Raw genomic sequence first — 115,343 nt, 5'->3', positions numbered from 1 at the left:
TCTTTCTTCCTGTTTGTACCCAATGCTGGAAATGATAATTGTATACCGCCCTTCTGGTATATGATCAATGGTGAATAGCCCTTCTTTATTGGTTGCTGTTCCCATGGTCGTACCCGACAAGCCGGCATTTACCCCTTCTAACGGATTCCCGCTTTCTGCCGAGATCACGCGTCCTGTAATTTTTCCGATTTGAGCATGGGCCAATACCGAGAAACAAAAAAAGAGACCGACTGTAAGAAAGTACGTTTTAAAAAAAATATTGATGTTGTTCATGAATTTTTGAAAGACCCTTATAAGCTCTTTTAGTTAAGTTCGAAAGGGAGGGCTGAAACTATATCTATTTAAACCAGTTATAAATAGGGCGAAAGTATATGTAGAATAATTCTAAATTACAATCTGTAATCCCATATAAAATATATTATGCTATGGGGGTATAAACTTAGTTGGGTATTCATGGGGGACACTTTTTGGCAAGCCATGCATAGTCATATTTTAGCTATTCGAAAATTGAAAAAGTGGCTGCCGACCTAGTCAAAGGGCGACAGCCAGTGTGTTTAGGGGTTAAAATCTGTTACTGCAATTTATATTAGTGACAAAGGTATCATCCTACTTATTAGAAATAAGCTGTGATTTACTAGGGGCATAATATTTCATGCACTTCAAGCATAAGCGTGGCTTCCTGCAGGGCTTGGCACAGTTGTTTAAATTCACCTTTAGTAAAACAGAGTTGGATCTCTTTCTGCGGGGTATTAACCAGCATTTTCTCGCTGCCATCCTCAAATACATAAGAACGTCGCTCGAAGTTGAGCTTTCGGAATGAGGTGGTAAAGTCCTGGAACACCTCAGGCGTAAATTTCAGTAGTATATTTCGATAGATGAATACGATATTATCGCAGCAACTGCATTGTTCAATGATGATATCGCCATTTTGTGTTAAGACTGTTCTATCTTGGTTATGCATAATTAAGCCAAAGTTTTTTCTCTTTTCTGTTCTATTTCTTTTTGCTTTTCCTTATGCCGGGCTTTTTTACGCCGCTTTTGTTTTAGCTGACGTTTTTCGCGATCCCACCAAAAAATAAAGCCGGTAACGGGCAGGCTGGCAGATACCAGGCAAGCAATGAAGGCAATGATTTTGGTCCAAATACCCCCGATAGATCCAACGTGCAGATCGTAATTAAGTCGGCTTAACTGCTCGCCACCATTCGCTTCGGCAAAGCTGGGTTCCTCTTTCAGTTCTTCCAGGGAGTGCTGTTCGTAGTAGCTGGTTTGACGTAAGTACCGGTTATGCAGGTTAGGATTTACTTGTACTTCCCATACTCCTTTTTCACTGCGGGGATATATAAATCGCACCTCATTTTCTACCAAGTCAACACCGGATTGTAACACCTTTTGGAATAGGATATCCTGATCTTTAGCAGGTCTATCAGTGGTTGTCAAAGTAGTATCAGAGGTGACCTGCTCGTGCTGAGGTTGTTGGCCGCCCGAGGCGGTCCAGTAAATGGCACTGCGAAACCAGTTCATGCCATATACCATGCCGGTAAGAGCAAGGACAAGTGCCACTAAAAGGCAGTAAAAACCTACAACATTGTGCAGGTCGTAGTTGATGCGCCGCCAGGTTGATTTCCAGCTGATCTTTAATCCCTTTTTGACGTAGCGCTTCGACCATCGTTTAGGCCACCAGAGTATAAGTCCGCTGATGAGTAAAATCACAAAGATAAGCGTACTATAGGCTACAATGGGTTTACCGATTGATCGAGGCAGCCAAAGTTGATAATGACCGCTGATTATAAAGCGGAAAAAATCATCATTCAGATGTCGATTATGCAGCGGCTGACCGGTGTAGGGGTTAACATAGGCCTGTTGGTAGTCAGAAGGATCAGAATAATAGGGGATCATCACGCTTCGGCCTTCTCCGCGGTATTCTACGCCCCAAACCGAGGGGTAATTGTAGCTTTCTTTTACCGCATCACCCAGTTTGGATGGAGGCAGCATGGTAGTATCTTCTGGTACTTCGACCGTTTGAAAGGGCTCAATAAGTAGGTTTATTTCTTCTTTGAAGGTATAGATGGCCCCGGTAATACTTACGATAAATACGACAATGCCGGAGATAAGGCCCAACCATAGGTGCAGCCAGGCAGAAATTTTATACAGCAGCGAGCGATTTCGTTTTTTCTTGGGTTTAAAGCTGAACATAATTTATGTACTTATGAAGTAAAGCCCAGTAGAAAACTGGGCTTTACAAATTTTTTAATTACTTGAGTTCTCGAGCTTATGAATAGCAGTAATTCTGCCACCCTCCACTTTAAGACCGCGTGTTGCGCTGGCATTGGCAACATCTATGTTATAGATAAAGCTACTTCCTTCTCCTTTTTCTCCTTCCTTTTTCAGGGTAATTCCAATGTGAGCCGTACTGCCATCCTCGGATACCAGGTAGTTTCTCTCCATAATTTTGAAAATATTGGATGCTTCTGGAAATCCGCTTACCCATCGGAATGTTTTGTCATAGAGGTTGACTACAGCCAGGCGTTTACCTTCATCGTACCGTCCATTTTGTTCTTTGGTCATAAGTAAAACTGCAAAGCCATCTGAGGCATAGATATGGTTAGTCATGTGGTACCCGCCGGAAGCTTCTTCGATGTTGAAAAAGTAGTCTTGATCGAAGGATAGCTTGCCGTCTTTGATGCGGGTAACGGCCGTGGGTTTGGTTGAGATGAATTGATGCTCGTCATCGTTTGCTACCGAATAGGAAAAGGCATAAACATCCCCGCTTTCATCTACCGAAAGGCCGTCGGTGTAGTACCGGCCGATGAAGCTGGTGCGATCATCCTTAATAATCTTTTGCAGTTCCATCTCGGGATACGAAAACACGGCTATCCAAGCACTGTCGGGGTATTGGGTGCTAAACACATTTTGCCCGGCCGCAGAAATGCTGTAGTAGGGGGCAAACACTTTGTCATCTACCTGTTTTATCCAAGAGAAAAAAGCCCATTCGCCGTTGCCAGCCAGCTCTTTTGTATTGATTTCGCCCTCATCTACTTTCTGTACCGTTTCGGTATTTATACGGTACCAGCGAGCTGTGGGATCATTTTGTTGTGAAATACCCGGGATATGCATTGAGAGGATATCCTTATTCACGGGGGCAAAGGCATGAACCCTGTCTGATTGGAAACTGGCAATTTTTTCCAGATCTCCGTTGTTATTTAGTGTATAGGTAGCAACTTCACCGTTGTTGCCGTAGAGGAAGCTAAAAAATTTAGTTTGCTCCTGATCAGTAGTATAGTACCGGTAGGTGCCGTCCTGCTCCGTACCGTTGTTAAGAGTGCTTACTGTACCACTAGTGAGACTGTCAGCGGTAAGTAAATAATCCGCTGCATTTTCGAGAGCTGTAGGTTTAGCAGTGACAATAAATTTCGTAATCGTTTCTGAATGATCACCACTTTTATTTTTATCGTTGTCAACGGGTGAATCGTTGCATCCTGCTACTAAAAAAATAGCGAGTGAAAGGTTGAGTATGAGCGTTGAAAGCTTCATGATAATCTGGTTTGATGAATTTTAGTTGTTGGGTTGTAATGAGAGTTATTCGACGGGATCAATTTTATTTATTGAGGTAATAATACCTCCTTTTACTTCAAGGCCTTTTGTTGCTGTGGCAGAGTTTACATCAATAGCATACACATGACTTCCATCTTTGGTGGTGATGCCAGTATGAATAGTTTGTCCATCTTCAGATATGTAGCTATTCATCTTCGTAACGCGGATTATATCTTTAGCATCGGGCAGATCTTTAACCCATGTAAAGCTTTTATCATAAACATTTATGATGGCAAGATGATGTCCCGCAGTCCAGGGGGCTTTTTTATTTAAGTCTCGCATCATAACTAAGAAATTGCCATTACTGGTATAGAAATGGTTGGTTACATAGTATCCCTCTGAAGCTTCTTCGAGGTCAAAGAAATAGCCTTGGTCAAACTCAGTTGTTCCTTCTCTGATTCGTGTGACAGCTGAGGGTTTAGAGGAGATCATTTTTTGATCATCATCCATGGCAACAGCCGAGGAGAAAGCATAGACGTCTCCCTTTTCATCAACAGAAAGGCCTTTGGTGAAGTAGCGACCGATAAAGCTGGTACGATCATCTTTAATTACTTTTTGTAGTTTCATTTCTGGATATGAATACACAGCAATCCGGGCTTGGTCGGGATATTTAGTACTGAAACGGTTATTTCCACTGCCGGTGATGGTACTGAATGGGGCCCAAACCTGGTCACCAACTTGCGTCATCCATGAGAAATAAGCACCTTCGCCGTTATTGGCTAACTTAACAACATCAATCTGGCCTTCATCTACGAACTGAGAGTTTTTTGTATCCAAGCGATACCAGTAGGCTGTAGGATCATTTGTACTTCTTGGAATTTTCATCATTAAAACATCATCCTCTACAGAGGTGAATGCTTGGACGGTTTCGGATTGAAAATCAGAAAGTTCTTCTAATTCTCCTGAATTATTGAGCTGATAGGTGGTAACGGCACCGGGGTTGCCTTGTCCATAGAGAAGGCTAAAATACTTATTATTGTTGGTTACGTAATAACGATAGGTGCCATCTTGTTCAACGCCACTATCAAGGGTGCTTACGGTCCCTTCGGTAAGGCTTTCTGTTGTTAGTAGATAATCGGCTACATCTTCAAGTGCTGTTGGTGAAGCTGCTATGACATACTTTGAAGATGCATCAGGTTTATTGTTGTTGCTATCTACGGGTGAGCTATCACTACAACTAAAAAATAGTATTGATGCCAGAATGACGGAGAGGTAAATGTTGAATGTTTTCATGCTAAGTTTTCGTGCTTATGGTTAAGGGTAAATTGTTTTAAAAACTGTATTTTATTTTCCCGGAAAAGCTTCTGCCGGGTTTTTGAAGGCTAAAATTGTCATAGAGATTGTTGTCTGTAATATTTTTGCACTCCAGGGTGAATTTAAGGTTTGTCTTGTTGAGGGTGTACGTGAGACGGAGGTCGTGAGAAACCTGTTGAGGAATGCTCAGTTTACTACTGTTATTCCCAAGGCTGGGCCAGTATAGGTAGAATTCGTGCACATACAGCAAGTTATAACTTAGACTGAGCGAGTGTCTCTGATCCCAGAGGTTATTGACTGAATATGAGACATCAGCATTGCCATACAGGTAGGGCATGTTGGGGATGCGATCGCGGTAGACTACGCTCTTTTTTCCCTCTACATACTTGGTATTGTTGCGCAAGTCTTGGTAGGTAAGGTTTGCACCGATAGAAAATTTTCGCAGATAAGAGTAGCGTATTTCCGTCTCAAAACCGAGGTTTGTAACACTTCCCAGGTTATCCATAACTTGCCGGGCCTGATTGGTGCTAAGCCGGGGGCGAATAAAGTCGCTGGCATCACGGTAAAAGATGTCCTCTTTAATTGTGATCTGGTGGCGGTCCTGGATGTTGAGCCAATAGCTGACCCCGAGGTTGTAGTTGTGGCTCATCTCAGGTTTCAGGTCAATGTTCCCCTCCAGGTTTATCACATTTCCGAAAAGCTCGTTTGAATCGGGGAGGCGATAGCTTTTTTCGTAGGAAGCTTTAAGTTGAAGGTTGTCATGAATGAAATAAGTGGTAGCGGCTCCATAACCGATGTAGTTAAACGAGTTATTGCGGTTTTTGTAGGCTACATCTCCGTAATTGCCGGTAGGGTTATACGGCTGGGCATACCGGTTATTTTGGAAGTAATATTTAGTAAAGACCGAGGCACTCCAGCTGTCTTTTTCATACTGATACCCTAATCCTGCTATATTTTTCAACGTCTTCTTGGGTTGCGAGTAGATCTCTTTATCGGGGTTTAGCTCGTCATGGCCTTCGCGGTCAAAGGTATTAAGGGTATTACTCAGCGAGAGCGAGTGATGAGGAGCAATCCGGTAACTCCCATTAGCCGTTACGAGACCGTTGTTATTTTGATATTTATACTTTGAGTACGAGCGTTCGCCGCCGGGCCCGTTATACTGCTTGTACTGGCCCAGCCAATTGTAGCGACGATTTACCGTATCAATACTCGCTTCCTCTCCAAAGTTGTAGTTTGCACTCAAGTTAAAATCCAGGCCTTCGGCCAAGAAATCCTTTTTCTGATATTTGAGGGTAGGCATAATAATGTTGCCCTTGGTGTGCCACTGGCCAAAGACATTGACGAGGCGACTGCTGTTTTGTACTTCATCATAATTTTGCCCTAAGGTTATGCCTACCAGCAGCCGGTCGGCAAAGGATTGGTCAACCACACCTATATTGGCAATGATGGTTTCGTTGTGATAAGTGTCGTTAAAACGTTCTACCTTGCGGTTGGGGTAATACTCACCGGTTTCCAGGTCGGCAACATCTACTTGTACCTTGTAGTTATTGTCAGAATAGTTTTGGAAGGCATTTAGTTTGGCTATAAACCCCGACTCTGCCACATATACGGCATTAAGGTTGGTGCGATGCGTATTGAACGACCCATAGGAATACGATATGTCGGCATGGCTTTTGGAGTAGGCGTCTGTAACAATATTGACGGCTCCGCCCAGGGCATCGGCACCCAGCTCTACAGGCACTACGCCTTTGTATACCTCAATACGTTCAGCAAGATTTACCGGGATGTTGTTAAGCTGAAAAGAAGATCCAAAGTTGTCCATGGGCACGCCATCGATAAAAAACTTAACCTGCTTTCCCTTAAAGCCGTTTAGCGAAAAGTTCATCCGCGAGCCCACACCGCCGCTCTCGCGTACTCGTACCCCAGAAACACGGTCCAGGGCGTGACCCAACTCCATGGAGCTAGCGTCTAACTTTTTGGTGTCTACCACATCTACATTGAAGGCTTTTTCCTCGACCTCGCGGAGTTGGCTTTTACCAGTAACGGTAATGGATTCCAGGTTATAGGAGGAAGCTCGTAGCTGCCAGGTGTATGTTTTTATTTCTCCCTGCCGGATAGTGATCTGCTTCTTTTTCGACTGATAGCCAATTCCGGTAGCCACAAGAGTGTAGGTGCCCGCCGGAATGTTGTGGATATTAAATTGGCCGTCTGCATTAGTTGCCGCTCCATACCGGGTGCCTTCCAAGGCTACATTAATGCCCTGTAATGGTGTTTGGGATTGATTGGTAATTATACCTTTTATCGTTGCGGGGCTTTGTGCAGATGTCACTTGACTACAAGCTATAAGCAGAAAGCAAAGGATTAACTTTTTCATTGTTACATCAGTCTTACTGGTAAAGCGATATAGATAGAACATAAATGTGGATCCGTGTTATAGTTTATCCCGGGTTGTTGTTGGGGGCAGGAGCTGAATTGATGAGTACTACAATAAGTTTTGCTAATTAGCTCAAGCATTATTTGAACCTGGGAGAGTGGATGAAGCATTACTTTTGCCTTGGAATAACATAGGTTGCAGTGTGGCGGATAGCTTCATACTCCTCGCCCTGAAAACTGCCGGAGGTTTGCTCTGTATGAACGGTTTCAATAACAAATTGCCCATTCCAGGGAAAACTGACGGTCAGCTGTCCTTGCTCATCGGTGTAAAGCGTTTTAAACCACTTGTCTTTGTATCCCACTTTAATTTCTTGTTCGGGCAGTGGCTTACCTTGGAACGTAAGTTGAAATGTTACAGGAGTATTACGTTCAAAAGGAGCTGTTGTTGTTGGTGTGATAAGCAGTTCATTTAGATCAGATACGGGGTTCATTGAAGTTTTATGATCCTTTGGGGCTGCCACTTCTACAACAGCCGAAGAAAAGAAGTTGGTCTTCAGTATCCCCAAATCGTACTCTCGCCAATCCACAACCGGTGCTTTGGTTACATTTAGAGCCAGCCGGTAGGTCCCTTTCGTTTTGGGCGTAAACCTAGCAACAAAGCGGTTACCATCTATTGTTGTTTCTAGTTCTGCAACAGTTCCGTCAGGTTCGATAAGATATAATGTAATAGGGCCTATTTCTTTGCGATGCTCTTTAATATTTTCGCGAACACCATAAGAATATTCCCCCATATAAATAGATACTCGATGGTGTTCTCCAATATTGGCGGTGGGGGCTGTTTCTATCCATAGATTGTGGGCAGAAACTTGAAGCGTAAATAAAGAGAAGAGGCAGAATAAAGACGCTTTGAGTAGTGTGTTTTGAAGATTCATAATGAAGGGCTCAGAAACGATTTTAGATTATAATTTATCTTTAGTAGGGACTCTTTTAGTGAATATGATCTCTTTTACACTAAAATGGGTCCTTCTCAATCCTGGGTTGTTTTTAGCAATCTCTAATAAAGTTCTGGTTATAGCACAGAGGTTTTGAGAGATGATCTCTATGGTACTCCCGGCAGGTATCACCGACCGTTAAGGTTATCAGTCGGTGATACCCGGAAGTAGCGCTCGGGTTAAAGTGATTGTTAGGAGGTCTTCCTATTTCGCTGTATCGCCTGCGGAATTACTCTTAAGTGCTTGGTTCACTGAGCTCACCAAAAAGTCACTAATTAGTGGGTGGGGCAGCAGTGTTTCACCACTCCACTCAAAATCCAAGCCTTCCAGGCGGTTGGCAACAGCATGTTCGCGTCCGCCGGATGACAGGAACAGGGGCACTACGATCACATCTCCAAACTGGCCCGATTGACGGACCACATTGCGAAACTGTTGTTTGGCTTGTTCGTGAACCTGCTCATTGGCATCATCGCGTACCGTGAGAGCAAAAATCTGCTTAAAACCTTTCCCTTGTTGTTTTTGGATATCCTGCACTTTGCGGGCAAGGGATTCCATGTTTTTAACCCATTTGATATTGTCCTTCCCTCGGTTGGGACCGTGTCCGGCCATAACAACTGTTTCGTTGGATGGCTTGTCGCTTAGCTTGCTGATACGGTCATGCAGAATTTGGGCAACTAAGTTATGGTCATCCAGGGCCGGGGTCATCGTCACTTCAGCATCTATTTCCAGGGGTTGCAGGTTCTCAGGAATGAGCATGCCATGGACCAGCTGTGAGGAATCCGCCTTTTCTTTACCCACCATAGCAAGGTATTCATCCTTATGGTGCATTAACGGCATGGGATCATCTGCAAGAGTATCACGCAGTCCCAGCAGGTATTCCGTTTGACGGATGATAGGGCTGTGGCTGGAGATAAACAGCGGTACCGTTACAATTTTGTTAACGCCCTTCTTTTCAAGCTTTTCGATGCTGTTGTGCATGGTTACGGCATTGGCCATACCAAACGCAATTTCGACAGCATGGTCTTTTTCCAACGGTTGTGCGGCTTCTACAACAGCCTTGTTCCATTGTTCGCTGCCGCCATGGGCCAGGATGAGTACACCGGTATCTTGGGCAATAGCGCCGGAAACCATCGTACTAAACATAAGTACAACGGCAAATAGTAGTTTCGAAGTCAAATGATTGGTGAACATATTGGTTGGTCGGTTTTAGTTTGAAAGTGATTAGAAGCCCGGGAAAAGAGCTGTGGCCCGTTTGCAAAAGACCAACAGCCTTCCCCGGGAATGAGCAAAGTACGTAGCGTTACTTAAGCTTGCGCGTACCGTTCAGCTGAATAGCGTAATCGAAAGTGTAGTAGCCGGTATCTTCCATCGGAGGGGTTTCTTCAATGGTTGGATTTCCTTTGTAAAAGCTCAGGATATTAATTTTAGTATAGTGTTCGCCGTCGGCTGTACGTACGACAATTGTCTTATTATCGAGTGGGAGAACTGTATGTGCCGGATCCCCCTTGCGGCCTGTGTACCTGTACCATTTGTCTCCGGGGATGGCCAACAACGTATCAGTATCTGTATTATAGTTCTCGGATGGTGCTATTTCCGTAGCATCAAATGATTGGTCGAGTACAATCGCTCCTCCTTCTCCGGGACCGCTCGTCCCACTGTTGGTGTAAATATCCGTGCCGTAAAAAGCGATGTCCCATTTGGTAGATGCTGAGTCAGTGCTTTCAACAATCTTATTTTCCCGAAGATTATAATAGACATATTGGGCAGTTGAGAATATCCCAGTATGAATATCTTCAACGGTGTCGGTTTCAATTTTCGATGGTTCTTCGCCATTGTCTACTCCTGTTCCTGAATCGTCACAGGCAGTGAATAAAAAGGCAATGGCAGCAGCTAAGAGTGGTAGTGATAGTGCTTTTTTAAATGGAAACATAGTAGTTCTTATTTGGTTGTTTTTAGATTAATAGAGTTGTAATGAAAACTTTGCGTAAAACTTGCGTCCGGGCAGGTACGACAGGTCGCCGGGACGCGTAAAATCAAACAGGTTCTCAACGCCCAGCTGAAGGGTGTAGCGGTTTTGGATAGTCTTCGCGATAGCAGTATTCCAGGTCATATATCCATCTTGGTATTCATCACTGTCTACAAAATTATTGCCGTTGGTATCCATACGGCCGTATTTGCCGTGCCACTTGCCGCGAATGTTGGCATCGATATCCAGGGCTTGCCAATTGTAAAAAACCTTTAGATTGGCCGTATGTTTAGAGCGATTAAACATCGGCTCGTAGGAAACAGCATTCTTTTCGACAATTTCCCCGTTATCATCTTGTACCGTCTTGGTTTCTTCAATTTTTCGGCGGGCATCCAGCAGTTGGTAGCCGGCCGTGATCTTCAGTTGCCGGACGGGATTCCACCGCAGCTGGGCTTCAATGCCTTGGGTATATACTTCTTCCAGGTTGAAATAGCTGAATACCGATTGCCCGTTCGTTTTATGCGCAATGGGGGCAGACTCTATAAGGTTATTCACATTGTTGCGAAAGAGGTTGATTCGCAAACTCAGCTGTTCTTTGGGTTGCAGGTTTAGCCCCACATTATAGGCCCAGGAATGTTCGGCCTTAATTTCTTTGAGCTGGTCCAGCGGTTGTAAAATCTGTTTTATCTTACCATCAGCTTGCAGTGATCGAATTTTTTCTTTGAGATTACTGGATCCAAATACACTGTAGCCGACGGTGGGATTGGTAAAGTTGAGGAACAGCTGGCGGAAGTCGGGTGCTTTAAAACCACTGCCGGCAGATGCCCTTAGGTCTAACCAGGTAAATAACTCGTATCGTGCTGAGAGCTTGGGGCTTAATTGCGAGCTGTATTCACTGTGGGCGTCATATCGCAGCCCCCCGATGATATCCAGTCGGTCGTTAGGCATCCACTCATGCTGGATAAAGCCAAAGTAGCTGTTAAAGATAGGGGAGCCGGCATAGCGTTTAGCTTTCAACTGCTCATGTTTATAGCCGGCCCCCGCTGTGGTAGCATGGATAGCGTTCCAGTTTTGGTTAAGCTGCAGTTCCGTTTTATTGAAATACTGGTCAAATTTTGATCGGTTATACAGGCTGTCACCTTGTTGGTAATGAAGTTGGGTGTCGGTACGATAGCGACTGAAATAATGTGATAGCTCTGCTCTTGTTTTTGAAGCCAGGTTGAAATGCAGGGTAGGAGACAGGCTATAATCTTCTTGCAGGGCCTCGCCGTCTAACATAGTAGGATTATCGCGGCTGCCCAGGTAATCGATACTGTTTTGGGTTTCACGGTAATAACGCCCCTGGAATTCCGTATCAATACGATCGGATACGGTTACTTCGGTGTGGTATGAGCCGGTGTAGTTGGCATATTCCGGTACGGTTTGGGAAAGGGCATTCGGAGAAAGGCTATATCCCTGGGAACTATTACGGTTAAAGTAAACATCGTTTTTCCAGCCCTTTCTCCGTGCTGAAAGGTCTAGTCCCAGATCCATTGTTTGATTGGTGCCGTAGCGGGCATCCACACCTAATTCAAAAGGGCGTGTCCCTTCCTGGGTAATGATATTTACCACGCCCGCCAGCGCATCGCTGCCCCACAGGGCCGAAGAAGGCCCCTTAATAATTTCGATCTGTTTAATATTGCCAACTGTAATACGGTCAAGGTTAAAAGTACCGGCGGTTCGTCCGATCAGCGGTTGTCCGTTAATCATAATTTTGGTGTACTCCGAAGTAAAACCTTGTACCTGTAGCCCGGTACCATGATTGGATGTAAGGCTAAGTCCGGTTTGTTCGGCTAAAACAGTGCTGAGTCGATTATTCCCCAGGGCCTCGATCTGTTTGTCAGAAATCACAGTAACCGGTTCCGGGACCTCTTCGATATCTCGGGGCGTTCGTGTTGCTGTAACTACAACGGCAGAGGATTGGTAGCGTTTACTCTTTAGATGAAAAGTCAGGACCTCAGGTTGGTTATCAAGCTCAATGGTTTTATGAAGGGGTTTATATCCCACATGGCTGATGACAATTTTGTGAGTGCCTGCAGGCATTGATGAAAAATCGAACATTCCCTGAGTATCAGAGACGGTGTGGTAGTGATTATTGTCAATAGTAATATGGGCATTGACGATCGGTTGCTCATCTGCAGTTAAAACTTTGCCCGTTAACGAAGATGTGGGTTGGCCTTTAACAGAAAGGGTCCCTGCCGTAACTACGATAAACAGAGTAAAGCACCAGAAATTTTTCATTCCAAAAAACTTGAATTTTATTTAGACTGTTTTTAAATAGCAGGTCATAAATATAGTTTAGAATGATTCTAAATAAAAGATGATCAAGGAATGGTTTCGATGGGCTATTACAAGCCGGACTATAAGACGGGCCTTGACTAAAATAGAAGTATTAAATTTACGTAAGTCATTGCGAGCGAATGAATAACAAGTATGTTAATCGTGGAAAAATATCGGAATATAAATTCAGGGAATTGGTGCGCTTATTCGCACTGGATTTAACAGCTACTCAGATAGCCGAACTGTCAGGATTGAATCGTAACACAGTGAATAGGTATCTAAAGGGAATTCGACAGCGGCTTGCTGCTTATTGTTACAAACAGGCTCCTTTTGAAGTATCCTATATGGAGCAGATAGGAGAGGGATGCCAGAATAATTTTTGTCTCGGAATATGTGAGGAGAATAGCAATGTGTATGCCTGTATCGTAGAAGAAAAAGCATGTATGAACCCTGGCATACAGAAGCAGCACTGTTTGGATGTTATCCTTAACTTTTCTGAGAATAAACAAGTTTGGCTGGTTGATCGCCGAGAACTGCAAAAGGTGAAGCCGGATAAAATAAGTTGTATTGATGGATTTCGCGGCTTCTTAAAATCTCGGCTGGAGAAGTTTAAAGGAATTCACCAGGAAACCTATATTTTACACCTTAAGGAGTCGGAGTTTCGGTTCAATAATCCCAAGGAGGAGCTATACCGAATGATGCTTAAAATATTTCGAAGAGATCCTCTTTTTTAGTCAAGGCCCGTAAAAGAGTAGGGCATTTATATGGTGATGAAGAAAGGAGATTCAAATTTTTTAATAATAGGAAAGTCTGTATCTGTGCGCCGGATTTTCTTTTCACAGAATTATTCCACCGTTTATTATCAGCAAACCTTTTTCAAGCACTGGCCTACTTTCTCCATAGCTTCTCTAGAGGGGACAAGAAGATATATTTAGCAGGTCTGGTTGCTTGCTATTTGCTGACCCCATCTTGTTCTTCCCCTGCAAGCATGGGAAGAGACTTTTTTATTGAGTATTCAGCTGGAAATTAAACTGAGAGTCTCTGAAAGGATATACGCATTAAAACCCAACACATATTATAGATAAGCGGTCCTCTCCCTGCGAGCAGTAGGGAGAGGCCAGGAGTGGGGCAGTATGCTGGCAGTGAAGGTTTTGAGACTTTCCGGTCTTTTAGGAGCCTAATGCCCCGTTATGTTCAACCTCCTCTTAATCTCCTCCTTCATAAGGAGGAGAAATAAATATGCTATCTTCATGGGATACAATAACAATAAGATATAGCGCCCTTTTTAAACATATTGTACTATCTAATTATACTAATATTATACCGTATACTGCCGCTCTTCTCCATCTCTAACGCGTATGCTCCGCTCTACCGGTAATACTACCATTAAGCCATCTCCCGGATGACCCGTGCTGGCATTTTCATGGATAATTTGAACGATATCATCAACATGTTCGGTTTCCGCAACCATCTCCAGCTTAACTACTTTGGTGTGCAGAGCCGGAAATTTCAGGGAGCTATGCTGATCTTTAGGATCACTGTAGCTGCCCATGCCCTCAGCCTCCATTACCGTCATGCTCGTATACCCCTCCTTATTAAGGGCTCTGTGCACATTTTCAAACATATCAATGCGAATATAGGCTTTAATCAGTTTCATAAATACTCTGCTTAAATTAAATAAGAGCTGTTAACAAATTAAGATCATCAGTTCCATACTTGTAACTTAATAATCTGACTAAATAACTGCTTCTGTATTGCCACATCCCGGCATTTTTTTCCCCATATAAGGATTGACTATTTTTTTCTCTTCACTCAACCAATAGCCGCCTTCCTGTTTAGAAGCCATGGGGCAGTATTGCAGGTACAGCGTACGATTAACCCCAAATACAGAGAAGGTTTTCCCCAGAGCTTCCGAAAGCAGTGTAAATTGGTCTCTAAAGTCGGTGATATTTTCCGTCAGTCTGAGAGTATTAATATGTTTTTCGGCTATGTTATGCAGGGTTGTCCACACTTCTTGCTGCTTCTGATCTTCAATCATAGTTATATCAATATTTGAGTGATAATTTTGCAGCTGTTTAAGTGCTGATGAGGCTCTTTTTAGATCATCTTCAGTTAATGCATTCTTTATTTTGAGGTAGGAATCTACAAGTTTATTTAGTTGTTTTTTGAAGGCATCAGGCACTTGTTCTTTATTAATGTCGGAATATTGCTCGGTAGCTAAGGTCTGCGGGGAATTCGTTTCCACTTCATTTTGGTCCACTGCTCCTTTGTTATCACTTTTAATGTTGCTAGGTGCATTGATTTCATTATTAGGCGCGCGATTCATCATGCTGAGTTTATCAGCCAGTTGAGCGGCGCTGTCGAGCTTGAAGTTGCCGTGGGTAACAACTTGCTCCCCTTCTTCAACTCCTTCTTCTATGATGTAGTAATTGCCGGCACGATGCCCCAGCGTTACCAGTCGCGGTTCAAAAGTGGGAACCTCACTATTCGGCTGTTTCACAAAAACAATAGAGCGTTTGCCGGTCCACATAACAGCTGATTTAGGTACCACGAGTTTCTCTTGATTATCAGTAGTTCCGCTTACTATGCCCCTGGCCAGCATTTCTGGCTTTAAGTTGCCATCCGTATTATCAACTTCTGCTCGAACGCGGGCCGTTCGCGTTTGTGGATTGATAAATGGGTCGACATAGGTAATTTTTGCTTTAAAGGTTTTTCCGGGATAACTGCGAACGGTGAAATCAACTGAATCTCCTTGATCTATGGCACCGATATCAGTTTCATAGGCATCGAACAACACCCAGAGTGTTGAGAAATTGGCAATTTTATACATTACGGTTCCTTCATTCACATAATCCTTTGCATCTATATTCTTTTTGGTAATATACCCGCTGCGTGTAGCAACGATAGGTATGGCATCAGTTACTTCTCCGGAAGATTCGATTCGTTGAATTTCACTTTTAGGGAGTCCCCACAGGCGCAGCTTTCTGCGGGTTGATTCATACAATCCAGAATTGGTTTGCTTGTTTCTGGCTGCCTCGAGCAGTTCTTGCTGTGCAGAAATCAGTTCCGGAGAATAGATGGTAGCCAATGGTTCCCCTTTTTTAACGAAGATCCCGGTAAAATCTACATAAAGATCCTCTATTCGTCCCGGAAACTGTGCAGTAATAGAGGAGACCCTTCGTTCGTCGGCAGCTACACGTCCCGGAAGGCGAACCTCCAGTTTAGGAATGCGCCGCTCAACAGTAGTCGTTTGAATTTCTGCCAGTTTAACGGCAGCATCAGTCATGGTAAAGACTGTTTCTTCCTGCTTATCTGCCTGGTCGACGGGGATAAGTTCCATGCCACAAATGGGACAATCGCCCGGTTCATTGCGTCGGATCTGGGGATGCATACTACAGGTGTAGACGATATTTCCCTCCTCATCGGTATGGGTTTCTTCCACATGCTGATCTATACTTGTTGCCTTTTCTCCGGCAGTGCCGCCAAAGAACAGCCATCCCAGGAAAAAGCCTGCCAATAGAATTCCGACTATCTTTCCTGTCTGTTTGATATTTAGAGATTTCATAATTTTTAAATTGTTTTGTCGGGACGTACCATGGTACGTCCGTACTATTTATTATTCAGTTTCTATCTCTTCCGGTGTTGCATTATATGCCCCAGTGAGAGCCTCTATTTTAGCAGTGGCTATATTTTGTTCCACGTAGGCGGTGTTAAGCTTCATTTCATATTTCAGCAACTGCTGTTGTAACTGGATAATTTGCTCAAAGTTGCCTCGTCCCCCGGCATATTCAGACAATGCTATTTTAAGAGCCTGACGTGTTTTGGGAATCACTCGTTCTTCGTGCAGAGCGATTCTGCGTTCGGCATCACGATACTGCTGCAACAGAGATTCTGCTTTAGCGGTCAGACGGTTTGTAACTTCCTGCTGTTCTTCGCGTGCGATTCGAGCTTTAATGCGGGCTTCTTTCCGTTGAGCGCGATATTTGGAGCGCGATAGTGGAAGACGTATGGTTAGCGATCCGGTTAATCCCGCTCGATCGCCCGACATCAGAGGCATATACATGTAGTTTTTATTCATAACCGTTAGCCCGAGACCAAATGATGGCCGCCCCTCGAGTCGCGCCTGTTCCTCAGCAACAAGAGCTGCTTCTTCTTGAAGCTCCTTTCCGCGAAGCTCGGGATTGCGATCATAAATTATTTGGCGCAGGCGCTCTTCACTTTTTTTAAGTTTTGAGGTAAATATCTTATCCGGTACTTGAATCGCTGTCTCTTCCGGTCGATTCAGCAATGAGTTAAATTGAACTTTCATTACCTCCAGTTCCTCTTCGGTATTTACAATTTTCGTTTCCAGGTTATCTTGTTCAATTTGGATCCGAAGCAGATCTACGTGGCTCACATCCCCGCTTTCATATTGCCTTTGCACCTGCCGTTCTAGCTGACCCAGTAAATCCCTGTTCTGTCTATAGATCATTAAATGGTGGTGCAATTCATGTAGACGGTACCAGCGCTTTTTTACTTTTTGAACGATCTCATTACGAGCCTTTTCAAAAGTCGTCCACTCTATGCCAGCCACCTTTTCCACCTGTTCTTCTCGTTTACTGAGCGTCCCGAACCAAGGAAACATCTGTTTGGCACTTACGGTGGTTTGGGTCAGGGGATTACTCTGCCTCATTGGATTAATATGGTACTGGAACATTATTTCGGGATCGGGCAGGGCTCCTACCTGGGGAACTTGTTCCAGCCGGGCATAGTATTGCTGAAATAAGGCTTCAATACGTGGGTTGTTGGCTAACGCCTGTTGTATATGCTGGTTTAAGGCCAGGCTATCTTCGACTGCTTTATCTGATCCCGGTGAAGAATGATCCTGTGCTTGAAGAGACTGACTAATTCCCCATGCCATTAAAAGGATTAGCAATAATACTTTATAGCCAAATTTTCTAAGAATGAGTCCCTTTTCAGAAAGGAGATCTCCCTGTCCCCCTTCGAAGGGGGAAAATTCACTGTGCTTTTTCAGTGAATAGGGGGATGTGATCTCTGAATCTTTTATGATTGTCAATAACATTTCCATTCTGTCCCTAGTTTGATTCATTGGTATTGCCATTACTACCTGTCAATGGCAACTGCTTTATTTTTTCTTGCATTTTCCACTTGGATTCCTGCCAGACGGCATAGAGTACGGGCACCACAAAAAGCGTGACAATAGCAACCATCATGCCGCCAAAGGTGGGAATGGCCATGGGAATCATAATATCAGATCCCCGGCCGCTTGAGGTGAGTATCGGCAGCAGTGCCAGCGTAGTGGTTGCAGTTGTCATCAAGGTCGGACGAATACGTAAATTCCCGGCTTTAATGACAATTTCATGTAGCTCCTTGATATTTTCAGGTTTATGCCGGTCCACCAGCTGGTGAATATATGTAGCAATAACCACGGCGCCGTCTGCAGCAATACCGAACAGAGCGATAAAACCTACCCAAACGGCAACGCTGAGGTTTACAACTCCCATCTGGAACAGGTCGCGCATATTGGTACCGAATAGTTCAAAATTCATAAACCATGGCTGTCCATACAGCCAAAGCATGATAAAACCACCTGCCCAGGCCACAAATATGCTGCTGAATATCATAGCCGTAGTCGAGATAGATCGGAATTGGAAATATAGAATAAGGAAGATGATGAGCAGGGTAATAGGCATTACTACAGAAAGGCGTTTCTCAGCCCGGATCTGGTTTTCGTAATTACCGGCAAATTCGTAACTGAGTCCCGGAGGTACAGAAAGTTCACCCGTTTCAATCTTCTCGTTGATAACCTGTCGCGCTGCTTCCACGACCTCGACTTCAGAAAAACCATCCCGTCTGTCAAAGGTCACATAGCCGGTCAAAAAGGTATCTTCACTTTTAATTACCTGTGGTCCCTGACGGTACTTGATTTCTGCGAGCATACCCAGCGGTATGTTTGTACCTGAGGACGTAGATATGAACATACGTTCGATCTCGTGCGGACTGTCGCGATATTCCCTGGCATATCTGACTCGTACCGGGTACCGCTCGCGTCCCTCTACTGTTTGGGTCAGTGCCATGCCACCCATGGCAACTTCAAGGTACTGCTGAACATCTGCAATTTTTAATCCATAACGAGCTAAAGATTCCCGGTCCCAATCAATTTCAAGATAGGGTTTTCCGACTATGCGATCTGCAAAAACAGCCTGGCTTTGTATTTCAGGCACCCCTCGAAGTATCTCCTCCAGCTCAAGTCCAAACGCTTCAATTGTTTCAAGGTCCGGCCCTTTCACCTTGATACCCATGGGAGCACGCATACCGGATTGCAACATTATTTGCCTGGTTTCAATCGGCTGTAATTTGGGGGCGGAAGTTAATCCCGGTACACGACTGGCATCAACTATTTCATTCCAAATATCGTCCGGGCTTTGGATATGATCCCGCCACTGCCGGAAGTACTTCCCGTCTGGATCGGGGATGAGTTCTCCGGATTCATTGCGTAGATATTCGCCTTTATCGTTGACTGCAAATCGGATGCGACGCCCGTTTTCATCTCGTTTGTACTCACTTTTATACTGGATGATATTCTCATACATCGAAACCGGAGCGGGATCCAGCGCGGTCTCGGCTCTGCCAAGTTTCCCCACCACAATATCTACTTCGGGGATGGATGAAATGGCCATATCAATTTTTTGCATATAATCTTTTGCCTCCTCTACACCGACATGGGGCATGGTGGTTGGCATCAACAGAAAAGCACCTTCATCCAGCGGCGGCATAAACTCTTCCCCGAGTCCGGGAAAGGCTTCTTCCATGGATGTCCACGCTGCTGTTTCCTGTACCGGAAGACCTGCCGAATTAAATCCCTTTTGTACCCATCCGAACATGGTACCATATCCCAGCCATATGGTTACTCCAAAGATTATCAGCACTAACGGGATAGAAAGAAAGGTTTTCCGATAATAGAGTGCCCACCGTAGTATGGGGCGAAAATAATGGATAAAGATGAAAAAGATCCCTATCAAGACCGCAGCGATACCGCCAACAAAAATGAAATTTGTAAACAGGGATACTTCCGGCCCTAACGGCAGCCAGGCTTTTGCCAGCAGCCATGTGACGACGATGGCGGCAACTAGGTTGTTGGCCCGGTTAGCCTGCCGCTCATCGTATGTTTCCAAGTAGAGTGACGTAAGCGTGTTGACCCCGAATAGCAATAACAGCCATCCGGCCCATGGAAGCACGGAAAAGAAAAGACTGACTAATCCCAGCGCAACGATAAAGCCGTTCCAGGTAATTTTCAGCGCACGCTTTTTGATACGCACCGAAAAGAACCAGTGGGCAAAAGGCGGTATAATAATCAGTGAGATAATAATAGAAGCAATCAGCGCGAATGTTTTAGTATAAGCCAAGGGGATAAACAGTTTTCCTTCGGCGGCTACCATTGTAAAGACGGGCAAGAAACTAATAACAGTTGTTGAAACAGCGGTAACCACGGCCGATGCAACCTCACTCGTTGCTCTGAAAATTACCTCCAGTAATGGTTCTTCATCGCCGGCCTCGTTAATATGCCGAATCATGTTTTCGGTGAGAATCACTGCCATATCCACCATCGTACCTATGGCAATGGCAATACCGGTGAGGGCAACGATATTGGCGTCCACGCCACCGTACTTCATGGAGATGAAGGTCATCAATACGGCTATGGGGAGTAATCCGGAAATCAAGACCGATGATCGCAAGTTCATCACCATGACGATAACCACAATGATGGTCACCAGAATCTGTAAAAACAGGGCCTCTTCCAGGGTTCCCAGCGTTTGCATGATAAGTTCGGTACGATCATAAAACGGAACTATTGTAACCTTTGATTCAGTACCGTCATCCAGCGTTTTGGAAGGTAAACCTGCGGAAATTTCGCTGATCTGTTTTTTAACATTCTGAATCACCTGCAGTGGATTTTCTCCCTGGCGTGCTACAACCACACCACCGACCGCTTCGGCACCGGACTTGTCGAGAGCACCACGGCGCATAGCCGGGCCGTGTGTAACATGTGCTATATCCTGAATGCGAATAGGCGTATTATTTCTGCTTACTACTACTGCTTTTTCCAGGTCTTCAAGGCTCTTGATGTATCCGAGTCCACGCACTAGATATTCCACATTATTCATTTCTATAGTCCGTGCGCCGACATCGACATTACTGCCGCGGACCGCCTCAAAAATTTGCTGCATGGTAATATCGTACACCTGCATTGCTTCCGGATCGACATCCACTTGGAACTCCTTTACATATCCGCCGATAGGTGCTACTTCGGCCACTCCCTGGGCTGAAGAAAGAGCGTAATCCACGGTATAATCCTGTATTGTGCGTAGTTCCTGCGGATCCCAGCCCCCGGCGGGATCTCCATTATTGTCGCGTCCTTCCAGGGTGTACCAGAATATTTGTCCCAGCCCGGTGGCATCAGGCCCGAGCGAAGGCTGTGCATTCTCAGGTAATGTCCCGGAAGAAAGTGAATTAAGTTTTTCCAGGATACGCGACCGGCTCCAGTAAAATTCGATATCCTCCTCAAAAATTACATAAATGGTGGAGAGGCCGATCATAGAACTGCTTCGTATACTTTTAACGCCGGGAAGTCCCAGTAACTCTGTTGTTAGCGGGTAGGTAATTTGATCTTCAATATCTTGTGGAGAACGTCCCGGCCATTCGGTATGAACGATCTGTTGGTTCTCGCCAAGGTCGGGAATGGCATCTACCGGTACTGGATCGCGCGGGATGATGTCATCCAGCTGCCAGTTAAAGGGGGCCACGGAAATGCCCCATCCCACAAAAAGGAGAAGCAAAAGCACCGAAATAAGTTTGTTCTCAAGAAAGAAACGTATGGTTTTGTCGAGCATAGCACTAGCTGTGAATCGTGAGTTTTTAAGTAATGAGAAGTACAGAACTGCCTAACGGCTATAGTTATTCCGTATAGTGGTCTTTTAAATGTTAAGACCTAAATAGCGAAGGGAGGATGCTAATTCAGAAAAGTGCTATTTAGCAAGAATAGAGGGGGAGATTCCTGTTGCTGGTTCCGTTCGGCATCTGCAAGAAAAGTGGGGATGGACACCGATTCGGTATCAATGAAGTCAACAATCGAAACAACGAATGCCTGAACTGCTTTTTTATTAACAGTTGGGATAGTCTTGTTTGTTAGATCAGTTTGGGTGATCTCACAAGTTAGCGTCCAACTGCAATTGGTATTTTGGCTGTCAGGGTTCAGTTGATCTGAATTATTTTGATTAGATTGGTATGCCATCAACATACATTGTTTATCGGAAGCTGTAGTTGTTGGCGATTGTTGCATCTCCATATCACAATAGACAGATGCCACCACTATGGATGGCAAGCTAATACTCACAGCAAGAAATATTGCTGTAAATAGTGTAAAGAGGCGATATGTTGTTGAATGTCTGCTCATCTGAAAATTGAATTAGCAAAATTAGTAAAAAAACAGACAGTAACGAAATTGTTTTTACCAAGAGGGGGACAATAAGGAGGCCCTTTTTATTTCTGGCTGTCCACCAGTTAGCTATTCCAATAAAAAAGGCACTGCCCGTATCTACAGACAGCACCTACAAATTGAAATAGGATTAATTATTATTTTTCATTTTTGATCTGGTTCAATAATTCATCAACGGCCCGCTTAAGCTGGGTATCTTCTCTAGTGCGGTAGTTGGGGGCATTATTGAGCTCGATATCGGGGTCAGCCGGCCCTAACTCCATATTCTTGTCCGTTGCTTTTACATACCAGCCCCGGAATGGCAGGCGTACATAGGAACCACCCATCAGCCCGGCACCTCCGGTTGAAATTACAGCTCCAAAGGTAGCCTCGCCCACTAGCGTTCCCAGGTCAAGGTTTTTGAAGGCATGAGAGAAAATTTCGGCGTTTGAGTAGCTATTCTGGTTAGATAGGGTAATGGCGTGCTCGGTCCAGCTGGAAAGGGGCAGCCGTTCTCCAAAAGGATAATGATCGCGAAATTTAGTTTTGTTTTTCTCCAGGTTGGAAGTTGCTCCGCGCGGAATAGTATAAGCATGCTGTTTATACTGCAGCACCGTAAGCAGGTAGTCTGTTGTCCAGCCCCCGCCGTTGTAACGTACATCAATGACGATGCCTTTTTTATCTTCGCCGGCTGCTACTAATTCGCGTTCAAAGCGTTCGAAGCTGGGCCAGTTCATCCCTTCAACATGAATATACCCGAGCTGACCGTCAGAGTACTTGTCGGTAAGTTCTTTTCGTTTCTCGACCCACTGTTCGTACAGTTCGTCACTGAGACTACCGGTAGGTTCAATGACGACTTCGCGCTGTTTGCCCTCACTATTTTCTACCTGCAACAGCGTAGGAGTGTTTACTTTGTCGGTTAGTAGACTATAAAAGTTAGTGGTTTCAGCAACGGATTCTCCATCAACGTGAGTAATGATTTCGCCCGTATTTAGTTTACTTACTTCACGGTCGGCAGGAGCGTTTGGTACTATGCGGTCAATGCGAACACCATTGGATACATCGGTTACTTCTACGCCCAGGAGGCCGGTTCGTACTTCTTGAGTCTCGGCTCGGTCATCCCCATAAAAGCCCATATGGCTGGCGTTAAGTTCGCCAAGCATCATATTCATGACATCTTCAAAATCACGATCAGAAGAAACCTGTTGGGTCCAGACCTTGTAGTGATCATGGAGTTCTCCCCAATCTTGACCGTGAAAATTGGGATCATAGAAATTCACATTGAGCTTTCGCCAAGCTTCTTCGAAAATCTGCTCACGCTGTTTATCATGATTTATCTTCATCTTAGCCTTATGCGGGAGGTTTTCAAGCGTGTTTTTCTCGAGATCATATCGCGCCATTCGTCCGCCGGATTTCATAAAGTAGAGGGCATTCTTTTTGGCATGTAATCTAATGCTATAGGGGCTTTTGCCACCTTCAGTCAGTGCTTTGGTTTTACTGCCATCCCATTTAGCTTGGTATAGGTCGCGGTCGGTATCATCGCCAACAAAATAGAAAGTTTGTCCATCTTTGGAGATAGCCAATCCGGATTCGTCACCGGGCATAGAGGTAACTTGTTTTAGGCGTTTATACAATCCATCAAAATCGATATCTACCGTTATACTATTGGCTTCTTCTTCGGTAACTTCTACAGGTTTTTCACTTTTTTCCCAATCGAGTTCGGTGCGTTGCCAATCTCGCTTGTCAAGCCAGGCAAACCAAACATCATTATCCCCATTGTTTCGGTTTGAAAGAAAAGCGAGCTTGCTTCCGTCGGGACTCCAAACCGGGTTGCGGTCGGGACGAGGATGTTTACTTACATTTACGGGCTCACGTGAATTGTTAACCGGATGGATATATACTTCATGGTTAAAATCCAGATCGGGTCTGGAGTATGCCAGCCATTTATTATCGGGACTCCATGCTACATCGCTGGCCTCGGCCCAGCCGGTATCAAGCAGTGTCGTTTCTTCTCCCAGTTCCGACCGCCCCGATATTTTTGATACTACCAGCTGCCCGCGCCCACGGTTGAAAGCTACTTTTTTACCATCCGGTGATACTACGGGATTTCTTTCGGGAGCTTCGGTAGATGTTAATCTCCTAACAGAAAACTGTAGGCTTTCGAAAAGCTCATTTTTGCCTTTTTGAGAAGGTTGTAATGAGTAAAGATCATATTGCCGGTTACGGTCGCTGGCAAAAATAAGGGTAGAATCATTGAGGAACGTAACATCGCGATCCCGAAAAGCATGGTCCGTGACTTTGACTGATCGCTGTTTGGAAGGGTCGTTATGTTTTACAAAGATCTCTCCCTCAATAACAAAGGCGAGCCAATCTCCACTGGGAGAAACCGCAAACTCTTCGGCATCAGCAGAATATGATTTGCGCTCTATGTTATAAAACCGTTGATCATGGGTAAGGTCAAGTTCCAGGGGTGAGACCGAATCATCAATAAGAGTATAGAGTCCCGTTTTACGTTCAAAGACGATAGTTCCGTTATTACTGACGTCAAAATAACGTACCCCATCACCTTCAAAGTCGGTAAGTTGTTGGGGGCTGCTTCCAAAGGTGCCGTTAGAAGTAAATTTTGTGCGATAGATATTGTGTGTACCACTGCGTTCACTGATAAAGTACAGGGTATTGTTACCGGTAAAGGTGGGATACATATCGTTGCCTTTAAAATCCGTTAGCTGCTGATAGGTGCCGTTTTTAGTGTCATACACCCATAGATCTTTATTGGCCGGACCACGATAGCGTTTGCGATACTCCTTGTTGTATCCCCGAATAAAGACAAGATAGCGCCCATCCGGAGACATAGTAGCCATCATCCCAAAGGCATCGAAAAAGCGATCGGGGGTACCGCCTTCAGCGGATACGGTATGAATTTCGGGCTCCCATTCCACTTGGTTAAATACCCGCTCAGAGGTAAATATAAGGTCATTATCGGGTGTCCAGCCGCTAAGCTCATCAGAGGTTGAATGGTGGGTAAGCCTTTTTAGGTCGTTACCCTTAGCATCCATTACGAAAATATCATCGTTTCCGTGACGATCACTTGTAAAGGCAATGCTGTTGCCGTTATGATTCCATTGAGGTCGTGCTTCGTATGCCTCATGAAGTGTTAGTCTCCATGCTCGACCTCCATCAATCGGTACGGTCCAGATATCCCCTTGATAAGAAAAGGCAATGGTAGAACCATCGGGGCTTATCGTTGGGAATCGGGCAAAGGGTTCATTGGTTTGTGCGAAGGTATCTATAGAACATAAAAATGTTAATACAAGGAGAAGTACTGCCAGCTTTTTCATAAGAACATTAATTGGGTTTAAATGCTAAGACCGAATAGCTCAATTACATTGATGAACAATCTTTTTGTGTACTTCTATTATGTAAGAGATTTGTGAAATAAGCAAGAACACTATCTGTGAAAGGATGTAAAAGGGGGTTTTGAAAAAAAAAGGAGAAAAAATAAATCTGCTACCAAAGTTATTACGTGTATTAGGATAGACAGTTGAAAACTTTCACTAATCACAAGTAAAAATAACAGATTATGTTTTCTACAAAGAAGTTACTCATATATACCGTAATGTTGATGTTGCCGATAATGTCGTGCAGTGACAACGGGACCGGAGACGACACGAATATGGAAGATCCTGCTACCTTATCGGTAGAGAATCAAGGGACCTCGAATGGTAACATGCTAACCATTCCTGAGGCTAAAGTATCAGAATCGGCCTGGGTTGTTATTCATCGATCCAATTCAAGCGGTGATGGCCCGATGGTGCCCGATATCATTGGTAAAGCGATGTTAGAATCCGGAACCAATACCGATGTAGCTATTCAGCTGGAGGAGAGCGTTTCTGATGGCGAGCAGCTATGGGCGATGCTGCATAAAGATACGGGTACACAGGGTGAATATGAATTCACCGGTGGCGATTCGCCAGACCAGCCTATTACCGTAGACGATAAAGTGCTTACCAAGCCCTTTAGTATAAGCCAGACTGATCCCGCGATAATGGCAGATGACCAGGTAAATCAATCGAACAGTGGCGGAACTTTTAATGTAGATGTCGATGCTGCGGAAGAAGGATGGATTGTTATTCACCGCTCTAACAGTGCCGGTGATGGTCCGATGGTACCCGATATCATAGGTAAAGCAGCCGTAGATGCCGGTTCGAATGGAACCGTACAGGTGACGCTTAATGATGGTGAATCGGTAGAAACCGGTGAGAAGCTGTGGCCAATGCTTCACTATGATACCGGAACTGATGGTGAGTACGAGTTTGACGGGCAAAGCGGACTCGATCAGCCGGTACCCAAAGATGGCAGTATTGTACTTACCAGTTTTACTGTACAAGCAAACCAATCTACCCTTACAGCTAGTGATCAAACGGTGATGGATAATTCCATTATGGTAGATGTTGATGCCGATGCTGATGGTTGGGTTGTAGTACACCGAGATGCCGGCTCAGGACCCAATGTTCCGCCTATTATTGGAAAAGCACAGATCGAGAAAGGAATGAATACCGATGTGAAAATTGCATTTGGCGATTCCGTAGTTAGTGATGGCGAACAGTTATGGCCAATGGTGCACTATGACACCGGTACTATTGGCGAGTATGAATTTGACGGACAAAATGGACTCGATGGACCAATGCTGGTAGATGGAAACATACTGATGACGGAGATTACTGTTTCCGGTGCTACACCAAAAGTAGCTGCTAATGCTCAGACGGCCGACAGTGACATCGCTGTTGCCGAGGCTAATGCCAAGCAGCGCGGCTTTGTGGTGATCCACCGTAATACACAAGATAGTAATGGCAATGACGCACCTGATGTATCAGGGATTATTGGAAAAGCCGACACTTATACCGGTACCAATGGCGACGTGATGATAGACCTGAACGACGGTGAAAGTATATCCGCCGGAGAAAAACTCTGGGCGATGTTACATATCGACAGTAATAGTAATGGCACCTACGATTTTGATGCCAATGACAGTAATCCTGATGATCCGCCGGTTACGGATTCTAATGGTAGTATCGTTATGGTCAAATTTACGGTAGAGTAAACATAGCAGTTAAACCCCATCACTGCTGGTTTAGAGGTCCTTCGTTTTGCGGAGGGCCTTTTTTGTTTTTTGAGTTGTGGGTATTGAGATCGTGAGTGATGAAAGTTATCTCTGCGTATGCGGAGGTATTCTGTGTGATAAATAACAGGACAACCAGCTTTAAGTGTTTATGACACTTCTTATCTTGGTTTAGTACGTGTCCATTATTATATTGCACGTATAACAGAAATGAAACGATTTATGTTATGGCTAAGAAAAAACTTACGCTAACTGTTGAGGAAGGAGTAATAAAGCGGGTTAAAAAATATGCTGAAAAGCATGGCACTAGCGTATCTAATTTATTCGAAGATAAGCTAGGTCCAATGGCTGCAAAAGATGAGGATATTGGGTTCACGCCCAAGCCAGGGTCATTAACGGAGAAAATTATTGGAAGTCTTAACCGCTCTGGCAAAGAGCCCGCCGGGGATTATAAAGAAATAGTCACTCAAGAGATCAGAAAAAAATACAGTGAATAAATGGCAAGTAAATATTTAATTGATATTAACGTGTGTTTGGATGCCCTGCTTAAACGAAAAAAGTTTTGGCATGATGCGGGGCTTATATTCCAAGCTGCCGAAGAAGGAAACATACAAGCGGCTGTTTCGGCTGTCTCTTATAGCACTATATTTTATTTTGCAAGATCAGAGTACGGATCAAAAGATGCGATAACCAGGATACGTGCTTTTAGGGAGCTTACACATATATCTACAGTAGATAAGACAATTGTTGATGGTGCTCTGAAATCTGGGTGGAAGGACTTTGAGGATGCAGTACAATATTATTGTGCGATACATAACGACTGCAACGGCATAATTACCAGGAATAGGAAAGACTTTAAGAAAGGAAATAATATATCCATACTATCACCAGCTGAGTTTATTTCTAACCACCTATAAAAACTGCTTGTATCGAGGTTATGCGTGATGCGTAATGGAGGGGTATCTAGGTGTATGATAAATCAGTTGGGATTGATGATCGACCGCTGACGGGTATTTACCACTCTTCCGGATTCCACCACCAATATCCTTCATCTGCAAAATAAAGTCGGGTAAAAAACTTCTTTGGAGCCTTCCGCTTAATTTGCTGGCTCTCAGCCAGTGCTTTGCGAAGTTCTTTCCAGAGCTCCTTATTTTCAGATTGGTCGGCCTCATTCAGCCGCAGAAAGAAATGCTCAATACTATACGGTGATCGTTCATCGGCATTATATGTGCGAATCTGCTCAATTGCATTTTGTAAAAGCTCCTTGTCACTACTCATTATTAGCTTTCAGTCATACCGATTCTTTCTTCATGCCGCCCAAAGTGCAACTCAGTTAGAGTGCTATCTCCATGATAATAAAATCCGCGTATTTGTGCACTTTCTCTATCGATCAATTCCAGCGGGTCTATCTCCACGTGTGCGGAGTCACCCCTGTTACCTTATGGCAGTACTTGTGCCAGTTTGGCAATATAAAAGCAATGTTATTTGCTTTGCCTGTAACAACAGGTCAGCATGAACCTAAGAAAATTAAATTAATTAGCAATATATTTTAATTAGGTTGTCTGGGGTAACCAATTCCTTGCGGGTCCGTTTCCATTTTGCTTGGTGAATATCAGCTCAAACTTTTGATAAGAAGAACTGTTGTTAGGCCAAAGGATCTGCCCATCCAGCTGTTTGGTCAGGGGATTAATAAGCAGGTTGTGCAGTGAATCTTTATGTTTTAGTTGTTCTGGGTCCGAGACAATATCGTAGCCGTCGATGATAAGGTGTACTTGTTTGCCATATTCCCGTAACCGAATACTAATATCGGTGGAGTCGTTCGTATCATCAGAAAATTCACTGAGCAGAGATAACACTTCATTAAGCAACAAGCCACAGGGAATCGATTGGTCAATATTCAGTCGGGTTGATCCTATGTCTGTCTTAAGGTTGATCGTTTTATTGCCATGCTTTTGCTGAATGTTATTGTCAGAAATAAATTCATCAATGAAATTTTGGAAAGGAATACTATTGAACTTCCCATTCTTATATAGCGTCTCATGAATTGAGGAGATGGTCAGGATGCGATTTTTTATATCCTGAAGCTGCTTATTAAACTCCGGATCATCAGAATCATAAACTTGTAACTCTAACAGACTGTTGATTAACGCCAAGTTGTTTTTTACCCGGTGATGAAGTTCAGCCAACAGGGTTTCTTTTTCTTTTAAAGCCTCTTCAATTTTGTTTTGGTACTCTTGCTGCTGCGAGATATCAACATAGAGACCATAAATGGCTATGATTTCACCTTCATGACTGACGGGAACACTTCCTATCAGAACGGGGACTTCTTTGCCATCTTTGGTAGAGCGCACACTTTTAATTTTTAGGGTTTCTCCGTCAAAGGTTGCTTGGGAGACTGCTTGCGCCTCAATCTTTTTGTGGTCGGGAATGACAAGTTCATTAATAGGCTTTTGAAGAACTTCTTCTTCGCTATAGTTGAAAATCTCTTCAAAGCTTTTATTGATACTCTGAACATTATTATCGGCGTCTACTATTGTTATGCCAACAGGAGCATTATCAAAAAGTTGTTGCTGCATGCGTTGGGTCTGCTGGTTCTCTCGCTTAATCCTTTTTTCAGTTGTCATATCCAGAGCAGCACCAACGATATATTTATTGCCATCTTCAATAAATCGCTTGGCACTTATATAGTAATCTCGGACCTCATCATTTTTATTGAGTGCTCGTGTTTCAAGAGTAAGTTCTTCACCGGCCAAACATTTTTCAAGTCCTTGACGAGTTTTAGGTCGTTCATTATCAATTACGAATTCAAGAGCATCCGTATGTTTAAGTTCGTCATCGGTGTATCCCAGGTTGGTCGTCATGTTTTTATTCCAGCGAACAAATTCCCTATCGCTATTGAGTACAAAAAAGGCCCCGGGAATACTATCAAGAATAGATTCAATAAAGTGCTTATTTCTTACCAGGTCACTCTCAATTTTCTTGCGCTGGCTAATATCTTTGAAGCTGACAATAGCTCGAACTTTACCAAGTGGGGTACGGTATGCGCGTGAGGATATTTCAACAGGTATAGCGCTCCCATCTTTATGCAAAAAGGTGGTTTCAAGCTGGTATTCACCTGATTTTTCTCGTTGAGAAAGCGCTTGTTGATACTTCGGATCGGATACATCAACAATATCTTTCCTGGTACAGTTGATTAGTTCCGTATGGTTACGTCCGAGGATTTTACAAGCGGCCGGATTGGCATCAATTATTTTTCCGTCTGTATCAGTGATAAGGATACCATCCAGACTTTGTTCAAATTGTATCTGGTATCTGCTTTGATGCAGCTTTTGACGATGCTCTTTTCCTACGGAAGCACTGACATCTTCATTAATTATTAAATATTGTTGCTTGTCTTGACAAGGCCGAATGGTTTGTTTGAACCAAAAAGTGTTATCTTTATTCTGATCAGGATAAGAGAGGGTAAAAGATTCTTTAGTGCCGTTGATAACTTTTTTAAATCCCAACAGTAACTTGAGAGCATAGTCATTACCATATTCAATAGCTCTTTGCAGGCTATTAAAGTAGTTTTTTCCTTCAGAAGTTCGTGCTATATGGCTTGTATTGTCCCCGAAAGTATCCCAGGAACTATTGGTCTTCAATACCTTCCCTTCGGAATCAATAATAGCAATTTGAGCTACCAGATTATCCAATAATGACGGGTCTAAACGGAGTTCTGAAGGATTGCGATTCATGATGTATGGGATTGTTGACAAATTGTTGAAGGGTATATTTACGAAATTTCAACTGAAACAAAACAGCAGAAAAGCCTAAATTTTTTACCCTTGCAATCACCTATACAACACTAGGTAGATTCCGAGAATATATATCGTTGACCGTCAGCCACTTTTTTTAATGCTTCAATAAGTTTGCCTTCACTTGCACCTACCTGAAGGTAACCGTTTGCCCCCACCTTTAGTAAGGGTTTTATCAAAAATGATTGGCTGTATGAGTCGAAGACAAGGAGGGGAACATCCGGATATGTCGAAGAGATTTTACGAACTACTTTTTTGGAAGGTTTAGAAAAACCGTTCAAATTCACTGATATAACATCATATGAAGCGTTTTTCAGCTTGAGGGGAATTGTGAGGTCTGTAGATCCATTTTTGAAGGTATGGTGTTCTATATGCCACTCCTCAATAGAGTCTAGCATCTCAAAAATTGTATGGGTAATGGAGCCGTCTGGGCCTAATAGCAGAATGTTCATAAGAAACTGTCCGTTGTATCTTAAACCCAATCTACTATTTTTAGGGGAGCAGAAGTATCGCATAATCCACCTAAATTTGATATAGGTGTTTTCGCCTAGTCGCCATCAATAAGAAGGTTCTACTCTAATTCTACGAGATCATGCTTGATCGCGTAGGTGACTAAGCCCGCTGTGTTCTTAGCCCCGGTTTTTTGAAGCAGGTTGCGTCGGTGGGCATCAACGGTACGGATACTGATATGAAACTCGTCAGCAATCTGTTGGTTGGTATATTCTTTAACGATGAGTTCCAGCACTTCATGTTCTCGTTCGGTAATATTAGCAGGATCTCTCTTTTTGTTTGGTCCACTGCTTTTGACAAGATCCATCATGACCCGTTGGGTAGCATCTTCACTAAAGTAGTGGCGCCCGTCAAGAATGGTGGTAATGGCATCTACAAGCTCAGCTTTGTCAGAGCTTTTTAAAATATATCCTGAAGCCCCCGCCTCAATCATATTACGAATGTGCTCATCCTCATCCATCATAGTAAGGGCGAGTATTTTAATATCGGGATACTGTTCTTTAATCTTGTGAGTAGCTTCTATGCCATCCATTTTTGGCATGTTTATATCCATGATGACAAATTGGATATCATAGTCTTCGCAGGCTTGAATGGCTTCTTGGCCATTTTCAGCTTCGGCTATAATGTTGAATCCTATTTCATCTTCCAAGAGTAATCGAATTCCATCACGTACAATATCATGATCATCAACAAGAAGGATATTAATACTACCCATTTTTTATTTGTCAGTTAGTTTGTCAATTTCCGAAAAAGTGATTGTTGTTTTTATGCCTGCACCGGGTTCCGATTCGATATCTAGGGAACCATCCAAGCTGTTTACCCGTGTTTTAATACTTCGCAAACCTAATCCTTGGTCTTCATGTTTGTCGGTAAGCTCAATGCCAATACCGTCATCTTCTATAATTAAACGCAAGAATTCGTCATATCGATTCAAAGAAACAGAGATGTTAGAGCATTGCGCATGACGGACTGCATTAGAAATAATTTCTTGAATAATACGGTAGATATTTACTTCTGCCTTGGGCGAAAGATCAAGTCTGTTTTGGTTGTGTTGAAATTCAAAGTTAATATCAGTGCTTGTTTTAAGATCATTGATCAGGTTTTCAAGTGCTGCAATAAGTCCATAGTCGGCAATAGCTTTGGGCATTAAATTATGTGCAATAGTCCGGGTTTCTGAGAGGGCTTTCGATAAATGAGAAAGCCCGGTATTAAACTGTTGTTCTCGTTTTTTAGGTAGTTGTCCAATTTGGGGTTTAACAGATTGAAAGTTCATATTCGCTGCTACCAGGTACTGGCCCAGCCCATCATGCAGTTCCCGTGCAATACGTTTACGCTCCCGGTCTTCTCCCTCAATAATTGATTGTATGATCTTGTTTTGTAATCGCTTTTGATCGGTGATATCAATAGTTATAGCATCCCACACTATATTTTCTTCCTCATCTTTGTGCGGAATGGCGGTGCCTTTATGCCAACGCGTAGTACCATCAGGTTTAATAATGCGCCCTTCCAGATTCCATTCCGTGAGGCTTTCTGCTGATTCCTGAATAGCTTGTTCTATTTCAGCTAAATCCTCCGGGTGTATATTATTCCATATTAAATCATTATTAGCTTCTATTTTTTCCCGGGAGTAGCCCCATATTTTTTTTGCACCTTTACTGATATATTTAAATTCATCTGTTCCATCAGGATGAAGTATATAGCGATAGACAACCCCCGGGACATTGTTTGTAATGGTCTGGATACGCTCCTTACTTTTTCGAAGCTGTTCTTTTAGTTTTTTCTGCCTGGTAATGTCATTAATAAGGACCAACCGATAGGTATGGTTGTTATAGTTAACATCTGCGGCCGAAACCTTAACATTAATGCGGCTCCCATCTTTTTTAAGGTGAACCCAATTTTCAGAATAGGATGCAACTCCAGTATGCTCTTCGACATCTTTTTTTAATGGTTCTATATCTTCAGGAGGACGAATATCAGCGATCGTCATATTTAAGAACTCCTCTTCGGAGTAGCCATAATGTTTCACCGCAGCTTCATTGACCTCAACAAAAGCCAGGTTTTCGGGATTGAATATCCACATAGGTTCAGGGTTTTTCTTAAACATATGCCGATATTTCTCCTCTGATTGCCGGAGTTGTTGCTCAAGTTTTTTCTGTTCTGTGACGTCAACTACGGTAGAAATCATCAGGTTTTGTTCATACAGAGGAATGGCTTTGTTATCTACGTATTTTACAGTTCTATCTTGGGTAGTGACACGAATCCCCTTCCAGCTCATTTGTTCGGGATTGCCGCTATTTAGATCCGCCATTACCTGTTCGCGCATTTTCTCGCGGTACTGTTCATCTTGATAAACATGGTCAAAAAAACTATCTACATCTTTCAGTACCTCTTTAGGCCAGCCATAGATGTTGCTGAATTGATCGTTAATAAAATTGGTTTCTCCATCGCTGATGGTATTAACAGCTACTCCTATCGGCAGGTTTTGGAGGGTAATTGATATGAAATCATTTTGCGCCTCCATTCTTTGCTGGTATTCTTTTTGTGCATTAATATCGCGTATGGTACTGACAATTTTATCAATCTCCCCCTCTTCATTATATACCAGTGAAACGGTATGATCGGAGAAAAAAACCTCTCCATTTTTCCGTTTCATTTTGAACTCTGTTTTGAAAATTCCTTCTTTGTCAAGGTGTTCCCGACCAAGTTCATTGAACTCCTTGTATGCGGCCTCATTAACATGGAGTTGTCTTGTGGATTTTCCTATTAATTTGCCGGCAGGGTAGCCAAATATTTTTTCAGTACTTTTATTACAGTCAACAATGGTCCAGTTCTCCGGTTCCAGCAGTAGAACGCTTTCTTCCAGGCTTTCGAATATTTTGCGAAGTAATTTTCGTGATTCTCTTACTTTGGCCTGCGATGCTTTTATTTCGGTCATATCAATGCCGATGCCTACCGACGTGTCATCCGTTAACTTTATGTTGGTCCATGAGGTAGGAACCTGTTCGCCCGACTTGGTAGTAAGTGGAAACTCTTGCCAACCCAGGCCGGGGCTGTCCATAAATTCAGCCGCCTCTTTACGGAGGTCGAAGTCAGGAAAACAGGCTTCCATAAAATCGATTTTATTGATTTCATTATTTTTCCATCCGCTTATTTTTTCGAACTCTTCATTGATTCTAAATTCTTCGAGATCAGGATCATATATATTAATCAATACTGGAATTTTCTTGATTAACATATCTGAGAGTTCTTTTTCCAGGGAGAACTTCTCTGATAGTTCTTCAATTTCTTCCTCTTTTGTAGCTAGCTGCCGGTCATGTTTTTTAATAAGATAAAACAGCCCAACTGCAGTCAGCAAGATATATATCCCACCTTTATATGTTTGCATGGTGGAAAGGTATCGGGGATCAGAAATAAATGATTCCAAAATACGATCGGTAAAGGCAATCCAAAGTGTAGCAATAACCACGTAGATTAACGTGATTTTTAACGTTGAAAGAGGTATGTCACTCTGTTGGGTTGCCAAAAATCTCACTTATGGGGTTCTCTACAGTTACTTTAGGTTATATAGTGTATTGATAAAAAATGAATAGGTAAAATTTTTTTAATATTTGTTAAGCCGTAAGGGATAAATATTTTAATCAAAAAGCATGTTTATAATAAAAAAAGCAGGCAAATATTATTTGCCTGCTCAGAAATAAAAGTATTGGTTGTTGGCTAGTCCTTTTTTGTTGAGAGCCCGAATGGGATATACAGCGGGCAGGTGCTAATTAAACTTGTTAATAAAAAGACCAAAGCGAGAACGCCCAGTATCACAGCAGTAGTTCCGGAGATGATATTGGTAAAGTATAATACACCTACCAATAAGGCTAAGAGTGTTCGAATAACGCGATCTAGGGTGCCCATGTTCTTCTTCATAATTGATACCTCTTGTTATTTATTAGAGATTAGGTAAAGTCATTAGTTGCTATCACGAAAAACAGGAGTAAACTCTTTCGAGGCTAAAACTTCGCTATTATCGCCGGTAGATTCTTTATGGCGTTCGGCCATAAGTTCAAATACCATTTTGTCATTTCGATAGAACCGTTTTTGAAAATAAACCGGCTTGTCACCAATAGTGTACGATATTCGATTAATCTGCAATAGGGGTGTTTGTTGATCTACCTGCAGGTGTTGGGCCAATGTTTCATCGGCTAAGGTCGCTTCAATACGATAGCATCCTCTTTCTATGGGGATATCGAACTCTTCTTCCAGGATAGCGAAAATGGTTGTTTGCTCCAGGTCATAGCTTTCAATGAGTTGGCCGTAAAAGACCGGCATCCAGGTTATGTCATAGGCAATGGGCGAATTATCACCAAGACGAACACGCTCAATTTTTACGGCTATCTCTTTATTCTGAATTCCCAGGTATGAGAGTAAATCTTTTTGTCCAGATATATCTTGTTGCTCAAAAGAGATCAGTTTTGAGCTCGGTTTTAATCCCGAGCCGGCCAGTTCTTCGGTGAAATCATTTAAAATGGAAAATGACTGATGGGTGCGCTGATCAGTAACAAAAGAGCCAAGGCCCTGGCAACGATAAATAAGCTGATCGTTTTCCAAAGTTTGTAATGCCCGTCGAACGGTTACTCGACTAACATCGAACTTATTACTGAGTTCATTTTCGGAGGGTAGCTTTTCGTTTTCTTCAAGCGTTCCCCTTTCAATTTGATTCTTAATCCAGTCGCTAATCTGTTTGTGTAACGGAATTCCTTCTTTTAAGTCCATAGGTAGATCTTCTGCAATTTCTTTTGATACTAATCTACTGAATAAAAACTATTCAGACAAATACCTGTTAATACAAGTTGTATTGTGTTGTATTGCTTGAAATAGGGCATTATAGTGTAATTAAGCCGATTTTAAGGCCATATAGATTGTGTATATCGGAAATATTACTAATATGTATTAACTTGTATTGACAAGTAGGGCGGGGGTGGCTATATTGATGCCAGATAAATCAAACCAACCAATACAGTTATGGAATACTTTTACGCAAAGAATATTGACGGATCATTTGAAGAAGCAATTGAAACGATCACAGGACTTCTGCAAGAAGAGGGTTTTGGAATACTTACCGAGATCGATGTGAAGGAAACACTTAAGAAAAAGCTGGATGTGGACTTTAAGAAGTACCGCATCTTGGGTGCTTGCAATCCTGAGTTTGCCCACAAAGCGTTAACTGCCGAAGACAAAATAGGAGTAATGCTTCCTTGTAATGTAATTGTCGAAGAACATGACGACGGTCAAGTAGAGGTGTCGGCTGTTAATCCGGTAGCTTCTATGCAAGCCGTAGAAAATGAGGGGCTACATCCTATTGCGGATCAAGTTCGTTCAAGCTTGCAAAAAGTAATTGATAGGCTGTAGGGGTATCTCCTATTTCGCAATGTAATTAGTTATGGGAACTTGCGATTGCGAATAAGTGGACACAGAAATATTTAACCAACAATAAGTGAAAATGAAAATTCAAAGAATAAATAAAGTCTGGCCGCTCTTTGCAGTACTGTTACTTTTTATTACTCAGTCGGTACTGGCACAGTCTAATGCTAATGATACACCGAATATTCGGGAGATAAATCTTCAGGAAGCGCTTGCCATTACCGAAGAGGCCAGCTTTGAGATTCGAATGGCGGAGGCCGATATGGAGATGGTCCGCTCACAGTATCGGCAGACCAATGCTGTATTTTTGCCGCAGCTTTCTATAGAGGAGACAGGTATCTCAACGAATGATCCGCTGAATGTTTTCGGGTTTAAGTTAAAGCAGGAAGCGGTAACACAGGCCGATTTTAATCCAACACGGCTAAACGACCCCGATGTCTACGATAACTTTACTACTACTTTTAAGGCGCAACAACCGCTTTTTAATGCGGATGCGATTTTTCAGCGCAGGGCGGTTAAAAATCAGTTGGAAGCCGCAAAAAAGCAGATGGAAGGGACTATTCAGCATGTCCGCTACCAAGTGAAAGATACCTATTACCAGCTTCAGTTAATGGAGAAGCAGGATCAGGTTATTACGAAGTCGCTTGAAATGGCACGCGAAAATGAACGTCAGGCCAAGAACTATTACGAACAGGATATGATTAATAAGGCCGATTATTTGGCAGCGAAAGTCCGCGTGTTAGAGCTCAAAAGCAGGCAGTCAAAGGTTCGAGATCAGCGAAAAACCGTACAAGATAATTTTCGCTATTTGCTGAATATCGATGAGGATATCAGGATTGTAGCTACAGACAGCCTGCAGATGCGCCCTGGCATTTCGGATGATATGATTGATCCTGAGAATACAACGAATGCTAAAATTGAGGCTATGAAGTACCGGATGTCGGCTGCGAAAGAGATGCAGCGATCCTCAAAGTTCAATTTTGTCCCCAGTATAAACCTGTTTGGCAGCTACGAATTTAATGATGAAGTGCTCTTCGGTACGCAGGGCGACAGTTATATGATTGGGGCTACGCTAAAGTGGGATCTGTTTAAAGGGTTCAAAAATGTAGGCAAGGTTATGGAATCCAAAGCCCAGTACAAAAAGGCCGAGTTGGCTTACGAAAGTAGTCTTTTCAAGAATAAGATGGAGATTCAGCAGGCCCAACGCTCACTTGGTCAGGCGCAGGAACAACTCAAATTTGCTGAGGCATCAGTAGAGCAGGCAGATGAAGATTTTCGTATCCGGAATAATCGTTATGAGCAGGGGATGGAAAAAACGACTGATCTGCTACAGGCTGAAACCAAGCTGCTCCAAAGTAAACTGCAGCGATTAAATGCACTCTATCAATACAATTTAAGTGTGGCAACATTGGAGTTGCTGCTTGAGCGTGAAATGCCCTACTAATTTTCTCATAAGATTTTAACAACAAAACAAATAGAACAATGAAATATAGAATTATGAATATATCAGGAAGACTATTATCGGCACTTGCAGTGCTAATGTTGGTGGGGATTTCGTGCAGCTCTTCTGAAAGTGAGAAGCCCGCAGAAGATCAACCTATAACGGTAGATACACAAACTGCAGAATATGTGCAGGGAACGGCATCACACCGCTTTTCCGGGACGGTAAGCAGTGATCGTACAATCAACATGAGTACCAAAGTGATGGGACGTATCGCCCAGCTGGAAGTTGAAGAAGGGGATTACGTCAGCAAGGGGGATGTGTTGATTCAGATTAAAGATGACAATCTGCAGGCACAGATGAATCAGGTTGAATCAAGTTTAATTGAAGCAAAGGCGGCCCTGAGTAATACGGAGACCAATTATAACCGTATTAAGAATCTGTATGAGCAGGAAAGTGCTACTCAAAAGGAGCTGGATGATATTTCCACGCAGTACGAGATGGCCAAGGCCAAAGTGCAAATGCTGGAGAGTAAGCTTCAGGAAGTGGAAGACATGCTCGACTATACCAGGTTAACGGCACCTTTTAACGGTTATGTGATCTCAAAGATGGTTTCGGAAGGAGATATGGCCTCACCGGGACAACCTATTATTGCTCTTGAACAGGAGGGGATAATGAAAGTGAATATAACGGTTCCCGAGAGTAATATTTCATTATTCAGTTATGATGATACCGTTTCAGTAGATATAAAAGCAGTCGGCTACAACGATGGTATTGGAGTGGTTAAAAGCATTAACCAGGCCGGTAATCGCGGTAGCCGACAGTTTGCTGTTGAGGTGATGTTGCCGGAGTTGGACAAGGATTCAGGCATAAAGTCTGGGATGTTTGCCCAGGTCGGTTTGGTAACGGAGGGTGATCGAGCAATCGTCGTGCCTAAGTCTGCCATTGTTGAACGTGGACAACTGACCGGTTTATATACGCTGAATGATAACTCGGAGATAGTACTTCGCTGGGTTCGTCTTGGCGATGAAAGTGCTAACGGTATAGAAATTTTATCGGGCTTATCGGAAGGTGAGTTGTATGTGGCTTCGATTGATCAGCCGCTACGCGAAGGTCGAAAAGTAAGTACGCAGTAAATACAAATTATTTAGTAATACCATTATGAAAACTGGAATTGCAGGAAAAGTAGCGCAAGGGTTTATCGACTCAAAGTTGACGCCCTTGTTGATGATTGTGTTTCTGGCGCTGGGTTTTTACGGAACGTATCTGACTCCGCGCGAAGAAGAACCGCAAATTGATGTGCCGATGGCCGATATTTTTGTGGGCTATCCCGGGGCAACGCCAGAGGAAGTGGAAAAACGTATTGCAATACCGCTGGAGAAGGTACTCTCAAATATTGAAGGCGTAGAATATGTATATTCCACATCCATGCCCGACCAGGCGATGGTATCGGCGCGATTTTACGTTGGTGAAGATGTAGAGCGCAGTCTGGTTCGTCTCTATAATGAGATCATGAAAAATATGGATCGCTTTCCAGAGGGGGCGACCCAACCCATGGTTAAAACCCGTTCCATCGATGATGTTCCAATAATGACATTGACATTATGGAGCGATAAATACAGCGATTTTGATTTGCGCCGGGTGGCCGATGAAATGGCCTTGGATATCAAACAGATCGAGGATGTGGCGCAGACCGATATCCACGGCGGACGTACCCGACAGGTCGCGGTGAATCTGGACAAGAATAAAATGACCTCTTATGGTATAGACCCGATGCAGGTGGTCGGACAAATACAGGCAGCAAACCAAGAGCTTTCGTCCGGATCATTTAGCAATAACGATACCGAGTACTTGGTAGATACCGGAGACTTTTTTAAATCCGCCGAAGAAGTGCGGAACGTTGTTGTAGATGTACAAAATGGAGATCCGATCTATTTGCACAGCATCGCTGAGATCCGTGACGGGCCGGAGGAGCCCTCGGAATATGTGTCGTACGGGGTTGGCCATCAAAAAGCTCAACAGTCTGGCCTAAATGCGGGTGAATCATATCCCGCGGTGACCATTTCTGTAGCCAAACGGTCCGGTGCAGATGCAATGAATATCGCCGAGCAGATTGAAAGAAAAGTAGACAAGCTTGATGGTAGCTTAATTCCGGCTGATGTAAATGTTACTACTACTCGAAATTATGGGGAGACCGCTTCAGCCAAGGTATTATCGCTCCTTGAGCATTTGCTGGTTGCTATTTTGGCTGTGACTTTTGTTGTGGCTCTTGCATTGGGCTGGCGCGGTGGATTAGTTGTATTCCTGTCGGTGCCGGTAACCTTTGCGCTTACCCTCTTTCTGTATTACATGTTTGGCTATACCCTAAACCGGATTACACTCTTTGCGCTGGTTTTTGTGACGGGTATTGTGGTCGATGACTCCATTATTATCGCCGAGAACATGCACAGGCACTTTAAGATGAAGAAACTCCCGCTCAAACAGGCAGCTATTGCCTCGATCAGCGAGGTCGGGAATCCAACTATATTGGCAACATTTACCGTGATTTCGGCGGTATTGCCAATGGCTTTTGTATCGGGATTGATGGGCCCTTATATGAGTCCCATGCCAATAGGTGCTTCGCTGGCGATGATTTTTTCTTTGATTGTTGCTCTTATTATTACTCCGTGGTTGGCTTACATTCTACTGCCACACGGTAATACAGAGAAAGATGAACATGGAGAGGACAAAGAGTATGACCTTAAAGAAACATTCATTTATAAATGGTATGAGCGTACGATGAATCCGCTGCTGGAAAGTATCTCTAAACGCTGGATGTTTATCGGTGGAGTAACAGTGTTGCTGTTTGCTTCTATGCTATTGTTCATCTTCCGAATGGTAGAGGTGAAAATGTTACCGTTCGATAATAAAAATGAGGTGCAGCTTATCATTGATATGCCGGAAGGCACTACGCTGGAGCGGACCAATGCGGTTGCTCGAGAAGTGGGCTTAAGTTTAAAGGATGTGCCTGAAATTAAGGACTACCAGATTTATGCCGGTGATAATGCGCCTATTAATTTTAACGGGCTTGTACGACATTACGACCTGCGAAAAGGATCTAATGTGGCGGATATCCAGCTGAACCTGATCGATAAAGGAGAGCGAAGCGATCAAAGTCACGCTATTGCCAAACGGTTGCGTCCCATGGTTCAAAAGGTGGGCGAAAAATATAACGCCAACGTCAAAGTTGTTGAGGTGCCCCCCGGACCGCCGGTACAATCTACGATTGTAGCTGAAGTTTACGGTCCCGATACCGATGGGCGTAAGCGGGTCGGTAGTCAGGTGAAAGATATTTTCGAAAAAACGGAAGGTATCGTCGATGTAGACTGGATGGTCGAAGCACCGCAGACTAAGTACAAGCTGGATGTAAACACCGAAAAAGCAATGATGTCGGGTATCTCATCCAAGCAGGTGGTGCAGACCGTAACGATGGCGCTTCGTGGAAAGGATGTATCACGTCTTTATAGCGAAACTGAACTGAACGATGTGTCTATCACGGTGAAGTTGCCCAAGGCTGATCGCTCTGATATCGAAAAACTTAAACAGTTGCATATGAAATCGGCGGCAGGGACGATGATACCTGTAGCTGATCTGGTGACTATGAGCAAAGATACACTCGAATCCAGTATCCATCGCAAAAACCAACGGCGCGTAACGTATGTGCTGGCTGAAGTTGCCGGTGAAATTGAAAGTCCGGTTTATGCCTTGCTCGACACCGGCGAAGAGATCGATAATATTGATATGCCCAAAGGCTATAATCTATCACAGATCTTTGCCGGACAGCCGTTTATGACAGAGGACTATACCCTGAAATGGGACGGCGAATGGCAGATTACCTACGAAGTATTCCGTGATTTGGGAATTGCTTTTGCCATTGTGCTGGTGATCATATACATGCTGATCATCGGATGGTTCCAGGATTTCAAAGTGCCTATTATTATGATGATTGCTATCCCGCTTTCGTTGATCGGTATCCTCGTGGGTCACTGGGTGTTGGGCGCCTTCTTTACGGCCACATCTATGATTGGTATGATTGCCCTGGCCGGTATTATGGTGCGTAACTCCGTGTTATTAATCGACTTTATCAATATACGGCTTGACGATGGTGAACCGCTTAAACAAGCGGTTATCGAAGCCGGGGCCGTGCGAAGTATGCCTATTATCCTTACTGCCGGTACCGTTGTGATTGGTGCAGTAGTAATATTGTTTGATCCCATTTTTCAGGGATTGGCGATTTCGTTGATGGGGGGAGCCGTGGCATCAACAGCACTTACGCTCGTGATGGTACCGCTGATCTACTTTATGGTAGAGAACAAAGTGAAGGAACTCAAAGGAGAACAAACGTAAGCTTAAGCAGGTGTCAGAGCCGGGTATGGAGATTGTGATAGCCGGTCGTGAATATCAATAAACAAAAACATCACATTATGAAGTTATTAATCATACTTAGTATCGAAGAATACACCGATGACGTTCGCAAGATTTTAGCACGACAGAAGGTACCAATTTACAGCGAAACCGAGGTGCACGGTTTTCGAACCGATAAACATCAGCCGGAGATCACAAACTGGTTTGCGGGCGGCGACCACGGTGTCTATTCATCGCTGTTTTTCTCCATCCAGAATGAGGAGTGTGTGAAGCGAGTTATCGATGAAGTAAAAGCGTATAACAAAGAGACTGGTGCAGAAAAACAAAATCCACTGCATGCATATTCGCTTAATGTGGATAAAGCAGTATAGTCGCACTAATTTATAATTAATTAAAAGTAATAAATAATGAATCAATCGAATCAAAGTTGTAGCATCATGCGGCCCATGGAAAAAGTCATTCGCCGATTGGCGGGTGCTTTTGTAACGATCAGTGTAATCCTGGGTTACTTTATGAGTCCGTACTGGTTTTTATTTACCCTGTTTGTAGGGTTAAATTTATTTCAATCCTCATTTACTAATTGGTGCCTGGCCGAACAGATATTGGCCAAGGTGGGAATAGGTGTTGAGAAAGAGGCAGATTCCCAATCTAATTCTCTCTCATGAATTCCTGGAAAATGGGGGTGTGGCTGAAGGGTGTATTGTAGCTCTGCCGCGATGCCTTCGCAGTACAAATTCCTCATCGCGCAAGCGTATCGCTTTATCTGGTTCCGACGCAGAGCATCGGAACCAGAAAAAATTGACCGGCTGAGAAATATCATCTGTTTATTTGGCATTTTTTTGTGCTAATGCCAATGTTGCTTTTAAAAATAAAAGCAGTGTCACTGCGAGGGATTCCGGCGATTTTCCGGAAGACCGCGGCAGTCTCCTTTTTTTAGCTTACATAGTATCTGAAGAGCACCCCTTTACACATCAACTAATCGATTCTGGGAGATTGCCACGTCGTTCTGCTCGTGCTCGGCTGACCCACCCTTGTTCCCTCCCTGCAGGCATGGAGGGAGACTTCATTTTGAGAAGATTGAGTTAGTAACAGCATTACAGCCGTTGGGTTAAAAGTTAAAAGCAATATCATTATATATACTACCTTTTATCTCCCCTCGAGGGGAGTGCCGCGAAGCGGGAGGGGTGTTAGTAAGACGGGGAGTTCAGCGACTGAATTTTAAATCATAAATATCCTCCTTGCCGAAGTCGATAGCAGGCGTGGTGTAATATAGTACGAGCGGGACGCTCCCGCTATTGATGTTAAGTAGGAGATCTATTTTGATTGCTTTGAGATATCAAAGATTATTTGTGCATACTTGTATTGACAGGCTGGCGTCAATGCGCTACTTTTGCATACCTTTAAATTGGTATAAATAGTAGAATATAAATAACGAGTAGGCACAGCATGCTAGAACTATTACAGCAACCCTGGCCGTGGTATATAGCCGGGCCCATGATTGGGTTGATTGTACCGGTATTACTTTTATTGGGTAGTAAAACATTTGGAGTCTCATCAAACCTGCGTCACGTTTGTGCCGCTTGTATGCCGGGGAAAATTGAGTTCTTTCGATACAACTGGAAAGAGAAAGGACTCTGGAACCTGATTTTTATTAGTGGTACTGTAATTGGTGGTTTTTTGGCCGGTTGGGTTTTTAATAATCCCGAGCCCATAGATCTGTCACAGCAAACGGTAAAAGAGTTGCAGTTTCTCGGGATATCAGATTTCACCGGCATGATGCCGAATGAATTATTTAGTTGGGAAAGTCTTAGCACGGTTAATGGCCTTATTGTTATGGTTATAGGTGGCTTTTTTGTTGGATTTGGTGCTCGCTATGCCGGGGGCTGTACCTCGGGTCATGCGATCACCGGTATTTCAAATTTACAACTGGCCTCCCTGCTGGCAGTGATAGGCTTCTTTATCGGTGGCCTGTTTATCACCCATGTGATCTTTCCACTGATACTTTAAACAGACGATAGGTATATAGCAGTAATTATGTTGAAGAATTATCTTAAATACTTACTTGCCGGACTGTTCTTTGGTTTTGTATTGGTCAAGTCCGAAGTTATCTCATGGTTCCGAATACAAGAGATGTTTCGGTTCGATGCTTTTCACATGTACGGTATTATCGGGTCAGCTATTATAGTAGCGATGATTTCAATTCAACTGATAAAAAAGTGGGAGCTCAAAGATAGTACCGGTACGCCTATCACCATTCCGCCGAAGGATTCATCACAGGTAGTACGATACTTGGCCGGAGGAACGTTATTTGGTATCGGTTGGGCCCTAACGGGTGCTTGTCCGGGTCCGCTATTCACCTTGGCCGGAGCCGGGTATGAAATTATGATCGTGCCTATCGTCAGCGCTATATTGGGCACATGGGTATATGGATTATTACGTCCAAGGCTGCCGCATTGAGTCGGGCACTGAAATGAAAACAGCAATTTTAATAACACTATTGTAAACGGAGTCACAATATGTTTTTTAAACAGTTATTTGATAAAAAGTTAGCACAGTATTCGTATCTCATTGGATGTCAGGCATCGGGAGATGCCATTATTGTAGATCCGATGCGAGATATCGATCAATATTATGAATTAGCGGAAAGTGAAGGGCTTACCATTACCGCTGCTACAGATACCCATATTCATGCGGATTATGTGTCGGGCTTGCGGGAGTTTGCTGAGCGAGGAGTAACGGTTTATGCCTCCGATGAAGGAGATAAGGATTGGAAGTATGAGTGGCTTTTAGACAGTGATTACAATTATGAATTAGTTACGGATGGTGATTCGTTTAGCCTGGGCAACATTAAGTTTGATGTTATCCATACGCCGGGTCATACTCCTGAGTCGGTTAGTTTTTTATTAACTGACGGCGCGGCGGCCGATGAGCCGATGGGAATATTGACCGGTGATTTTGTATTTGTCGGTGATGTCGGGCGCCCGGACCTTCTGGAAACTGCTGCCGGCCAAGAAGGGGCAATGAAGCCTGCCGCCAAGGCATTGTATCAATCGGTAGTTCAGTTTAAAAGTTTGCCCGAATACTTACAGGTTTGGCCTGCACACGGCTCGGGCAGTGCCTGTGGAAAGGCACTCGGTTCGGTTCCGGAATCAACGGTAGGGTATGAGTTGCGCTTTAGCCCGGCCTTTAATGCAGCAACTACTGAAAATGAGTTTGTCGATTTTGTGTTGGATGGGCAGCCCGAGCCGCCACTTTACTTTGGACGGATGAAGAAAGTAAATAAAGAAGGACCCGTAGTGTTGGGTACGCTTCCCAATCCCCCAAAAATGAGTGTTTCCGAAATAGTAAATACCGGTGGTCTTATTGTGGATACACGGGAGGCTGCCGAGTATATGGAAGGGCATCTGGAGGGATCTCTACTGGCGGTATTTAACGGAAGTTTTAATACCATTGCCGGTTCTTATGCCGATGCCGATGCGGATCTGTATCTTGTTATTGAAGAAGATAATCTGGAAGAAGCGGTTCGCGATTTAATTCGCGTAGGTCTCGATAACATCGAAGGGTATGTAACACCCCGGATGTTGCGTGATTGGGATGGATCTCTAACTTCCATTGAGACAATTGATTTTGATGCTGTTGAAGAGCATCGGCAAGCTAATGATAGTATTGTACTTGATGTTCGGAAAGCAACAGAATATGCGGAGGGCCATCTACCGGATGCGATAAATATTGCGCACACCCGTCTTGCAGATGAGCTGGACAAACTACCAAAAGATAAACAGCTGCTGGTCCATTGTGCCGCAGGGGGACGTGCCTCGTATGCAAGCGGTCTGCTTGATAAAGAAGGCTTTGATGTGCAATGGGTTGACGATGATTACGAAAACTGGGAGCACAAGTACGCTGATAAAAAAGATAAAGCTGCTGCACAATAATAGGAATTGCTTGGGTCGGGGAATCCCCGGCCTCTAATACATAGGTAGGCGATATGATTTTATCTTGGATTGGGGCGTTACTGGTTGGGTTATCCCTGGGCCTGTTGGGTTCCGGCGGCTCAATTTTGACGGTCCCGGTACTTATTTATCTGGCCGATGAACCCGAGAAAGTAGCTATTGCAGAATCCCTCGGCATCGTTGGGGCTATCAGCTTTGCAGGATTTATTCCCTATGCGTTAAAGAAGCAGGTGCACTGGAGAAGTGTTATCCTTTTTGGGCTACCGGGAATGGCCGGTACCTATGGAGGAGCTATTATTGCCGGTTATGTGACGGGCACTTTTCAACTGCTTCTGTTTGCTCTTGTGATGATTGTAGCAGCCGTTATGATGTTCAGAGATAACAAGGAGCGCATTCACATTGACGGTGAGCCAAAGGTCACCCACGCCTGGTGGAAAATTATCATTGAAGGTTTGGCAGTAGGAATCTTAACAGGTTTAGTCGGGGTCGGCGGCGGTTTTCTTATTGTTCCGGCACTTGTACTGCTGGGCGGATTGCCCATGAGCCTGGCGGTGGGCACCAGCTTGTTAATTATTGCCCTGAAGAGCTTTAGTGGCTTTTATAAATATGTGGAGGTGTTGGCCGAGCTGGATATGTCGATGAACTGGGAACTGATTCTTGTGTTTAGCTTGATTGGTGCCGTGGGCAGTCTGGTTGGAAAAAAAGTATCCAGCAAGATTTCCAACAAAAAATTAAAAAAAGGATTTGCCGTATTTCTCATTCTGATGGGCGGTTATATCAGCTATATGAATATTTAGGAACGTTTAATTACAACAAGAAGGCTTTAAAAACCGTCACTTTGTTTGCAATGACAACTGGTTTTGTAAAGCGTTAAACAATTATAACTGAAAATGAATACAGCGTTAATAGTAATTATACTTTTAGTAGTGGCATTTGGCCTTTTTTATCTTTCCCAGAAAAATGCCCAAGAGGTGCTCTCACCGGAGGGTTTTAAAGAGAAAATGAAAAATGAATCCGGAACTATTATTGATGTACGTACTGCTGATGAATATAAACAGGGGCATCTAAAGCAGGCAGATCATAACTTTGATGTTATCTCCGGGGAGTTCCAACAGCAGTTAGATAAGCTGGATAAGAATGAGACCTATTTTTTGTATTGCCGATCGGGTAACAGAAGCGGAAAAGCAGCCCACATTATGAACAAAAAAGGCTTTGAAAATGTGTATAATGTAGGAGGGTTTCAGGATTTGGCAAAAGCTGGATTTGAAACAGAATAGATTTATATGTTAATCTAATACTTATTTAATTATGATTAAACGAATAGTTTCGATCGGATTAGTTGCTCTATTAGGCTTTTTGATGCTACAAGCATGTGGCAATGAATCGTCGTCATCTGATAACAGATTGGATCCCAGTGAATTTCGAAAAGAACTTGATCAGAAAGGTGGTATCGTAATAGATGTTCGAACCCAGGAAGAGTACGATGCGGGTCATATTGCAAGAGTTGATTATCAGTATGATTATTTGAGCGGAGAGTTTGAGGCTCAGCTCGACTCACTTGATAAAGATAAAACCTACTACCTGTATTGTCGGTCGGGTAACCGGAGCGGAAAGTCTCTTAAGCTGATGAAAAAATACGGCTTCAAGAATGTCTATAATGTAGGCGGTTACCAGCAGCTGGTGGATGGTGGCTTTGAAAGTGAGTAGTACCGAGCTTAGTTTAGTTACCGGGTTTTTGGGCTATAATGCGAATAATATTTGCTTGTCCCTTGTGATGATCTCCTTCTGAAAGAGTTACCTCAAGTGATTCGGCTATGCTGGTATCCAGGGATTTAAAATCTGTTAGGAGTTCTTCTTTGGAGTAAAGCATTTCAAGAGTACCGGGACCGCCGGAGTTATTCTCCAGTTGCTCTTTTGAAAATGCCTCAAGCAGTAGTGTGCCACCTGGTTTCAAAGCTTTGATAAATTTTCGATGCAGTTCACGACGTAATGACTCATGAATATGAGCATAGATAAAACCGATAGCATCAAAGCTATTGGGTTCAAATGAAAAATCCTGGAAAGTATTTACCTCGTAAGTAATAGCTACGTGATGACGCTTAGCAAGTTCCAGCGCTTTTTTCTGCGCTTTGGAACTTACATCAAAAGCTGTTACCGACCAGCCTTGTTCAGCGGCATATACCGCATTTCTACCTTCTCCTTCAGCTGGCATAAGTAGTTTGCCGGTCGGCAGTTTATCCAGCTGTTGTTTAAAAAATGTATTGGGATGTTTGCCGTACACAAAGTGATTACCTGAATAGCGTTCATTCCAAAACTTTTTAGCTTCTGCTTCTGTTTTCATGTTATTGAGTTTCTTAACACAGTAATGGGATATTTGATCAAATGAAATTTAGTTGTTTCTTATGATGATTAACAGTTTATCCTTGAGTTTAATACAACATTATGCAGGCACTTATTAATTTAATGGAGCAGTCTCAGGTTCTGGCTGCTGTCATTGGTCTTATTATTCTGATGATGCTGGAACAAGCCCATCCGTTTTTTGATTTCTTTAACGGCTCGCTCAAAGAAAAGAGTAAGCACTTACTGGCTAATATGGCTTTGGGCCTGACGAATGTACTTATCATTTCGGTATTTTTTGTAGGTACCTGGCTATGGGCTTCAAATTGGGCGTATGAACATCAGTTTGGGATACTCAATTGGCTGGGTATGCCAGCTTGGGCACATACCATTGGAGCAATATTTTTGATGGACTTTTGGATGTACCTTTGGCACGTTATTAATCATAAGATTCCATTTCTATGGCGTTTTCACCGTGTGCACCATGCCGATGATAAAATGGATGTGACCACCGCCAGCCGGTTTCATACCGGAGAAATTATTTTTTCTTCGGGCCTTCGCATTGGAGTAATATTGCTGATTGGGTTATACCTCTGGGAGCTGTTGCTGTATGAAACATTGATGTTTGCGGTTGTGCAGTTTCATCATGCTGATATCGCATTGCCGGAAAAAGCAGATAAGATATTGCGAGCTATTATTGTTACACCAGCCATGCATAAAGTGCACCACTCACGTTGGCAACCCGAAACCGATTCTAATTACAGTTCCCTGTTTTCTTTTTGGGATCGGATAGGAAAAACATTTCGACTTCACAATCCGCTAAAAACATTGCATATTGGTCTTGATGAATTTGATAGAAGTGAAGATAAAAAGGTGAAGGGATTATTTACGATGCCTTTTAGGAAAGGGAATCCTAAAGAGAATAAAGAGTAAGTTAATTGATGAAGCTCAAGATACCGCCGGCGATAGTAACAGGAATATTTGTAGGGCTAATGTGGAGTATCGATTATTTTTTCAATGAAGTGGGTTTTTTAGGGCTGCCGTGGCACAATATTATCGCAGAAATAATACTGGCTATCGGAGTGCTGTTTGGAGTATTGAGCCTCTATCAATTTTATCGTAATACAACCTCTGTAGATCCGCAGAACCTCGATAAGGCCGCAAATCTTGTCACCGGGGGAGTCTATAAGGTTTCACGTAATCCGATGTATGTTGCTTTTCTTTTGTTATTGGTTGCCTACAGCCTGGTACTACAGAATATATTGAGCCTTTTCTGTGTACCACTGTTTATAGGGTATCTGAATAAATATCAGATTAAGCCAGAAGAAAAAGCGTTACTTGAAAAATTTGGGGATGAGTATCGGGAATACCTGCAAGAGGTTCGTCGATGGTTGTAGAACAAAAGGATAGAGTTTAGAAAGCCTAGTGTTCATCTGAATACTGAGGGTGTGGTTGGGCGAATGTACCGGCAAATATTTCTATACCTACCTACACTTGGGAGCAGAGTAGAGATTAAAAGGCACTTCGCATATACAACTCAGCTGATAAACACTACAGCTGTTAAGTTGCTATCTTTCTGCCATCTCTTCTATCCATTGCATGAATACGGTGGCGCTGTAGTCAGCAATACCTTCTTTCTTATAGATGATTTTCCCCTCTTTGGAGATTACGTATGTCGTAGGTAAGTACTGACTCTGAAACTCAGCAGGAAGTTTAGAAGCAGGAAAATAGTAGGGCATATCAAACTCTTTACCCTGCATAAATTGAACAGCCTTTTGCGGCTCTTGGTCCATCGAAAGTAAGATAAAGCGGATGTTTTTATTGTCACTTACTTCATTGTAGAGCGTTTCAATGGTAGGCATCTCGGCTACACAGGGCGGGCACCACGAAGCCCATACATTCAAGAAAATAACATCGCCTTTAAAATTACTGAGATTAGTTCTGCTCCCATTGGTTTGCAGCAGTTCAAACTGGTAATCCTGTGAGGTTAATACCGGCCCATCTGTGGTCGTAACCTGAGAGGTATCGGCATCAAAGAGGCCGGTCCAGAGCATGCCGCGTTGTAGTGTGCCTAAGACTTCGGTATGCCAGCCTGTAAAATAGAGCAGGGCAATAACAACCCCAATAACAGACCATTCAATAAGGCTTCGTTTCCAACCTGATGTTTTATTTTTTTCTGTAGATGTCATAGTTCAGATATAAAAAATTATAGGTTACCGATTGGCTAATTTAGTGAGTATGGGCTTTAGTTTTTCTTTTGTCAGCATGCCGGGTGCTACATATTCCACTTGTCCTTTTTTGTTGATGATTAACGTTGTTGGAATGGCGCGAATGGGCCCATATTTGCGCGATACATTGTCGTCGTCAACCATGATCGGATAATTTATGTCCATTTCATTGGCATAGGGGCGAACTTTGGCCCAGCCTTCGTCGTCGAGTGAAACGCCCACAAATAGTACTCCGTCGTTTTTCATCTCTTTGTAGAGCTCCATAAAATCGGGGATTTCTTCGCGGCAGGGGCCACACCAAGTTGCCCAGAAATTAAGGACCACCACCTTTCCTTTATGATCAGAAAGGGTAAATGTATCGCCCTTCATGGTTTTGAGGGTGAAATCTGGCGCTTCTTTAAACTGTTGTTGAGATGAGTCTTGGGTGTTTGCAGTTTGTCCTTTGGATGTTTGAGTGCTATCTGAGACTTTTTTATTTGGGGCTCCGCATGCTATTATTAGCAGGGCTACCGGGATTATAGAAAATATATGTGTTGAAAATCGAAGAAAATTCATAATCAAAAATAACGGTTAGTTGAAAAAATCTTTTGCCTCGAAGGCGGATAGTTCTGATTGTTTTCGTTTGGATATATCCGGGATTGGTACTTCACAGGCTGCTCGTCCACTGATAGTCGTGGGATCAATCATTTTTCCGGAATTAAGGATTGTAGTGTTATCCTGTTGCTCGCTAAACAGGTCATGAGCAGCAATGCCAAGCAGGATAACTACTGCAATCAAAGAGATAAGTTCTTTGCGTTGTTTTAATAAATGCATCTGGTATTGTTTTAAAGCGTGATAGTTTTATATCCGTCATCTTGTAATTTAAAGATTCGGATCAGTCCATTTGGTACAACACCTATGCCTTTAGGCAACTCTTCCTTATCCATTGAAAACTTATTCATGGACATTCCGCAGGCCGTTAAGGTGATACCTTTTTGTTTTGCTCTTTTAATCAATGGTTGGTGCTTCTGAATATCAGTAATTTTTTTGCCGCAGATAATAACTTCGAACTTATTAACAGTATTTGGATTATCTTCGGTCATCATCTCAACGGTTTTGACAGCAGCTTTTAGATGATTGTAGTTACGAACAAGAAGTGCATAGTTGTTGTTTTTTTTATCTGATTGTATTGCTGCAATAGTGTTTTCGTATGCAGATGGTTGTGCTTGTGATGGAATAAATGTTCCAGTAAGTAGAAAAAGTGTGAGTAATAGAAGATTGTATGTTTTCATAATCAATAAATTCTTTTCGTGTTAAGGTTACTCATTAGACAGATAATGATCAGTCGAATAATGAGTGCTGCCATTAGCCATGAAATGGATGAGGGCACCCATCAAACCAATGTTTTTAAAAAGTGGTCCCAGGGTATGGAGACCCTGAAGTTGTATGACTATGGTTATGGGAATGATGATAAGTAACAGTACAGACTCCGCCAGGCGGGTTTTAAATCCCAGTAGAAGAAAAAAGCCTGCCACTATTAATCCGATCCCTGCTAATAGTACCAGCAGTTCAGGCGGTAAATAAGTAGTAAGCCATGTACCCAGGTCAGAGTTTTGCAGTCGACGGGATACGGCAGAAGTCGCAAACAAGTGATTACTACCCGCTATGATAAAGATAAGGCTAAGCATGATTCGAAAGATGATTTCTGCCTTTTTGTGAGATAGATGAATTTGCTGCATTTCAATTTGGTTGATTGGATGATTGGTCAAATAGCGCAAACCTATGGCAAGGTGTTGCAAAAGTACTACTGATTTTTAATAGGATAGACCGACCGGATATAAGAGCATCCGGATTGGGTATACATCAACCAAGCCGAGGGGGATCGGGCTCTTGAAATACAAATGTTTGAGAGGAGAGTAAGGCGTTATGGAAGCTGATGTTTATTTTATATTCTCCCGGATTAAAAGAAAAATTGTTTTTCGCCGGAAGAATATTCAGCGATGAGTTGCAGCTCGTAATGGTTTTAGGCTGACCGTTATCGGCATTCGATTTAGAAGTATGTTCAAAAAGGGGATCAACGTCTCCGGAAGGATTGGAGATGCTTCCGTTGGTGAGTTGTTGACATAGCGTTTTTGAACCTGATTGTGGACTGCCAATATTATAAAACTGTGCCATATTTTGCTGAGATATAGCACTGCCCACAGCAAGAATAAGCGTGAATAAGAATATATATTTTATGGCGTTAGTCACTTGGCAGTTATGGTATAAATTTGCAAACAATAATTTATAAAGGTATTAAAAATGCTGTTCTTTACCTATCGCTGATTGATGGAATTACAGCTTTTAATAACACAGCTAAACTTAAATTATTTTACAGTAATATAATTCGATATTTAACGAAAAGAAGTTACTTTTGGTTATCAAATTTTGATAAAACAAAATAAGCATGAAACTCGTGAAAAACATTAGCCTTACGCTTCTCATTTTACTCATTGGAATTCAAACGGGGTGGTCGCAAGACCAGGATGCAAAGAGCTCAATAACGGATCGCCCGAAGCTGGTAGTAGGAGTTGTTGTTGACCAGATGCGCTACGACTATTTGCCCTTGTATTGGGATAAATTTGAAGACGACGGGTTCAAAAGGTTGGTTAATAAAGGATTTAGTTTTACAAACAATCACTTTAACTATGTGCCCACTTATACCGGTCCGGGTCATGCTGCCGTCTATACCGGGACAACGCCTTCTGTAAATGGGATCGTCGGGAACTCTTGGTATGATCGTTCTATAGATGATGATATGTATGTAGTAGCAGATTCAACAGTACAGCCGGTAGGCACTGAAGGGGATACCGGACAGATGTCTCCAAAGAATTTATTGAGTACTACGGTAACCGACGAACTTAAGTCCGCCAGCTCAGAGAGTAAAGTAGTAGCGATATCTATTAAAGACCGGGGCGCAGTATTACCGGCCGGTCACCTGGGCGATGCAGCCTATTGGTATGATGATACGAACGGATATTTTGTGAGCAGTTCTTGGTATATGTCGGAGTTGCCAACATGGTTGAAAGAGTTTAATGAGCACGGTTTAGCACGAGAATTAAGCAACAAAACCTGGAATACGTTGCTGCCCATTGAGCAGTATACCGAGAGCAATCCCGATGATACGCCCTATGAAGGCACGTCCGGGGATGAGGAAAAACCGGTTTTTCCTCATAAACTGGGAGACTATTCGGAAGATGAATATTGGGCCGTAAAAGGATCGCCTTTTGGTAATACACTGGTAAAGGAGCTAGCTAAAGAAGCGGTACAGCATGAAGAGTTGGGAAGTGATAAAATAACAGATTTTCTTGCCGTAAGTTTTTCTTCTACTGATTATGTGGGGCATCAATACGGTCCACATTCCATTGAGTTACAGGATACCTATCTGCGCCTTGATCGTGACTTGGCAGACCTGCTTACTTATCTTGATAAGAAGGTTGGCAAGGGAAATTATATGGTGATGTTAACGTCTGATCATGGAGTGGTGGATGTACCTGCTGAACTCAAGGATAAAAACCTGCCGGGCGGCTACTTTGACAGTGATGCTGTTGTCGATAAACTGTCATCCTTTTTGAATAATACGTATGGTTCCGGAGAATGGATTGAGAATTACACAAACCAACAGATCTATTTGGATCGGGAGTTGATATCCAGTGAAGGGTTAGCACTTAAGGAAGTACAGGATAACGTGGCTGATTTTCTGCTCCAGTTTGAAGGGGTAAAGTCCACCAATACCGCTCATAATTATCAGTATAAAAGTTTTAATATCGGACAACAGGCGATGTATCAGCGCGGCTTTATGTATGACCGATCAGGCGATGTATATATACAGTTAAAATCGGGCTGGTTGGATTCCAGCTATCCTACCGGGACCTCGCATGGCTCGCCCTATAACTATGATACCCATGTACCGCTTCTTTTTTATGGATGGAATGTGCCACAGGGGAGTACCGGTCGCCGGACGGTCATCCCACAAATTGCGCCTACTATTTCTACTATGTTGGATATAGCATTGCCAAGTGGTTCGCCTGCAAATGTACTGCAGTTTAAATAGAGGAGACCATATTTATAGTAAAATTGCAGGGGCCCAATGTATTGGGTCCCTGCTCTATTTGTAGTCGGATACCTTCTTAGTTTTAGAACCTTAGCCCTTTATCAAACTAAAACCCATCCACACAAAAAATAACCCCAATGCAAAACTGGCACCGGCATAAAGGAAAGCATAGCCGGTATGTTCATTTTGGAGCAGGGAAAAGAATTCGTAAGAAAAAGATGAAAAGGTGGTAAAACCCCCACAGAATCCGGTGGCCAGCAAAAGCCGGGTTTGTTGACTCATATTTTCATTTAGCGAAGCTGCAATAATAATCCCAATAAGAAAAGAGCCCGCCAGGTTGACGACAAAGGTACCCAAAGGGAATTGGGAAGAGCTGTATATGTTAATATAATAGGAGATTAAGTAGCGGAGGATACTGCCGGCAAAACCGCCAACTCCTACCATCAAAATAGATTGAAACATAAGACGCCTGTGTATTCAGTTATCAATTTTTGAAAAATCAGGTTTCATTCTTCCCGCCGCCCGAGGGTAGTAGGGGCTGCCAAGCATGATGAATTTATGTAGGAGTCATCAGTTCGGTAGACAATGATGTGCCGAAGAGTTAAAAGTGAACTCCATCGCCGTACCAAAGATAAAAAAATGAAATCACAAGGGAAGGAATTTATGGAGCTACGGCAGGGAATTTGCTGTATACTGCATATGAAGGAGGCAAGGTTCGTCATCCTAAAGCCTATAAGAGGGCTTTGCAAAACCTTTGATTTCGTCATTCTGAGCTTGTCGAAGAATCTCCAGTATCCATCTGCTGCCGTTGAAAGGGAGATCCTTCATTACATTCAGGATAACTGCCTGGTTTTGCAAAGGTCCCTATAAAAACAATTATTCTTCAACCCCCAGTTGTAAGTTCGTAATAAGAAGGGTGAAAATTGGTCTATCTAAGTCGATAAGTTAGATGGGTTTATTGCTCCATCCATTTCAAAAAAATAGGTGATTTTAGCGAAATGATGGTCGCCCGGGCGGATTTGGCAACTTACTTTCACCACCACCGGTAAGCAGGGCCGCTCCTATAGAAATAGCAGCCGTGGTACCTGCCGAAATAAGCAGCAATTTTTTATGTGTTGCCAAAAAACCTTTACCCTTTGTCTCTCCCTGTTTTTTTGATACAGGCGCAGTCTGTAACGCAGAAGGGATATATGCTGGAGAGCCAAGTAGTGGAATTGGAATATTGGTAATAAACTCATTGCTTGAATCCAGGAATCCTGTTTCAAAAGGAAATTGCTGCCACGAACGTAGTTGGATCATGGGTTCCCCTTGCAAATTGAAGACCATTACCACATTTCCTAGATCTGAGTATTGTGGGCTATTCCACCGTTGCTGAAAAGTAGCAATATAGACCTGCTGCAAAAAGGGGTGTCGGTATACAGTAAGGCTATTAATTTTCAGGGTAGCATTACCAGAGTTATTTACGATTGTACGATTATATGATTCCGGTGATCGTTTCACATATTGATAGTATGGACCCAATGAATCGTTAAAATAATAGCGGGCAATATTTCCTTTTACAATCAACGCATTTGATGCCAAATAGTCCCGGATGAGGGTTGTATCTTGTTCTGCAAGAGCATTTTGAAACCTGCGCAAATGTTTTTCAACAACTCGCTGTTCGGCAGAAGAAGCGACGATGTTACGATCAAGAGCAAGTTGATAGTTGTGAACATCCTGCCCAAGCTTGGCATCAACTAGCTGTGCATCATTATTAAAAGTGAGTACCAACTCCTTATGCTCCAGAGTATCGGTTTGTGCTGTTTTAGCATACAAATTTCGCACTTCAAAAGAGTCAGCGCCCTTATTCAGCAACTGCAATTTAGTGGGAATGCGTAATGTCGAAATTTTTTGTTTGTCAACCAGAGCATTTAATCGCCCAATAGCAGGATGCTCTCCTGAGAGGGAAAAATCTCGCCAACCGGCATCGGTATTGATGCCTTTTTTTATCTCTTTTATATGTTGAACAATAGGTGAAAGTGCTGAATTTTGAGGGTCGCCAACTAACTCAAAGTCTGTAGTATCTTGCCCCTTTACCACATTGATAGAAACAAGAAAAGATAGCAGCACAAAGCCAACAATCCACAGTAGAGGTTTATTAAGATTCATAGTCATAAATAGCTGTTTATTTGATGAGAATCATTTTTCGGGTTTTAATTTGCTGGCCAATCACCAGGCGATAAAAATAGGTGCCGCTGGCCATTCGGCTGCCATTGAAAGAAACTTTATGCCATCCGGCTGAACGGGTCTCGTTTACTAGTGTCTGTACTTTTCGGCCCAGGATATCAAAGACCTCAAGCTGTACATCATCTTTTTTGTCCAGGCCGAACTGAATGGTCGTTGTTGGGTTAAAAGGATTTGGATAGTTTTGCTTAAGGGTAATTTCGTGTGGTGTTAAATTATCTTTGATAGTAGATAGCTCATCCTCAGAGCCGATATACAGATCAAAGGTCTTATACCCTGCAACCGACATGAAAGGGTATTGCTCCCCGTGGTGAAGGATCTGCGTACGACCTTCTTCTGCATCCACCACAAGTACAGCAGTACCCTTATCAAGTCCCCGAATATTTGCTTCCCAACGGATTATTTCTTGTTTCGTCGACTTAATACTCACCTTATAGTGATTACGTTTCTCGTCGAAAGAGTCAGCCAGGGTTTTCAGCATCTGTTTGCGATATCCATTGTTCTCTTCAACAAACGTTGCTCCAAACTTACTTAGCTCTAACGGTGGATGATACTGGTTCAAGCTATCTTTCTTCGCAGAATATTGGGGATAGACAATATTCAAGGCTGAACTTATATTCTGTTCTGCCCCGGTAATGGAAAGCGTAATGGAGCGTTGCGTACCCGCTTTCTTTTTCTTTGGGGATGATTGGGAGCCTCGTTTTGCTAAGCTGGTATAAGGGATGGACAACGCTAATGTAGCATCAGAATCATTATACACATAATACCCTTTAAAAGGAACCATTTCGGTAGCTTCAGAAAAGCTTCCCTCGTATGCATATAACGTCATCGATTGGTTATTAAAAGCCTGTACCTGATTCCAGTCTGCCACTTTATTAAATGGATTGCTGACAATATTCCAGCCGGGATTGAGCGTTAAGCTATAGGTGTCATTCTCAGATATCTCTACGGTTGCAAGGTTCTCTTGAATATTTACTGCGTTCTTACTTAAGACCCAATACCCATTGCCTGTTCGGAATGACAACGGGTTTTTCTGAGAGTGCTCAACCAAAAAGTCTTCAGCTGAACCATCATCTTTGAACACCTTCCAGTTGGTACCGTATTCCCCTTCAAAAAGATCTTCAACGGATATAACCTTGCTGCCGGGCAGGCCTACAAGCCGGTAGTCAAACTTGTCTAATTGTTGATCTCCACTGTCTTGTCCATTATCACCAAAGACAATTTCCTGGTCAACGGTATCATCCTGTGGAGGGGTCCGGGTGGTAAAGCTCTGCACAGCAGCCCACGGACCGGTTGTTGCTTCAGTTTCAACTCGTGCCTGCCAATAATAGGTTGTGTTAGTTTCTAAACCTGTTAAGCTGAACTTACTATTATTAAGCAGGGTATCGATAACAAGTGTTTTAAAATTCTGGACACTGCTTACTCGCAGATGAAACCGAGTGTCTTCATAATCTGCACTCCAGGCAAGCTGCGGAGCAATACTTATTCCTTCCTCTTGTTGGCCGGGGAAAGTAAGTTGCGGAGCTGTTGCTTTGGTTGTAAATGACCATACTTTTGACCATTTGCCGGTTCCACCGCTGTTGCTGGCCTGTACACGCCAAAAGTATTGGGTGTTATCTTGTAAGTTTCTTTTAAGTAGATATTGTGAATTTGACAGATCTGCTACAGCAGTAATCACATCGGTAAAGTTTTGGTCAGTTGCTATCTCTATCGCATATGAATCTGCTCTTACGGCATCATCCCACTTTAGGGTTACATCTCGGGCAATACTTCCGGCATTTTCAGTTGGAGAGACCAGAGAAACTTGTTCGGGTACCTGTGGAATAGTCGTAAAGGTAAAAGTATCAGACCATTGTCCATTACCCCCGGTATTTGTACCACGGACCTGCCAGTAATATGTAGTGGCTAAATCGAGGGACTGTTTAATAGCATAACTCATTTCCGTAATTTCTTTGGAAACAACAACATCATTAAAAGTATTATCCCGGGCTACACGAATATCATAGGTAACAGAACCATCCGCTGCTGCCCACTGTAATGTCGGTAGCACCGGTAAATCAGTTTCCTGGTTGGCAGGATTTTTTAATACAACTTTTTGCGGTACTTCTGGTATGGTAGTAAAGCTGAAGGCCTTTGACCAATCACCGGTAGCACTGTAGTTGTGTCCCCGCACTCGCCAGTAGTAGGTGGTATTGCGGTCTAAATCGGTTGATACTGTGAGGTTGTTTTGTGATATATTATTTTTGTTGATAACAATGTCTCCTTTTGCAAAACCTTTTGAGGTCGACAGCTGTAACTCATAGGTACGAGCCGAGGAGAGCGCCTTCCATTGTAGTTCAGGAGTTAACCCCACATCAATACTTGCATCTGTTGGTGTTGCAAGCACAACTTGACCCGGGGTCTCTGGAGTGACACTCAACTCAAAAGAGGTACTAACTGTTGCACCGGATTTATCAGTAGCAGTTACCTGGATGGTATTACTTCCCAAATCAGTACTTGTGGGTGTACCGGTTATTGTGCTATTAGAAGAAGTAAAACCTAATCCGTCAGGTAGTCCCGATACTGAGAGTGATAATACATCGCCAGTGTCTACATCGCTGAATGCATCGTTCGGGATCGTAAATGTAAAGGATGTATTTTGTGTAGCAGACTGGTCTTGGATACCCTGGTCGACGACCGGAGCATCGTTGGTATTTACTACCTCAAGATCAAAGGCTGCCAGCGCGGCCGACCCGCCATTGCCGTCGGATACGGTAATTTCAATTCCTGTAGTGGTACCGACATTGTCGTTGGTCGGGGTTCCGGACAGTTCGCCCGAAGCGGGGTCAAAGCTGGCCCAGTCGGGCTTGTTGGCAACTACGAACGTCAGTTCGTCATCTTCGGGATCTTGGGCCTTGGGCGTAAAGCTATAGAGAGCATCTTCATCAACGTTCGTATCCGGCACACCGCTGATTTTTGGTGCATCATTTACGGCAGTAACGGTCACTGTTAAGGTCTGCATGGTACTTTTATTTCCATCATCAGCCTTGATATGAACCAGGTATTCGTTATTTCCATCTTGATCTGAAGGCTGCTCAAAATCAGGGGCAGAAGAAAAACTGAGCACTCCGTTTTGTGTATCGATAGTAAACAAAGAACTATCATCAGCACTGCTTAAGCTGTAGGTGATATTGTTATCAGCGCTGTTGCCTTCGCCGTCATTTGCTTCAACATCAATAACCGGATTGGAACTATTTTCGGGGAAGTCCACGGAAGTTTCAGAGATAAATACAGGCGCTTCATCTACATCATTAATAGTGAGCGAAATAACTGCTGAAATACCATTTCCTGATGGTTTGTCATTCGTTTCAACCGTAAAGTCATATTGATTTTTTGTTTCATAATCGATTACACTCTGGTTGGCAACTAAAACTTGCCCGCTGTTATCTATTTGGAACGCGTCATCTGTATTTCCACTACTAATAACAAATTGAGTGGGTGTATCATCAGTGGTAACAATAGTTCCCACAACGGTGCCGTTACTTGCGTTTTCGTCCACACTTCCTACCGATTGGTCGGCCATGGCGGGACGTATATCATTTATTGAAACGGTAATGGTTTGTGATACCGTATTCACACCATCATCGGCATCAACGGTAAATTCATAGTTATTATCTTGATTGGCATCGCCCGGCGCTTCGAAATTCTGAGGGTTGTTGAGCGAGAGGATACCCGAACTTTTATCAATGCTGAATGGCGCGCTGTCAATACCGCTTATAGCATAACTGATATTGGCATCATCGGCTCCGCCATCACCGTCTGTGGCATTCACATCCAGTATTACACCGGTGCTATTTTCATCGATGTTGGCTGTTTGACTGGAACTAAAGATCGGATCATCATTCACGGGTTGTACATTCAGTGATATCTTTGCTTTATCTTCTTCACTGGATGCATCGCCGCTGAGGCCGGGATCTGCTCCTGTATTTCCTTGATCATTAACGAGCATGTTCAGTTCATCAGAACCGTTGAAATTTTGGTTGCCTGTGTAACTGAGACTAGCAAGGGCCGTATTAAGGTCACTGAGTGATCCCGATATTTCCCAACTGCTGTTGCCGTTGGTGCCGCTGGTAAAAGTAATATGTGAGGTGGTCCCCAGCATTAGGGTACCGTTGTTGACCGTAAGGCTAACCAAAAGGGTACCGGTGCCGGCATCAATATCGGTAAGTGAAATTGTATTAGATCCGCTAAATGCAAATCCGGTATCTTCATCGGGGGATACCGAGGATGGTGATGTAATTACGGGCGCATCGTTTACGCCGTTAACAGTGATGGTCACAGTAGCGGGTTGCGAAAGACCACCCTGGAGATCCTGCACGGTATACTCAAAGGAGTCGCTGCCGCTAAAGTCAGTATTGGGAGTATAGGTAATTTCCCCGGAGGTAGCATTGACGCTGGTACTGCCGTTTGCAGGGGCAGAAGTGACCGTTACGGTAGAGGGATCGACACTGCCTTCACTATCGCTGTCGTTACTGAGCACATCTACCGTCACACTATTTTCTTCATCTGTGCTTTTAGTATCGTTACTAGCAGTAGGGGGCGTATTATCGACAGTAAATGTAAGAGTACCGGAACTACTGATACCTGGGTATACATTTCCGGCTTTATCAATCAGGGCATCTGATCCAACCAGCACATAGTAGCTTTTGGTTGGCGTAAGGTCGGTATTAATATCGGCTGTAATTTCATTAGCCGTAATGGTGGCCTGGCTCACATCAATGGATTCGTGCAGGGTACCGTCGCTCAGATATATATCGATACTGGTATTGCCCGCAGAACCGGCAACAAGGTCTTCATCAAAAGTAAGTATAAGGTCGGTTTGGTAGTTGGCATCGGTGGCCCCATCGGAGGGCGTGCTTGCCGTAAGTTGTGGCGCTGAGGTGTCAATGGTAATAGCGAAATTGCCGGATGACGAGGAAGTGTTGCCCGCTGCATCTGATGCCGTGGCCGTAATATTATGGGTCGCTTCCGAAAGTGCTGTGCTGGGTGAGAAGCTCCAGTTGCCCGTTCCGTTGGCAGTTGCTGTCCCCAGCTGTCCATCTTGGTCAGATGTAATGGCGACGGTGGTGTTGGCCGGCGCCGTGCCATTAATCGTGGGTGTGGTATTGTTGGTCAGGTCATCTGTTGAAGAAGTGCCGCTGTCGCTTCCGGACGCGAGGTCAGGTATTGCCGGAGAAGAAGGAGCGGTAACATCAATGTCCAGGCTTAGCGGGGCAGAGGTGGTACTGTTTCCGGCCTGATCGGTTACGATGACGGTAATGTTATGGGTGGTCTCGGTTAAGGTAGATGCAGTGATCTCCCAGTCACCTGAACCGTTGGCAATGGCAGAACCGATAACACCATCCTGATCACTTTTTAATGAAATAAAGGCATTACTCTCAGTGCTGCCGCTAAAAGCAGGAGTGGTATCATTTGTTTGGTTATCCGTATCGGAGTCCCCGGTATCGCTATCGGCCAGCAGGTCTGGGGCGGCCGGCGTAGTGGGACTGGTTTTATCAACCGTGATGGACAGACTCGAAGAGCTGCTGCCCGTGTTGCCCGCGGCGTCAGTAGCCTGGGCTGTTATAGCATGGGTAGCTTCCGTAATAGCACTACCCGGCGTAAAGCTCCAGTCACCGGAACTGTTGGCTGTAGTGGTGCCGAGGCTGCCATCTTTATCACTGTTTATTTCAATAATACTGTTTGCTTCAGCCGTACCGCTGATGGCAGGTGTATCATTACTGGTAATATTGTCGGAATCCGAATCGCCGGTATCACTGCCGGCCAGCATGTCAAGGGTAGCAGGGGCGTTGGGAGCGCTGGTGTCGATAATGACTGAAAGTGCAGACGAAGAACTGCTCGTATTGCCCGCTGCATCTGTTGCAGTGGCCGTAATATTATGGTTCGCTTCCGAAAGCGCAGTACCGGGCGTGAAGCTCCAGTTGCCCGTTCCGTCGGCAGTTGCTGTCCCCAGCTGCCCATCTTGGTCAGATGTAATGGCGACGGTGGTGTTGGCCGGCGCCGTGCCATTGATCGTGGATGTGGTATTGTTGGTATTATTATCGGTATTAGAATCCCCGGTATCGCTGCCTGAGGCAAGATCTAATGAAGCGGGAGCAGCCGGTGGGGTTCCGTCATAGGTGATACTAAACTGGGATGCAGCTTCATTACCGGCGCCGGCGCCATCGGTGGCTCCGCCTGCAGGAATGTCGACAGTTACGGAACCGTCATTCGTTGGGCTGACAGTTATAGTATAGGTTGTTCCTGAACCGGATACGCTATTTACTGAGCCGTTGCCAACGGTAATATCGGAAGCGTCAAAGCCGGTAACAGATTCATTAAATGTGGCTGTTACATCGAAGGATGCGGCATTGGTGGGATCTGATTCCGCAGAGGTAATCGTTACTGTTGGACGAGCATTGATATCCACATTGACAGTAATGGTGTTGCTTGTAGTTCCGTCGGAAATTTGAATATCGAAACTGTCGCTGCCGGTAGCATCGGCATTGGGAGTGTAAGTGAGCCCGCTTGGGGTAACCGAACCGTTGCTGGAGGTCTCGTTGGCTGGGAACCCGCTGAGCGATCCTTTAGCCGGGGCAGAGCTCACGCTCCAGCTAAGGGTGTTCCCGTTGTCATCATCGGTAATTTCCAGCAGGTTGTTAATAGCTGTGGCCCCGTCATCTTCATTGACCGAAAGGGTGGTAGTGGCTCCATCCGTAAATGTGGGCGCTTCATTTTCGTCGGTTACGGTTATCGAAATATCCTGGCTGTCTGTATCATTACCATCGGATGCGCTTACGGTAACGTCATACACATTGTCGTTATTATTGTCATTGGGGGACTCGTAATCCGGGGTTAAGCTGAATGTAAGGGCACCGGAGTTGGGGTCAATCGTAAAGAGTGCCGAATCGGCTCCACCTGAGAGGGCAAAGGCCAAGTTATCCCCATCCGCATCGCTGGCCGTTACGGTGGTAGCAGCGGTGGTATTTTCTGCAATATTTAGGGATGCCGTTGCTCCGCCGCCGTTGCTGGTAATTACCGGACTGTCATTTACCGCGGTCACATCTATTTGGGCTTGTACGGCAGTCGAACTTTCTGCTCCTGCGTCATCTTTAGCGGTGATACTAAAGGCGTTGAGGGTCCCATTGGCATCGGCATCGGGCGTCCAGTTGCCGCTTTTGGCGGGTGTTATCTCATCGTTGGTTCCTGCAGCATAAGCCGAACCGTTGATGGTAAGCGTTCCACTGCTTATCGATTGTACCACAAAAGCATCTACCGTTCCATCGCTGTCGTTTGCATCCGACTGGCCAATAATGCTCGAAAATAGGATTTCCACTCCGGTATCTTCATCGGTGGTTTCCACGGCATCAGCCAGATTTGTGAAAGTGGGAGCTGCATTAAGTGTGGTCACATCCACTTTGGTGGCACTGCCCTGCAGGTTGGGCGTACCTTCATCATCCTGGGCCACCACATAAATATCGTAAGCGGTATTGGAGTTCAAACCGGTAATGTCATCGGTAAAATCCTGGGAGGCGGAGCTGATATTAATACTGCCACTGGCTAAAGCTGCACTTCCACTACTGTTTTGGCCATTTTTTACTTGGGATGCACTGGGTGCCCCATCCCCGTCGGGTACGGCCACATAATAAGCAGTGCCTATTTCATTTAACCGTACGGTAAGGGTGGTTTGGGATACGGTTGTGCCCGAAACCGAAGGCGTGCTGTTTTCATAACTTGGCGCCAAATCATCATTCACGGTGATGGTAAAGGCTTTTTGATAAGTATCAATGCCATCATCCGTTTGGATGCGAACGCTGTAACTGCCGGATGGCAGGTTTGAGGCGTCATTGGCTCGTAAATCACTGCCGCTGATGTTAAAGCTGCCATTGTCTGTATCTCCTGTCCCTGAAACCAAGCTGTAGCTATGGGTGTCGCCGCCATCGGCATCGGTGGTTGTTAAGTTGCCTACGGTAGCGTTTGTGCCATCGCTTTGGTTAATGGAATTGGAGCTAAGGGTGATATCAGTAGGAGCAGTGTTGGGACTACCTTGTTTTTTTAAATAGATATTGGAAGTATCTCCTTTATAATCCCAAATATCCTGGTCCCCGTCGTTATCAAAATCAGCTGCCAGGGTATTACTTGCTGCATAAAAAATGTTCCCGTCAGCTATTCCATTAAAGGGGTTAGAGGATCCGGTGACCTTGGAGAATGATCCTGAGCCATTATTGGCGTAGAAACTAAATGAGGTATAGGTATCATCATCATACGCCAATACATCAATATCACCATCACCATCGAAGTCGCCAACAATAACGCCGGTTGCAACATCAGGTATTCCTGAAAGAGGATTGCTTCCTCCGGATTTCGAAGAGGTATAACTGCCGCCGGTATTTTCCAGATAAATATTTTGTGAATCCCCACTGGTTTGACCTCGATAATCCCAAATATCTTGGTCACCATCGCCATCAAAATCTGCTACAAAAGTATTGTCTGCTGTAAAAAAAATATCACTTGCGGCTATTCCATCAAAGGGGTTAGAGGATCCGGTAACCTTGGAGAATGATCCTGAGCCATAATTGGCGTAGAAACTAAATGAGGAATACGAATCATCATCAAATGCTAACACATCGACATCTCCATCATTGTCAAAGTCGCCGACAATAACGCCACCGTCAGCATCAGGAATGGCTGAAAGCGGGTTGCTTCCTCCCGATTTGGAAGAGGTATAGCTGCCGCCGGTGTTTTCCAGATAGATATTTTGATCATCATTAGCATTCTCGCCTCGATAATCCCAAATATCCTGGTCGCCATCATTATCAAAATCTGCTACATAGGTATGATCGCCTACGAAAAAAATATCACTTGCGGCTATTCCATCAAAGGGGTTAGAAGAACCGGTAACTACAGAATATGTCCCTGAGCCATCATTGGCGTAAAAGTTGTATGAATCGAAATTGCCATTGTCATCAAATGCTAACACATCGACATCTCCATCATTATCAAAGTCACCAGTAATAACTCCACTTGCAGTTTCGGGTATACTGCTTAGAGGATTGTCGCCACCGGATAAGGATGAGGTATAATCTGTTTGGGCATATAGGTTTGATGATATCCCGCAAAGTATGACCACCAAAAATACCAGAGGTTTTATTAAGTACTGGATACAAGAAATGAGCTTATTACGCGTAGAAAAGATAAAATGATACTGACTATTGTTGTACATGTGAAAAACCGTCTCTTTGTTTTTTTGTAAAAGCCAACAGCAATAGTAACGCCGGCATCCTTAGAAGGCGAACTGCTCACCTTGTTTTAGCAACAAACGGTCATATTTTAATAGCGTGCAGAGGGGGTTTGTGATGATATTTTACCTATTGTACTGCTAATCTGCATGACCAAATAATCCCACAGAAAATGAGTGTATCCTTTACTACCGTAATTGCCGTTTATATTATAGCCTACGTAACATACTGCCTAATTTCTTGGGATAAGAAAAGAAATTACGGGCAAAGAAATATATCCAAATGAGCTCAAATTACGATAGTCAGATAAGCCCACCATGTATAGTGATGGGTCGGGGAGTCATATAAGGGGGTAGCGGAGGATAAGGCAGCTTTTTGCGGTCCGGTACGTTAAGACGACGGAGAAGTAAAAATGCGAATGGATGTTAGATTTACTTCATAGATTCTGATGCATGGAATGGGCATCTACAAAGTCCCTCTTGGAGAAGAGGGATTTAGGAGATTGGAAAAAAGGATTATCATACCGAATTGGTCAATCCTCTTGTCTTCATTCTCCACGGAAGAACTCGTTTGTTAAATTGAGAATTCCTAAAGTTCTTCCCGGAGCTGTGACCGAGTACTGTCTATAAGAGAGATTTAGGGAGATCGGTTATTTAAGGGGTATGACCTTCATTTGGTCTTTTTAGATAGCCTTGGGTACAGTGTGTCCGTGGGGGGGATGGCAGATCTATTGCTTACAAAAGTTGGTTTAAATCTCCTTTTTAGTGTTTGGCAGCCTGTTGCTGCTGGTATTGCCCGGGCGTAATATCAAATTCGGCCTTAAATGCGCGAATAAAGTTTGAGGAATCATCAAAGCCCATATGTTGCGCAATATCCCCCACGTTTTTATCCGTATTCTTCAGCTTGTTACGGGCCAATTGCATCTGCTTATCTCGGTAGTACTGGAATGGAGTGGTTGCAAAGGCCCGCTTAAAGTGCCGTTTTAATCCGGATACCGAGATACCGAACTGGGTCGCCAGAAATTCCATACCCGGGAAAGAGTAGGTAAGGCGGCTTTCCAGGTACTCGGCTACCCGGTGGGCCACATTTTCTTTCAGATTATCGATACCTGAGGACTGATCTACATGGGGCAAATCCATTTGGAATAGCTGCACCAGCATGGTACTCATAATATTGAGCAGACGCAGATTCGGTGGGTTCTGATCCTCAGATCTGTTCAGCTGGTCTGCAATTTGGATAAGCTTCTTTTTGACTGGAGACGGAGCCTTCGGTAAGACAAAAAGCTGATCAGATTGTTGGGTGAGTGTGTCATACAACATTTTGTTTTGAACCGACTGGGGCGATACATACTGATCAAGAAACCGGTGACTGATAATCGCCTGTAAACTTTCTTTGGCAAAGCCTTTGGGCAAGTCAATAGTATAGCCCGTCGTATTATTATACAAGGTCATAAATCCTTGAAAAATATCATAGCAGTCCCCATTCTTACGAATTTGAATCGTATTGTTACTCGTTAGTAGAAATTTAAGCTGGTAATGCCGTTTACGGTGTTGCGGAGTAAAATGGATGCGATGATCCCTGTGGCATTCCGTTTGCTGATGCAGCAACAGGATATCATCACTCAACTTACGGTAGGTAAGCACCGTGGATTGATGCTTGTTGTCATTAATAAATTGTTGCTTGTCTTCATAATGTGCAATATCCCCGTTCGATTTTCCCATTATTTGGGGAAAGTCAGCGACCGAAAATAACTGCTGAGAATATTCAATACGGCTTTTCATATCCTACCGGTATTTTGCAATGTATGATGATACGTTTAGACGTTTCTTATTGGCATCAGATACCAACGAACCTATTAAGCATTATTCCTTCCTATTGCTTTTTTTAGCCCCATAGAGTAATAAAATGTGGTCAAAATTTGAAGTATAGATATCAGTACAATGTATAATTAAAGCTTTCTAACATAAAGGTTGGAAGGTTGGGATGCTTTGTTTTTTTGGGAAAGTACCTGCTGTTACCGTTGCAAAGGTGATAGTATGGTTGGCGTCATTTTAATTGAAATCTTTGACAGTAATATCAATCCTACTGATCTACGGGTCTAAAATATTATACAGTAATTAAGATACAAGTATTGATTGTTAAAAGTCGGTTGGCTATGGCCCAACAAATATTACCTCGGATATTACTTTTGAAAGGGAAGAGTGATATCGAAATTTTGCTGTGTTGTATTTATAGGAAGTTTAGCTTCTTTTTACCAAAGTATATATTGAAGCATAAATTGTAAGCTTAATTTTGTTGAGTCTTTGTGAGTACTGTTATGGTTTTAGAACCAACACGGGCAAAGTTGAGCGTTACCGAGAGTGAATCACCTACAGTAAGCTCTCTGTTTATGTTTTTCAGCATAAGATGATATCCGCCGGGCTCGAGGTTTAGCTTTTCACCGGCCGCGATAACCTGATTACCAGCCTGTTCCATCGATATCGTTCCATCGTCGTGTTGAATGGATTGATGGAGCTCTACAACATCGGAAATAGGGCTGCTGGCACCCAATAGGGTATCCCGAGAGGCCGTACCGTTGGTGATGACCAGGTAGATGCTGCTTGTTTGTCCTTTTGCAGCCGGTCGAGCCCAGCCGTTAGCAAGCTCTACTTTTCCCAGAATAACCTCATTGGTACTTTTCTCTGATTTAGATTCTGAGCTGCATCCCAAAAATAGAACACAGCTTACAAGAAGGATAAACGTAATAGGGTCAGGTAATCTCATAGGTTACGTAGGCTTTGAATATCTTCAATGACATGTTCTGGCGGAATAACACTGGCCGGATATTCAGCACGTATGCGTCCATTTTTATCCATAAGATAGATGGTATTGGAATGGCGCATGTTATAGTTGCTGCTGTCTTGAACCAGTGAATCCGAAAATGTTTTTACGGCTACAATTTCCATTTTTTTGAGCAATGAATCCACTGTTTCCGGCTGTCCGGTCAAAAAGGTGAACTGATCGTTCAATTTATAACGCTTTTTATAGGCTTTTAGAACACTGGGTGTATCACGTTGTGGATCGAAAGAGATCTCAATAAACTGAATATCCGTAGTATCTTTAAGGCCTCGCTGGATGTTACTCATATTAGCAGTAATAGCGGGACACACATCCGGGCAGTGGGTGAAAATAAAGCTGATAACCGAAATTTCTCCCTCAAAGTCGTCGGGAAAATAAACGCGACTGCTGTCGATATTACGCAGTGGATAAGAAGTGTCACTTAAGTCATACAGCGGCTCTGGCCCGCTGTTACACGAGGCCAGAATTATCGCTGTAGAAAAAGCAATTAATAACTTAATTGCAGTATTTTTCATAAAAATGGGTTAGTGATTGCAAGGTTAAAATTTATAGGTGATATCCAGATGAAATACGCGACCCGGTTCCGGAATCGGTTGCTTGGTAAAAGGATTTTTGGCATTCAGGTGATTCACATACTGGGCGTTCGTCAGATTTTTGATACCGCCTTGCAGCGATAACCGGTTCCAAACAGTTAGCCCGGTTTTTATATCCGTTGTAATATATCCATTTGTTGGTGTTTCACCACGGGTGATTGCTACACGATCTTGCTCGGAGGTCCAATGGAAGCTGCTTTCAACGAACCAAGGTCGTTGGGCCGACTCGTAGCGAAGCCCACCATCAATGCCAAAGGGAGAGATCCCTAGTGCCGGTTCATCTAACGATACATCCGTGCCCCAAAGGTAATGGGCTCCGCTATTAATTGACAGTTCATTGGTGATTCGGTAAGAGGCTGAAAGATCCACGCCCCAGAAACGCGCTTTGCCATTAATATATTGAAATACCGTATCAGGGCTTAGCGGGAGTCGTTTTGGAAGATTGGTAGCCTCAAAAGTGATGTAATCATCAATTTGTCGACCAAATAGATTAACGGATAGGTTCCAGGAATTGTAGGCGGCATCCAACCATAAATCAGCTTGGGTGCTGCGCTCAGGATCAAGTGATGGATTTCCGACGAATTCGGCACTGGTTTGTGCTTTACTGGCCGGAATACGATCGGAGTAGCGCTCTGTAGCATCAGCAGTTCGGACGACCGACCCAAGCCCGGCTCCTATTGTCCATTGTTTGTTGGCAATATAGTTGAGCGTGAATGAACCGCTTAGATTAGTTTCGGATTGTTTTAGATCGGTAGCCACATTATTGGCAAAGAAGTCGCTGGTTGGTCCGGCATCGGTATATACCAGGTCCAGCCGAACGGTGGAGGTCGCATTCAGCCGATCTGTAAAAGAATGCTTCACTTTCGTAAATAGCCCCAGATCGGTGATGGTAGCATCGGGCCACATCTGGTCAACAAGTGGAAACATGGCGGGTTTCATGCCTTCGTTACGTCGATCAATAGTCCGTACGGCGTCACGATTGGCACTGTAGATATCTGTTCCTATTTCCAGCTTCCATGAAGAAGCGGGATTGAGCTCTGCCATGATATTTCCGCCGGTTACATGCGCCTGTGCATCAACAGTGACGTCTAACGGAAATGGCGGCATACGATTGGCGTCGGCCTGTGCCGTTGGCTTTCCATCGTTATCCATGCCGTGGTCGACATTGTTAATATAGGCTTGCGCCTTTAATGAACTGAGGATGCCGTTTTCAGGAGTCCATTCCCAGTTAGCCGAATAGTTATAGGTATCAAAAAAGTCGGCATTAAGCAGGCGGCCGGGGTAATCAAGGTTTTCCTGGTTTTGGTATCCCACCGAAATATTTACATAGGAATTGGGCGTGATGGCATAGCCAAGCTTAGCCCGTAGTTCTCTGGATAAAAAATTGCCCGGAATTCGAGTACCATTGCCGGATTCAAAATCATCGCCTTCGCGCCAGGCGCCGTGTACCCAATAGCCAAATTTGCCGGTACTGCCCCGTACCGATACCGCTTCTTCAATAGCTCCGAGGTTCGAGTCGTATCCGCTGGATACCGTTCCGCCAAATACTTGGGTTACCGTATTGAGGGGTTGAGTCTCAACATGGACGGCACTCATATTGCCGGCACCCCAGGTGAGGGCATACGGGCCTTTGACCACTTCAATTTTTTTGATAGCGGTAGGGTCGAGGTGGCTGAGGGGCGAGTCCATGCGGGCAGGTCCGCCGGGGAAAATACGGGTACCGTCAAGGTAAGTACCGACCTCTGTTTCTCGTAATCCACGAATGACGGGATCAAGACCAACGGGACCACGCCGCACGGCATCAACGCCGGCAATATTCCGAAGCAGTTCTCCGGAATCTCTTGGGTTTGCTTCTTTGACATCGGCCTCTTTCATCTTGGCTTCGGCAATTTGGTCGGGACGCAGGGCCGTAACCTGGATGCCATTTAAGAGCATGGCTTGGGGTGTTAATTGTATTTCCAGTTCCATCATTTCGCCGGCCGACAGCTGCACACCTTTGGTTACTTTTTTAAAACCAATGAATGAGAAAATAACAGTGTGAGATCCCGGGCTTATTTCTAAGAGCTGAAATTTACCTTCGCTGTTAGTAGAAGCCCCGTTGTTGGTATTTTTAATGATTACGTTTACACCCGGGAGCGGTTTATTGTTTTCTTCATTGAAAACCTGTCCATTAATGGTGGCTGTTTGTTGTGCTAATGATGTGCTAATGGCGCACAAAAGTAGTATAGCAGTAGTTGTGTATTTTATAATATTCATAGTTCTGGTATTGCTTGAAAATTGGTTCGCGATTATAGTTCTGTCGTTATGACTATATATTGCCACTAAAATTGACAGAGAAGTGAGATGTTGTTCGCCTTAACCAATTTGGGGAGGAGGGGAGGGGGGCTCTGAAAGCCAGAGAGAATAGTCTTTTATATTTGCAATATGTATAGATTGGCCGGCCCTGCTGAAGTTTGGAACAGGGGGTACAGTGTCAGTAAAGAACAGTAAGATTCGTGCTTGCCGATCTACTCGCTGGTGAGGCACTTCCTGTGCCTGTTTTTCTTGTCGTTCATGCATCTTCTTTTCGAGCTGGCACATCCCGTCGCACTCAATGTCCGGATTGTCCCTGTTTACACAAAGTTCAGAAGTGATGTAGTCATAGTTGGCAATATACCATGTAAGAGGCATTGCAAAACGAACCAGCGAGCCCAGTACAGACAATATCAGTGCTATGGTAACGGCTTTTTTGATCATAGGTCCAGCTTAGTTATTGGGGGTCTCGGCGTATTCCTTACAGGGTTCAAATTCAAACTCCAGTGTAGAATGATGGATATTAAAATTGGCTCCCAGCAGAGTTTTAAGTTGCGATTTTATAGCTTCCATTTCCGTCATATCATCCTTATCAATTACGACATGACTTTCCAGCAAAATATGTTGTTCATCCAGACGCCAAACGTGCAGGTGGTGAATGTTGCGCACCCCGGTAATAGCTGTCATTGCATCTTTAACTTCGGGGATTACGATATTGGCAGGTGTACTTGCCATCAAAATGTTTATGGTTTTTTGCAGCATGTAATAGCTTTGCCAGAGAATGTAGCCTGCAATAACCAGAGTGAGGATGGTATCAATAATATAGAGTTGAAACTCTATGATAAGAATACCAGCTAAAATAACACCGACAGAAGAAAAGGCATCGGATAAAATATGTATATAGGCACTGCGAATATTGATATTTTCTTTAGAGCTGCGGGATAGGAGCAAAGCTGTAATCACATTCCCCAAAAGGCCAATAATTGCCACAACAAACATCACCATCCCATCGATGGGTTGGGGATTATAAAATCGTTCGACTCCTTCTTTTATTAAGAAAAGGGCAATGATAACCAGCGTGATGAGGTTGACAAAAGCACCAATAATTTCAGCTCGTTTATAGCCAAACGTCTTATCGGTGTTGGCCTCTTTCTTAGAGACTTTTCGGGCTACCAGGCTGATGCCCAGAGAGGCGGTATCATTGAGATTGTGCAGAGCATCAGAAAGTAGAGACAGACTTCCGGAAACAATACCACCTATAAATTCTGCTAAGGTTATAGTTAGGTTAAGCCCAATTGAAATCCATAGGCGACCCTCTGTTTGGCCTTTGCCGTGCTGGTGTTGATGTCTGTGGTCGTGTTTCATGGTAGCTCATCGTTCTTTAAGCGCGATACTAAGCTTAAGAATCAAAGATGAAGGAACCATGAATTTTTGGTTATTTAGTCGGTTTTTTCCGTTTTTTCTTTTCGTCTAAAAGTTGACGCATAATAATCCGGGCACTTTTTTGGGTGACGGTCCGGAGGCTATCCCGATTCGCCCGGTCATTTAGTTCATAGGTCACCCCATCAGCCCCGAAAGTATGATAAATCCAGTTTTTGGTAATGGGAGAGCTGGTGTCAAAAGCTTCTACTTCAACAGGATAGTCTGGAAAAGCTTTCTTTAGGCTGTCGATCCAATGAAAAGTAAAATCATCCGGAAAAGTATCGATCTCGCGGTTTATGGGATAAAAGATATTTTCATCTGTAGAGTGAAAGTCAATACCATAATAGACCTTGCGGAGGGTGTCATCTTTTATTTGTGCCAGGTCATCCCTAATAGCTTTCGTTTCCGGCTGGTTAAAAGATTTCCAGTCTCTGTTAAGATCAACCCCTCCGGCATTATGGCGCCAGTGTCCCTGTTGTACGCCATCGGGGTTAGCAAAGGGATAGGCCCAGACTTCAAATTCACTGCGAAATTGTGAAGCCAGCGGGGTATCAGCGGTTAGTTCATTGATAAAGATTTGGCTCGCCAAGGCCCCAGTAACTTCCGGTGGATGAAGACGACCGGTGATAATCAATACGCCCCGAGATTGGTCTTTTTCTGTTTGGGTAATATTCATTTTAACTATGGGGCGTTGTTGGTGTGAGTATCCAACAGTATCCAGGGTTACCCAATGCTGAGAGGCCAGTGAATCTGCCCATCGGCGATAACTATGCCAGGTAAGAAGTTCTTGTGCCGCAATCCAAAGGGGTTCTGCTGACACCTTAAGCTCAAAAGTTGCTGTGCCGGTCGTGGTGTCGGTGCGCACCTTGGTAGTGTCTATGGGGCGCCATTGGTTGCCGTTATTGCTGAGCTTAGGGATATACCGGTGTTTGCCATGCTTGTATTTTAGTTGCAGATCGATGGTCTTATTGGTGTCGCTCCATATCTTAAAAGCGTACCAAGGGCTGTTATTAATCGGATGATTCTCAGGTTCAATTACCACACGATATAAAGTGTCATTAACCTGGTAAAAGTCACTCATCCGGGCCCCGGCAAACTCATTGCTGGCCCATATTGATCCCCCGTCAACACCAATTCTGCGTTTATGTTGGGGTTGGATCTCCTTATCTGTAGTAACAGTAACGCCTTCGGGATCGTATGAAAAACCGCTAAACTCTTCCGAACTGCTACAGCTTATCAGCAATAGTGAAAGTATGAACAGTGAATAACCCAATAGAATGCCAGAGCTCCGAGAAGTCATAAAAGTATATTTTAGATTCCTGAATGAGCAAGAAAAGGTAATGAAAAAATAGCCACTCAAAAATGCTTATTTCCTTTACGTACTATTATTAAAGTCTCTTTTTGATGCATTCGCCCAATATCTTATTATTCGATACAAAATTTAAGGAATTCTATTTTTCAACCTTGCCTGCTAACTCAATGGCTCCAAGACGTTTTTACTTTTTTTTAATGGGTTTTATGGGGATGTTTTTTTTGCCAATACCGGAGGCTGTTGCCCAGGATGCCGGTATCCCCGACCAGGTTTGGAAAGTACGGTTCGAAGGAAACACCCAATACCCCGCGGTGGTGTTGAAGGAACAGGTTGCTACTGAACAACCGACCTTTTGGGAGAAACTTTCTTTTTGGGATCAAACCGGATACGCAATTAATGAGATAAATCTTAAAAAAGATGTCATTCGATTACAGAATTACTATCGAAGGCGCGGATTTGTTAATGTGGAGGTCAGTTATCGTATCGAGGAGGGAAAAAAATCCTGGAAAAAGAAAGTTGTTTTTGAAATTGATGAGCAGCTCCCTATCCGGATTCAGTCGGTGGACTATAAATTGCATACAAATGGTGTTGATACCGAGGAAATCCAGGCAGATGAATCGTTCCAACGAGTTAAAAAGAAGCAGGCATATCGCAAAGGCAAGCGGTACGAAACAATTAGAAAACCAGAAGTGATTGGTAAGTTTACTGATGTGTTTAAAAACCTCGGTTTTGCCTATGCACAGGTTTCAGTTGATGCAAGGATTGATACGTCTAAGCTCGCAGCTTATGTGACTATTAAGGGGGATCTGGGACCAAGAACATATATCAATGATATTTCGGTTGAGGGAGCTGAAAATATCTCTAAGAAATATGTCTTGAGAGAAGGCGATCTCAAAAAAGGAGAACGGTATAGTTTAGAAAAGCTGAGAGTAGCTCAGCAAGAGTTGTTCAATCACCACCTTTTTCGATTTGTTACTATTAGCATCCCCGAGCAGTCTCAAGATTCTACCTTGGACCTACAGATGCGCGTGCGAGAGCATAAACTGCGGTCTGTAGAGCTAATGGCCGGTTTTGGAACGGAAGAGTATTTGCGTGGACAAGCAAGCTGGAAGCACCGAAATGTAACCCAGCGGGGACATCGTTTAACAACTACCGCACATGGTTCTTTTATAGAGCAGTCTTTTCGGGTGGATTACCTTTTCCCCTACATTTATAACACCAAGAGTAGTGTTACTATATCTCCATTCGGCCAACATCTTTTGCAAAACAATTATGAACTGTTACGAGCCGGTATTACCAATAGCTTAATCTATCGTTATACCGAAAATTTAACGGCTTCAGGCTCATATGAGTTTACCAAAAATAAAGAGCTTTCACAGCGATATAACAGTAGTTTGCCTGATACGACATTGGAGTATGATCTATCTTCTTTTCAGTTCAGCGGATACTACAACCAAACATTGGGGCGGGAGCAGAAAGGATGGGTTTTTCAACCCTACTTAGAATTTTCAGGCCTGTTTGGGCTGGCCAGCTTTCAGTTTCAAAAACTATCGGCTGATGTTCGGCGTTTTACACGACTTTCTAATACTACTATGTTGGCAATGCGTCTCCAGGGGGGAGCGCTGTATAACGTCCCGTCAGACTCTTTGCCCAATAATATCCGATTTTACCTGGGAGGTACAAATTCGGTTCGGGGATGGTATCGTCAACAGTTGGGGCCTAAACGTGCCCAAACAGACAGTAAGGGATTTCAGCAGTACATTCCACGGGGAGGACGCGCCATGTTAGGTTTTAATATTGAGCTCAGACAAGAGCTTAACTTTTTTCTGGATGGATTGGGTATTGCTTTTTTCCTGGATGGCGGGCAGGTATGGCATACTTTCCACCGTACGAATACAAGACCCCTACAGTTTGGCACCGGGGGAGGATTACGCTATGAATCTCCATTAGGACCAATACGGGTTGATATAGGATATAAGATCAATCCTACTGATAAAGATTTAAATCGATATAACGGACAAGATTTTGGTAGTGCCTGGGATAGGATTGGTATACATGTAAGTATAGGACAAGCATTTTAATGACAGCAGAATCTACAAAAAATAGCAGATTGAAGAGGTGGGGTAAACGCCTGTTATGGACCCTGGGTGGAATAGCTGTATTACTACTGCTGCTAAGACTGTCACTAAAAACAGCACTTGTTCAAGATTGGGTCAAAGATACGGTCGTTACCTCTGCGAATGAACAGATCCGGGGAGAACTGACTATAGGAGAACTTTCCGGTGATCTGTGGAAGGAGATGAAAATTTCAAATCTTTATTTAAAACAAAATGGAGATTCTCTTGCAGCCATAGATTCAATTAACGTAGCTTATAATATCTGGGCTTTGGCTGGGGGTACAATTGATATTTCGGAACTGGATATTTCCCATCCCAATTTAAAGCTGCATGAAGAAAAGGGCCGATGGAATATTCAGGATTTGCTTAAAGAGTCAGCCGATACTACATCGGGTGGGATGGGGTGGGCCATTGATGTCAATAATTTTCAATTGCATAATGGTATCCTGTCGGTAAAGTCCGACAGTTTACTGCCTTTGGATAGCTTTATGGTTAAAGAATTGGGGATTGCAAGTAGTGGGAGCTACAACCAGCCGTACTACAATGTTAATTTGCGCGATTTGTCGTTTAAACTGTATCAAAGCAAGTTGTCAGATCCATTGCAAGTGGCTACGAGCGCATCGGTTGATGCAGAGAAACTGTCGCTGGAGAAGTTGGTGCTGGCAACCAGCCGCACGATGATACAGAGTTCGGGATCGCTAACCCCCGGAGATTCAACCGGTCAACTAAATGTTGAGGCCTCCCCGATTTCATGGAAAGATATTGTAACCTATGCAGAAGGAATGCCATTGCGCGAAAATATTCTGTTTAGTATAGGATTAGAAGGCAGTCCCGAACAGCTTAAGACTACCCTGGATATGCAGGCCGAGGGGCTCCAAAAGCTCACCCTCACCAGTCAACTGCATTGGGATAAAGGCATTGTGCTGGAAAAACTTTCGACAGATATCACAAATTTTGACCCGGCGATATTGTTTGCTGATACAACACTGCCGGCTTTGGCTCAATTGAATGCCAATTTTAGTGGGAGCGTACCTTTTGGGGATTATCAAAGTGGATATGGCGCGCTTCAGGTTACTGCTCATGATATCAATTATGCGTCCTACAATATTGATCAGCTTAAAGGAGACGGGAAACTTAATGATGCGAATGCTACTTTTGATTTAGAACTCAAGGCGGGAGAGCAGAAGTTGGCTGCTAATTTTAATGCAGAGCGGGTATGGTCAGACTTTCCAATTGTTGGAGTACAGCTTCAGGGCGACCATTTTAATCCCGGTTATTGGACAGGGGATACTACCTATGCGGGAGATATGTCATTCAATTCCGAAATATCAGGAGAGGGGTGGTATCCCCAAGAGCAGTCATGGGACTATTTTCTGAGAATTAATAACAGTCAGCTGATGGGCCAGCCAATATCAGAAGGTACCATGGAAGGGCAGGTGAGTGGTAGCGATGTATCGTTGGATGGTCGGTTTGATATTCGAGAAGGAGAGCTGACGGTAATGACCGAAATAGAAAACATATCTCAAACTCCGGCATATAATTATAGAGTTAAAAGCCGTAAGCTGGATATTGCTGCTTTAATGGGGATCCCCGATTTTCCAACAGCTATTAATGCAAGGGTATCCGGTAAAGGAGAAGGAAATACTATAGGAAATTTCGAGTTAGATGCTTCGGTAGATATCGATTCTTCATTGGTAAATGGAGAATTGTTGCGAAATTTTTCTGGCCGCCTGGCTCTGAAGGATACGGTGGCAATAATTGACAGTACGCAGCTAAAGAGTACTATTGCAGAAGGTTCCTTAAAGGGACGAATAAATGTGCTGCGGAAGTATGATTCGGAGAATGAACTTACCCTTGCCCTGCAGTTAAAAGATATGAATGCGCTGGCACCTTTGACAGATGTTGAGGATTTAGCAGCGCAAGGAAGGGTCGACGGTCGTTTGCGCCCTGTTAATGGAGATGACCTGCAGTTTATGGGAACCTTCGATTTTACTGATGCCACCTACGGGCAGTTGTTTGCAGCAGATAGGGCAAAAGGGGCATTGAATATGCGTATGCATGAGGGGGTAGATTATAAATTGAATGTGGACTTGGAAGGACCCATATTTTCAGGATTTACAATACAGGATTTAGGGCTTCAAACCCAGGGCGCTTATTCCGATTCTCTTACCAATGGGCAGTTTGATCTTCAGTTTTCAAGTCCCAATGAGGGACGAATTGAACAATCGGGTGAATACAAGGTTGCAACAGACTCTATTCGGGTTAGGACCCGCGAATATAATATCATCAGTGATTATCGCATGCTAAGTCTTGAGGCTCCTTTTGATGTCACGTTGATTGGTGATACCCTTCGAATGGAGAAGATGCGGGTGTCATCGGGCGATGGAGCTTTCTTTGAGATGGCGATACCGGTACTGAATGCAAATCGACAAGAGGCTTTAATCCATGGGAAATCACTGAATACGGCTGTGGTACAGAGTTGTTTGCTGGGCAAAACCTTTTTTAAAGGATTGCTGTCAGGGCGTATGGAGTTTGTCCGGGAAGACACTATGCTCAACGCCCAAGGGCAGATGGTGTTATCGGATGTAGAGTATAAAGAGACCAGTTTTGATACCCTGTTGGTAAATGCAAATATTACTGACGAGCGCCTTCAGGGGGACCTTTCTGTGAGACACGATAAACAGGAGCTAATCACCGGTAAAGCCAATTTGCCATTTCAGTTGGGTGATCCCGAAAATTTACCTGTACAATTTTTTGATGAACCGGTAAGCGGTACTATGAATATTCGTAAAATTTCTATTGATAGGTTTAGCTCTATCTTTGCAGAAGCAGGTATTACAAATACTACCGGCTTATTTTCTTTTCGGGGAACCCTTGACGGCAAAGCCGGGAATCCTCGTTTTGCTGCCGATGCAACATTGAGTGAAGCAATACTTTCTGGAGTTTCTGTGGATTCGGTAACCGCAGGTTTAGACTATAGTCATGATGAAGAGGAGCTTGAACTTGATGCATCGGTTTCATCACTACAGCAAAAGGCAGCAGAAATAGATGCGAAGCTTCCTTTTTATATCAATATGAGGACTTTCAAAGTAGATCTGCCCGGTAAAAAGGATTCAATATCGGTAGAGGCAGAGACAAACAATTTTAATTTGGCTGCAGTCAATGATTTTTTAGATCGCCGGCAATTCCGAAAAGTAAAAGGGGAACTGAATGGGTCAGTACAGGTTACCGGGGTGCTGGAAGATCTAAAAGCCGATGGTCAATTAGTATTTCGTAATGGATCATTTCGCATAGTTCCGGCTGGCATAACGGTTCGGAACGTACAATCTACGCTCAACTTTGAGCCGGATCGGATTCAGCTGGAACAGTTCTCTGCCAAAAGCGATAAGGGCACAATGAGCGCAAGCGGAAAAGTTGAACTTATGAATATGAGGCCGGGTGCAATAGATATAGATGTGAAGGGACAAAATTTTCGAATTGCCAATACCGATCAGTACAACGCGGTAATTAATTTAGATGCCCATGCTGAGGGTAAGGTAAATCAGCCTAAAATATCGGGGAACCTGGATTTTGTCAGTGGTTTTTTACAGTTGCAAAACTTCGGGGAAAAATCGGTTGAAACGGTCCAGCTCGATACGCTTGCTAAACCTGAAAAAAATGTTAGTATCTATGATTCGCTTGCTTTGGATATGAATGTTTCTTTTGACCGAAGGTTTTATATCCGTAATAAACGGTATCTGGATATGGAGATTGAACTGGATGGGGGCTTAGACCTGGTGAAGGAGAAAGCAAAATCGCTGGATCTTTTTGGAACAATAACAACGCCCAGCGGGTATGCGCGTCCTTTCGGTAAAAGGTTTAATTTAGAAGAGGGGGAAGTAACTTTTTCAGGAGATCCTATGAACCCCGAACTTATGATACGAACAAAATATAAGCCCCCACAAACGCAAGAAGATATTACGATTTGGTACATCATTGAGGGCACGGTAGAAAATCCCAAATTTAAATACAAGAGTCGTCCCACAATGCAGCTGGAAAATATTATAAGCTATACCATCTTTGGACAACCTTTCTATGCCCTTAATTCATGGAAGCAAGTAGTTGCCGGCTCAGGGAATGCCTCGGCAGCCAATGTGGCCCTTGATGTATTACTGGATAGGGTAGGGGCCTTGGCAACGAAAAAGCTGGGTATTGATGTGGTTAAAATTGATAATATACAGGTGGGCGAAGAAAGTGGCACTCAAATAACGACAGGCTGGTATTTAAATCCCAAGGTTTTTTTGGCAATTCAAAATGTAATAACCGGTTCTACCCCGGATACCAGCTTTTTGCTTGAATATATGCTGCGCGAAGATCTAAAACTACTTATTCGCCAGGGCAATGGTATTCGGCAAGGGATAGATCTAAAATGGAATTTTGATTACTGACACCTATTGCGTATTACGTATCGCGTGTCGGTTCACTTAAAATATTACCTTAGGAATTATGAAGTATAGAGAGTGGATTAATGAGATACCGGAAGAACTAACTGCGGATCCTCTATGGAATATGAATGTATACCGATATTCATTATTTTTGTCAGATATAGCTTGGAATGATATTTCTGAACTGGCACAAAACAAAATACTTATTTCCTCTTGTGACCAACTATATCGTTCAGCAGGTTCTGTTAGTGCAAATATTGCAGAAGGATATTCTAGGAAATCTAAACTCGATCAGGCTCGATTCTATGAATATGCCTTGGGCTCTGCTCGTGAGTGCAGAGGGTGGTATTTTAAGATGTGAAAAGAAATAGATGAAGAGTTTTTAGAATCCAGACTTCAATTGTTAACTGAAATTATAAAAATGTTGCTTCACATTATACCCAAGAAGCGAGGGCAAAAGATTAATGAAAAAAATGTCAGTTACACGGTACAAAGCATGACGGAAAGTGAAGTAATAGAAGGTATTGAGATCTGTTTTTGAGCTGTTTAGATCTAAATTTAGTACGTAATACGAATCACGAAATAGTAACAATATGTATTCAAATAAGGATAAACAATTAGCGAAGAAAATATTAGAGTTTAGTTGTGAGTTGGAAAAGGGACAAAATGTAATGCTCCAGCTGGTGGGGCTTAACGGTATCGGGCTGCTGCGTGCATTGGTAGAACATGCCCGTGCTATGGAGGTTAACCCTTTTGTGCAGATTGAAGACACCCAGGTGCGCCGTATGTTAATTGAAACCGGGGATGAGGAATTTTGGAAGGGGCAGGCCCAGCACGACCAGCTGCCCAAAATGAAAGAGATGGATGCATTTGTGGGGGTTCGGGCATCATTGAATATCTACGAAAAAGCCAATGTCGGCAAAAAGGAAAATAAGGCCTATGCCGATCACTTCGTTGATCCTGTACATTATAAGGAACGGGTAAATAATACCAAATGGGTAGTGTTGCGCTATCCCTCAGAAGCGTTTGCGATGAATGCCAAAATGCCGACGCACGAATTTGAAGAGTTTTACTATAACGCTTGTTTGCTCGATTACACGGAGCTGGCTGAAGCGATGAAACCTCTGCAAGATCGATTGGAAGATACGGATATGATTCGCCTGGAAGGGGAAGGAACTGATATTGAATTTTCGGTGAAGGGACAGACCTGGATCCCCTGTTTCGGAAAGCGCAATATTCCAGACGGCGAGCTCTTTTCTTCACCTATTTTATCATCCGTGAACGGGCATATTACTTATGCGCCGTCGGTCTATCAGGGCAACCCTTTTGAGTATGTGAAGCTGGAAGTCCGTGACGGTGTGGTTATCGATTCCGATTCCTCAAACAATGAGGCATTGCAGGATATTTTGGATACTGATGCCGGCGCGCGACAGTTTGGTGAGTTTAGTTTTGGGCTGAATCCCGTGATTGAAGAACCGATGTACGATATCTTGTTTGATGAAAAGATTTACGGTTCTAATCACCTGACGCTTGGCAATGACTACGAAATTGCTCCCAACGGAAACGAAAGTAATATCCACTGGGATCTGGTTTGTATTGGCGCTGATGTGTATCTCGACGGCGAAAAAATTCGCGAAGGGCGCGAGTTTATTGTGGATGATCTGAAGGGATTGAATCCAGATCAATTATTAGGATAATAGTTATTTAAATATAAGGCAGTTTCTTGGGTAGTGGCACGGTGCACCGTGTCACTACTTATTTTAGTAAGGTTTGGTGGAATAGAAATACTAAAAGAGGGGAGAAATATAGCTATTCGCTGAGAGTAGATTATTCCGGATAGCCTTACAATTGATGCTGTTTTTTCGTACATATCTATTTTAGTACCCGATGTAGGCGATCACCAACCATAAAATCATGAGTGAACAAGACCAACGGGATTATCCGAAAGCATATCGTTATCGACGTATCGTTGCAGCCAAGCGGTATATTGATACCCATTTTGATGAGTCAATAGATTTAGACCTAATATCAGATGAGGCTCATTTTTCAAAATATCACTTTTTACGTCTTTTTAAGGATACGTATGGACAAACACCCCATCAATATTGTACGGGTTTGCGCCTAAAGAAGGCCCGTGAACTACTGAGAGAAGAAAATATGTCCGTTTCCGAGGTCTGTTTTGAAGTGGGATTTGAGAGTGTGGGATCATTTTCATCCTTGTTCAAAAGACGAGTGGGCGAATCGCCATCAACATATCGGGCAAAGAGAAATAATAGAGCAATAAATCCCAAAACTGTTGTGCCCGGATGCTTTGTGCAACAGTTTTATTAATACCGCAACTTTCGAGAAGCAAAGTTTGGTATGCTTATATAGATTTGAGTGTGTATCACTAATTATTCACTAAACACAACGACTATGATTTCACGATTATCGCATGCAACTATATATGTTCTTGACCAGGATGAGGCCATCGATTTTTATGTAGATACGCTGGGATTTGAGCTAAAAGAGGATGCTGATATGGGAGAGGGGAACCGATGGGTTACAATCTGTTCTCCGGATCAGCCTGAACCGGAAATTATTCTCATGGAGGCAGAAGTAGGTATGAGCCTCGATAAAAAACAAGCTGGTGCTTTACAGAGTCTTATCAGAGATGGAGTATTTGGCTTTGGAGTGTTTGACTGTACTGATATTTATGCAACCTATGAAGAGTTAAAAAGTAAAGGCGTTTATTTTAAAAAGTCCCCACAAGAAGAGTTCTACGGGACAGAAGCTATATTTGAAGATCCTTTTGGCAATTGGTTTAGCTTGGTAGAAAGGGGAAAATAGTTTTGTATGGCTTTAAATGGTGAAAACCATAATATCGTTGGTGTAATATATTTTATAAATAATAAAACGGAGGAAAGATGGGAGAGTTATTTATATCATTAAACTGGTTGTCGATTATAGCGGCTGGCGCGGCCTATTTTTTAATTGGTGGAATTTGGTATGGACCGCTTTGGGGAAAGGTGTGGATGAGAGAAAAGGGAATGGATGAGCATCCGGAGCCCCCGAATCCTGTTATTTACCTGTATTCATTTATTTTGCAATTGATCGTGGGCCTCTCATTGGCACTGTTTATAGCGGCCCTCGGTACCAATACAGCACTGCAGGGATTGTATGTGGGGCTTTCGGCGGGAGCAGGCTTTGTGCTCACAACAGTAGGAGTAAACGGTCTGTATAATGATATGTCGTTAAAATTGTTTGCCATTGACGGTGGATACCATCTCGTAGGATTTGGAATTGCCGGTCTTATTATTGGCTTGTTCTAAATGGGATAGCTCCTGAAATCCAGCATATACTTGAGCTGCCATAAGATAGTTCGAAACATTCATTTGGATATGCACTTAATATTTATTCAGTTACCAATGGTCTAATTATACCCTAAACTGAATTTAATATGGATTTTAAACTCAAGAGCGTTATTGGGTTTTTAACTATTCTACTGGTGGTGTCCTCCCAGCTGATTGGTCAACAAAAAGTATCAGATTGGCAAAAAAGTTCTGCTACAATTCATACAGAATATATTGCAATCAATTTTAGTACTACTCACCAGTTAAAGGCGACAGATAACGTAGTTAAAACGAAGAAGGGTATTGAGGCTGCTACTTCCGATGAAGATGCTTCCCTATTGTCGGATGAGATAGCTGTTCCAATTGAAAAGGCGGCTCCCTTCTTAGGGGTTGGCAGTCAGCTGATCTTCGCTAATACCCCGGATGGTATATCAGCTGTTGGGTTAGAGCTTCGTTATTCAAAGGATAATCAGCAGTGGTCTGCATGGAAACCGATTAACCCTGATGCACATCTTACTACAACTGCGGATACGTTAGTAGGGACACTACAGTATTTGCCCAAGTCAACAGCTGCTATTCAATTTCGGATATCGATAAAAGGGGAGGCTTCTGCCGGGGTAAACCTGCGTTCATTGCGATTTTCGTTCACCAGCCCCGGAGCTACGTCTGCCAAGCGATTGAAAGAGATAAATGCAAAGGCCAAGTCTGGCCGCAGAACCGATCCGAGGAAACAAAATAAGCAGCAATACCCTATGCCCGATTATGTGAGTCGTACCGGGTGGGATTGCCCCGATGGCCAACAGCCCAGCGGTTCCTACCCGTTGACCGATGTTACGCATCAAATTGTACACCATTCCGCCGGTACAAACTCATCGAATGACTGGCCGGCCGTAGTTAGGGCGATATGGGATTATCATGTGAACACCAATGGTTGGAGCGATATTGGCTATAACTGGCTGGTGGATCCCAATGGAGTAGTGTACCAGGGACGAGGTTGGATCAACGGCGATGATGAAGTGCAGGGCGCCCATTTCTGCGGGACAAATTCCAATACTATGGGTGTTTGTATGATGGGCAATTTTGAAGAAGTAAATCCATCTGAAGAGGCAAAAGAATCACTTTCTGAATTGTTGGCTTGGAAGTCTGATGAGAAAGAAATTGATCCACTGGCTAGTGAGTATCATAGTTCAAGTCAGCTAAACTTAAAAACCATAAGCGGACATCGCGATGGGTGCAGTACCTTGTGCCCGGGAGAGAATCTATATACCCAGTTGCCCCAAATACGAAACAGGGTAAAAGGATTAATTGAGGAGTCCTCTGAACCTATTGTTGCTGTAGATTCTGTACGTAATTATCCCAACCCTTTTAGGGAGACAACAAACATCACCTTTTCCCTTGCTGAAGCCGGCATTGTACGTCTTACGGTATGGAACACAATGGGACAGTTCGTGGAAGAAATTGCACGCAGAGTATATTCAGCAGGGCCACACGAGGTTCCGTGGAATGCGTCGGACTATGCCTCTGGCATCTATTTTTGCCGGATTGAATTCGAGGACCAATCAACAGTTCAAAAAATGGTTCTGGTAAAGTAATCGGCGTTTGTAACCATTGTGTTTGTCTATATTGGGGGATATCGCACAAGCGAGATGCTTGCGCGATGATAGTAGTTGGTGAGAAGAGTTTTTTTATTAATTCTTACTTTCTATAAATATTTTTTGAAGGAAAATTATTTCGTTTTACTGTAGCTGGCATAAACTATCATCTAAGTTATATACTATATCTATTTATCATGCAGTTTTTTAAAAATACATTTCTGATTTCTCTTCTTCTTTTGGCTATTGGGTGGGCACAAGAAAATGAGAATACAAAGCAAGAAGTCGCCACAAAAGCTGTTGGTTTGCAAGATTCTGTACTTTTTGTAATGGATGGGGCCGACTTTCAGGCAAAATTTAGTAACGTTGGTAACGCTGTTCAGGGGAAAGCCACCGGTCCTATGTTCTTTCAGCGTTACGGTGACTTAAATTATATATTGGATGAACTGTATGTCAATAATCCCATTAAAGTGCTGGATAATCCCCATACCCGGCAGAATTATAAGGTCGAAATTCGCTGGAAAGAAAGCACTGATTTTGAGTCAGCTCGAGATTCGGTTCTATCACGTATGCAAAATTATTTTAACTATAATATTCATCGAGATAGTATTAAGCAGAAACAATATGCTTTGTCTGTTGATGCTGCTGAAAAACTTGAACAGGCAGCCACAAATCAACCTAAAGAGAAGGTAGAGTTTAAAAGTGAAATGAAAAATGGGCAATGGGATGTGCAGGCAACGCTTCCAAGATTTGCAAAAGCGCTAAGCGAGCAAACGAATAAACTTGTGAAATTAAAGGACAAGCATGGAGACCAATTATATCGGTTCAAATTAGATTTAAACAGCGGTATTACTCAGTTGCAATCACAGCTTCGAGGCAAATATGGTTTAATATTGACCATAAACCAGGTTCCGGTTGAACAATTAACTATAGATTTTGGGAATAGCTAAAGTTAGTAGATAATTCTTTCCAAAATCTATTCTTCATTCCTGTGATTTGTACCAGAATGAGGAAAGCTCCTACCTCTCCCGTAGCAGAGATACGGGAGTAGATAGAAGCAGTGAAAGTCATTGGAGTAGGTAATGAGCGAAATCAACATCCAGCTAAATAACCGGTCGTTAGCTGTTAATCTGAATACTGCCTACTGCTCACTGTAAACCGGTCTTACTCAGCCCAGGCCTCGGCGTCTTCATAGATTTCAGCAAATTCAATGCGTTCGCCATCATCACTGATGGTCGCCTCAAACTGTGTTTCGCCTTCTTCTGGACGTTTAATGAGCTCTGTTGCAAGCTGATCAATGATCTTCGTTTGGATCAGACGCTTCAGCGGACGAGCACCGTAGACCGGATCGTAACCGCGTTCGGCCAACCAATCTTTTACAGGGTCGGATACCGACAGCTTGATATCTTTCTTCTCGAGCATCTTGTGAACCCGTTTTAGCTGTATGTCTACGATATCACGGATATGTTCTTGCTCGAGCGGATGGAAAACGATGATATCATCCACACGATTGAGAAACTCCGGACGGATCTCCTTCTTAAGCTGATCCATCAGCTTATTTTGAAGCTTATTATAAACTTCATCAGTAAACTCCCCACCGGTTTCTTCAATCTTATCTGATATTAGATGCGATCCGATATTGCTGGTCATGATGATGATCGTATTAGTAAAGTCGACGGTAACGCCTTTGTTATCAGTTAGTCGACCTTCATCAAGAACCTGTAGCAACATGTTGAATACATCGGCATGTGCTTTTTCGATCTCATCCAGCAAGATTACGGAGTACGGCTTGCGGCGTACCGCTTCTGTAAGCTGACCGCCTTCGTCGTAGCCTACATAGCCAGGAGGCGCTCCCACCAGTCGGCTTACGCTGTGGCGCTCCATATATTCACTCATATCGATACGGACCATCGCATCCTCATCATTAAAGAGGAAGTCGGCCAACGAGCGGGCCAGCTCGGTTTTACCCACACCGGTTGAACCAAGGAAGAAGAACGAGCCGATGGGGCGCTGGGCATCTTGCAGGCCGGCGCGCGAACGACGTACCGCATTGGATACTGTTTCAATAGCAGGATCTTGTCCTACTACGCGTTTATGGAGTTCATCTTCCAGGTGAACTAATTTTTCGCGCTCACTTTCCAGCATCTTTGTTACCGGGATGCCGGTCCACCGTGATACGATATCGGCGATATCTTCATACTCCACTTCTTCTTTGAGCATGGCGCGGCCTTCTTGCACCTCTTCCAGTTGTTCCTTGGTTTCCTCAAGGTCTGTTTCTAGCTGATTGATGGTGCCATAGCGCAGTTCGGCCACCTTTTCATACTGCCCTTCCCGCTCAGCTTTTTCAGCCTGGTTGCGGGCTGTTTCAATAGCTTTCTTCAGGTCCCGCGTTTTCTTGATGAGATCGCGTTCAGTATCCCACTGATTGCGCATGGTCGAACGTTCCTCTTCGAGGTCGGCCAGCTCTTTTTCAATATTTTCAATCTTTTCTTCATTGTCACCGCGTTTTAAGCCCTCGCGTTCGATTTCGAGCTGACGAATCTGTCGTTCTACCTGGTCAAGCTCTTCCGGCATGGAATCGATCTCCAGCCGCAGTCGCGAGGCCGATTCGTCAATAAGGTCGATCGCTTTATCGGGCAAGAAACGCTCGCTGATATACCGATGCGAGAGCTCTGCAGCGGCTACAAGAGCTTCGTCACGGATTTTGACCCCATGGTGCAGCTCATAGCGTTCTTGGAGTCCTCGCAGGATGGAAACCGTATCTTCAACCGAGGGTTCTTCAATGAGTACCTTCTGCATACGACGTTCCAGCGCACGGTCCTTTTCGATATGTTTACGGTATTCATCGAGGGTAGTAGCACCGATAGCATGCAGTTCTCCGCGTGCCAGCGATGGTTTAAGGATATTGGCAGCATCTACGGCCCCCTCGGCAGCACCGGCTCCTACGAGGGTATGGATCTCATCAATAAAGAGAATGGTTTCACCGGCCGAATCGGTAATCTCATTGACAATCGCTTTAAGACGTTCTTCGAATTCTCCCCGGAACTTGGTACCGGCCATCAGGGCCCCCATATCGAGGGCAACAATGCGTTTTGTCTTCAAGCTTTCCGGCACATCGCCTTTGGTAATCCGCAGGGCGAGGCCTTCGGCAATAGCTGTTTTACCAACGCCGGGTTCTCCAATCAGTACTGGGTTGTTTTTGGTACGGCGCGAGAGAATCTGCATTACGCGGCGAATCTCATGATCACGCCCAATAACTGGATCTAGCTTATTCTTCTCGGCTTCTTCATTCAGGTCTCGGCCATATTTATCCAGTGCATTATAGCGGCTTTCGGCATTAGGGTCGTCCACTTTTTGAGAGCCGCGAACATCCTGCAATATTTTTAAGACATCTTGTTTCTTAACGCCGTGTTCTTTTAACAGGCTGCCGGCCTTATTGCTGGTTTCCAGCATACCAATGAGTACATGTTCCGAACTGATATATTCATCACCAAGTTCGTCGGCCGACTTTTGTGCCTCATCAAAAAGTCCCTTGGAATCATTTGACAAATATTGACCCGAAACAGAGGCGCCTTTGACAACCGGTAGCTTATCTACCCGACTTTGTAATTCATTTTTAAGCTGTGGCAGTCGTACGCCAACCTTGTTTAGTACGGTATTTACCACATTATCAGAATCTGATAACAAGGCTAACAAAATATGCGATGGATCAACTGCTTGGTGGTTATTCTCAGAAGCCAGATCAACCGCATCTTTGACAGCCTCTTGTGCTTTAAGTGTAAGTTTATCCAAATTCATAATGGAGTAGATCTATTTAAAAATTTTCTTTTTATCCTTTCACTATAATATGTGCTAATACCATACCGCACTTGCATTTATGTCTAAATTACAGACTCTTATGGTATTAAAGTTGGAAGCTATTGCCTTTTCATCAGAAAAATAACAGCTTTCTGCCAACATCAAACCGAAATAAGTATCTTTGACAGATTCTAAGGCGATATCCGGGGATGTTTTATTGACAAAATCACATAAAAACAGAGAATTAGAACACTTTAACAGGAGAAGATGAATAGAGAAAGAGGGTCAAAATGAGAAGCATATGGGATGGCTATTTTGTGGAATAGGCGTCTCATTACAGCTGAAGATTCAACCGAAAAGGAAGATGGTGGACTCTTATCATTTGAAACAGAGATACCATTTTTGGATTGAATGAAAGCGTCTGGGATATTACGTTCTATGTAATGCTAATAAATCTTGGGGAGATATGGATACCGTTACACTCAATGATGTGACAATCGAACTTAAGCGAGGAGATATCGCCAGTCAATCTGATATCGAAGCAGTGGTTAATGCGGCTAATGCCCAGCTTCGCACCGGTGGAGGTGTAGCTGGGGCTATTCATCATGCGGCAGGACCAAAACTAACAGAAGAAACCCGTTCTATGGCGCCTATCAAACCCGGTGAAGCTGTTATTTCCGGTGGACATGGTCTGCCGAATGATTATGTCATTCATTGCCTGGGACCGGTATATGGGAAAGATGAGCCAGAAGAGGAGCTGTTGGCAAACTGTTATCGTAATTCCCTGCAACTGGCTAAAGAACATGATATCTCAAGAGTCGCATTTCCCTCTATTTCAACAGGAGCGTTTGGTTACCCGATGGAAGAGGCGGCCGAGGTTGCATTTCGAACAGTCAAGGAAGAAGTATCAACCTCGCGATCTTTAAGTTTAATACGCTTTGTCCTGTGGGGCGAAGATGCGATGCAGATGCACGAAGAGGTGATGGGGCAAGTGTTCGGCTAGTACTTTTTGGGGATAATCCATCTCCCCTTGAGGGGAGCACCGCGAAGCGGGAGAGGTGTGCTTACTAGTACCTCGTTTCACAGAGCTACAATGGTGGAGGAAACGGATAAACGCACAAGCGAGACGCTTGCGCGAGGGTAGAGTCATCTTGAGCGCAACGAATGAAGTTAAAGGGCAGTCTTCACACCCCAACCAGTTTATTCAGGGAGATTGCCGCGTCGTCCCGCGAACCCACGGTACTCCTCGCAATGACAGCCGTTGATTAAAAGACAAAAGCAATGCCATCCCAAGCGTAGCCGAGGGATCTCCCTTAAGAGGTTCGCGTAGGATCTAAAGGGCAAGAAAAATTCCTCCTTGTGGCACTACTAGTGATGGGGCTGTTGAAGGAAACCGAAGAAGGTGCAGCTATGCGCCTCGAAGTTTTAACGTAGTGGCGGAGGATGTCCGAGAATATCTATTCTTTTCCTTTTTATAAAAACTCTTGTCATCCTGAATTTATTTCAGGATCTCCTAAAGAGAATCCCTTATACATCAACCAGTTTATTCAGGGAGATTGCCGTGTCGTTCCGCTCGTGCTGGGCTGACCCACCCTTGTTCCCTCCCTGCAAGCATGGAGGGAGACTTCATTTTGAGAACGTTGAGTTGGTAACAGCATTACAGCCGTTGGCAGGCAAGGTTACAATACAAAGAGATATTAATCACCATAGATCTCATTGAGTACGCCGGCAAGGCGTACCCCGGCTTTAAGAAGTTGCCTGTTGAGAAGATCATAATTTTCATATTGGTATTCATAACCAATTTGGTGGTCCTCAGGCAGATCATATACCTGCTCGCGAAGCGCCATAGATTCTTTTGCCCAGTCCAAAACACCAGAATCTTGCCATTCTTTTAACTGCTCATCAGTAGGATGATTGATAGCCGTAGAAAACTCAGTATAGCTCAATTTGCGATCTTTGATCATCTCCGAATCCCAAACGCGGTGCAGATTCGATTCCTCATAAAACCACTCAACCTCCGTGGCATTGCCACCGCGATCTTTGCCGGTGCCTACATGCAGGGGTTGGTGAATATCCCCAATTAAGTGGATAAGCATTTTAAGGTTTTCCTGTTCCTCTTGCTTGTTAAGGGCACCACTTTTTAATTCCCGAACAATAGTACGAATAGTATTGATCAGATCTCCATCAGGATTTTTTTCCGTCTCTTCGTATGTCATCCCATCGGGAATGGTAACCCAGTGCCAGCTGTGCGTGTGATCGTAAGCGGGGTCAGATTTAATGCGATCCATCCAGGTGCTGGCAATAGCCATGGAGGTAGGGCCCAGTACACGGTCTACCGCTTTGCGAGCATCCGGACTTAAATAATCAGCGGCAATATCTCCCACAATACGGTGACCATTGGTACCCCAAACATTGGTATCATGATCATTTGTGGCAGGGTTGAGTAACAAGAAGGCAAACAGGAAAGTAATCAACATGTCTAGTACGTTCTAAGAGTGATTTTTATCAAAGCTGAATATCACTACTTTTTAACAGAAAGGTAAGTCGTTTAACGAATTTTTAATATGTATACTCTTTTGGATGTCGGTTTTATCATTTTCCATACCCTGTTCATCCTATTTAATCTCTTCGGGTGGATATGGAAGAAAACACGGCGATGGAATTTGGCAACGCTCTTGTTGACAGCTTTTTCTTGGTTTGGCCTTGGCATATGGTATGGTTTTGGGTACTGCCCGTGTACCCATTGGCACTGGCAGGTGCGCCAAAAACTGGGGTATACTGATATGCCTAATTCATACATTAAATTTTTGATAGATGAGCTTCTAGGCATTAAGGTATCAGCAAATGTTGTTGATATGTGGACCGGGATACTTTTTGTGGCTGTTCTAGTAGTTTCAGTTTATGTAAACTGGAAAGTTGGTGAAGGCTGATTTAGGTAGACACTCTAAGTTCACTTAAAGGCTCTCTTTACATATCCGATAAGTTTTTGGGGGAACTTAGTTCGGATGCGGCGATATGGATATTTTCTACTTTGAAATTTGTATGGTGAAAGTTTTAAATGCCTTAATTTCCCCTTTTTGTTGTAAAATTTTTGAGGGATACATCGTAGGTAGTGTAATTGAGTTCTGATCAACCCAAGCGATGGGATAAGGTATTTCGATTTTGGAGGCTAATTTTTCACCACTAGTATTCCAAATTTCTAAATAGTAGGTTAATTCTTCTTTAGGCTTATTAAAAGGGTTTCCAGTTTCAAATTGTTGTAGTATAATGTTCGGTTTAAGAAAGAAAAGCCCCGTAAGTCTGGTTCCCTTATAGCCCAGATAAAAAAGTTTTCTTGCTCTTTGAGTTGTTTGTAATTCTTTTTGTGATATTGGTTTGAAATATGAAGGCTTGTTTTTAAATATACTGATAGAATTTTCAGATGTGTTTAACTTCCAGATCCGAAAATCACCTTGGTATGAATAGTAAATGTTACCGCGACCATCAGACGTAATACCACCTCCATTTTGATTTGCTCTTTGTGTTTTGGCAGTTAATGGAACAATTCCCCATTCTGCAATTTTTGTACCTGTACTATCATATTTAGAAAGTGCAGGGGTCTCTGAGTTTAACATCAATTCATTTAAAGTGTAATAGTTACCCTTGCTTGATTTAGCATGTAACTTGGTTCTATTTTTTGCAACCAAGAATTCGTGTTGGAATTCACAATCATTGTTTAGAACTATAACCTTTAGTTGTGAGGCATCTAGAATAGTAATATTAGATTCAGTTAGATTGTATTGCGAAGCCCTAATTAATTCACCGGGACCACGACCTGATAGTTCAACTTTCTTTATAAGAGCTCCCGATTGGTCAAAAACTTTTATTCCTTCTTTTTCACCCCAAATTAGCTGGTCGTTTTTTGTTTGAAGTATAGAAACAGGTCTGTCTAAGAGCGTATTTTCATCTATTGATATAAATATTTCTTTGTTTTTGACAAATAAATCCTTGAAAGCCTTTGATGGATTCTGTTTGGCATACTGACTAAAAGCGTTATTGTTGCTTGTGACTAAAAAAAGAGCAAGAAAGAACGCAATACACAGAGGGTTTGGTCTTAAATTTTCAATAATGTTCATAAGATTTTTTTTGGAATAGGAGTGCTTAATTATTTATTAAGCACTCCTATTATTATTACATTATTCTACTTCCGCTTTTCCACAGGGGTCTTCTCCGCCGTAGTCACAATTTATCGTAACAGTATTTGATCCCGGGTCATAGTCACAGCTAACCCACCAAGAGCCAGAGCTGTTACATTTTACACTTTCAGTTGTATCCTTAGCGTTAATATTTGCATAAGAATTGAGAATAGGAGATCCCAAGACTAATATTCCGAAAAGAATACTCAAAGATAGAATAGTTTTTTAAGCATAATGTTTGATGGTTAGTTATTTATTATAAGCCCAAAATAATTAAGCTTACTTTCACTCTAAAGAAAAAACTAAATAGGTACAAATTATAAACCATTAAGTATTCCATTGATTGGTTAACGGGAAAGGTCCGAAAGGGGGCTTATTAGGCTGCCGGCTATGACCTTTCTCTGGTTATAGCATGGCTTTGGTTATTGTCACTCTACACACTGGCACTGGCAGGTACGTCAGAAACTGGGGGAGACTGATATGCCCAATTCCTATATTCAGTTTTTGATTCAGCAATTAACGGGGATAGAACTAAGCGCTATGATAGTAGATTTTACAACAGCCAGTTGTTTCTTTTTAGTACTGCTGATTTCACTCTATCTGAATTTCAAGGACTTTAAAAAGAAAGAAATTGTTGCTTAACTATCTCTTTCTTTTGCCAACTTATTAAACAGTTTCTCTTCTTCTTTTGATAAGTTCTCAGGTACTTGCACCTGCATGCGGGCTAACAAGTCACCTTTGTTTGAAGAGTTACGGAATTCGGGCATGCCCATGCCATTGAGTCTAAACAGTTTACCACTTGAAGTGCCTGCAGGGATTGTTAGTTTTGCTTTACCTGCAATAGTATCAACCACAGTATCACCTCCGAGCACAGCCGTATAAAGATCAAGGGGATGATCGTAGTACAGGTTATTCCCTTTGCGTTCATAACCTTCCGGCATATCAATACGAACGGTCAAAAGAAGATCGCCGCGAGCACCACCGCGGGCTTTGGTAGATCCTTTCCCTTTTAATTTGAGGCGCTGACCATCTTCTATACCGGCAGGTATTTTAACTTTCATTTTTTCGCCGCCCACACGGATTGTTCGAGAAGTTCCGTTGTAGGCTTGTTTCAGTGGGATGGTAACTTCGGCGTTTAAATTCTTCTTGGCTGTAGCTTGCCGGCCCTGTTGTCTGGCATTGCTTTGGTAGCGGCGAGAGCGTTGGCTTTGGGCTTGCTGTCCAAAGGGGCTGGCACCGCCTGCCCCGCCAAAAATAGTTTCGAAAAAGCTGGAAAAACTGCGCCCTTGTCCCTGTTGGGCTCCGCTTCGTCCACCACCGCCTCCGCCAAAGAGGTCATTGATGTCGAATCCGGTTTGATACTGTTGTCCCCCATTACTGTAGCCACGGCTCCGGCGACTTTGACGAGCATAATCAGACCAATCAAAGCCATCAGCAGTACCGCCGGCACGCTGATATTTTTTCCAGTCTTTACCGACTTTGTCATACAACTTGCGTTTCTCAGGGTCTTGCAATACTTCGTATGCCTCACCAAGCTCTTTAAATTTGTCCTCAGCAGAGGGGTCATCGGGGTTTTTATCCGGATGGTATTTAGCCGCTTTCTTACGGTATGCCTTCTTTATCTCATCCTGAGAAGCATTTTTGCTAACACCCAGTATGTCGTAATAGTTTTTGTATTCCATAATGTTATTGTGGCATCATAGAGCTTTTTCGAGATTTCACTATATAAGAGAGCAAATAAAGTGCCAGAATCCAAAAGCTAACGAATTGTCAAGTTAATAGCAGTAGTTCGTCAGCTTGTCATAAAAAAAGCCCTCCTGTGTGGGAGAGCCTCCTGTATCTAGCTATAGTGATCATCTACCTCATAACTCAAAGGCAACTAAACAGTTATTTTCATCGGTCAGAACCCGAAGTAAACCTACATCTTTTTCTTGTTCTAACAGATTATTGATGGCATCATTAAAGTCTATTGATTGCCAACACTGGTAATAACATGTCCTTGACGCAGGCCCTGCCGGTAGGCTTCGCTTCGTTGTGAAATTTGACTTACAACCACCCCTTCTTGGTCTTGGTCCAAGTTAAGCTGTTGTGCAATTTCAGGTGCTAGATCTTGCACACGAAAACCCAGCTGTTTTTCCATTGTTTTATCAGTAGTAGTCTGTTCATCCATAGTCAGTTCATTGGGCAGTTCCCCTAGAGTAACAGATATCTTTTTTGTTTCACCGTCCCGTAAAATATGTAACTGTATCTTATCACCGGGACTCGAAGTAGCAATGTTTGTATGAAAGTTTCCATAATTTAATATTTCTTTCCCATTTAGCTTTTGGATAATATCGCCTTCTTGAAGTCCGGCTTCTTTTGCGGGGGTATCTTCATTTACTTGGTTTACGACAATGCCCCTGTTGCTATCCAACTCTAATGCTTTTGCCAGGGTAGGGGTAATGTCCTGTCCTGCAATATCAAGATAAGCACGTACTACACGCCCATTTTTGATAATTGATTTCATTACGCGTTTGGCAATATCAACCGGTACGGCAAAGCCGATGCCGTCACTGCCGAATTAATATTTGGGAAAGAATATATATATATATGTTAATAACAAGCGCTTTAACCAACATTAATTAAATTATTGTTATGAATAATTTACAAGGACTACTTAAGATCATAGTTATACCAGTTGTATTACTAGGATTTGTAACTTTAACTTTCAATATACAGTATCAAACAACAGAAACTGATGCAAATGAGGGAGAATTCTACAGTGTTGCGATATCACTCGTATCTTCAGCTTTTGCAAAAAAGGAAGAATCAGAAAATGATAAGGCCAGAGATAAATGTATCACTGGATGTAATGAGGATTATACTGGAGATACATTCTTTGACGGTGCGCAGAGAAGTGGGTGCCGTGCTGGTTGTGATATCGCTTATTACTGGAATGAAATTACTGGTTAAAGTTTAATGCCATAATTGTATTTGTAGGCTGCAGGCTTCTAAAGCTGTAGCTTTTTTATTTTTAAAGATTGTTGAATACCTTAATAACATGAAAAAAAAATTTAGATACATATTAGGTTTTTCAGCTTTATTTGTATTCTTGTGCAATAGTTGTGCTAAAAATAGGTCTGCTCCATCAGAAGAAATTTTATCTGTTGACAGTACTTTAATCAGAGGTCCTAATGATTCAACTTCATACTTCAAAAGTTCTGGTCTATTAACGAACGATAAATTTATTTTTGTAATAGATAAATCCAATCGAGAAGTATTAAAATTTAATAAGAAGGGAGATTTCTTGTCGAAGTGGGGCAAAAAGGGCAAAGGACCTTGTGAGTTAGACAAACCTTTATTTGGTGATTTGAGATACGGTTGGATGGCAATACCTGATTTAGATGCCAATAAAATTATTTTAATTAGAGAGGACTTTTCTGAATGTAAAGAAATATTAGTTAAGGAGGGGCGGCCTTTTGATGTTTCATTTGATAATAACAGAAATTTAGTGGTTCAGCTTTATAGACCAAATGGCGTTATTTTTGAAACCTATAGCTTAAACAAAGAATTATTGAACAGGTTTTTTCAAGTTAATCCGGATGATACGGCTTTATTAAATGCGGGAACACTAACAGTTGATGGCAATAATAACCTTATATTTGCGTACCGCTATAAAAATCTAGTTCAAATTTATGACTCTGCTGGTAGGTTAAAGAAGTCCTTTAATTTACCTTTTCTAACTAATGAAATTAAACTATCAACAATTGGCACTCCACAAAATACGTTTATCCAAAATGTAGAATTTGATCCAACTAACGAAGAAATACTTTTTCTTAAAGGTGGTATTTATTCTGATATTAAAAGCTACATTTATTTGTTTGATTTGTCATATTCATATCTTTATTCAGTAGATGTAGAACTTTCTTCTGGGATCATTGAATCCGGTAGCTCCTCTAACTTTTACATAACTGGTGGTTTTGAATCTGAAATTTGGGAAATTTCAAAAAATAAAAGATATGGAAATAATTAAAGCTAAGAACATATCTAAATCTTATAAAAATAGACTATTTAGCAGCACTGACAGTGTTTTAAAAAATCTCAACCTGACTATAAAACCAGGTGAAGCATTTGGCTTATTAGGAAGAAATGGTGCTGGTAAAACTACCTTTATTCGTATTATTTTGGGGCTACTATCATTTGAAGGAGGGAGTTGTAAAGTCTTCGGGGAAAACCCAAAAAATCCAGTAAAAAATTCTAGAATTGGTTATTTGCCGGAGAGGTTTAATTCGTTTGGCTTTCTGAAAGGGCATCAATTTTTAAAAGATATGGGTAATATAGATTCTTTAAGTAGCAACACGAAAGTTTCAGAATTAATACATTTATTGAACTTTGAAAGCTATGTTGACAAAAGGATTTCCAAATACTCGAAAGGTACTAAACAAAAACTATTACTGATACACGCTTTCTGTAATGATCCAGATTTATTAATTCTGGACGAACCTACTGATGGCCTAGATCCAATGGCAAAAGACGCAGTCCGAAAAATTCTAAAGAATACAAAAAAGAATGGTAAAACGATTCTAATTAATTCTCATTTACTAGGTGAAGTGGAAATGATTTGCGATAAAGTGGGTATTTTAGATCAGGGTAGTATCTCAAAGACTTACGATATTAATGATCTAAAAAAGAAAGAGGTCTTACACCAAATCACAATTGCGTCCGATGAATCTATACCCGAGAACAACCTGTTTTTGACGGTGGGTTCTAATGAAGCCTATCACTATCTTAATGTAAGCACTGAGAGTATCAATGAGGCATTGCGCATACTAGACCAAAACAATATTAGTATTATCTCAATCGAAAAAAAACAATTTGATCTAGAAAAAGAAGTTATAAAATATTTAAACTGAAAATGAGACTAACACCAGTAAGAATTTATTTAAGGAAATTATCTAAATCTAAACTACTCTACCTAAGTATAATCATATCACTATTCTTAGGATGGTTTCTATTGTATAGCTACAATTTTGAGTTTTCTAAAAGAGTAATTTTAGATGTTAAATATTTGGGTAGGCCATCGACAGTTACTGGATACGGTGATAGTTTCATGATATATATATCGATTGTTTTATTATTGGGTATCTTCATAACATCATCCCACTCACATATTTTTTACAGTACCCCATTTATGGATTTCTTTTGTGTTAAGCCTATAAGTAGAGCTCAAATTTTCTTCAATCAATATCTAGGTATGTTTAGCATATTTGCTTTATTGATAACGTTATTTTGGTCAGCTTTTTTTATTCAACTTTTAATCAATTTCAGTTTTATACCATTAGTATACTTTTACGCCTTTTTTACAAATATAATTGTTGCCGTATTGATAGTTCCATTCATTTTGCTTGTAGGTTTACTTGCAGATAGTACTTTAGTTGCTATCATTTCTTCTCTAACTATATTACTAATTCTGCCTATGTTTTTGGAAGTTAGGGTTAAACTCCTTTATCCTTTGATTGAGAATAATGTTTGGTATAAATTTTTGGATTTAAATTATCATCTTTTTCCAAAAGTGACGGTAATGCTGCAAAAAATTAAGGAAGTCATCATTTATCAGCAATTTACAATATCAAGTTTTAAAATTTTGAATTTCCTTTCTGTGAGTATAATTGCTCTAATAGTTGATTTAGGAATTATTAACAAAAAAAATTTTCATGATTGAAACTATTCATTTAGCACATCGATAGAAACTCTCGTCACTAACTATTGTATGATATATATGTGCTCTTTTCTCTAAAACATTATTTCAAATAGTTTTATCATTTTTCGGCTATTTTCCAATATAATATCAGGTACATGATAAAAATAATTAATTTCGTCAGCTTGTCATAAAAAAAGCCCTCTGAAATTAACCAGAGGGCTTCAAATTGTGAGAATTTTAGTTGATAGCTTATAACTCGAAGGCGATAAGTTGACTGGCATTTTGTGTTTTAACACGGAGCAAGACAATATCCTTCTTTTGTTCCATAAGCCTGTTCATCGCTTCATTAAATTCAGAGAGGTTTTCTACGGGTTTTTTATTAACCTCAGTAATTATAAACCCTCGTCTTAGCCCTTGCTGATAAGCATCACTACGGCGTGAAATTTGAGTAACGACAACGCCATCCTGGTTACTGCTAACTCCTAGTTCTTGCGCTATTTCAGGGGTCAAGTCAGTCACACTAAAACCTAACTGCTTTTCTAGATTTACATTAGGTCGGTCTTGATTGTTATCAGCCATTAAATCTTGCGGGAGTTCACCAAGCGTTACAGTGAGAGTCATTTTTTCCTCATTGCGTACAATACCTAGTTTGACCTTTGTGCCTGGCGAAGAGGTGGCAATAGCGGTGCGGAAAGAATTCCAGTTTCGCACAGGTTTGCTATTAATGGTCTGGATAATATCATCTTCTTTAAGGCCGGCTTTGTCAGCAGGACCGTCTTTTTCTACCGCACCTACAATTATTCCATACGATTTGTCTAGTCCTAAAGCTCGTGCCATGGTGTCGTCAACTTCGCCCCCGGTAGTAATACCCAGGTAGCCGCGAACTACTTTACCTTTTTCGATAATTGATTTCATAACGCGCTTTGCAATATCCACCGGCACCGCAAAACCGATTCCATCACTTCCACCAGAGCGGGAAGCAATAGCGGTGTTAACGCCAATTAACTCTCCATTCATGTTAACGAGTGCGCCCCCTGAGTTCCCTGGGTTAATAGCAGCATCCGTTTGGATAAAGTTCTCATAACCGGCACCTTTTTCAATGATCCCAATGCTACGATCTTTGGCAGAAATTATACCCATAGAAACAGAGTGGGCGAGGCCATTGCTTAGGGGACTTCCAATTGCCAGTACCATCTCGCCAACGCGGGCTTTTTCACTGTTGCCGAGCTTGATAACATCAAGGTTTTCAGCATCTACCTTCAAAACAGCAATATCAGTTCGGGGGTCGGTACCCACCACCTTGGCTTTGTAGACTTTATCGTTATATAGTTGTACTTCTACTTCATCTGCTTTTTCAACTACATGATTATTGGTGAGTATATATCCATCTTGAGATACAATAACCCCGGAACCTTGTCCTTCTCTTTCGTAGCGTTTGGGTTGCTGCTCTCGGGGATCCCCAAAAAAGCGGCTAAGGGGATTAGGGCGAGCTTGTACCGTTTGGGTAACGCTGACCGTAACTACCGTTGATTTTGCTTCTTCGGCGACGTCAACAATAGCATCATTAAATTCTTGCAGTGAAGGTGCGGACTCATTTTTTACTTTTTCGGCGTTATCATTGCCCGGGAAATCCGGAAACGAAAAGATAGAGGCTTGATTAGGTTGTAGATCAATCGAATAAAAGCCGATTACTAATACGGCGGCTATTGCCCAAAGTGCATAAGTTGAACGAGATCGTTTCATAATGAACTCCGTTTTATAATACAGGATTAATAATTTTTACATTCTGACAGTTCAATAAACAACTGGGAACCAAAGATTATTGTGCAGTATTAATAAAAAAGAAGCGGGAGCACCTGTTCACGGGTACTCCCGCATGTTGGGGATTGTCAGATCAGCGTAGTGTTAGCTGATTTCAATTTTCTTAGTTACTTCTTGTTCACTCTTTTGGATAGAGATATTTAACAATCCGTTGTCATATGTTGCTGAAATACTGTCCTCATCAACATTGTCGGGTAATTGGAAAGAGCGTTCAAAAGAACCATACTTAGATTCTACCCGGTGAAATTTCTTACCGGTTTCTTCTTTCTCAAAACTGCGTTCACCGCTTATAGAAAGACGGCTGTTTTCTAAGTTGACAGCAATATCATCTTTTTCCATTCCCGGAAGCTCTGCAGTAATCTGAAAGTCTTCTTCAGTTTCAGAGATATCAATGCTGGGAACGAACGAATTACGCCGTGAATTCACAGCGTCGTTGAAAAATTCGTCCATGATATCAGAAAACTGCTTCGACATCGCATTGCTACCTGGTCGTGTATATTTCATAAGTGTCATAATTGGTACCTCGTAATTATTTTTATTCGATGTTGGTTGAATCAAATTCACTTTTAAGGGAGCAATACCTATGCCAACAGGATATAGAGGTACAAATTATGACATTCAGCCAATGCAGGTCTGCGTTTTTTACAGGCTTGTGAGAGAAGGGTGAAAAAAATGTCACAGCCCATTTAGTCAAACCGACAGGGGAGCTGTATTTGTGACAGGAGGGTAGGTAACCGGATAATGGGTTAATAGTTATCAGTATATGCACCAATAACTATTAACCACTAACCAGTATATTACTTATAGCTTTCGTTCCATTCTTTGGCAATAAGAAAAGCTAACTCCAGGCTCTGCTGGTAATTCAAGCGGGGATCACAGTAGGTTTCGTAGTTTTCATGAAGTTCTCCCTCATGCAGGCCTTTAGCTCCACCTACGCATTCAGTAACGTTATCGCCGGTAAGTTCAAGATGAACGCCTCCGAGATAACTGCCCTGATCGCGGTGGATAGCAAAGGTTTTTCGTATTTCAGAAATGATAGCATCAAAATTACGCGTCTTGATATTATCATCAGTAGCAAAGGTATTTCCGTGCATAGGGTCACAACTCCACACAACGGGCATCCCTTCATGTTTTATCTGTTTAATCAGATCCGGCAACCCTTCTTCAACCTGATCTTCACCAAAACGAGTAATGAGTACAATCTTACCCTGTTCGTGTATAGGATTCAGCCGCTCGATAAGTTTGAGCGTATGATCCATATCATAGTTAGGGCCCATTTTAATACCAATGGGGTTTCGGATACCACGCAGGTATTCTACGTGGGCTCCGTCGAGGTCGCGTGTTCTGTTACCTAACCATACCATATGGGCACTCAGGTTATACCAGCCCTGGCGACGCGGTACGCGCTGGGTCTGTGCAGAATCGTACCAGAGATTAAGTCCCTCGTGGGAGGTATATACATCAATTTTTTGGAGCGTATTAAACTGGTTAGGAGTAATGGTCTCCATAAAGTTTACGGCTTTCTGGATGGAGTTGACCATCGCTTCATACTCCTTGTAGTACTCATTTTCCTGCATAAAATCGAGCTCCCAATATTCAGGGTGATGCAAGTCAGCAAATCCTTCGTTGGAGAGCGCTCGCAAGAAGTTAAGGGTGAGCGAAGCTTTGTTATATCCCGTTAGTAATCGTTCGGGGTCGGGAATACGCTGTTCAAGTTCGGGCGTAATACTGTTAATAAGATCACCGCGATAATTAGGGATCTTTTCTCCGTCAACGATCTCATAGTCGCTAGAACGTGGCTTGGCATACTGTCCGGCAATACGGCCCACGCGTATAACAGATGTTTCCATCTCATGGATCAGGATAAAACTCATCTGCATTAAAACCTTAAGCAGGTTTACAATCTTTGGAGATTTACAGTCCGCAAAACTTTCGGCACAGTCCCCACCTTGCAATAAAAAGCCTTTTCCGGCTGATACATCAGCAAGGCGTTTTTTTAGGGCTTCAACTTCCCAGGAAGTGATTAGTGGGGGATTATCGCGTAATTGATTATATACCTCCTCCAATTCTTCTTGGTTGGGATAGGTTGGAAGCTGTTTAACCGGATAATCTTTCCAGGAAAGCGGAGACCAATCGTTTGGATTTGCTACTTCGGGAGCCACAGTTTTTTTGGAGTACATTGCAAGTATTATTCTAGGTACATTCTAATAAACCCCTAAGGATACCGAAATATGCGCATAGGAGCAATTGAAAAGGGGTTATAGTTTGTTAATTACTTTTTTTGGTAGCTTTTATATCTATATAAGAGAGGTTAGCTTAAAGGTTCTAGTACAAATATTCCCTGTTTGTTAATATATCCATATTTATTTCCCAGTTTAACCATAGCCATACCGGATTGAAAGTTCCAGGCGTGGTCGTAAATGGGTTCAGCTATCATGTTGCCTTGGGCATCAACAAAGCCAAATTTATTATCCACCTTAATACGGGCAACACCATCACGAAAGCTAAACGCTTTATCAAAACGGGGTTCGATGATGAACTCTCCACGCTTATTAATAAAACCATACTTCTTTTTGTCAAGGTTGTTTTTGTCTTGGGGCATGGCAACCGCAGCTTTACCTTCAGAAAACGGTTCCGCTTCTAGGTATTTAGAGGCAATGATAACAGCGCCATTCCTATTGATGTATCCCCACTGTTTGTAATTGAGTTGTACCGGGGCCAGGCCTTCAGAAAAAGATTTAGCTTGGTCATAGGTCGGTTCGATAACCGTTTCACCTTCTTTATTAATATATCCCCACTCATTGTGAGTAGATGTTTGTACAAGTGCCAGTCCTTCGCTAAAACTTTTTGCAGCATTAAACTGTAATGGGATAGGGTGATCTCCATCAGAAGTGATATATCCCCAATTCCCGTTTCTCCGTTTTTGAACTGCAGCAAGTCCCTCACTAAAAGAGTAGGCATTATAGAATTTTGGCTTAATGATATAATTGCCTGATCGATTGATAAAGCCAAAGTGCCCCCCTTCTTGTACCAGGGCAATTCCGTTTTTAAATGGTTTGCCGTAGTCGAATTGAGGTTCAATTGCAATGTTACCGTTACTGTCAATATATCCTACGGTACCCAAAAAATTGACTGCGGCCAATCCCTCAGAGAATTGATAGGGCCATAACCTGTTATTTAGAAAACTAAATTGGGCAGATATTTGGCGGGTTAGATTTGTATCCAGAAAGCCAACCTGGTTATCTTCGACATATGGATATAATGATGTTTTTGTAGTAGGTGAATTAATTGTTTTACAAGAGACTAATAGTAGTACTAGTACTATAAAGCCATTGAAGAATGAATTACGCATGAGAGTAGTTGTGCTGATCTTTTTGTAGAGTTATATGTTTGTTTTGCTTTTAATGGAAACAGGACACAAATGTTTCCACAATTATACCTTATAAGCCGTTGAAGGTATGTGGTCACTATCTTGTGTGATACTTTTGTATGCTATAGCTGTTGCCATTGTGGTGAGTGGATAGGTTATAACAATACCCACTCCGAAGAGTAGTATACCCAAGAGGTTAAGGGTGATGACTACCAGTTGCAGTAAAAAGAGTTCTAAGGTGAGGCTTTGTGACAAAAAAAAGCTTTTTTTTAGTGCAGTGAAGGCTGAGACCTCTTCTTCGATGATAATATAAGGGTAGAATTGAAAGCGAACGTAAATATAGATGCCGGGTACTACTAAGAGAAATAGACCTAATATAACGGCAATACCATAGAGGAAGCTGGCAACAAAATAGCTTAAGAATGTTCTAAAGTTGTTGAACATATCAACTACCTCTACATACTTATCCTGTGCCAGTTGTAACATAATTTTGATGAATCCCAGGCTCAGGAATACTTGTGCGAGGGTAATAATTAAAGAGATAAATTGAGATTCTGTTGTTGGCTGTTGGGGAGCACGCAACATAAAGTGTATTCTCGGGATTACACCGAGTACAAGAAAGGTAAGCATGGCTCCTATAATAAAAGAGGTATACTTGCCGTATTGTTTTGTGCTAAATTTAAAGAGTTCGACGAGATCAATGGACAGATCCTTCATCCAGACGAATTACATGAGAGAGTTACAGTTATAAGCGGTGTTTCCGGGTGAGTAAATTTATCGGGAAATAAAGCTTCAAAAGATACGATTTATTCGTATTTTTTACAGTTTAATTAAATCTAAAAATATGGACGTACTTTGCGAGAAAATATAGTCATCCGCGGCGCGCGCGAACACAATCTCAAAAATATTGATGTTAATATTCCCCGGGAGCAGCTTGTTGTGGTGACCGGTATTTCGGGATCGGGAAAGTCTTCGTTGGCTTTCGATACCATTTATGCCGAAGGACAACGTCGTTTTTTGGAATCTCTGTCGGCCTATGCCCGTCAGTTTTTAGGAATGATGGAGCGTCCCGAGGTAGATTTTATTGATGGTTTATCTCCCGTAATATCAATTGATCAAAAGACGACCAATCGAAATCCCCGTTCCACGGTAGGTACAGTAACAGAAATTTACGACTTTTTGCGCTTGTTATATGCACGCATAGGGGTGCCGTATTCCTGGAAATCGGGGAACAAAATGGAGAAACAGACGGCTGATCAAGTTGTGTCAACCATCATGGATATGCCCGAGGGCACAAAAGCATATTGTTTAGCACCGGTTGTACGTGGCCGAAAAGGACATTATCGCGAACTTTTTGAACAGACGATGAAGCAGGGTTTTGTGCAGGTTCGCGTAGATGGCGAGCTGATGGACCTGGAAGAGGATATGAAGGTAGACCGGTATAAAAGGCACAATATTGAGGTAGTTGTCGACCGGTTTGTGATTAATGAAAAGAGTGAAAAGCGTATTGCAGAGAGCGTGCGATTGGCTCTTGAGATGGCCGAAGGAAATGTGATATTATCAGTACCGAAAGAAGAGGACGGTGATGTTGTTTTTAAAGATCACCTGTACTCGCAAAATCTGTTCGATCCCGAAAGTGGATTGGCCTACGAAGATCCGGCTCCCAATATTTTTTCCTTTAACTCACCCTATGGCGCCTGCCAAAACTGCGATGGCTTAGGGTATTCCTATGATGTGGACCGCGACCTGGTTATTCCCAATAAAGAGCAGACTATTGAAGATGGTGCTATTCGGTTTTTGGGAGAACCGCGTGATATCTTTGCCTTTAAGCAGTTGCAAGCAGTTCTGGATACGATGGATCTTGATTTTGAAACTCCTATCAAAGAATTTCCGGATGGGGCTATTGATCTGCTCTTTGAAGGCGGAGGCGATAAGAAGTATGATGTAAGTTATGATTTTCGTCAAGACAATGTGACCTATAAACACTCCTTCAAAGGACTGCGAAATATGATTCGCGAGCAGTACGAGGAGAGTAAGTCGAATAAAAAGCGCGATAAAGCCAAAGCATATATGGCCCGTATCGATTGCCCGGATTGTGGTGGCGGTCGATTGAACAAGGAAGCTCTCTCTTATCGTATCGACGATTATACCATTGATGAGCTGGTGAATATGGATATTACGACGCTCCGGAATACGATTAATAACCTGGAGTTGAATGAGCGACAGCAAAAAATTGGCAGCCAGGTACTCAAAGAAGTACGCGACCGTGTCGACTTTCTGCTGAATGTTGGTCTTAACTATTTAACGCTTGATCGTGAAGCCCAAACCCTAAGTGGGGGCGAGGCACAGCGCATACGCCTGGCAACCCAGATAGGAACCCAGCTGGTGGGCGTGCTGTATATCCTGGATGAACCCAGTATCGGTTTGCATCAGCGGGATAATGTGAAGCTGATAAAATCACTTCAGACTTTGCGGGATCTGGGGAACAGCGTAATAGTTGTAGAGCACGATCGAGAAACAATTGAGGCTGCAGACTATGTGCTTGACCTGGGACCGGGAGCCGGAGAGTATGGCGGAGAAATCGTTACAGAGGGCAAACCCGAGGATCTTGATCCCGATTCAATGACTGCCAAGTTCTTGAAGGATGAAGAGGTCGTTCCCTATCCTGATGAACGCCGAGAAGGTAATGGTAAATCGGTACGTCTCGAAAATGCACGGGGACATAACCTCAAAAACCTGGATGTTGAGATACCGCTGGGTAAGTTTATCTGTGTAACCGGTGTTAGCGGGAGTGGTAAAAGCTCACTCATTAACCAGACGCTGGAGCCTATTTTGTCTTCTGAGTTTTATAATTCAAAATCAGTCCCCCTTCCATACGATGAGGTGCATGGTATCGACAATCTGGATAAGATCATTTCGGTGGATCAAAGCCCGATTGGGCGTACGCCGCGATCTAATCCCGGAACGTATACCAAGGTGTTTGATCATATCCGTAAGTTGTTTGCTGAACTGCCCGAATCAAAGATTCGGGGGTACGACCAGGGGCGTTTTTCCTTTAATGTAAAAGGCGGTAGATGTGAAGCCTGTAATGGAGATGGAGTTCGCAAAATTGAGATGAACTTCCTGCCTGATGTCTATGTGGATTGTGAGACGTGTAAGGGTGCCCGGTACAATAGGGAAACGCTGGAGATCTATTACAAAGAGAAAAATATATCTGATGTATTGAATATGTCGATTAATGAAGCCCACGAATTCTTTGATTCGGTGCCGGCTATTAATCGCATACTGGGAACACTTGTTGATGTAGGTTTGGGCTATCTCCGTCTTGGTCAGCCAAGTACGACACTATCCGGTGGAGAAGCACAGCGTATTAAGCTGGCACGAGAGCTTGCTAAAGTAGGTACCGGCGATACGCTTTATATCCTGGATGAGCCTACTACCGGCTTGCATTTCCAGGATGTACGTATGCTTGTTGATGTGGTTCAGCAGCTCGTAGATAAAGGCAATACCGTTATTGTTATTGAGCATAATCTTGACCTCATTAAGGCAGCTGACTGGATCATCGATCTCGGTCCGGAAGGGGGCGTAGAAGGTGGAGAGATCCTGACACAAGGAGCGCCGGAGGATGTCGCCAAGGTAGAAGAAAGTTATACCGGGCAGTATCTGCAAGAAGAGTTTGAACGGGAAGAGAAACAGAAAGTAAAAACGTAATACTACTGTCAGTTCGGTAGATGAGGACCTCATGCAGATTGTTAGTTCTGCCAGTCCTTCTTATTTTAGATTTGAAATTTTTAAGCACCTGGATTTTATTCACTTATCCTTTTTTGAAAGAGAATAAGCCAGAGAATGCATTGTTAACGTGCAGTATGTTGATTGGTTAAAGCAGTAAAATTATTACTAAATATCATTACAGATTATGGGTAAGAAAATTAAGCAGCGGTTACAAGGAGAACTCGAAGAGTTAAAAGAAGAAGGCCTTTATAAGGAGGAACGGATTATAACCACGCCCCAGGGCGCCGTTATCAAAACGGACCAGGGGAAAGAGGTTATCAACTTCTGTTCCAATAATTATTTGGGACTTTCATCGCACCCGCGCGTCTTGGAGGCTGCTAAGAAAACGATTGATGAATACGGATATGGGATGTCATCAGTTCGGTTTATCTGTGGTACACAAACCATCCACAAAGAACTGGAAGAAAAACTAGCTGAATTTCTTGGTACCGATGATGCTATCCTCTATGCTGCTGCTTTTGATGCCAATGGCGGGATTTTTGAACCACTTCTCGGTCCGGATGATGCGATTATTTCGGACCGCTTGAATCACGCATCTATTATTGACGGCGTTCGTCTCTGTAAAGCTGATCGCTATGTTTATGAACATAATAACATGGACGCTCTGGAAGAGAAATTACAAGAAGCTTCTGATGCAGAAGTGAAAGTAATTGCCACCGATGGTGTCTTCTCTATGGATGGCACTATCGCTCAGCTCGATAAGATTTGTGACCTGGCCGATAAATATGATGCTTTAGTAATGTCCGATGAGTGCCACGCTACAGGTTTTATTGGTGAAACCGGCCGTGGGGTGCATGAGTATCGTGATGTAATGGGACGTATCGATATCATTACCGGAACGCTTGGTAAGGCCTTGGGTGGTGCATCCGGTGGATTTACCGCTGCTAGCCAAGAGATCGTAGATATGCTTCGTCAGAAATCGCGTCCTTATCTCTTTTCCAATACGCTTGCGCCTGCGATAACGGGAGCTTCTATTGAGGTGCTGGATCTGCTGAGTGAGACTACGGAACTTCGAGATAAGCTCGAAGAGAATACTACTTACTTTAGAGAGAAGATGACCGAAGCCGGTTTCGATATTAAGGAAGGCTCCCATCCCATTATACCTATTATGTTGTACGATGCTAAAAAGGCCCAGGAATATGCCAAACGCCTGTTAGATAAAGGGATATATGTTATCGGCTTTTATTATCCGGTGGTGCCCAAAGGAGAAGCACGGATTCGGGTACAGCTTTCTGCGGCCCATGACCGGGAGCATCTGGACCAGGCAATAAAGGCATTTACGGAAGTTCAAGAAGAAATTGAAGAAGCATAAGAGATAAAAAAATGGGTAAGATTTTAATTACAGGAGCTTGTGGCCAACTGGGAAGCGAGCTCACCGAAAAGCTGCGTTCTATCTACGGTAAAGAAGAAGTTGTTGCTACCGATATTCAAGATCCCCCGGAGAGTATCTCCGATGGTCCGTTTGAATATCTGGATGTGATGAAAAAAGATGCTATTGCCAAGGTTATTGATGAGCATGATATCAAAGAGGTGTATCACTTGGCAGCTCTATTGTCAGCTAAAGCTGAACAAAATATAGAGTTGGGCTGGAAACTCAACATGGATGGGCTGTTGCATGTGCTGAACCTGGCGAAAGAAAAATCGCTCGACAAAATATTTTGGCCCAGTTCGATAGCTGTTTTTGGCCCCGACGCCCCCAGCAAGGATACCGGACAAAATGTAGCGCTTAACCCTACCACCGTGTATGGTATTAGCAAGATGGCCGGTGAGCAATGGTGCTCTTATTTTCATGAGAACTTCGGCGTTGATGTACGAAGCTTACGGTATCCCGGGCTCATCGGATATAAATCGTTACCCGGTGGCGGTACCACAGATTATGCCGTAGATATCCATTATAAAGCACTGAAGAATGAACCGTTCAGCTGCTTTTTGGATAAAGATAATGCTCTGCCCATGATGTATATGGAAGATGCCATTGATGCTACTATTCAACTGATGCAGGCTGATGAAAGTGATATCGAAATACGAACAAGCTATAACCTTTCGGCCATTAGTTTTACGCCCGAAGAGATAGCCGAGGCTATCAAAAAGCATATGCCCGGATTTGAGATCAGTTATGATCCCGATTATCGAAAGAAGATTGCCGACTCTTGGCCCGACTCTATTGATGATAGTCCGGCGCGCGAGCAGTGGGGATGGAATCACGAGTATGATTTGAATAAGATGGTAGGGGATATGTTAGCAAATATACCCAAGGCTAATCCCGAAATGCTGAAGGCAAAGGAAGCCTGATAGATGTTTGTTCTGATTTCATGATAAATAAAGCCCGAAAGCAGTTCTGCTTTCGGGCTTTATTATTTGGCATATTAGTGTAGATTCGGCATCTTGAAATAAATCCTTCCACCAAATAAGGAGGTTTATTATGAAGTTCTTCTATGAATGTTTAGCAGTGTTTATAGGGTTATCCATTCTATTAACAGCAGGGGTTGAATGGTTTGTTGATCCTCAAATTCCGTTACAGGCAACCATGTTATTTACGGTATTTATGAGCCTGTTGCTTACCTTACTCTATGGCTGGATCGCTGATGTGTATATATATAAGCGACAACCTGAACTTGAGGAACGTTAATAACAGTTTAGGCAGGTTATAGGAAGGTATTGCCGGGGATTGGTGGCAGCAATACGTTTTTTTTAATGTTTTAGAAAGAAAGCATTTGTCCAGCTCTTTGTTTCTCCCTATTTTCTGCCACTGATGAAACGACTCCGTACACATATCGTGCAGTTTATTATTGTGCTGCTTATTTGCAGTGGCTTCAGCCTGTCGTTGGTACAGTCTGCCCAAGCCCGGCATTCGACCAACGCTTTTGCAGATTGGTTGGGTACAATGGCCAAAACAGCTAATGGAGCCGACCTGCAGCAAGAGCTGGAAAACTTGCGTCAGTCAGAAGATCATCTCGATAAAGTTATAGAGAGAGCATCCCGCATTGTTAGCAATAACAATGAAGAGTTTGCTTTTTCGTATGACAAGTCGATGGCTTCGCAACAGCTTTATGAGATGTTGCTTATCGAATGGAATCAGTTCCAGACCGGTAATGAAATGTCAAGTGTACCCGTTCAGCAGACGGTCAAGTCGTTGATTGTTGTCAAAACGGATAAGTATCCTTTCAATAATTCAGTAAATACTTATTCTGATAAGCACAAAAAGACGTTACACCGACTGGGACAAACTCCTGTATTTAAGAATTACTTTTCTATTGCGTTAATACCGATGGTTGGTGGCATTGCAATAGGCGCACCTTAATACTTCCTCTCTCTTTTCCAATTTTTTCACCACTCCTGTTTGTAAGGGGTACTATTTTTGAAACGCAATTCTAAAATTTTTAAACCGAATTATTATGCAAGGTAATGGAACGAAATTAGTCGCTATCGCGGCCTTTCTATTAATAGCAATTTATTATTTGTGGCCAACATTGGCTAATACCTTAGAGCAAAACTATATTGAAGATTTGCCCGAAGCCGAACGTGTTGAGTATAAAGAGGAAAATACACAGCGTCTGCAAGAACTGCGTCAAAATTCTCTCTCATTAGGTCTCGACCTTCAGGGCGGTATGCACGTTACGATGGAAGTTGGTACCGCAAAGCTTCTTCGTGAGCTGGCCGGAAATAATGCCGATACGACTCTCAACAACGTTATCAAGGCAGCTCAAGAACAAGCGATTGAAAATGATACCGATTTTATTGATGAGATGGTCTCAGAGTTTGAGCAGCGTTATCCCGATGGAAGACTCAGTCGTTATTACCGATCCGAAGCGGAGGATATCACGCGACGATCAAGCAACGAAGAGATCAAAAAATATCTTAAAAAGCAACGCGATTCTGCCGTTGACAGGGCGATGGAAATTATCCGTACCCGTGTAGACCGTTATGGTGTGACCGAGCCGGCTATCTTTAAGCAGGGCAACAGCCGTGTTGTTGTTGAACTGCCCGGGGTGGCCAACAAGAGTCGTATCCGTGATCTCTTGAAAGGTACTGCACGACTGGAGTTTCGTCTTGTAGGGCAACCCGATCAGATTAGCTCTACAAAAGAACGAATTGTTAGCTATTACAACCAGCAGGCCCAGTCCGATACTTCCGATACCTTGCAGCAAGGCGGACAACAAAATCCACTGTTAGAAGTATTGAATCCACGAGGCCGAAACCCATATTCAGTTGGATATTCCACAGGGCGAGATACTGCTCGTGTGAATGAATTGCTTCAGAAGCCGGAAGTACAAGAGCTTATGCCTCGCAGTCTAACATTGATGTGGGGCGCTACTCCTTTCCAGACTACACAGCAGGGCCAAGAGCTGTTTGAGCTTATTGCGGTACGTTCTGATGTAGAAATGACCGGTGATGTTATTTCTGAAGCGAGTGTAAACTTTGATCAGACGACCAACCAGCCGCGGGTATCAATGAATATGAATGCCGAGGGGGCACGTCGATGGGCTCGGATTACTGGTGCTAATATCGGGAAACCCATTGCGATTGTATTGGATGGTTATGTTTATTCTTACCCAAACGTGGAAACCAAAATTTCTGACGGACGCTCTTCTATCAGTGGAATTGGCGATGTAAAAGAAGCAGAAGACCTTGTTAATATTTTACTTTCCGGTGCATTGCCCGCCCCACTCGAAATTATTGAAGAACGAACCGTTGGTGCTACCTTGGGTGAGGAGTCGATTCAGGCCGGTTTCTATTCGACTGCGATCGGGCTTCTTATTGTCGTCCTATTTATGATTGCCTACTACCACGCGGGGGGTGCTATTGCTGACCTTGCGCTACTACTTAATATCATCTTTATACTGGGTATTTTGGCGGCCTTTAAGGCCACACTTACCTTACCCGGTATCGCAGGTATTGTATTGACCATTGGTATGGCCGTAGATGCAAACGTGCTGATATTTGACCGTATCAGGGAAGAGAAAAGGAGTGGAAAAACCCTGCGCGCTGCTATTGAAGGTGGGTATTCCAACGCCATGAGTGCTATTATAGATGCCAACGTCACGACCTTCTTTGTCGGTATTATCCTCTACAGTTTTGGGGTAGGACCAATTAAAGGTTTCGCCGTCACCTTGATGGCCGGTATTGTTGCATCACTGTTTAGTGCTATTGTAATTACCCGCGTTGTGGTTGATTACCTGACCCGCGAAAAATCAGCTGAAATAAGCTTCGGTTAATTCATAAAGAAATTCAACACTTAGATTAGGGAACATTATTATGAGATGGTTCGAAACACCAGATTTTAACTTTATCAAAGCGCACAAGATTGGGTACGTGATTTCTGGTATCCTGCTTGTTGCTGCTCTCATTGGAATTTTCACCAAAGGTCTGCAATATGGCATCGATTTTAAAGGAGGTAAGGAATTTGTCCTTGAATTCGATGAACCCATAGAGGTTGTGGAGCTGCGTTCAGCACTCTCTGAACCCTTGGGAAGCACACCGGTTGTTAAACGTTTTGGGTCACCACAAGATGTACTGATTCGAACGGATAATCCGGGCGAAATATCCGAAGTGCAGAACACTATTTTAGAGGTTGTAAATCAGCAGTACGGGCAGAACAAAGCCACTGTTATTAAGACCGATATTGTAGGAGCTCGTTTTGCAGAGGATCTGAAACGGGGAGCAATGAATGCTATTATTTTTGCATTGGTTGTTATCTTTATTTATATCCTTATCCGGTTCAAGAACTGGACCTTTTCTGCAGGTGCTGTGGCAGCCCTGTTTCACGATGTATTAATTGTTGTGGGAGTTTTTACCATCTTTGGTGAGATTGCCCCATTTAGTATGCAGATAGATCAGGCGATTATTGCTGCATTTTTGACTATTGTTGGTTATTCACTTAACGATACGGTTGTTGTTTTTGATCGTATTCGTGAAAATAGTTTGCTCTACAAAACCATGGATTACGATAAAATGGTTAATAAGAGTTTGAATGATACACTGAGCCGTACGGTGATTACTTCAGTCACCACCTTGTTTGTGGTAACCGTGCTATTTATCTTTGGCGGGGAAGTCCTGAAAGGATTTTCATT

At 43.1% G+C, this 115,343-nt stretch carries 91 protein-coding genes, 2 pseudogenes and 1 riboswitch (2 of these 94 cut by a window edge); of the genes and pseudogenes, 42 read left to right on the top strand and 51 right to left on the bottom strand.

Features of this window, described 5'->3' with window-relative positions; genetic code table 11:
* From G3569_RS05025 to G3569_RS04980, 10 genes are all read right to left on the bottom strand, one after another.
* Positions 1-273, bottom strand: the 5' portion of a protein-coding gene (locus tag G3569_RS05025; RefSeq protein WP_165266704.1) for a TonB-dependent receptor. Its footprint begins 2,118 nt before the window's first position; only the first 273 of its 2,391 coding nucleotides appear in the window; the start codon lies at positions 271-273; its stop codon lies beyond the left edge, outside the window.
* 361 nt (positions 274-634) lie between these two features.
* A complete protein-coding gene (locus G3569_RS05020) occupies positions 635-961 on the bottom strand; it encodes a DUF6686 family protein (RefSeq protein ID WP_165266702.1) in 327 nt (108 codons plus the stop codon).
* A 2-nt stretch (positions 962-963) separates the two neighbouring features.
* A complete protein-coding gene (locus G3569_RS05015) occupies positions 964-2,193 on the bottom strand; it encodes a PepSY-associated TM helix domain-containing protein (RefSeq protein ID WP_165266700.1) in 1,230 nt (409 codons plus the stop codon).
* Positions 2,194-2,247: 54 nt separating this feature from the next.
* Complete coding sequence (locus tag G3569_RS05010) at positions 2,248-3,531, bottom strand: DUF4374 domain-containing protein (RefSeq protein WP_165266698.1); 1,284 nt, start codon at positions 3,529-3,531, stop codon at positions 2,248-2,250.
* Between the two features lie 45 nt (positions 3,532-3,576).
* Positions 3,577-4,824 (bottom strand): DUF4374 domain-containing protein, encoded by a 1,248-nt coding sequence (locus tag G3569_RS05005; RefSeq protein WP_165266696.1) that lies wholly within the window; start codon positions 4,822-4,824, stop codon positions 3,577-3,579.
* A gap of 37 nt (positions 4,825-4,861) precedes the next feature.
* Positions 4,862-7,261, bottom strand: a complete 2,400-nt coding sequence (locus G3569_RS05000) for a TonB-dependent receptor (protein WP_205720040.1) — start codon at positions 7,259-7,261, stop codon at positions 4,862-4,864.
* A 127-nt stretch (positions 7,262-7,388) separates the two neighbouring features.
* Positions 7,389-8,150 carry a DUF4198 domain-containing protein gene (locus G3569_RS04995; protein ID WP_165266694.1) on the bottom strand — a complete coding sequence of 254 codons (762 nt, stop codon included), beginning with the start codon at positions 8,148-8,150 and terminating at the stop codon, positions 7,389-7,391.
* A 264-nt stretch (positions 8,151-8,414) separates the two neighbouring features.
* Positions 8,415-9,401, bottom strand: coding sequence for a sirohydrochlorin chelatase (locus G3569_RS04990; RefSeq protein ID WP_165266692.1), 987 nt, complete (start codon positions 9,399-9,401; stop codon positions 8,415-8,417).
* Positions 9,402-9,510: 109 nt separating this feature from the next.
* A complete protein-coding gene (locus G3569_RS04985) occupies positions 9,511-10,140 on the bottom strand; it encodes an HmuY family protein (RefSeq protein ID WP_165266690.1) in 630 nt (209 codons plus the stop codon).
* 27 nt (positions 10,141-10,167) lie between these two features.
* Positions 10,168-12,456: a TonB-dependent receptor gene (locus G3569_RS04980; protein ID WP_165266688.1), complete on the bottom strand. Its 2,289-nt coding sequence runs from the start codon at positions 12,454-12,456 to the stop codon at positions 10,168-10,170.
* A gap of 179 nt (positions 12,457-12,635) precedes the next feature.
* Between G3569_RS04980 and G3569_RS19015 the strand changes: the two are divergent.
* A pseudogene (locus G3569_RS19015) lies at positions 12,636-12,827 on the top strand (IS1595 family transposase); the annotation flags it as partial.
* A gap of 986 nt (positions 12,828-13,813) precedes the next feature.
* Here the strand turns inward: G3569_RS19015 and G3569_RS04970 are convergent.
* The 6 genes from G3569_RS04970 to G3569_RS04945 form a co-directional block, all read right to left on the bottom strand.
* Positions 13,814-14,152: a P-II family nitrogen regulator gene (locus G3569_RS04970; protein ID WP_165266684.1), complete on the bottom strand. Its 339-nt coding sequence runs from the start codon at positions 14,150-14,152 to the stop codon at positions 13,814-13,816.
* Between the two features lie 78 nt (positions 14,153-14,230).
* A complete protein-coding gene (locus G3569_RS04965; RefSeq protein WP_165266682.1) occupies positions 14,231-16,060 on the bottom strand; it encodes an efflux RND transporter periplasmic adaptor subunit in 1,830 nt (609 codons plus the stop codon).
* A 51-nt stretch (positions 16,061-16,111) separates the two neighbouring features.
* Positions 16,112-17,563 (bottom strand): TolC family protein, encoded by a 1,452-nt coding sequence (locus G3569_RS04960; protein WP_165266680.1) that lies wholly within the window; start codon positions 17,561-17,563, stop codon positions 16,112-16,114.
* Between the two features lie 7 nt (positions 17,564-17,570).
* Positions 17,571-21,386, bottom strand: a complete 3,816-nt coding sequence (locus tag G3569_RS04955; protein WP_165266678.1) for an efflux RND transporter permease subunit — start codon at positions 21,384-21,386, stop codon at positions 17,571-17,573.
* 119 nt (positions 21,387-21,505) lie between these two features.
* Complete coding sequence (locus G3569_RS04950; RefSeq protein WP_165266676.1) at positions 21,506-21,949, bottom strand: hypothetical protein; 444 nt, start codon at positions 21,947-21,949, stop codon at positions 21,506-21,508.
* 179 nt (positions 21,950-22,128) lie between these two features.
* Positions 22,129-25,308 (bottom strand): S41 family peptidase, encoded by a 3,180-nt coding sequence (locus G3569_RS04945; protein WP_165266674.1) that lies wholly within the window; start codon positions 25,306-25,308, stop codon positions 22,129-22,131.
* 242 nt (positions 25,309-25,550) lie between these two features.
* Here G3569_RS04945 and G3569_RS04940 point away from each other — a divergent pair, with 242 nt between their 5' ends.
* From G3569_RS04940 to G3569_RS04930, 3 genes are all read left to right on the top strand, one after another.
* Complete coding sequence (locus G3569_RS04940; protein ID WP_165266672.1) at positions 25,551-27,071, top strand: DUF7282 domain-containing protein; 1,521 nt, start codon at positions 25,551-25,553, stop codon at positions 27,069-27,071.
* A gap of 245 nt (positions 27,072-27,316) precedes the next feature.
* A complete protein-coding gene (locus G3569_RS04935) occupies positions 27,317-27,586 on the top strand; it encodes a DUF6364 family protein (protein WP_165266670.1) in 270 nt (89 codons plus the stop codon).
* Positions 27,587-28,006 (top strand): type II toxin-antitoxin system VapC family toxin, encoded by a 420-nt coding sequence (locus tag G3569_RS04930; RefSeq protein ID WP_165266668.1) that lies wholly within the window; start codon positions 27,587-27,589, stop codon positions 28,004-28,006.
* Positions 28,007-28,103: 97 nt separating this feature from the next.
* Here the strand turns inward: G3569_RS04930 and G3569_RS04925 are convergent, their stop codons facing one another.
* The 7 genes from G3569_RS04925 to G3569_RS04895 form a co-directional block, all read right to left on the bottom strand.
* Positions 28,104-28,367: a hypothetical protein gene (locus tag G3569_RS04925; protein WP_165266666.1), complete on the bottom strand. Its 264-nt coding sequence runs from the start codon at positions 28,365-28,367 to the stop codon at positions 28,104-28,106.
* Positions 28,368-28,642: 275 nt separating this feature from the next.
* Positions 28,643-30,823, bottom strand: a complete 2,181-nt coding sequence (locus G3569_RS04920; RefSeq protein ID WP_165266664.1) for a PAS domain S-box protein — start codon at positions 30,821-30,823, stop codon at positions 28,643-28,645.
* 110 nt (positions 30,824-30,933) lie between these two features.
* On the bottom strand, positions 30,934-31,335 hold the full coding sequence (locus G3569_RS04915; RefSeq protein ID WP_165266662.1) for a response regulator: 402 nt from the start codon (positions 31,333-31,335) through the stop codon (positions 30,934-30,936).
* A gap of 119 nt (positions 31,336-31,454) precedes the next feature.
* Positions 31,455-32,108 (bottom strand): response regulator transcription factor, encoded by a 654-nt coding sequence (locus tag G3569_RS04910; protein WP_165266660.1) that lies wholly within the window; start codon positions 32,106-32,108, stop codon positions 31,455-31,457.
* 3 nt (positions 32,109-32,111) lie between these two features.
* Positions 32,112-34,916, bottom strand: a complete 2,805-nt coding sequence (locus G3569_RS04905) for a sensor histidine kinase (protein ID WP_165266658.1) — start codon at positions 34,914-34,916, stop codon at positions 32,112-32,114.
* Between the two features lie 191 nt (positions 34,917-35,107).
* Positions 35,108-35,308 (bottom strand): YgaP family membrane protein, encoded by a 201-nt coding sequence (locus G3569_RS04900; protein ID WP_165266656.1) that lies wholly within the window; start codon positions 35,306-35,308, stop codon positions 35,108-35,110.
* A 42-nt stretch (positions 35,309-35,350) separates the two neighbouring features.
* Positions 35,351-36,154, bottom strand: coding sequence for a GntR family transcriptional regulator (locus tag G3569_RS04895; protein WP_165266654.1), 804 nt, complete (start codon positions 36,152-36,154; stop codon positions 35,351-35,353).
* A 249-nt stretch (positions 36,155-36,403) separates the two neighbouring features.
* Between G3569_RS04895 and G3569_RS04890 the strand changes: the two genes are divergently transcribed.
* The 12 genes from G3569_RS04890 (at position 36,404) to G3569_RS04835 (ending at position 48,304) form a co-directional block, all read left to right on the top strand.
* Positions 36,404-36,790, top strand: coding sequence for a DUF302 domain-containing protein (locus tag G3569_RS04890; protein WP_165266652.1), 387 nt, complete (start codon positions 36,404-36,406; stop codon positions 36,788-36,790).
* 91 nt (positions 36,791-36,881) lie between these two features.
* Complete coding sequence (locus tag G3569_RS04885; protein ID WP_165266650.1) at positions 36,882-38,246, top strand: TolC family protein; 1,365 nt, start codon at positions 36,882-36,884, stop codon at positions 38,244-38,246.
* 38 nt (positions 38,247-38,284) lie between these two features.
* The gene (locus G3569_RS04880; RefSeq protein WP_165266648.1) at positions 38,285-39,379 is read left to right on the top strand and encodes an efflux RND transporter periplasmic adaptor subunit; all 1,095 of its coding nucleotides are present in this window, start codon (positions 38,285-38,287) and stop codon (positions 39,377-39,379) included.
* A 25-nt stretch (positions 39,380-39,404) separates the two neighbouring features.
* The gene (locus G3569_RS04875) at positions 39,405-42,629 is read left to right on the top strand and encodes an efflux RND transporter permease subunit (RefSeq protein WP_165266647.1); all 3,225 of its coding nucleotides are present in this window, start codon (positions 39,405-39,407) and stop codon (positions 42,627-42,629) included.
* A gap of 77 nt (positions 42,630-42,706) precedes the next feature.
* Entirely contained in the window at positions 42,707-43,018 is a 312-nt protein-coding gene (locus G3569_RS04870; protein ID WP_165266645.1) for a hypothetical protein, read from the top strand.
* A 36-nt stretch (positions 43,019-43,054) separates the two neighbouring features.
* On the top strand, positions 43,055-43,312 hold the full coding sequence (locus G3569_RS04865) for a YgaP family membrane protein (protein WP_205720039.1): 258 nt from the start codon (positions 43,055-43,057) through the stop codon (positions 43,310-43,312).
* Between the two features lie 781 nt (positions 43,313-44,093).
* The gene (locus G3569_RS04860) at positions 44,094-44,654 is read left to right on the top strand and encodes a YeeE/YedE family protein (RefSeq protein WP_165266643.1); all 561 of its coding nucleotides are present in this window, start codon (positions 44,094-44,096) and stop codon (positions 44,652-44,654) included.
* Between the two features lie 27 nt (positions 44,655-44,681).
* Positions 44,682-45,104: a DUF6691 family protein gene (locus tag G3569_RS04855; protein ID WP_165266641.1), complete on the top strand. Its 423-nt coding sequence runs from the start codon at positions 44,682-44,684 to the stop codon at positions 45,102-45,104.
* A gap of 59 nt (positions 45,105-45,163) precedes the next feature.
* Positions 45,164-46,579 carry an MBL fold metallo-hydrolase gene (locus tag G3569_RS04850; RefSeq protein ID WP_165266639.1) on the top strand — a complete coding sequence of 472 codons (1,416 nt, stop codon included), beginning with the start codon at positions 45,164-45,166 and terminating at the stop codon, positions 46,577-46,579.
* Positions 46,580-46,632: 53 nt separating this feature from the next.
* Complete coding sequence (locus G3569_RS04845; RefSeq protein ID WP_165266637.1) at positions 46,633-47,394, top strand: sulfite exporter TauE/SafE family protein; 762 nt, start codon at positions 46,633-46,635, stop codon at positions 47,392-47,394.
* Positions 47,395-47,487: 93 nt separating this feature from the next.
* Positions 47,488-47,874: a rhodanese-like domain-containing protein gene (locus tag G3569_RS04840; protein ID WP_165266635.1), complete on the top strand. Its 387-nt coding sequence runs from the start codon at positions 47,488-47,490 to the stop codon at positions 47,872-47,874.
* Positions 47,875-47,905: 31 nt separating this feature from the next.
* Entirely contained in the window at positions 47,906-48,304 is a 399-nt protein-coding gene (locus tag G3569_RS04835; protein ID WP_205720038.1) for a rhodanese-like domain-containing protein, read from the top strand.
* 13 nt (positions 48,305-48,317) lie between these two features.
* Here G3569_RS04835 and G3569_RS04830 read toward each other — a convergent pair whose 3' ends face one another.
* Complete coding sequence (locus G3569_RS04830) at positions 48,318-48,938, bottom strand: class I SAM-dependent methyltransferase (RefSeq protein WP_165266633.1); 621 nt, start codon at positions 48,936-48,938, stop codon at positions 48,318-48,320.
* A 101-nt stretch (positions 48,939-49,039) separates the two neighbouring features.
* Between G3569_RS04830 and G3569_RS04825 the strand changes: the two genes are divergently transcribed.
* Together G3569_RS04825 and G3569_RS04820 are read left to right on the top strand one after the other, a co-directional pair.
* Entirely contained in the window at positions 49,040-49,867 is an 828-nt protein-coding gene (locus tag G3569_RS04825) for a sterol desaturase family protein (RefSeq protein WP_165266632.1), read from the top strand.
* Between the two features lie 8 nt (positions 49,868-49,875).
* Positions 49,876-50,331, top strand: a complete 456-nt coding sequence (locus G3569_RS04820; RefSeq protein ID WP_165266630.1) for a methyltransferase family protein — start codon at positions 49,876-49,878, stop codon at positions 50,329-50,331.
* 171 nt (positions 50,332-50,502) lie between these two features.
* Here G3569_RS04820 and G3569_RS04815 read toward each other — a convergent pair whose 3' ends face one another.
* From G3569_RS04815 to G3569_RS04790, 6 genes are all read right to left on the bottom strand, one after another.
* The gene (locus tag G3569_RS04815) at positions 50,503-51,123 is read right to left on the bottom strand and encodes a TlpA family protein disulfide reductase (RefSeq protein WP_165266629.1); all 621 of its coding nucleotides are present in this window, start codon (positions 51,121-51,123) and stop codon (positions 50,503-50,505) included.
* 24 nt (positions 51,124-51,147) lie between these two features.
* Complete coding sequence (locus G3569_RS04810) at positions 51,148-51,717, bottom strand: TlpA disulfide reductase family protein (RefSeq protein ID WP_165266628.1); 570 nt, start codon at positions 51,715-51,717, stop codon at positions 51,148-51,150.
* A 15-nt stretch (positions 51,718-51,732) separates the two neighbouring features.
* A complete protein-coding gene (locus tag G3569_RS04805; RefSeq protein WP_165266627.1) occupies positions 51,733-51,975 on the bottom strand; it encodes a hypothetical protein in 243 nt (80 codons plus the stop codon).
* Positions 51,976-51,986: 11 nt separating this feature from the next.
* Complete coding sequence (locus tag G3569_RS04800) at positions 51,987-52,433, bottom strand: DsrE family protein (protein ID WP_165266626.1); 447 nt, start codon at positions 52,431-52,433, stop codon at positions 51,987-51,989.
* Between the two features lie 27 nt (positions 52,434-52,460).
* The gene (locus G3569_RS04795) at positions 52,461-52,880 is read right to left on the bottom strand and encodes a DoxX family protein (protein WP_165266625.1); all 420 of its coding nucleotides are present in this window, start codon (positions 52,878-52,880) and stop codon (positions 52,461-52,463) included.
* A gap of 124 nt (positions 52,881-53,004) precedes the next feature.
* Positions 53,005-53,316: a hypothetical protein gene (locus G3569_RS04790; protein WP_165266624.1), complete on the bottom strand. Its 312-nt coding sequence runs from the start codon at positions 53,314-53,316 to the stop codon at positions 53,005-53,007.
* Positions 53,317-53,587: 271 nt separating this feature from the next.
* Between G3569_RS04790 and pafA the strand changes: the two genes are divergently transcribed.
* On the top strand, positions 53,588-55,234 hold the full coding sequence (gene pafA, locus G3569_RS04785; RefSeq protein ID WP_165266623.1) for an alkaline phosphatase PafA: 1,647 nt from the start codon (positions 53,588-53,590) through the stop codon (positions 55,232-55,234).
* Between the two features lie 90 nt (positions 55,235-55,324).
* Here the strand turns inward: pafA and crcB are convergent, their stop codons facing one another.
* From crcB to G3569_RS04735, 11 genes are all read right to left on the bottom strand, one after another.
* Positions 55,325-55,696, bottom strand: coding sequence for a fluoride efflux transporter CrcB (gene crcB, locus G3569_RS04780; protein ID WP_165266621.1), 372 nt, complete (start codon positions 55,694-55,696; stop codon positions 55,325-55,327).
* A 92-nt stretch (positions 55,697-55,788) separates the two neighbouring features.
* Positions 55,789-55,865, bottom strand: a riboswitch (Fluoride riboswitch).
* 92 nt (positions 55,866-55,957) lie between these two features.
* Complete coding sequence (locus tag G3569_RS18730; protein ID WP_276611302.1) at positions 55,958-56,092, bottom strand: hypothetical protein; 135 nt, start codon at positions 56,090-56,092, stop codon at positions 55,958-55,960.
* Positions 56,093-56,224: 132 nt separating this feature from the next.
* Positions 56,225-57,382 carry a hypothetical protein gene (locus tag G3569_RS04775; RefSeq protein WP_165266619.1) on the bottom strand — a complete coding sequence of 386 codons (1,158 nt, stop codon included), beginning with the start codon at positions 57,380-57,382 and terminating at the stop codon, positions 56,225-56,227.
* Between the two features lie 16 nt (positions 57,383-57,398).
* Positions 57,399-66,698: an Ig-like domain-containing protein gene (locus tag G3569_RS04770; RefSeq protein ID WP_165266617.1), complete on the bottom strand. Its 9,300-nt coding sequence runs from the start codon at positions 66,696-66,698 to the stop codon at positions 57,399-57,401.
* 777 nt (positions 66,699-67,475) lie between these two features.
* The gene (locus tag G3569_RS04765; RefSeq protein WP_165266615.1) at positions 67,476-68,495 is read right to left on the bottom strand and encodes a helix-turn-helix transcriptional regulator; all 1,020 of its coding nucleotides are present in this window, start codon (positions 68,493-68,495) and stop codon (positions 67,476-67,478) included.
* 505 nt (positions 68,496-69,000) lie between these two features.
* Positions 69,001-69,477 (bottom strand): copper chaperone PCu(A)C, encoded by a 477-nt coding sequence (locus G3569_RS04760; protein WP_165266613.1) that lies wholly within the window; start codon positions 69,475-69,477, stop codon positions 69,001-69,003.
* The gene (locus tag G3569_RS04755; protein WP_165266611.1) at positions 69,474-70,067 is read right to left on the bottom strand and encodes an SCO family protein; all 594 of its coding nucleotides are present in this window, start codon (positions 70,065-70,067) and stop codon (positions 69,474-69,476) included. The genes G3569_RS04760 and G3569_RS04755 overlap by 4 nt, the downstream gene beginning before the upstream one ends.
* Before the next feature lie 24 nt (positions 70,068-70,091).
* Positions 70,092-72,401 carry a TonB-dependent receptor gene (locus G3569_RS04750; protein ID WP_165266609.1) on the bottom strand — a complete coding sequence of 770 codons (2,310 nt, stop codon included), beginning with the start codon at positions 72,399-72,401 and terminating at the stop codon, positions 70,092-70,094.
* Between the two features lie 99 nt (positions 72,402-72,500).
* Positions 72,501-72,881 (bottom strand): hypothetical protein, encoded by a 381-nt coding sequence (locus G3569_RS04745; protein ID WP_165266607.1) that lies wholly within the window; start codon positions 72,879-72,881, stop codon positions 72,501-72,503.
* Positions 72,882-72,890: 9 nt separating this feature from the next.
* On the bottom strand, positions 72,891-73,802 hold the full coding sequence (locus G3569_RS04740; protein ID WP_165266605.1) for a cation diffusion facilitator family transporter: 912 nt from the start codon (positions 73,800-73,802) through the stop codon (positions 72,891-72,893).
* A 70-nt stretch (positions 73,803-73,872) separates the two neighbouring features.
* Positions 73,873-75,159 (bottom strand): M14 family metallopeptidase, encoded by a 1,287-nt coding sequence (locus G3569_RS04735; RefSeq protein WP_165266603.1) that lies wholly within the window; start codon positions 75,157-75,159, stop codon positions 73,873-73,875.
* A 218-nt stretch (positions 75,160-75,377) separates the two neighbouring features.
* Here G3569_RS04735 and G3569_RS04730 point away from each other — a divergent pair, with 218 nt between their 5' ends.
* The 9 genes from G3569_RS04730 (at position 75,378) to G3569_RS04690 (ending at position 87,586) form a co-directional block, all read left to right on the top strand.
* Complete coding sequence (locus tag G3569_RS04730; RefSeq protein WP_205720037.1) at positions 75,378-77,252, top strand: BamA/OMP85 family outer membrane protein; 1,875 nt, start codon at positions 75,378-75,380, stop codon at positions 77,250-77,252.
* Positions 77,252-81,715 (top strand): translocation/assembly module TamB domain-containing protein, encoded by a 4,464-nt coding sequence (locus tag G3569_RS04725; protein ID WP_205720036.1) that lies wholly within the window; start codon positions 77,252-77,254, stop codon positions 81,713-81,715. The genes G3569_RS04730 and G3569_RS04725 overlap by 1 nt, the downstream gene beginning before the upstream one ends.
* A 58-nt stretch (positions 81,716-81,773) precedes the next feature.
* Complete coding sequence (locus G3569_RS04720; protein ID WP_205720035.1) at positions 81,774-82,073, top strand: four helix bundle protein; 300 nt, start codon at positions 81,774-81,776, stop codon at positions 82,071-82,073.
* 232 nt (positions 82,074-82,305) lie between these two features.
* Complete coding sequence (locus tag G3569_RS04715) at positions 82,306-83,409, top strand: aminopeptidase (RefSeq protein WP_165266597.1); 1,104 nt, start codon at positions 82,306-82,308, stop codon at positions 83,407-83,409.
* Positions 83,410-83,626: 217 nt separating this feature from the next.
* Positions 83,627-84,043: a helix-turn-helix domain-containing protein gene (locus G3569_RS04710; RefSeq protein WP_165266595.1), complete on the top strand. Its 417-nt coding sequence runs from the start codon at positions 83,627-83,629 to the stop codon at positions 84,041-84,043.
* Between the two features lie 84 nt (positions 84,044-84,127).
* Positions 84,128-84,541 carry a VOC family protein gene (locus G3569_RS04705; protein WP_165266593.1) on the top strand — a complete coding sequence of 138 codons (414 nt, stop codon included), beginning with the start codon at positions 84,128-84,130 and terminating at the stop codon, positions 84,539-84,541.
* A 77-nt stretch (positions 84,542-84,618) separates the two neighbouring features.
* Positions 84,619-85,023 carry a DUF1761 domain-containing protein gene (locus G3569_RS04700; RefSeq protein WP_165266591.1) on the top strand — a complete coding sequence of 135 codons (405 nt, stop codon included), beginning with the start codon at positions 84,619-84,621 and terminating at the stop codon, positions 85,021-85,023.
* A 128-nt stretch (positions 85,024-85,151) separates the two neighbouring features.
* A complete protein-coding gene (locus tag G3569_RS04695; RefSeq protein WP_165266589.1) occupies positions 85,152-86,636 on the top strand; it encodes an N-acetylmuramoyl-L-alanine amidase in 1,485 nt (494 codons plus the stop codon).
* Between the two features lie 197 nt (positions 86,637-86,833).
* Positions 86,834-87,586 carry a hypothetical protein gene (locus G3569_RS04690; RefSeq protein WP_165266587.1) on the top strand — a complete coding sequence of 251 codons (753 nt, stop codon included), beginning with the start codon at positions 86,834-86,836 and terminating at the stop codon, positions 87,584-87,586.
* A gap of 214 nt (positions 87,587-87,800) precedes the next feature.
* On the opposite strand, the gene clpB is transcribed toward G3569_RS04690, so the two are convergent.
* Positions 87,801-90,434 (bottom strand): ATP-dependent chaperone ClpB, encoded by a 2,634-nt coding sequence (gene clpB / locus G3569_RS04685; RefSeq protein ID WP_165266585.1) that lies wholly within the window; start codon positions 90,432-90,434, stop codon positions 87,801-87,803.
* Between the two features lie 466 nt (positions 90,435-90,900).
* Here clpB and G3569_RS04680 point away from each other — a divergent pair, with 466 nt between their 5' ends.
* Entirely contained in the window at positions 90,901-91,437 is a 537-nt protein-coding gene (locus tag G3569_RS04680) for a macro domain-containing protein (RefSeq protein WP_165266583.1), read from the top strand.
* A 694-nt stretch (positions 91,438-92,131) separates the two neighbouring features.
* On the opposite strand, the gene G3569_RS04675 is transcribed toward G3569_RS04680, so the two are convergent.
* Entirely contained in the window at positions 92,132-92,911 is a 780-nt protein-coding gene (locus G3569_RS04675) for a S1/P1 nuclease (RefSeq protein ID WP_165266581.1), read from the bottom strand.
* 87 nt (positions 92,912-92,998) lie between these two features.
* Here G3569_RS04675 and G3569_RS04670 point away from each other — a divergent pair, with 87 nt between their 5' ends.
* Positions 92,999-93,364: a DUF2784 domain-containing protein gene (locus G3569_RS04670; RefSeq protein ID WP_165266579.1), complete on the top strand. Its 366-nt coding sequence runs from the start codon at positions 92,999-93,001 to the stop codon at positions 93,362-93,364.
* Between the two features lie 96 nt (positions 93,365-93,460).
* Here the strand turns inward: G3569_RS04670 and G3569_RS04665 are convergent, their stop codons facing one another.
* Positions 93,461-94,549 (bottom strand): 6-bladed beta-propeller, encoded by a 1,089-nt coding sequence (locus tag G3569_RS04665; protein WP_165266577.1) that lies wholly within the window; start codon positions 94,547-94,549, stop codon positions 93,461-93,463.
* Positions 94,550-95,038: 489 nt separating this feature from the next.
* Here G3569_RS04665 and G3569_RS04660 point away from each other — a divergent pair.
* Positions 95,039-95,251: pseudogene (locus G3569_RS04660) on the top strand (DUF2784 family protein); the annotation flags it as partial.
* On the opposite strand, the gene G3569_RS04655 reads toward G3569_RS04660, so the two are convergent.
* Both G3569_RS04655 and G3569_RS04650 read right to left on the bottom strand, forming a co-directional pair.
* The gene (locus G3569_RS04655) at positions 95,248-96,291 is read right to left on the bottom strand and encodes a DnaJ C-terminal domain-containing protein (RefSeq protein ID WP_165266575.1); all 1,044 of its coding nucleotides are present in this window, start codon (positions 96,289-96,291) and stop codon (positions 95,248-95,250) included. The pseudogene G3569_RS04660 and the gene G3569_RS04655 overlap by 4 nt on opposite strands.
* A gap of 284 nt (positions 96,292-96,575) precedes the next feature.
* Entirely contained in the window at positions 96,576-97,115 is a 540-nt protein-coding gene (locus G3569_RS04650; RefSeq protein WP_165266573.1) for a PDZ domain-containing protein, read from the bottom strand.
* Between the two features lie 128 nt (positions 97,116-97,243).
* Between G3569_RS04650 and G3569_RS04645 the strand changes: the two genes are divergently transcribed.
* The 4 genes from G3569_RS04645 (at position 97,244) to G3569_RS04630 (ending at position 100,310) form a co-directional block, all read left to right on the top strand.
* Positions 97,244-97,561: a hypothetical protein gene (locus G3569_RS04645; RefSeq protein WP_165266571.1), complete on the top strand. Its 318-nt coding sequence runs from the start codon at positions 97,244-97,246 to the stop codon at positions 97,559-97,561.
* Positions 97,562-97,649: 88 nt separating this feature from the next.
* Positions 97,650-98,621: a 6-bladed beta-propeller gene (locus tag G3569_RS04640; RefSeq protein WP_165266569.1), complete on the top strand. Its 972-nt coding sequence runs from the start codon at positions 97,650-97,652 to the stop codon at positions 98,619-98,621.
* Positions 98,608-99,501, top strand: coding sequence for an ABC transporter ATP-binding protein (locus tag G3569_RS04635; protein WP_165266567.1), 894 nt, complete (start codon positions 98,608-98,610; stop codon positions 99,499-99,501). The genes G3569_RS04640 and G3569_RS04635 overlap by 14 nt, the downstream gene beginning before the upstream one ends.
* A 278-nt stretch (positions 99,502-99,779) precedes the next feature.
* Positions 99,780-100,310, top strand: coding sequence for a hypothetical protein (locus G3569_RS04630; protein ID WP_205720034.1), 531 nt, complete (start codon positions 99,780-99,782; stop codon positions 100,308-100,310).
* A gap of 228 nt (positions 100,311-100,538) precedes the next feature.
* Here G3569_RS04630 and G3569_RS04625 read toward each other — a convergent pair whose 3' ends face one another.
* From G3569_RS04625 to G3569_RS04605, 5 genes are all read right to left on the bottom strand, one after another.
* The gene (locus tag G3569_RS04625; RefSeq protein WP_165266563.1) at positions 100,539-102,032 is read right to left on the bottom strand and encodes a Do family serine endopeptidase; all 1,494 of its coding nucleotides are present in this window, start codon (positions 102,030-102,032) and stop codon (positions 100,539-100,541) included.
* A 162-nt stretch (positions 102,033-102,194) separates the two neighbouring features.
* Positions 102,195-102,623 carry an Hsp20/alpha crystallin family protein gene (locus tag G3569_RS04620; protein WP_165266561.1) on the bottom strand — a complete coding sequence of 143 codons (429 nt, stop codon included), beginning with the start codon at positions 102,621-102,623 and terminating at the stop codon, positions 102,195-102,197.
* Positions 102,624-102,907: 284 nt separating this feature from the next.
* Positions 102,908-104,290 (bottom strand): 3-deoxy-7-phosphoheptulonate synthase class II, encoded by a 1,383-nt coding sequence (locus tag G3569_RS04615; RefSeq protein WP_165266559.1) that lies wholly within the window; start codon positions 104,288-104,290, stop codon positions 102,908-102,910.
* A 131-nt stretch (positions 104,291-104,421) separates the two neighbouring features.
* A complete protein-coding gene (locus tag G3569_RS04610; protein WP_165266558.1) occupies positions 104,422-105,462 on the bottom strand; it encodes a WG repeat-containing protein in 1,041 nt (346 codons plus the stop codon).
* 81 nt (positions 105,463-105,543) lie between these two features.
* Positions 105,544-106,197: a hypothetical protein gene (locus G3569_RS04605; protein ID WP_165266556.1), complete on the bottom strand. Its 654-nt coding sequence runs from the start codon at positions 106,195-106,197 to the stop codon at positions 105,544-105,546.
* Positions 106,198-106,335: 138 nt separating this feature from the next.
* Between G3569_RS04605 and uvrA the strand changes: the two genes are divergently transcribed.
* The 7 genes from uvrA to secF all read left to right on the top strand — a co-directional run.
* On the top strand, positions 106,336-109,191 hold the full coding sequence (gene uvrA, locus G3569_RS04600) for an excinuclease ABC subunit UvrA (RefSeq protein WP_165266554.1): 2,856 nt from the start codon (positions 106,336-106,338) through the stop codon (positions 109,189-109,191).
* A gap of 205 nt (positions 109,192-109,396) precedes the next feature.
* The gene (gene kbl / locus G3569_RS04595) at positions 109,397-110,584 is read left to right on the top strand and encodes a glycine C-acetyltransferase (protein ID WP_165266552.1); all 1,188 of its coding nucleotides are present in this window, start codon (positions 109,397-109,399) and stop codon (positions 110,582-110,584) included.
* Between the two features lie 11 nt (positions 110,585-110,595).
* Positions 110,596-111,564 carry an NAD-dependent epimerase/dehydratase family protein gene (locus G3569_RS04590; RefSeq protein WP_165266550.1) on the top strand — a complete coding sequence of 323 codons (969 nt, stop codon included), beginning with the start codon at positions 110,596-110,598 and terminating at the stop codon, positions 111,562-111,564.
* Between the two features lie 130 nt (positions 111,565-111,694).
* Positions 111,695-111,901 (top strand): hypothetical protein, encoded by a 207-nt coding sequence (locus tag G3569_RS04585; RefSeq protein ID WP_165266549.1) that lies wholly within the window; start codon positions 111,695-111,697, stop codon positions 111,899-111,901.
* Between the two features lie 123 nt (positions 111,902-112,024).
* Positions 112,025-112,573 (top strand): hypothetical protein, encoded by a 549-nt coding sequence (locus G3569_RS04580; RefSeq protein ID WP_165266547.1) that lies wholly within the window; start codon positions 112,025-112,027, stop codon positions 112,571-112,573.
* Between the two features lie 94 nt (positions 112,574-112,667).
* The gene (gene secD / locus G3569_RS04575; RefSeq protein ID WP_165266545.1) at positions 112,668-114,488 is read left to right on the top strand and encodes a protein translocase subunit SecD; all 1,821 of its coding nucleotides are present in this window, start codon (positions 112,668-112,670) and stop codon (positions 114,486-114,488) included.
* A 40-nt stretch (positions 114,489-114,528) separates the two neighbouring features.
* A protein-coding gene (secF, locus tag G3569_RS04570) for a protein translocase subunit SecF (protein ID WP_165266543.1) crosses the window boundary here: on the top strand, positions 114,529-115,343 show its 5' portion. Its footprint extends 97 nt past the window's final position; 815 of the gene's 912 nt are visible here — the first part of the coding sequence; the start codon lies at positions 114,529-114,531; its stop codon lies off the right edge, out of view.

Origin of the sequence: Fodinibius halophilus (assembly GCF_011059105.1) — a bacterium.
Classification (GTDB): domain Bacteria; phylum Bacteroidota; class Rhodothermia; order Balneolales; family Balneolaceae; genus Fodinibius; species Fodinibius halophilus.
The sequence above is the reverse complement of the archived record's forward strand: the minus strand, read 5'-3'. Positions and strand labels throughout refer to the sequence as shown.

Coding starts and splice junctions, on each gene's coding strand:
- G3569_RS04625 (WP_165266563.1), bottom strand. CDS start 102,032: ATGAAACGATCTCGTTCAACTTATGCACTTTGGGCAATAGCCGCCGTA.
- G3569_RS04715 (WP_165266597.1), top strand. CDS start 82,306: ATGTATTCAAATAAGGATAAACAATTAGCGAAGAAAATATTAGAGTTT.
- G3569_RS04970 (WP_165266684.1), bottom strand. CDS start 14,152: ATGAAACTGATTAAAGCCTATATTCGCATTGATATGTTTGAAAATGTG.
- G3569_RS04725 (WP_205720036.1), top strand. CDS start 77,252: ATGACAGCAGAATCTACAAAAAATAGCAGATTGAAGAGGTGGGGTAAA.
- G3569_RS04645 (WP_165266571.1), top strand. CDS start 97,244: ATGAATAATTTACAAGGACTACTTAAGATCATAGTTATACCAGTTGTA.
- G3569_RS04770 (WP_165266617.1), bottom strand. CDS start 66,698: ATGTACAACAATAGTCAGTATCATTTTATCTTTTCTACGCGTAATAAG.
- G3569_RS04945 (WP_165266674.1), bottom strand. CDS start 25,308: ATGAAAAAGCTGGCAGTACTTCTCCTTGTATTAACATTTTTATGTTCT.
- G3569_RS04695 (WP_165266589.1), top strand. CDS start 85,152: ATGGATTTTAAACTCAAGAGCGTTATTGGGTTTTTAACTATTCTACTG.
- G3569_RS04880 (WP_165266648.1), top strand. CDS start 38,285: ATGAAATATAGAATTATGAATATATCAGGAAGACTATTATCGGCACTT.
- G3569_RS04900 (WP_165266656.1), bottom strand. CDS start 35,308: ATGAAGAAGAACATGGGCACCCTAGATCGCGTTATTCGAACACTCTTA.
- G3569_RS04705 (WP_165266593.1), top strand. CDS start 84,128: ATGATTTCACGATTATCGCATGCAACTATATATGTTCTTGACCAGGAT.
- G3569_RS04925 (WP_165266666.1), bottom strand. CDS start 28,367: ATGAGTAGTGACAAGGAGCTTTTACAAAATGCAATTGAGCAGATTCGC.
- G3569_RS04670 (WP_165266579.1), top strand. CDS start 92,999: ATGTATACTCTTTTGGATGTCGGTTTTATCATTTTCCATACCCTGTTC.
- G3569_RS04590 (WP_165266550.1), top strand. CDS start 110,596: ATGGGTAAGATTTTAATTACAGGAGCTTGTGGCCAACTGGGAAGCGAG.
- G3569_RS04955 (WP_165266678.1), bottom strand. CDS start 21,386: ATGCTCGACAAAACCATACGTTTCTTTCTTGAGAACAAACTTATTTCG.
- G3569_RS04620 (WP_165266561.1), bottom strand. CDS start 102,623: ATGACACTTATGAAATATACACGACCAGGTAGCAATGCGATGTCGAAG.
- G3569_RS04635 (WP_165266567.1), top strand. CDS start 98,608: ATGGAAATAATTAAAGCTAAGAACATATCTAAATCTTATAAAAATAGA.
- G3569_RS04940 (WP_165266672.1), top strand. CDS start 25,551: ATGTTTTCTACAAAGAAGTTACTCATATATACCGTAATGTTGATGTTG.
- G3569_RS04815 (WP_165266629.1), bottom strand. CDS start 51,123: ATGACATCTACAGAAAAAAATAAAACATCAGGTTGGAAACGAAGCCTT.
- G3569_RS04580 (WP_165266547.1), top strand. CDS start 112,025: ATGAAACGACTCCGTACACATATCGTGCAGTTTATTATTGTGCTGCTT.
- G3569_RS04675 (WP_165266581.1), bottom strand. CDS start 92,911: ATGTTGATTACTTTCCTGTTTGCCTTCTTGTTACTCAACCCTGCCACA.
- G3569_RS04830 (WP_165266633.1), bottom strand. CDS start 48,938: ATGAAAACAGAAGCAGAAGCTAAAAAGTTTTGGAATGAACGCTATTCA.
- G3569_RS04845 (WP_165266637.1), top strand. CDS start 46,633: ATGATTTTATCTTGGATTGGGGCGTTACTGGTTGGGTTATCCCTGGGC.
- G3569_RS05010 (WP_165266698.1), bottom strand. CDS start 3,531: ATGAAGCTTTCAACGCTCATACTCAACCTTTCACTCGCTATTTTTTTA.
- G3569_RS04930 (WP_165266668.1), top strand. CDS start 27,587: ATGGCAAGTAAATATTTAATTGATATTAACGTGTGTTTGGATGCCCTG.
- G3569_RS05000 (WP_205720040.1), bottom strand. CDS start 7,261: ATGTTCTATCTATATCGCTTTACCAGTAAGACTGATGTAACAATGAAA.
- G3569_RS04735 (WP_165266603.1), bottom strand. CDS start 75,159: ATGACTTCTCGGAGCTCTGGCATTCTATTGGGTTATTCACTGTTCATA.
- G3569_RS04745 (WP_165266607.1), bottom strand. CDS start 72,881: ATGATCAAAAAAGCCGTTACCATAGCACTGATATTGTCTGTACTGGGC.
- G3569_RS04990 (WP_165266692.1), bottom strand. CDS start 9,401: ATGTTCACCAATCATTTGACTTCGAAACTACTATTTGCCGTTGTACTT.
- G3569_RS04740 (WP_165266605.1), bottom strand. CDS start 73,802: ATGAAACACGACCACAGACATCAACACCAGCACGGCAAAGGCCAAACA.
- G3569_RS04820 (WP_165266630.1), top strand. CDS start 49,876: ATGAAGCTCAAGATACCGCCGGCGATAGTAACAGGAATATTTGTAGGG.
- G3569_RS04935 (WP_165266670.1), top strand. CDS start 27,317: ATGGCTAAGAAAAAACTTACGCTAACTGTTGAGGAAGGAGTAATAAAG.
- crcB (WP_165266621.1), bottom strand. CDS start 55,696: ATGTTTCAATCTATTTTGATGGTAGGAGTTGGCGGTTTTGCCGGCAGT.
- G3569_RS04615 (WP_165266559.1), bottom strand. CDS start 104,290: ATGTACTCCAAAAAAACTGTGGCTCCCGAAGTAGCAAATCCAAACGAT.
- G3569_RS04650 (WP_165266573.1), bottom strand. CDS start 97,115: ATGAAATCAATTATCAAAAATGGGCGTGTAGTACGTGCTTATCTTGAT.
- G3569_RS04860 (WP_165266643.1), top strand. CDS start 44,094: ATGCTAGAACTATTACAGCAACCCTGGCCGTGGTATATAGCCGGGCCC.
- G3569_RS04790 (WP_165266624.1), bottom strand. CDS start 53,316: ATGGCACAGTTTTATAATATTGGCAGTCCACAATCAGGTTCAAAAACG.
- G3569_RS04840 (WP_165266635.1), top strand. CDS start 47,488: ATGAATACAGCGTTAATAGTAATTATACTTTTAGTAGTGGCATTTGGC.
- G3569_RS04865 (WP_205720039.1), top strand. CDS start 43,055: ATGAATCAATCGAATCAAAGTTGTAGCATCATGCGGCCCATGGAAAAA.
- G3569_RS04870 (WP_165266645.1), top strand. CDS start 42,707: ATGAAGTTATTAATCATACTTAGTATCGAAGAATACACCGATGACGTT.
- G3569_RS04585 (WP_165266549.1), top strand. CDS start 111,695: ATGAAGTTCTTCTATGAATGTTTAGCAGTGTTTATAGGGTTATCCATT.
- G3569_RS04755 (WP_165266611.1), bottom strand. CDS start 70,067: ATGAAAAATACTGCAATTAAGTTATTAATTGCTTTTTCTACAGCGATA.
- G3569_RS04810 (WP_165266628.1), bottom strand. CDS start 51,717: ATGAATTTTCTTCGATTTTCAACACATATATTTTCTATAATCCCGGTA.
- G3569_RS04850 (WP_165266639.1), top strand. CDS start 45,164: ATGTTTTTTAAACAGTTATTTGATAAAAAGTTAGCACAGTATTCGTAT.
- G3569_RS05005 (WP_165266696.1), bottom strand. CDS start 4,824: ATGAAAACATTCAACATTTACCTCTCCGTCATTCTGGCATCAATACTA.
- G3569_RS04775 (WP_165266619.1), bottom strand. CDS start 57,382: ATGAATCTTAATAAACCTCTACTGTGGATTGTTGGCTTTGTGCTGCTA.
- G3569_RS04720 (WP_205720035.1), top strand. CDS start 81,774: ATGAAGTATAGAGAGTGGATTAATGAGATACCGGAAGAACTAACTGCG.
- G3569_RS04680 (WP_165266583.1), top strand. CDS start 90,901: ATGGATACCGTTACACTCAATGATGTGACAATCGAACTTAAGCGAGGA.
- G3569_RS04795 (WP_165266625.1), bottom strand. CDS start 52,880: ATGCAGCAAATTCATCTATCTCACAAAAAGGCAGAAATCATCTTTCGA.
- G3569_RS04995 (WP_165266694.1), bottom strand. CDS start 8,150: ATGAATCTTCAAAACACACTACTCAAAGCGTCTTTATTCTGCCTCTTC.
- G3569_RS04835 (WP_205720038.1), top strand. CDS start 47,906: ATGATTAAACGAATAGTTTCGATCGGATTAGTTGCTCTATTAGGCTTT.
- G3569_RS04885 (WP_165266650.1), top strand. CDS start 36,882: ATGAAAATTCAAAGAATAAATAAAGTCTGGCCGCTCTTTGCAGTACTG.
- G3569_RS04760 (WP_165266613.1), bottom strand. CDS start 69,477: ATGAGATTACCTGACCCTATTACGTTTATCCTTCTTGTAAGCTGTGTT.
- G3569_RS04950 (WP_165266676.1), bottom strand. CDS start 21,949: ATGAGCAGACATTCAACAACATATCGCCTCTTTACACTATTTACAGCA.
- kbl (WP_165266552.1), top strand. CDS start 109,397: ATGGGTAAGAAAATTAAGCAGCGGTTACAAGGAGAACTCGAAGAGTTA.
- G3569_RS05020 (WP_165266702.1), bottom strand. CDS start 961: ATGCATAACCAAGATAGAACAGTCTTAACACAAAATGGCGATATCATC.
- G3569_RS04960 (WP_165266680.1), bottom strand. CDS start 17,563: ATGGAAATGTTATTGACAATCATAAAAGATTCAGAGATCACATCCCCC.
- G3569_RS04700 (WP_165266591.1), top strand. CDS start 84,619: ATGGGAGAGTTATTTATATCATTAAACTGGTTGTCGATTATAGCGGCT.
- G3569_RS04710 (WP_165266595.1), top strand. CDS start 83,627: ATGAGTGAACAAGACCAACGGGATTATCCGAAAGCATATCGTTATCGA.
- pafA (WP_165266623.1), top strand. CDS start 53,588: ATGAAACTCGTGAAAAACATTAGCCTTACGCTTCTCATTTTACTCATT.
- G3569_RS04910 (WP_165266660.1), bottom strand. CDS start 32,108: ATGGGTAGTATTAATATCCTTCTTGTTGATGATCATGATATTGTACGT.
- G3569_RS04920 (WP_165266664.1), bottom strand. CDS start 30,823: ATGAATCGCAATCCTTCAGAACTCCGTTTAGACCCGTCATTATTGGAT.
- G3569_RS04890 (WP_165266652.1), top strand. CDS start 36,404: ATGGAATACTTTTACGCAAAGAATATTGACGGATCATTTGAAGAAGCA.
- G3569_RS04655 (WP_165266575.1), bottom strand. CDS start 96,291: ATGGAATACAAAAACTATTACGACATACTGGGTGTTAGCAAAAATGCT.
- G3569_RS04965 (WP_165266682.1), bottom strand. CDS start 16,060: ATGAAATCTCTAAATATCAAACAGACAGGAAAGATAGTCGGAATTCTA.
- G3569_RS04640 (WP_165266569.1), top strand. CDS start 97,650: ATGAAAAAAAAATTTAGATACATATTAGGTTTTTCAGCTTTATTTGTA.
- G3569_RS04690 (WP_165266587.1), top strand. CDS start 86,834: ATGCAGTTTTTTAAAAATACATTTCTGATTTCTCTTCTTCTTTTGGCT.
- G3569_RS04980 (WP_165266688.1), bottom strand. CDS start 12,456: ATGAAAAATTTCTGGTGCTTTACTCTGTTTATCGTAGTTACGGCAGGG.
- G3569_RS04800 (WP_165266626.1), bottom strand. CDS start 52,433: ATGAAAACATACAATCTTCTATTACTCACACTTTTTCTACTTACTGGA.
- secD (WP_165266545.1), top strand. CDS start 112,668: ATGCAAGGTAATGGAACGAAATTAGTCGCTATCGCGGCCTTTCTATTA.
- G3569_RS04610 (WP_165266558.1), bottom strand. CDS start 105,462: ATGCGTAATTCATTCTTCAATGGCTTTATAGTACTAGTACTACTATTA.
- G3569_RS04825 (WP_165266632.1), top strand. CDS start 49,040: ATGCAGGCACTTATTAATTTAATGGAGCAGTCTCAGGTTCTGGCTGCT.
- G3569_RS04855 (WP_165266641.1), top strand. CDS start 44,682: ATGTTGAAGAATTATCTTAAATACTTACTTGCCGGACTGTTCTTTGGT.
- G3569_RS04915 (WP_165266662.1), bottom strand. CDS start 31,335: ATGAACATTCTGCTATTAGGCCCAGACGGCTCCATTACCCATACAATT.
- G3569_RS04765 (WP_165266615.1), bottom strand. CDS start 68,495: ATGAAAAGCCGTATTGAATATTCTCAGCAGTTATTTTCGGTCGCTGAC.
- G3569_RS04805 (WP_165266627.1), bottom strand. CDS start 51,975: ATGCATTTATTAAAACAACGCAAAGAACTTATCTCTTTGATTGCAGTA.
- G3569_RS04895 (WP_165266654.1), bottom strand. CDS start 36,154: ATGGACTTAAAAGAAGGAATTCCGTTACACAAACAGATTAGCGACTGG.
- G3569_RS05015 (WP_165266700.1), bottom strand. CDS start 2,193: ATGTTCAGCTTTAAACCCAAGAAAAAACGAAATCGCTCGCTGCTGTAT.
- clpB (WP_165266585.1), bottom strand. CDS start 90,434: ATGAATTTGGATAAACTTACACTTAAAGCACAAGAGGCTGTCAAAGAT.
- G3569_RS04665 (WP_165266577.1), bottom strand. CDS start 94,549: ATGAACATTATTGAAAATTTAAGACCAAACCCTCTGTGTATTGCGTTC.
- G3569_RS04750 (WP_165266609.1), bottom strand. CDS start 72,401: ATGAATATTATAAAATACACAACTACTGCTATACTACTTTTGTGCGCC.
- G3569_RS04605 (WP_165266556.1), bottom strand. CDS start 106,197: ATGAAGGATCTGTCCATTGATCTCGTCGAACTCTTTAAATTTAGCACA.
- G3569_RS04875 (WP_165266647.1), top strand. CDS start 39,405: ATGAAAACTGGAATTGCAGGAAAAGTAGCGCAAGGGTTTATCGACTCA.
- G3569_RS04730 (WP_205720037.1), top strand. CDS start 75,378: ATGGGGATGTTTTTTTTGCCAATACCGGAGGCTGTTGCCCAGGATGCC.
- G3569_RS04985 (WP_165266690.1), bottom strand. CDS start 10,140: ATGTTTCCATTTAAAAAAGCACTATCACTACCACTCTTAGCTGCTGCC.
- G3569_RS04630 (WP_205720034.1), top strand. CDS start 99,780: ATGGATTTCTTTTGTGTTAAGCCTATAAGTAGAGCTCAAATTTTCTTC.